Genomic DNA, 90,659 nt, shown 5'->3' on the forward strand with positions numbered 1-90,659 from the left:
CGGGGCCAGAACATTCGACCAGATGTTCGACGCACTCGCCGAAGTCTGCGATCTGTTCACACCGCAGGAATGCTGGAATTACTGCTGCGAAGCAGGATATGGATCAAGTTAAAGGCTCGAGGCTTTAGGACAACCGCCCCGCCCGCGCGCGACACGCCCGCACTGGAGGGATACATTCCACGCAGGCACCATGCACCAACAGTGAACACACGCCCTGACATCCGCAATACCGGCAGGCCCCAGGAATGGGAGTCAGTATTATTTTATGAATTCAATCAACTATATAGGTAATGGCGGAGAGAGCGGGATTCGAACCCGCGAGACGGTTTCCCGCCTACACGCTTTCCAGGCGTGCGCCTTCGACCACTCGGCCACCTCTCCGGCTAGGGCCATGTATCGTAAGGTGGGAAGGCGATGCAAGCCAAGATTGCGGGTCCGGGCCATGAAATTCCGCAATCTGTGCAACCTGCCCTGCAGACGGACACCCTAGGCGCAATGTCCGGCAATCTGATGCAGCGATGCCTGTCTTAACTTGGGCCAGCGGATCAGGATGATAGCAGGGTTTTCAACTGCTTGCAGCGCAATGAATTCCGGCAACTCGCCCAGAACGCAGTTCAGAATCCGTTCCTGCGGGGTCGATGCCTGCGCGACAATCTCAACCTGCAACCCCATCGGCACCCCTGCCTGGCGCATGCCTGCCACCACCTGATGCGCCCTGGCGACCCCCATATATACCGCAAGTGTCGTGCCCGGCGCGATCATACTGCGCCAGTCGGGATCGGGGTCGCCGGGCTGGCAGGTGGCGGTTGCCAGCATCAGCCGGTCGGTCTGGCCACGTTCGGTCAGTGCATGTCCCAGACTGGCCGCTGCGGCACTGGCCGCTGTCACCCCCGGTATGATTTCAACTGCAATGCCCGCCGCACGCGCCGCGTCCAGTTCTTCAGTTGCGCGGCCAAAGATGCACGGATCCCCTGATTTCAGGCGCACCACCTGTTTGCCCTGACGAGCAGCGGCAATAATGACCGCGTTGATACGGTCTTGCGGCCAGGCGCAGGCGCCCACCTCCTTGCCGACAAACACACGTTCCGCATCACGCCGCGCCAGTTCCAGAACCGACGGGTCAACCAGCCGGTCATAGAATATCACATCCGCCTGTTGCATCTGCCGTACCGCGCGCAAGGTCAACAGATCAGCAGCCCCCGGCCCGGCACCGACAAGCGCAATACGCCCCGGACGCGCACCCTGCCCGCCTTCGGAAATGGCCGCTTTCAGCAAGCTCGCCGCGTCGCGCGCCGCGCCCCGGGCATATGCGGCACGCGCTGGCCCGTCGAATGCCCAGTCCCAGAAGGCACGACGCTCTGCGCGCGGAATCGCACGCGCCACCGCTGTGCGAAGCCGTCCTGCCAGCGCGGCAAACCCGCCAAGCTCGGGTTCCAGCAGCGCTTCCAGTCTGCTTTTGATCTGACGCGCCAGAACAGGTGCCGTGCCTTCGGTGCCGATGGCAACCACAACCGGATCACGATCCACGATAGAGGGCGTGACCGCGTCGCAAAGTGCGGGCTGGTCCACCACATTGACGACCGCGCCCGCAGCCTTGGCCAGCGCATGGGCGGCGTAGTCCAGACCGACGCACCCGGTCCCTACAAAGACCAGCGCCGCACCACGGAATACATCCACCGACAGGGTGGTGACCTGCACAGCGCGTCCTGCGGTGACCATCGCGGCAAGTTCGTCATCCAGCACCGCGGCCACCAGCACGATCTGCGCGTCGGTTTTCAGCATCAGGCGCGCTTTCTGCGCGGCCTGTTCGCCACCGCCGACGATAACAACGCGGCGACCGGTCATTTGCAGAAACATCGGAAAGGTTTTCATGGCAGACCCCGCTTTGGATGTTGTTCAGGTGGAAATCAGGCAATCCCGTTGCGCCCAATGCGCCGTTGCAAGGGTATGCGCGGCATCCGGTGCGTGCCCCAGCGCCATCAGCGCTGCCGCAGCCGTGCCGGTGACAAGCTGTTCAAGGTATGGATCACAAGTTCCGCCGGACCACAGATCCTGCAATGCACTCAGCGGATAGTCTGCCCCCGGCAGGCGGCGTGGTTCCGGCAGAAGGGCCGGCAACGTGGTTTCCAAAGCCTGCCCGCCAACAAGCCGGAACACCTGCACATCCTTCGTGGGGTTGCGTTCGAATTCGCCGCCACCCCCCTTCAGAATGCACAGATCACGCTGCCCCAGCAGGTGCGCAGCGGCCTGTTGCAAGCCCCGGTATGGCGGATGGAACACCCCTTGCACGGCAGCACCCGCCCCCGCCGGGTTCAGCACACGCAACACCGTGTTGACACAGGACCGCAGCCCCAGAACCTGCCGCAGGTTCAGCAGTTCCAGCGCACGCGGGCTAAGAATTTCCAGCGGCAGATAGGCGATTGCATGCTGATCCAGCACATGCGCCAGATCAGACAGGCTGTTCGCCTGCGTAATGCCCGCAGCGTTCAATGCGCCCCGCACATCTGCCCCGTCCGACTGATGCGAATTCCAGCCATGCAGCAATACGCGCGCGCCGGTGCTGGCAACCAGCCTTGCTGACAGCAGGAACCATGGCAGCCCGCGCGTGCGCCCCGCCGCGTAGCTGGGCCAGTCAAGGTCAACCTGCGGCATTTCCGGCAAGGTCGCGCGCAATGCCTGCACAAATCCCGCGATTTCAGCAGGTATTTCACCGCGATAGCGCATCAGCATAAGAAGTGCGCCAACGGCATGGGGGTCCGCCTGCCCCTGCAGGATCAGGGTCATCGCCTGTTCTGCTTCGGCCTGTGACAGGTTGCGCGCGCGTCCCGGCCCCCGCCCCATGGCATGGATATAAGGCGCAAGGGTCATTCTGCGGCCTCCAGCTTCGGGGGGCCAAGCAATGCCGCCAGTTCCGGCCTGCATGATCCGCAGGATGTGCCAGCCTGAAGTGCGGCACCGATCTGTTCAATGCTTGTCAGCTGTTGCGCCGCAATCGCCTGCGTGATCGTGTTCAGCCCGACATTCAGGCAGGCGCAGACAATCGGCCCGGGATCGGGCTGGCCCTGGGCAGGACGGCCCGCCAGAAGGCCCGCCCCTTCTGCCCCGATCTGTGCGGCGACATGCCCGCGCGCCAGTTCCACAGGTTCGGGGGCCGTGAACAGCGCGGCCAATACGCGCCCGTCCTGCATGAAGGCCAGCCGATGTGTGCCGCGCTTGCGGTCTGCGACACTCAGGCAGGTGGCGTCGGGCAGGTTGAACAGCGCGCGCGCATAGGCTTCCCAATCGTCGGGTATTTCCATCCCGGCCAGTTCGCTGCGCCAGCCCCCCGCATGGCGCGCGCGCGCCCAATAGGTTGCATCCGGAACTTGCGCCCCGCCGGACACGGCAAACCCGTACCATGCCGGGTTCAGCGGTGCGATGGCCACGACCGATGCCTTGCTTTCCGGCTGGCCTGATACCGGGTCCGTCACCGGGGCCACCAGTGCATCAACCCGCCCGGTCGGGGCCGTGTCGCCCGTCCAGTGCATGGGGGCAAAAACCTGCCCGCGCTGCACCTTGTCGGTTATGGCGACACGCAGAACGGCCTGCCCCTGCGGGCTGCTGACCCGCGCCAGCGTGGCAGCTTCAAGGCCCAGTTCGCGCGCATCATCCGGGTGAATTTCCAGAAACGGTTCAGCGATATGCTGGTTCAGGCGCGGCGCAAGGGCCGTGCGTGTCATCGTATGCCACTGGTCGCGGATGCGCCCGGTATTCAGCCGGAACGGATAGCGCGCGCCGGTTTTTGCCGCAGGCAAGCGGGGCGTGATGGGCAGCAAGCGCGCGCGCGCATCCGGCGTGAAAAACCCGCCCGCGCCAAAGAACCGCCCACCCTGCTGGCGCGCATTGACCGGCCAGCGGGTGGGCGGCAATGTGTCATAATCGGCCTGTGCCAGCCCGGAAATGTCAAAATCGCGGCCCAGATCACCTGCAATCCCTGACAATTGCGCGTATTCCCGAAACACCGCGCCCGCGCTGTCCCAGCCAAATGCACCGCCCCAGCCCATCCGCGCGGCCACATCTGCAATCATGCGCCAGTCATCGCGCGCCTGACCGGGGGCGGGCAGGACCGCACGCTGGCGGCTGATGGTGCGGTCGGAATTGGTGACAGTGCCAGATTTTTCGGCCCATGCAGTTGCTGGCAGAACCACATCGGCCAGCCGCGTTGTGTCGGTCCCGGTCACATCGCTGACCACAACGAAATCACAGCCCTTGATGGCGCGCGCCACGGCATCGGCATCGGGCATGGACACGGCCGGGTTGGTGTGGATGATCCATAATGCCCTGATCCGGCCTTGGGCCACCGCGTCAAACATCTCGACCGCTTTCAGGCCGGGTTTGGCGGGAATGGTGGGGCTGGCCCAGAACCCCTGAACCGCGGCGCGGTGAGCCGCGTTTTCAATATCCAGATGGCAGGCCAGCATATTGGCCAGCCCCCCCACTTCGCGCCCGCCCATGGCGTTGGGCTGGCCGGTGACGGAAAACGGTCCCATGCCGGGGTGCCCGATACGGCCCGTGGCCAGATGGCAGTTCAGAATTGCGTTCACCTTGTCCGTGCCGCTTTCGGACTGGTTGATCCCCTGACTGTAGACTGTCACCACGCGCTCGGTTGTCGTGAACCAGTCCAGAAAAGTCGCCAGCTCCGCCCGGTCCAGCCCGGTCATGGCAGAGCTGGAGGACCGCGCAGCGCTAAGCGCATCGTCAAAGCCGCTGACATGGCCCGCGATATAGTCGCGGTCCAAAGCGCCGCGATCTGCCAGTGCCACAAGCACCGCGTTGAACAGCGCCGCATCCGACCCCGGTGCAAGCCGCAGATGCAGATCGGCAATGTCACAGGTTGCCGTGCGGCGCGGGTCCACCACCACAACCTTTGTGCCGCGCGCCTGTTTGGCTGCGACCAGACGCTGATACAGAACCGGATGGCACCATGCCAGATTGCTGCCCACCAGCACCACCAGATCGGCCTGTTCCAGATCTTCATAGGTGCCGGGCACGGTGTCAGACCCGAAGGCACGCTTATGCCCCGCCACGGATGACGCCATGCACAGACGCGAATTGGTGTCCACATTGGCAGTGCCGATATAGCCCTTGATCAGCTTGTTGGCGGCGTAATAATCTTCCGTCAGCATTTGCCCCGACAGGTAAAACCCCACGGAATCTGGTCCATGATCGCGGATAGTGTCGCTAAAACGCTGCGCCACCAGATCCAGCGCATGATCCCATGTCGCAGATGCGCCCCCGACCAGCGGGGTCAGGATGCGCCCATCCAGCCCCAGCGTTTCGCCAAGTGCCGTGCCCTTGGAACATAACCGCCCGAAATTCGCCGGATGGTCAGGGTCACCCCGGACGGACAGCCCGCCCTTGCCATCGGGTGTCGCCAGCACGCCGCAGCCCACACCGCAATAGGGACAGGTCGTGCGGATGGCACCCGTCATGCCGCCCTGCCCTTCAGCAATTGTGCAGCATCCAGCAGGATGCGCCCGCCTTCGACCCGCGCCGGATAGGTTGCAACCGCCCCTTCATCCGCGCCCTGCGCCATTCCGGTTTCGAGCGAGAAAACCCAGTTATGCAACGGGCAGGTCACAGCATGACCATGCACAATCCCTTCCGACAGTGGCCCGCCCTTATGCGGGCAGCGGTCGTCAATGGCAAAGACCTGATCATCGCCTGTGCGGAACACGGCCACGCAGCCATGCACGGTTTTCACCACGCGCGCCCCGCGCTGCGGAATATCGTTCAATGCACCAATATCAAGCCAGTTCATTCCGCAGCCTCCTTCGTCAGATCTGCCAGGGGGCCAAACGCCTGATGCGCCTGCGGGGTTGCGCGTTCCGCCCATGGGTCGCGCTGATAGATGGTCTGTGACAGGTCGAACCGTTCGATCAGTGCCGCGCGGTTTTCTGCATCATCGACAATCTGCGCCTGCACCCAGTCCAGCCCCACCTTGGCCAGCCATTTATAGGGCCGGTCCAGGTATTTCGCGTGTTCGCGGTAAAGCTGGACAAAGGCCACAGTCATGTCGATCGCGTCCTGTTCGGTTGCAACCTTGGCCAGACGTTCCACTTCTTTCAGATCCATGCCAGCCGCACCGCCCACGCCGATTTCATAGCCGGAATCGACACAGATGATGCCCACATCCTTGCAGGTTGCCTCGGCGCAGTTGCGCGGACAGCCCGACACGGCCAGTTTCACCTTATGGGGTGTCCATGACCCCCACAGGCGTTTTTCCAGCTTGATGCCAAGCCCAGTGGAATCCTGCGTGCCAAAGCGGCAGAAATCAGTCCCGACACAGGTTTTCACTGTGCGCAGCCCCTTGGAATAGGCATGCCCCGACACCAGCCCCGCCGCATTCAGGTCCGACCAGATTGCAGGCAGGTCTTCTTTCTGCACACCCAGCAGGTCAATGCGCTGCCCGCCGGTGACCTTGACTGCCGGAATGTCGTATTTATCCGCCGCATCGGCAATGGCGCGCAATTCGCGCGGGTTGGTCATACCACCCCACATGCGCGGCACCACCGAATAGGTGCCGTCCTTCTGGATATTGGCATGGTTGCGTTCGTTCACAAACCGGCTTTGCGCGTCATCGGTGTAATCCTCCGGCCAGTCGGCCAGCAGATAGAAATTCAGCGCGGGGCGGCAGACATGGCAGCCGCAGGATGTTTTCCAGCCCAGTTCCTGCATGACAGCGGGCATGGATTTCAATTCGCGCGCCTTGATCAGGCGACGCACGTCTTCATGCGTCAGATCCGTGCAGCCGCACATGGGTTGGGCTGCGGGCATCTGGAACGCATCGCCCAATGTGCTGGCCAGAACCTGTTCCACCAGCCCGGTGCAGGTGCCGCAGGACGCGCTGGCCTTGGTCTGCGCCTTGATATCGGCCAGCGTGGTGGCGCCCCCTTCGATTGCGGTGACGATAGTGCCTTTGCAAATGCCGTTACAGCCACAGATTTCCGCATCAAGCGGCAAGGCTGCAACGGCTGCCAAAGGGTCCGCGCCGGTTCCTCCCTGATAGGCGGGGCCAAAAATCAGCGTGTCGCGCATATCGGTTATGTCGGTGCCGTCCTTGATCAGGCCGAAGAACCACGACCCGTCACCGGTGTCGCCATACATGACCGCACCGATCAGCCGGTCCTGTTCAATGACCAGCCGTTTGTAGACGCCGCGCGCCGGGTCACGGAACACGATATCTTCGCGCCCCTCGGCATCGGCAAAATCACCTGCGCTGAACAGATCAACGCCCGTAACCTTCAGTTTGGTGGCCGTCTGCACAGGCCGGAACTTTGCATCCTGCCCCAGCAGGCCGTTCGCCACGACCTTGGCCTGATCATAAAGCGGCGCAACCAGCCCGAAAAGCTGGCTGTCATGTTCGACACATTCGCCCACGGCCAGAATGTCAGGGTCCGATGTCACCATATGGTCATTCACGACAACACCGCGCGCCACTTCCAGCGCGGCATCCGTGGCAAGGCGGGTTTCAGGTCGTATACCCACAGCCATGCAGACCAGATCAGCGTCATAGACCGTGCCATCTTCCAGCAGTACCGCTTCCACACGGTCGGCACCCAGAATGGCCTTGGTCGCGCCCTTGCAATGCACAGCAATTCCGCGCGCTTCCAGATCTTTTTGCAGCAGATACCCTGCCGCCGGGTCAAGCTGGCGTTCCATCAGATGGCCCATCAGGTGAATGACAGTGACATCCATGCCGCGCAGCTTCAGCCCTGCCGCGGCCTCCAGTCCCAGCAACCCGCCGCCGATGACGACCGCCTTGCCGCCCGCGTTGGCGGACGCGGCAATCATCGCATTGGTGTCATCCAGATCGCGGTAAGTCACAACACCGGGCAAATCCTTGCCCGGCACCGGAATGATGAACGGCGCGGAACCCGTGGCGATCAGCAGCTTGTCATAAGGCGCGCCGCCTTCGTTGGAATAGACAATCCTGCGTGCGCGGTCGATCCTGACGATGGATTCGCCAAAGCGGCAGGTCACGCCGCGATCAGCATACCAGGCATCGTCATGGGTGACGATTTCCTCATAGGTCTTTTCGCCCGACAGAACTGGCGACAGCATGATGCGGTTGTAATTGCCGCGCGGTTCAGCATTGAACAGGGTCACATCCCAGCCCTGCGGATCATGGTCCAGAAGATGCTCCAGCACCCGCCCCGAGGCCATGCCCGCGCCGATGACAACAAGTCGTTTCTTCATCACGCGGCTTCCTTCTTCTTATGTGCGCCATGTTCGTAATCTTCAAGAAACTGAAGCACTTCGGCGCGGTAGTCATAGTAGTCCGGATGGCCCAGAAGCGCCTTGCGGGTACGCGGGCGCGGCAGGTTCACATCCACGATCTTGCCGATGCGCGCCTGCGGGCCATTGGTCATCATCACCACACGGTCGGCCAGCAGGACAGCTTCGTCCACATCATGGGTCACACAGATTGCGGTGACTTTGGTGCGCGACCACACTTCCATCAGCACTTCCTGCAATTCCCACCGCGTCAGGCTGTCCAGCATCCCGAAAGGTTCATCCAGCAGCAGCAGCTTGGGCGACAGGGCAAAGGCCCGCGCGATGCCCACACGCTGTTTCATGCCGTTGGACAGATCCGCCGCCTGCCGGTCCATGGAATCGCCCAGGCCCACACGTTCCAGATAATATTCGACAACATCCTGGCGCTCTGCCCGGCTGGCGCGCGGATAGACGCGATCCACACCGATGGCGACATTCTCTTTCGCGCTTAGCCACGGAAACAGGCTTGGTGCCTGAAACACCACGGCGCGTTCGGGGTCTGCGCCGCGCACTTCCATCCCGTCCAGCTTGATCGCGCCGCCTGATATTTCATTCAGGCCCGCAGCCATTGTCAGCACAGTGGATTTTCCGCAACCGGAATGGCCGATCAGACTGACGAATTCGCCCTTCTTCATCTTCAGGTCAAACCGGTCCACCACTGTCAGTGGCCCTTCGGGCGTCGGGTACACTTTGGACAGTTGCGAAAATTCCAGATATTTGTCTTCCAGCGGGCTTTGGGCCGCAGTGGCATAGGCTTTGGGTGTGCCGTGAATGGGGGTTATCTGCGGCAGGGTCCGGGTTTCGGCCAACTTGGCGGCAATGCCCACATCCATCAGATAGCGGGTCACGTCGGCGCGCAGTTTCTTGAACGCCGCGTCATGGTTCATTGCCGTGCGCGCACGCGGGCGCGCAATATCCACCGCGAAGGCCGGCCCCAATGTCCCATCGGGGTTCAGCGGGACGATGCGGTCTGCCAGCAGCAGTGCTTCATCCACGTCATTGGTAATCAGCACCACGGTTTTCTGATCCGCCTGCCATATCCGGGTGATTTCATCCTGCAGATTGGCGCGGGTCAGCGCATCCAGTGCCGAAAGCGGTTCATCCAGCAGCAGCATTGCGGGGTTCATGGCAAGCGCGCGCGCCACGGAAACCCGCTGGCGCATGCCACCCGACAATTCCGCCGGGCGCCGCCCTTTGGCGTGGCTTAACCCCACCATGCCGATGAACTTGTCCACCATCGCCGTACGTTCGGCGCGGCTTGCGGATTTATGCACCGCATCCACCGCCAGCGCGATATTGCCCGCCACTGTCAGCCATGGCATCAGCGAATAGGACTGGAACACCAGCCCGCGTTCCGGCCCCGGCCCGGTGATGGGCCGGCCGTTAAACAGAACCTGCCCGCTGTCGGGCTGTGCAAGCCCGGCGATCTGGTTGATCAGCGTGGTCTTGCCAGTGCCGGAAAAACCCAGGATCGCCAGAAATTCGCCTTCCCTGACACTCAGGTTGATGTTTTTCAACACTTCCTTGCGTTCCAGCCCGGTGCCGAACCCCTTGCAGACATTTTTGAATTCAAGAATGGTCATGGCGCTCTACCTGTTGTTCGAGAAGGTGAAAAGCGATTGCAGCGCATACATCAACCGGTCCAGCAGGAACCCGATGATCCCGATGGTAAAGACCGCAACCATGATCTTGGCCAGACTGCTGGATGACCCGTTCTGGAATTCGTCCCAGACAAATTTGCCAAGGCCCGGGTTCTGCGCCAGCATTTCAGCCGCGATCAGCACCATCCAGCCCACACCCAGCGACAGCCGCAACCCGGTAAAGATAAGTGGCAATGCAGATGGCAGCACCAGCCGTGTGATCTTGGTCCAGGTGCTCAGCTTCAGCACACGGCTGACAGAAATCAGATCGCGGTCAATGCTGGCCACACCAAGCGCAGTGTTGATCAGCGTGGGCCACAACGAACACAGCGTCACTGTGATGGCTGATGTCAGAAAGGACCGCGAGAACATGCCATCCTGCGTGACATAGACAGCCGACACGACCATCGTGACAATCGGCAGCCATGCCAGCGGGCTGACGGGTTTGAATATCTGGATCAACGGGTTCAGCGCGGCATTTGTCGTGGGCGACAGCCCTGCCGCAATGCCCAGCGGCACCGCGACAGCCGTAGCAATGATGAAGCCGAAGAACACGGTCTGCACCGATGTCCAGATCTGGTCATAATAGGTGGGCGAGCCGGTATAGGGGCGTTCGCGCACGCGGTCTTCCTGCCCGGCGGCAATCAGGTCGGCATTACGCGCTTCCTGTCGTTCCAGAAATGCGGTCTGACGGGCGCGTTCGGCCACATGGTCGCCATGCAGCACCTGCACCTGTTCCCAGACCTGCACAGGATCGGGAATGGCCCCAAGCGATGTTTCCACGCGCGGCGCCAGATTCCCCCAGAGCAGCAGAAAGCCCGCAATCGCCAGCAATGGCACGCCCAGCAACTGCCATATCTGTTTTCCCTGCGCGCGCGGGTTGTCCCCGGCGGCGGCGCGCAGAAGCGGGGTCATGAAGGACAGGCCCAGCACCTTGAACCAGCCATCCAGCTTGTTGATACGGGTGAACAGCCGCGCGCGGCGCTGTGCATGCAATTCGGACGGGTCAATAGCGGTCATGATATTTGCTCCTTTCCTGATATGCGGGGCCTTAGCCCTGCACCTCGGTTCCCATGACGCGCTGATCGCCTTTCAGGCCAATCGGCAGGCTGTCGATATAGTCATTGGGGGTCCGGCCATCGAAGGGAATGCCGTCAATCGCGTGGTCCACAACCGCACGGTAACCATCGGTGTCAAAGGGGAAGGCATCAGCAGGCGCCAGCCCGTCATCGACCAGTGATTGTGCGGCATCCATGAACAGGTCAGCCAGAAAGACACTCTCAGCCACGTCAGCGAACCATTCATCGGACTGCGCTTCGGTGATCTGGCCCCAGCGGCGCATCTGCGTCAGATACCACACTGCATCCGAAAGATAGGGATAGTTGGCGTTATAGCGGAAGAACACGTTGAAATCAGGCACCGGACGCACGTCGCCCTGTTCGTATTCGAACGTACCGGTCATGGAATTGGCCAGAACTTCCGGGTCGGCCCCGACATAGTTCGGGCGGCTGATGATCTGCACGGCCTCGTCGCGGTTGGCGTTGTCGTCGGCGTCCAGCCACATGGCCGCACGAATAAGCGCGCGCGTCAGGGCGCGGACCGTGTTGGGGTTTTCTTCCACGAAATCAGCGCGCAGGCCCAGTACCTTTTCTGCGCGCGTGGCAAAGATATCCAGATCCGTTGCGACAGGTACGCCAATGCCCATGGCCACAGCCTGCTGGTTCCACGGCTCGCCCACGGTGTAGCCGCTGATAGTGCCTGCTTCCAGTGTTGCGGGCATCTGCGGGGGCGGCGTGACCGACAGCAACGCTTCCGCGCCAATCTGCCCGCTGATATTGTCGGCACTGTAAAAGCCCGGATGAATGCCACCGGCGGCCAGCCAGTAGCGCAATTCGAAATTATGCGTCGAAACCGGGAACACCATGCCCATGTTGAACGGGCGCCCCTGATCGGCGAATGCCTCCAGTGCGGGGCGCAGCGCTTCGGCGGAAATGGGGTGCACGGGGCGGCCGTCGGCATCGGACGGGATGGCCGGGCGCATCAGGTCCCAGACTTCGTTGGATACCGTGGTGGCGTTGCCGTTCAGGTCCATCACGAAGGGTGTGACGATATGCGCTTCGGTGCCGAAACCGATGGTCGCGGCCAGCGGTTGGCCTGCCAGCATATGCGCGCCATGCAGATTGCCATCAATCACACCATCCAGAAGCACCTTCCAGTTGGCCTGCGCTTCCAGTGTGACGAACAGCCCCTCATCCTCAAAGAAGCCCTTTTCATAGGCGATGGCCAGCGGTGCCATATCGGTCAGCTTGATGAAGCCAAGTGTCAGATCCTCGATTTCGGGAAAACTGTCGGCCTGCAGCGGGGCCGCTGTCATCGCGGCAAGTGCAGATGTTGTCATAAGTAGCTTGCGGATCATGGGTTATATCCTGTGGCTATGGTCCATTGCGTCTGGAACGGACCGAAAAACGAAAAAAGCCGCCGACCAGTATCCACGCATGGTTTGCGCAGATCGGTCAGGCGGCTGTGCCCGAAACCCCCATCATTGGCGGTTCATAAATCGAAACGACATCCTTGCCGGTTCGGTCTTCTTCATATGGCCTGTTGCGTTGCGCAGCGTCAAATGCATGGGGGCAGTCAAATGGTCTTTTTGGAAATGCTGCCCGGATTTGCTGAATATTTCAGCGATTCTGCGCGTCAGGATCAAAAACTTGGCCATCGAAAAACGCATCCGGTGGCAGAATCATCTGGCCACGTTCGGACGCAACCGCAGTCGGGTGCTGCAAGCTGCCCTCCAGCTTCGCGGATGCGCCGGGCAAATCCGCGCCTGCGCTGCGCAGATTCGCGCGATACAGATCCGTGCGGCATAATTCCCGGGCCGAAAGCATGCTGGCAGCCACATCCAGCCCATGGCGGTCTGCCATACGGGCCGCGAACCACGCCGCCTGTGACCGCCATGGAAAACTTGCCGCGCCATCGAAAAACCGGATCATGTCAGGCACCTGGCGCAATTCCCCCTTGTCGGAAATCACCATCTCACCGCGCAAGGCGCGTTCCAGCAGTTCGGCAGGGGCGTTCACATATTCGGCCCGCGCCAGAATATCAGAGGCGGTCATACGGTTGCCGGGCGCACTTAGCCATTTTGCAGCGCGCCAGATCGCGCGCATCATCCGCCCAGTCAGTGCAGGGTTCGCACAAACCCAGTCATGGCGCGCGGCCAGCACTTTTTCAGGGGCAACCGCCCATATCGCGCGGCTGGGCAGCAGCAATGTGCCCGCGCCCAGTTCGACCGCGACTGACCCCCACGGCTCTCCCACGCAGAAGACATCCACCTCGCCCGCGGCAAGGGCGTCGGCCATGCGCGGGGGCGGAATGGTGCATAATTCATAGTCCAGCCCGGTGTCGCGCAACCAGTAGGTTACCAGTTCGACATGCGTTGAAAACGGGAACGGCACCCCTATACGCAATGTCCCGCCCGCCGCGCGCGCAAGATCGCGCGCCGCCCCCTGCGCATCGATAAAGGCGAAATCATGCCCCGCATCGCGCAACCGCGCCGCAAGCGCCTGTGACACACCCAGCACATCGCCATTGACCGACAAGACCTGCAGAATGTCCAGCCGCGCAAACGCCCCGCCCAGACCCAGCGCCATCGCAACAGGCACAGGGGCCAGCATCTGCGCCGCATCCACCTGCCCCCATAGCAGCATGTCGCGCAGGCTGGACCATGACGGCGCGCGCCGCAGATCCAGCGCCAGTCCTTCGGCGGCGGCAAACCCCATTTCATGCGCAATCACAATCGGCGCCACATCCAGCAGCGGCACAAAACCCAGTCGCAGCGGTGTCGGGTTCATGACAGCAACCCCGCCGCGGTCACCAAAGCGCTGGCCACTTCGGCCACCTTGCGCCCCTGATCCATCGCAGTTTTGCGCAGCAGCGCATAGGCGTCTTCTTCGCTTAACCCGCGCGCTTTCATCAAGATACCCTTGGCGCGGTCAATCAGTTTGCGTTCTTCCAGTGCGCGGCGGGTGGTTTCCAGTTCAGTGCGCATGCGCCGGAACATCTGGAAGCGCGTGATCGCGGCATCCATCACGGTTGCCACACGTTCGGGCTTCAACCCGTCCACGACATAGGCGGAAACGCCGGCCTCTATGGCCTGCTGGGTCAGGTCGCGGTCGGTGCGGTCCACGAAAAACGCCACTGGCCGGTCCAGCGGACCAGAGGCAAGCGTCATTTCCTCCAATGTGTCGCGCGACGGGTTCGCCATGTCGATCAGGACAATATCAGGCGCAAGGTCGCGCACACGCCGCGCCAACCCGGTGGCTTCGGCAATAACCGTCACCGCATGGCCCAGCGGGCGCAGACTGTCGATCATCAACCGCGCGCGGTCTTTGTCCGGTTCGACGATGACAATATGCAGCTTCATGGCCCCGCCTGTAACTTGCAACTATGGCTTGCAACAAGTGCTGCATTGCAGCGTAAGCGGGGTTGAACAAGGGGGCAAGGCCGCGAGAACCGCAGCGCGCACCCAAAACACGCTAAAAAAAGTGCGTCACACTACAGATATGCCACTTATTTAAGCTGAATGGCGCTATCCTGGCCCGCCATCACCATACATCGCATCAATTTCACGCGCATAGGCTTTGGCTATCGATGCGCGGCGCACTTTCATTGTGGCGGTCACTTCGCCATCATCATGGTCCAGTTCCTTTACCAGAAGATGGGTTTTCTTCACCTGCTCAACCCGCGCCAGACCGGCATTCAGGCGCGCAACCTCTGCGTCGATCAGGGCACGCACGCGCGCATCCTCTGCCAGCGACCGGAATGTCGTATAGGATAGCTGCTGCCCTTCCGCCCAAAGCCGCACTGTTTCATAATCGATCTGCACCAGCGCAGTCACATACGGGCGCTGGTCCGCAATAACGATCACCTCCTTGATATAGGGCGACGCCTTGAGCGTGTTTTCAATCAGCGATGGCGACAGGTTTTTCCCGGCGGCATTGATCATGATGTCCTTCTTGCGGTCAATAATGCTGATCGACCCGTCGCTTTCCATTTGCGCCACATCGCCTGTATGCAACCAGCCATCGCGCAGGGTGTCCGCCGTTGCATCCGGGTTGCGGTAATAGCCCTTGAACACAATACCACCGCGCACCAGCAATTCACCATCCGGCGCGATTTTCAGCTCCACCCCGCGCAAAGGCGGGCCAACGCGCCCCAGACATGCCCCGAACGGGGGTTGCAGCGTGGCCGCCCCGGTGGTTTCGGACATGCCCCAGGCTTCGCGGATATCAACGCCGATCCCGCGCATGAAGGCCAGCAATTCAGGTGTAATGGGCGCTGCTGCGGAAATTGCGAAACGACAGCGCGACAGGCCGAGATAGGCGCGGATATGCCGGTAAACCAGCATGTCACAGATCCAATGCGCCCCGCGCGCCCCGCGCGCCCATTCGTGGCGTGGCACAGCGCCGCGCCGCGCCGCGCCTTGTAGTGCCGCAAGTGTCAGCATGCGCCGCAGCCGCCCCGTGGTCTGCGCCTGAACCAGTACCGCGCTTTGCATCTTTTCCCATATCCGCGGCACACCAAAAAATATCTGCGGGGCAATATCGCGCAGATCCAGTGTGACTGTGCGCAGGCTTTCACCGAAATTCATGACACGACGCCCCGACACCGCGTTGACAACAGTGATGTTCTGCTCAGCGATATGGCACAGCGGCAGATAACTTAGAATATTGGTGCCTGCCGGAAAATCGCAGAACATATCCTGCGCGATTTCAACTGCCACCCACAGGTTTCCATGCGTGATTTCCGCCGCTTTCGGCAAACCGGTCGATCCGGATGTGAACACCATCATCGCCGTATCATCCGGCGAAATACCGCCCTTGCGCGCGGCAATTTCTGCGCCGTGCCGCGCCAGTACAGCGCGCCCGCGTTCCACAAGCGCGTCAAAACTGGTCAGGTTCAGCAGGGTTTCGCCCCGCACCCCTTTCGGGTCCAGAATTATTACTTGACGCAGAACCGGAAGTTCGCCCTGCAATTCCTTGATTTTATCCAGTTGTTCCTGATCCTCAATAAACAGGATACTGCTGTCGGACGCGGTGACAAGATGCCGGATTTCCGCCGCCGGGCTGGTCGGGTACATCCCGACCGTCACGCCACCCGCCGCCATGATCCCGAACTGCGCCAGAACCCATTCACGCCGGTTTTCGGACAGGATACCCACATGCGCGCCCGGCGCCATGCCTATATCGATCAGCCCCGCTGCCAGCGCATCCGCGATTTCCGCCATCGCAGCCCAGGACAGTTCCTGCCATATGCCATGGCGTTTCTGCCGCATGGCAACACCCGCAGGCGCGGCATGGGCGTGATCTGCAACCAGCCCACACAGGGTACGGAACGCGGTCAACTCAGCCACCTTTTGCGGCGTTTGTAATGTTTCACATCGCGGAAGGACGTGGCATTTCCCGCCGCACCTGTACCCAGATAAAACGCTTGTATATCAGGGTCATCGCGCAGTTTCTTCGCGTCCCCTTCCATAACGATCCGGCCATGTTCCATGACATACCCATAATGCGCCACCCCCAGCGCCACCGCCGCATTCTGTTCAACCAGCAGAATGGTCACGCCATCCTCGGCGTTCAGGCGGCGGATGGTGGTGAATATCTCGGTGACGATCTTCGGGGCCAGTCCCAGGGACGGTTCATCCATCAGGATCATGCGCGGACAGGCCACCATGGCCCGCCCGAACGCAAGCATCTGCTGCTCGCCCCCTGATAAATAGCCCGCAATCTGCCTGCGCCGTTCGGCCAGTCGCGGAAAGAACGCATAAACCTTGTCGTAAGCGGGCCGCAATCCGCGCCCGTCCAGCGCATAGGATGCGGCGATCAGGTTCTCCTCCACCGTCATTTCCGTGAATATGCGCCGCCCTTCGCGCACATGAAACAACCCCGCCCGCACCAGCGCATCGGGGGCCATACGCCCGATATCCTGCCCCCGGAACCGGATACTGCCCGCATCGACCGACCCGAATTCCAGATGCAGCAGGTTTGACGCGGCCTTCAGGGTGGTGGTCTTGCCCGCGCCGTTGGACCCCAGCAATGCCACGATCTGCCCGTCGGGCACATGCAGGGACAGCCCGCGCAGGGCTTGCATGCTGTGGTGATAGTTCACCTCTATCCCGTCGATTTCCAGCACTGTACCGCCTTCATCTTGCCCGAAAACACTCTTGCCGACGGTATCCGGCCAAATGGCCGGACACCCGCCTGATGGCGTTGATTACACAGTGAACCAATCCGAACTTGGCCCGAATAACTGCGTTTCGGCAGAATAGCGGTAGACACGGCCTGTGCCGATCTTGTTGTTCACCATGCTGACCGGAACGCCGAAAAACCCGCCCGTGTCCCAGTCGCGCAGGTCTGACAGCGCTTCTGCGGCGTTGTCGGCGGTCAGTTCCAGCCCCTTGTCTGCGACACGGCGCAATGCCTCGACGCCGATGGTCAGCGAAAACAGCGCCTGAATACCCCAGGTCGGCAAGTAGTTTTCCAGTGGCGTGCCCACAAAAGCGGTTTTCTGGAAGGCGGCAAAACGCTCATAGGCCGGTCCGCGTTCCGGGTCATAGAAATACCGGTAGGGCATGACACCGGCATAACCGTCCAGTATCGGCCCCGCTTCGGCGGTCACGCGGTCGGCAATTGCGTTTTCCATACCCCAGAATGTTCCCATGAACCGTGTGGGCAGCCCGAATTGCCGTGCGCCGCCAATCAGTTGCGGCCAGACCCCGGTGACATAGCCTTGCAATATGCAATATTCCGCGCCTGACTGCGCCAGCCGGGTGACATGGGTGGGAATATCCGCGCCCTGTTCGCGGGTGGATTCTTCCAGTACGACCTGCAGGCCAAGTTCCTCGGCCTTGGCACGACCATGGGCAATGGGGTCACGGCCAAATTCGGTATTGGAGAAGATGAAGGCCACTGTGCTGCCACCTTCGTCCTTGACCTGTTGCAGCAGGATATCGAACTGGTCTTCATAGGATGGGCCGGGCAGGTATTGATACGGGTTGCCCGCCGGGTCCGCCAGTTCCGACGCGAAGGAGGTGGACCCCATAAGCCGTGCATTCGCGCCGCGCAATTCCGGCGCAACCAGTTTCATGAAACCCGTCGAATCCCCGAAATACATGACCATATCGGGTTCCGTCGCCAGTGCGCGCTGGTAATTCGCCAGCGCATTGGCGGGAATATAGCCCGAATCCTCGGCGGTGATGCGGATGGGCACACCGCCGATACCGCCATCTTCATTGACCAGCGCTTCAAACATGCGCAGGGCGGGCGCGACCATCTGCCCGGCGGTGGCAAATGGTCCGGTAAGCGGCAGTGATGCGCCGATGACATATTCGCGCGCCTGGGCGCGCAGGGTCACGGGGGCCGCAAGGCCCGCTGTGGCTGCGGCAGTGGTTGCCAGAAATTGACGACGTTTCAGGTGCATGTTCTTATCCTCCCTCATGCAAAGTTAGCCTCGGGCAAATGGCCAGCGGTTCAGCGCGCGCAAGGCCCTGTCCATGATCTGGGTAATCCCGAATGGTTCAAACAGCAGAAACCCCACGATCAGCGCGCCGAACGCGATTTCCTGCAACGGCGCGCGGATCATCGCCAGTTCGGCACCGCCCCCCGCCAGCGCACCAAAGCTGACCTTGATCGCTTCAGGCACCATGACAATGATGATGACACCGAATACCGGCCCCATCATACGCCCCATCCCGCCCACAATGATGGCCGCAACCAGCATCAGCGACAGTTGCAATTCAAACTGTTCGGGAAGAATGCGCGCATAGAAATAGGCAAATAACGCCCCGGCCAGCCCGCAATAAGCCGCCGATATCGCAAAGCTGGTCAGTTTCGTGCGATACAACGAAATACCAAGAATTTCCGCCGAATAATCGCGGTCGCGGATGGCGATAAAGGCGCGGCCAACGCGGGTGCGGAACAGATTCTGCGCACCCAACAATGCCAGAACCGCAAGGGCAGCAATCAGGATGAACTGTTCGCGCCGCGTGTCCAGCGCCCAGCCCAACAGGTTGGGGGTGGGTGTGTTGATGCCATTCATGCCGCCGGTCCAGGGCGCGGAAAACGATTCCTCTATCAAAAACAATATGATGAAGTTCGCGCTTAATGTCGCAACTGCCAGATACAGCCCCTTTACCCGCAGCGATGGCAACCCCACCACAATGCCAGCCAGCGCAGCCACAGCCACAGCAAACGGGATTGCCACAAGTGTCAGCACCCCGTCGGGGATGATGCCCCCCGCCGCATTGTGAAAGATCACTGTGGCATAGGCCCCGATCGCCACAAAACCCGCGTGCCCCAGCGACATAAGGCCCGTATAGCCGATAACCACATTCACCCCGGTCACCGCGATGACCATGATCCCCATCTGGCAGGCGATCAGAATAATGTAATCATTTCCAAACCCGGCAATGCCGCCCAGCCCCAGAACCGCGCTGAACAAAAACAGGCGCTTCCAGCGGTTGTCCAGAACCTGTTCATCAGCGCCGTAGCTGGTTTTCAGATTGCCCGTGATCATATGCGCTCGATCTCCTTTGCGCCGAACAATCCATGCGGGCGGATCAGGATGACAACCAGCACCGCGACATAGGGCACGATCCCGGCCCATTCGCCGCCCAGTTGCCATTGCGTCAGCGCTTCCAGAACGCCCACGATCATCGCCGCCAGAAACACCCCCAGATAACTGTCCAGGCCCCCCATCAGCACAATCGCCAGAACCGAGAACCCGAACAGCCCCAGCGCGGGCGATATACCGTTGCGCGTGGCCAGAATGGCCCCGGCAACCGCCCCCGTGGTCGAGGCCAGAACCCATGCGCGCGAAAACACTTTCGGCACGGAAATGCCCATTGAATAGGCGGTGGACTGATCTTCGGCCGTGGCGCGGATGGCAATGCCGGATTTGGTGTAGCGCACCATCAGCACGATGCCTGCAAAGATCAGCAGTGCAATCACCATATTCGCCAGATCGGCCCCGAACAGAAAGATCGTTTGGCCGAACAAGGCGAACCGGATGGGCGTATTCGGGGCCAGAGAGGGCACGAATTCCGCATCCGACGTCCAGATCAGCTGCGCCGATCCCGATAATATGGAAATCAGCCCGACGGTCAGCATGATCATTGCGAATACCGACTGCCCCATCAGTGGGCGCATCAGCGTGCGTTCGATCACCAGCCCCAGCGCCGCATTGCACAGCAGCGCGCCAGCAAGCCCCAGCAGAATGCGCGGCACATTCGCCAGCCAGTCCAGAACCGCGGCCAGCGGCGAGAACATCGGCAATCCTTCCCGCATGTCCATCATCCATCCGGGCTGCCAACTGGCCAGCCAGTCCGGTGCCCAAGCCGCCTGCGGCACCAGCACAGCAAAGGTGAAATAGAAATACGCCCCGAACATAATCAGATAGCCATGCGCGAAATTGACCACCCGCGTCGCCTTGAACACCGACACAATGCCAACTGCAATCAGGGCATAGATCGCGCCCGCCATCAGCCCGTTAATGGTGAATTGCAGCAATTGCCCCATTATGCAGCCGCCCCCAGATAGGCTTCGATCACGGCCGCATCCATGCGCACGGTTTCGGGCGGGCCACTGGCAATCTGCGCGCCGAAATTCAGCACAACAACATGCGTGCAGATATCCATGACCAGATGCATGTCATGTTCGACCAGCAGAATGGTTGTGCCGAATTCTTCCTGCACATCCAGAATGAACCGCGCCATGTCTTCGGTTTCTTCGCGGTTCATGCCGGCAACCGGTTCATCCAGCATCAGCAGGCGTGGGCGCATGGCAAGGGCGCGGCCCAGTTCCACACGCTTTTGCAACCCATAGGGCAGCGCGGAAACCGGTGCCTTGCGGATATGGTCGATTTCCAGAAACTCGATCACGCGCTGTTCGATATCAGCGCGCAATTCCAGTTCTTCCGCCTGTGCCCGCCCGAAATAACGCAACGCATCGAAAACGCCCGCTTTCAGCCGGGTGTGCGCGCCCAGTTTGATATTGTCCAGAACGGACATTCCGCGAAACAGCGCGATATTCTGGAACGTGCGGGCAATACCCAGTTCCGCGCGCTTGTCGGGGCGCAGCGCTGTTATGTCCTGCCCGTCGAAAATGACCTTGCCGTTATCGGGGCGGTAAAACCCCGAAATGGCGTTGAAAAGCGATGTCTTGCCCGCGCCGTTCGGCCCGATGATGGCTGTAATCTGGCCAGGTTGCGCGGCAAAGCTGACGCCCTGCAACGCCTTGATTCCGCCGAAGGACAGATACAGATCCTGCACAGCCAACACCCGAGAGTCCTCCCGCTTTCTGGCAAGCGGGATTCATTTATGCCCGCGCTTAATGCAGCTTACACGGGAATCCCCGGCGGGCAACACGCTTCTTTCGGCAATGACCCAAGGTCAGACTCTATAGCGTGGTGTTCACCGCACCGCCGTCCAGCAGCAGGTTCTGCCCCACGATGAAACCGGCATGTTGCGAACACAGGAATGCGCAGGCCGCGCCGAATTCCTGCGCGGTGCCGTAGCGGCCAGCGGGAATGGTGGCGTGCCGTTTCTTGCGCGCATCCTCCATGCTGATCCCTTCGGCCTTTGCCACACCCCCATCCAGCGACGTCGCGCGGTCGGTGTCATGAATGCCCGGCAACAGGTTGTTGATGACAACCCCCTTGCCCGCCACCTGCCGCGACGTGCCCGCAACATAACCTGTCAGGCCCGCGCGTGCCGAATTCGACAGGCCAAGCACCGGAATGGGGGATTTGACGGATTGAGAGGTGATGTTGACCACCCTGCCCCAACCGCGTTCCATCATTCCCGGCACCAGCGCCTTGATCAGCGCAATCGGGGTCAGCATGTTGGCGTCAAGCGCTGCGATGAAATCATCGCGATTCCAGTCGGTCCACATGCCCGGCGGTGGTCCGCCTGCATTATTAACCAGAATATCCACATCACCTGCTGCGGCCAGAACCTTTGCGCGCCCGTCTTCGGTGGTAATGTCGGCGGCCACTGTCACCACATCGACCCCATGGGCCGCGCGAATGGCGGCGGCGGCGGATTCCAGCGCGTCTGCCCCGCGCGCATTCATCACCAGATTCACACCCTCTGCGGCCAATGCCTCGGCGCAGCCGCGCCCCAACCCTTTGGAACTGGCACAGACCAGCGCGCGTTTTCCCGAAATTCCAAGATCCATCGTCACGACTCCCGTTATGGTCTGTGGCAGACCTAGCATTGCAACAGGTAATGTAAAAGCCGGACTTCCCGGCTTTGATATGTCGGATTTGCGCCTTTTTTTGCCGCAGGGGTTGCAAACCCCCATCACACCCATGTTACCATCAGCGACATCATAATCATAAATCTGTCCGCGATGACAGCAGGAGGGACCATGTATCGGAAAGTGATTTTTCCGGTCGATCTGACGCATGTCGACGATCTGTCCAAGGCGCTGCAGACGACGCTAGACCTTGCGAACCATTACAAGGCCGAAATCTGCTTTGTCGGGGTGACCGGCACCGCCCCCAATGCCGTTACCCACACCCCCCAGGAATATGAGCGCAAGCTGCGCGCCTTTGCGGATGAGCAAGGCAAGGCACATGGGCTGAAATGCAGTGCAACCGCCTGTATCAGCCCCGATCCGAGCATCGACACCGACAAGACACTTCTTGCCGCCATTGACGACCTTGGCGGTGATCTTGTGGTCATGCAGACCCACGCCCCGAACGCACTGGATTATATCTGGGCGGGGCATGGCGACACGATTGCCGCGCATTCCGGTGCATCGGTCTTTCTGGTGCGATAGCGCGGCCGCGCAGCGCTGCATGATCAGCGCATGTTCTGCGCGCCAGTCAAGAAACTGCCACAACCGTCATGGAAACTGGAGAATAGTATGTCGCAACACGACGATGACGACCAACAGACGACCTCATCCGAGGCAATACCGGAACCCGAAGGTGCGTCCGACATCATCGACACCGATTATGAAATAGGTCAGGACAATATTACCCCGTCAATCGGCCCGTTCGGGTTGGATATTCACAACCCCGTCTTCCTGGTTTCAGGCCTTGTTGTGATGGCGTTTGTCATCATCACGCTGGCATTTCAGAACCAGGTCGGACCAATTTTCACCGATCTGCGCGGCTTCCTGACATCCAGCTTCGACTGGTTCTTCCTGATGGCGGGCAATCTGTTCGTTCTGGTCTGTCTGGGTATTCTGGTATCGCCATTGGGCAAGGTACGGATCGGCGGGGTCGATGCGACGCCTGATTACAGCTATGGTGGCTGGTTTGCGATGTTGTTTGCCGCAGGCATGGGCATTGGTCTGATGTTCTTTGGGGTGCTCGAACCTGTGTATTATTTCGGCACGCCATGGGGCGATCAGCCGCTGATGCGCGACATCGGCATTGTCGATGGTGTTCTGGCCGACCCCGCTGCAGTGGAAGCCGCACGCCTGACTGCGATGGCTGCGACCATCTATCACTGGGGGCTGCACCCCTGGGCGATTTATGCAGTTGTCGCGCTGTCGCTGGCACTCTTTGCCTATAACAAGGGGCTGCCGCTGACCATACGTTCCATGTTCTACCCGATTTTCGGGGAACGCATCTGGGGCTGGCCGGGCCATGTCATCGACATTCTGGCGGTATTTGCCACGTTGTTCGGGCTGGCCACGTCGCTGGGTCTTGGCGCGCAGCAGGCCTCTGCCGGGATCGGTTTCGTGTTCGGGATCGAAGGTATCAATGATACAGTCACGGCTTCTGTCGTGCTGATCGTCATCATTACCGGCATGGCGCTGATTTCAGTAATGCGCGGGCTTGACGGCGGTGTGAAGGTGCTGTCGGAAATCAATATGGGCCTTGCTGTTCTGTTGCTGGCGTTTGTGCTGCTGGCAGGGCCGACCCTGACGCTGGTGACGCAGTTCTTTGGCAATCTGGGGGCCTATTTCAGCGAAATCGGTGCCTTGTCCAACCCGATCGGGCGCGAGGATGACGGCTATCGCCAGGGCTGGACCGCATTCTACTGGGCGTGGTGGATCAGCTGGTCACCTTTCGTGGGCATGTTCATCGCCCGTGTCAGCCGTGGACGTACTGTGCGTGAATTCATCACCTGCGTGCTGCTGATCCCCACACTGGTCTCGGCTGTCTGGATGACGGTTTTCGGCGGAACGGCCATTGATCAACTGATCAACACTGTCACCGAAAGCGCGGTCTATGGCTATGTGATCGCAGCTTATGTGCCGGAACTGTCGTTGTTTGGCATGCTGTCGCAACTGCCGCTGGCGGCCATTTCGTCCACCCTTGCGATCATTCTGGTGATCGTGTTCTTCGTCACCTCGTCGGATTCCGGGTCGCTGGTGATTGATACCATCACCGCAGGCGGCAAGATTGACGCACCGGTCAGCCAGCGGGTTTTCTGGGTGATCTTCGAAGGGCTGGTCGCCGCGGCGCTGCTGATCGGCGGCGGGCTGGCGGCACTTCAGGCCGCGTCAGTGTCCACCGGGCTACCCTTCGCGATTGTGCTGGTTCTGGCCTGTTATGCGCTGGTCAAGGGACTGTTAAGCGAACCGCGCGGATAAGCGCTGCGGCGCTTAGACCGGACAAAGACAGAAAAAGGCGCCTTCGCGGGCGCCTTTTTTACTGTAGTGCGCCCCCGCTTTACCCGCCTGACGCAAGGTCGTGCTTGCCAGAAGCGCTGTTTGGGTGAAGACTTCCACCACTCAGGGAGGAGTAACCATGCGGAAAACAGCACTTGCAATGGGCCTGCTGGCCCTGTTCGCCGCCCCTGCACTGGCCGATCCGGCGCATGGGCTTTGGAAAACAGCACCCGACGACAACGGCAATTTCGGCCATGTTCAGATACAGACATGTTCCAATGGCAAAATCTGTGGCGGGCTGGTCACGGCCTTCGGCGGGAATGGCCAGCAGATAGAATCGCCCAATATCGGACGGGCCATTGTCTGGGACATGGAAGCGCAGGGCGACGGGCAATACCGTAACGGTCGTGTCTATGCGCCTGACCGCGACCGCACCTATAATTCCCGGATGGAACTGCGCGGCAACCAGCTTGGCGTGTCCGGCTGCGTCATGGGAATATGCCGCGAGTCGCTATGGACGCGCGTTAACTGACAGCAACACAAACCCCTGTCGCGCAAGGCCCCTGCCCGGTCTTGCGCGACAGGGAACCGGCTCATGCGGCACACGATTTCCGTATGGGGCGCAGCGTGAAAAAACCGGCCGCCCGTACCCTTCACGCCCTGATTGTCTGACACCCTTGCCATTGCACTATTCCTGACTATCCTTTGCACTGCCTGTCCGGCATGCAAATATGGCACTGGCACCCAAAGCCGCAGAAGATTTCGCGCGGCCCCGGAAGTGGCGCTGGCGCATTCCTGCCCGGCGCCCGGAACTTTTCGGGACGTGGTGCGCATTCCGCGTCTGTCAGACAAGGTGGTGCGGGGGACGATATGTCGGCGACAATCTATGAATGCGAGGTTCTGCCCGCTGATGACTTCATCGTCAGTTGGGGCATCAACGAAGGCGACCAGCTCGGGCCGCCCGAAACCTGCGCGCTGGGGGATGTCTATCGCCTGACCAGTACCCGCCATCTGCGCCGGTTGACCCTGCGCATGGATGACCGGATCACCGTGCTGCGCGACCATTCCGATTCATGTTCCGACACCGGCCAACTGCCTGCAGGTGTCGACGTTACCCCATTATGCCAGATGCGGTTGATGGCCCAGGATGGCGACCTTCTTGACATGGTCCTGCTGATGATCGGCGCGCAGCGCTTCGCACTGCCGCTTGGCCCCATACGACCGGCGGTAAACTATGCGCTGATTGACGTGAATACCGATGACACCGGGTTCCGGCTTTCGGAAATCGTGCAAGGCTGCTTCGGGGCCGGCACAAGGATCACCACCGCAGATGGCAGCCTTGTCCCCATCGAGCAGATAGAGCAGGGATGCATGGTTCTGACGCGCGATCACGGCGCGCAGCCGGTGCGTTGGATAGGCAAGGTGACATTGCGCAGATTCGGCGACTTTGCCCCGGTCGTTATTCCCGCCGCTGGCTTAGGCAATCTGCGCAGCCTGCATCTGGCCCCGCGGCAGCGGATTTTCCTGTATCAGCGCGGCGACAAACGTCTGGGCGCGCGGGCAGAAATCCTGTTGCAGGCCAGACAGCTTGTCGGGTCAGCGGGCATTACCCAACCTGAAGGCGGCTTCGTGACCTATTACAGCCTCGCCTTTGATGAACATCAGATCATTTATGCCGAAGGCGTCCCGATGGAAAGCCTGCTGGTATCGCGCGCAACCCTGACGCGCCTGCCCGCAACGCTGTGTTCCGACCTGAAAACACGTTTCCCGCATTTGCACAGCAATTCCCATTTCGCGCAGGATTTATCATCTGACACCTTGTCCGGTGCCGCGCGGGACACGATTTTCAGCGCATATTCGCCCTTCCCCGCGAAAGCAAAGTGACGGCTGTTTTCTGATCTGCTAAATAACGATTGCGGGATTTCATTTACGAACAGGGTGCGGCTTTGCCTGCGATCAGGACCATTCTTGTTGCAACCGATCTGAAGCCACGCTCTGCGGCTGTGCCGGAACGCGGTGCAGCGCTTGCGCGGGCGTTGGGTGCGCGCATGATACTGGTACACGCCACCCCCGACCGGGGCCTTCGCCTGCGGAACTGGCGCGCACAAGATCCCGACACCATCAGGGATACGCTGTCGCAGATGGCCGCGCGCTACCCGGATATCGCGGTTGAAACCTTTATGGGCACTGGCCCGGTGGATCAGGTTATTTCAGATCTGGCGCGCGCTGAATCTGCGGATCTGGTTGTTCTGGGGCTGCACAGGGTCCGCACGGTTCTGGATACCCTGCGCCTGACAACGATGGAACGCATCGCGCTGGCTGTGTTCTGCCCGGTGCTGGTGGCCCATTCCCGCGATATCGCCCCCTATCGCCGTGTTCTGGGCGCCATCACCTTTTCGCCCGCCTCCGCGCAGGCCATGGCCGCCGCAGCGCGCATCGCACCTGCCGCCGAATTTCACGCAGTGCATGCGCTGCGATTACCCCTGAAAGACAAACTGCCTATGTCCGAGGCAGAAAATGGCACTGCAATGACCACATCCGTGCTGCTGCGCGATGCGTTCATGCGCCTGGACGGGTTACCGCAAAATCTGGAAACACCCGAGATCGTGCCAGGCGGTGTGCATGAGGTGCTGCAGTTCCGCATTAATGAACTGAAACCCGATCTTATCGTGATCGGCAGTCATTCAGGGCGCAGCCATGACCAGCTTGGCAATTACGCGCGCGATCTGATGCGCGCGCCGCCGGCGGATTTGCTGATCGCCAAACCTGACTGATTTTTAACGCCATCGCCGGATATTGCCGCCCCCTGAGCCGTCTTGCACAGGGTGCATGCCGGTATTGTCGAAAAACACTCGCAACCCTACTGGAATTGCGCTATTTAATTGTTTAACGTTGAACTATTACCTTTGACGGGAGGGAGGCCAGACATGGCTACAAGGAAAACCGCCGCGAAATCAAATGTCTCGGCTGAAGAATTGCTTGGATTCTACCGCGACATGTTGCTGATCCGGCGATTCGAAGAAAAGGCAGGCCAGCTTTACGGCATGGGTCTGATCGGGGGGTTCTGCCACCTGTATATCGGGCAGGAAGCTGTCGTTGTCGGTCTGGAAGCTGCGGCCAAGGAAGGCGACAAGCGCATCACGTCCTATCGCGATCACGGCCATATGCTGGCCTGCGGCATGGACCCGAAGGGCGTCATGGCGGAACTGACCGGGCGCGAGGGCGGCTATTCCAGGGGCAAAGGCGGCTCCATGCATATGTTCTCCAAGGAAAAGCATTTCTATGGCGGGCACGGGATTGTCGGCGCGCAGGTGCCGCTTGGCGCGGGTCTTGCCTTTTCGGACAGATACAAGGGCAATGACAATGTCACCTTCACCTATTTCGGTGATGGCGCGGCCAATCAGGGCCAGGTCTATGAAACCTATAACATGGCCATGCTGTGGGATCTGCCGGTGATTTTTGTCATCGAGAACAACAAATACGCCATGGGTACATCCGTGCAGCGCGCCACCAAATCCCCCAGCCTGTGGGAACGCGGCGCAGCTTACGGCATCAAGGGCGAAGAAGTTGACGGCATGGATGTGCTGGCGGTCAAGGCTGCTGGTGAAAAGGCCGTCGCGCATTGCCGCGCAGGCAAGGGGCCGTATATTCTGGAAGTCATGACATACCGCTATCGCGGGCATTCCATGTCCGACCCCGCGAAATACCGCACCCGCGACGAGGTGCAGAAAATCCGCGAGGAACGCGACGCGATCGAACATGTGCGTGAATTGCTGCTGCAAGGCAAACATGCCAGCGAAGATGACCTGAAGGCCATCGACAAGGACATCAAATCCGTCGTGAATGACGCCGCCGAATTCGCCAAGGAAAGTCCGGAACCCGCGCTGGAAGAACTCTGGACCGATATCTACGCATCCGAAGTGCCGCAGACCGCTTGACAGGGGGGACAGGAAACATGGCAACCGAAATACTGATGCCCGCACTCTCTCCCACGATGGAGGAAGGCACATTGGCCAAATGGCTGGTGAAAGAAGGCGATACCGTCAGCGCCGGGGATATCCTGGCAGAAATTGAAACCGACAAGGCAACGATGGAATTCGAAGCCGTTGATGAAGGAATCGTCGGCAAAATCCTGATCGATGCAGGCACCGAAGGGGTCAAGGTCAACACCCCCATCGCCGTGCTGCTCGAAGAGGGCGAAAGCGCTGATGACATCGCAACATCTGCGCCCGCGACCGAGGCCGCCCCGGCGGCCGAGGCGGCTGACAAGGCGGCCCCCGCAGGGGGCTCCGCGAAAGCCGCCGCCCCTGCCGCACCCGCGCCCGATACCAGCCCCGACTGGCCCGAAGGCACGCAGATGAAAACCCAGACCGTGCGCGAGGCACTCCGCGACGCCATGGCCGAAGAAATGCGCAACCATGACGAAGTGTTTGTCATGGGCGAGGAAGTCGCCGAATATCAGGGTGCCTATAAGATCACCCAAGGCTTGCTGGACGAATTCGGCGCGCGCCGCGTGATCGACACACCGATTACCGAACATGGTTTTGCCGGTATCGGGGTTGGCGCGGCCTTCGGCGGTCTGCGACCGATCGTGGAATTCATGACCTTCAATTTCGCCATGCAGGCGATTGACCATATCCTCAATTCTGCGGCGAAAACACTTTACATGTCCGGCGGGCAGATGGGCTGTCCCATCGTCTTCCGTGGCCCGAACGGGGCCGCCGCGCGCGTCGGTGCGCAACACAGCCAGTGCTACGCGGCATGGTATGCCCAGATTCCGGGGCTGAAAGTCGTCATGCCCTATTCCGCCGCCGATGCGAAAGGTCTGCTGAAGCAGGCCATTCGCGACCCCAACCCGGTGGTCTTTTTGGAAAATGAAATCCTCTATGGCCGCAGTTTCGAAGTGCCGGTGCTTGATGATTTCACCATTCCTTTCGGCAAGGCCAAAATCTGGCGCGAAGGCACGGATGTCACCATCGTCAGCTTCGGTATCGGCATGACCTATGCACTGGACGCCGCCGAGCGTCTGGCCGAAGACGGGATCAGTGCCGAAGTCATCGACCTGCGCACCATCCGGCCCATGGACACGGATGCAATCCTTGCCTCTGTGATGAAAACCAACCGCCTGATCACAGTTGAAGAAGGGTATCCGCAAGGCTCGGTCGGCAATTACATCACATCCGTCGTCATGGAACGGGCATTCGACTATCTGGATGCGCCGGTCATCAATCTGGCAGGCAAGGATGTGCCCATGCCCTATGCCGCCAATCTTGAAAAGCTTGCGCTGGTCACCACCGATGAGGTGGTCGAGGCTGCGCGCAAAGTCACCTATCGTTAAGGGAGGGAAAGATGCCTGTAGAAATCCTGATGCCCGCCCTCTCGCCCACCATGGAAGAAGGCACGCTTGCAAAATGGCTGGTCAAGGAGGGGGACAGCGTTTCCTCCGGTGACATTCTGGCCGAGATTGAGACCGACAAGGCGACGATGGAATTCGAAGCCACCGATGAAGGTGTGATCGGCAAGATCCTGATCGACGCCGGGTCTGAAGGGGTCAAGGTCAACACCCCCATCGCCGTGCTGCTGGAAGATGGCGAAAGCGCTGACGATATCAAGACCAGCAGCGCCCCCGCCAGCGGTGGTGCACCGGAAGCCGCACCTGCGGCTGACGCGGCTGCGAAGGCGGCCCCCGAAGGGGGCTCCGCCGCGGCCGCCCCCCCTGCACCGGCCAGGGACGGGAAGCGCATCTTTGCATCCCCTCTGGCCCGCCGCATTGCCGCTGACAAGGGGATTGACCTTGCACAACTGACCGGCTCCGGCCCGCATGGCCGCATTGTCAAAGCTGATCTCGACAGTGCCAAACCCGCAGCTGCCGCCGGGGCCACAGCACCCGCCAGCGCCGCACCGGCCAAAGCCGCCGCCGCGGCACCAACCGGCCCGAGTGCCGATCAGGTCGCGCGCATGTATGAAGGGCGCGACTATGAAGAGGTCAAGCTCGATGGCATGCGCAGAACCGTTGCCAGCCGCCTGACCGAAGCCAAACAGACCATCCCGCATTTCTATCTGCGCCGTGACGTGCAGCTTGATGCGCTGATGGCCTTCCGTGCGAACCTGAACAAGCAGCTTGAATCGCGCGGTGTCAAACTGTCGGTCAATGATTTCATCATCAAGGCCTGCGCCATGGCCCTGCAGGCGGTTCCCGATTGCAATGCCGTCTGGGCCGGTGACCGTATTCTGCGCCTGAAACCGTCTGATGTGGCGGTTGCCGTGGCCATCGAAGGCGGCTTGTTCACGCCAGTGCTGAAAGACGCGCATCTGAAATCACTCTCTGCGCTGTCGGCGGAAATGAAGGATCTGGCCGGTCGTGCCCGCAACAAGAAACTGGCCCCGCATGAATATGTCGGCGGCGCGATGGCCATTTCCAACCTTGGCATGTTCGGGGTAGAAAACTTTGATGCGGTCATCAACCCGCCGCACGGCTCCATTCTGGCCGTGGGTGCCGGTGTGAAGAAGCCAGTCGTCGGCGCGGATGGGGAACTGAAAGTGGCCATTGTTATGTCAATGACCCTTTCCGTAGATCACCGCGTGATAGATGGTGCGCTGGGTGCCGAATTCCTGAAAGAAGTTGTCGCCTATCTGGAAAACCCGGTCACCATGCTGGCCTGATCAGGTAAAGAACGATCTGCAAGATACTGAAAAGGGGCGCTTTCATGCGCCCTTTTTTCATGCATCTGACGGCAGCAGGCCTCGCTCACGTTGATTTACCGGGGCTGAACAGAAGGTGTGGAACAAAGGCCGCAGGCGGCCCACGCCATCGGCGGGCCGTCCTGCGGCCTGCCGATGGCGCCAGCGTCATGCCAAGCCTTGGATGCCGGAATATGCCGCCTGCATAAAGTGAACTTCTCTCACGTGGGACCGGGACCGGCCCACCGCTGGCGCGGCGTTGCGCTCAAAGTTCGCTTCACATCAGAACCGCCCGCGAACGGTATATTTCACTCGGCCGGCTGTTGTTGTTCGCGCAGTTCAGCCTCGATCTCGCGCCAGCGGGCGACAGCGCGGTTATGATCCGCCAGATTGGTGCTGAAAGCATGCCCGCCTGTGCCGTCGGCCACGAAATACAGATAGGATGTCTCATCCGGGTCCAGCGCTGCCGCAATGGCCGCGCGTCCGGGATTGGCAATCGGCGTCGGTGGCAATCCGTCAATACGGTAAGTGTTATAAGGGGTTACCGCGTCCAGTTCAGACCGCCGCAACCCACGTCCCAGCACACCGCGCCCTTCAGTAATGCCGTAAATCACTGTCGGGTCGGTCTGCAGCCGCATCGGCATCCGCAGACGGTTCACGAATACGCTGGCGACCTGACGCCGTTCATCCGCAACGCCGGTTTCCTTTTCCACAATCGACGCCATGATCAGCGCGTCCTGCGGGGTGTCATAGGGCAACCCGTCCGCGCGGCTTTCCCAGAGTTGCGCCAGAATCGCTTCCTGCCGCGTCTGCATTTCCGCCAGCAGCGTTTCGCGGTCCGCGCCACGTGTCACGGCATAGCTGTCAGGGGCCAGCATGCCTTCCGGGGGCAGTTCGCCCGGATCGCCTTCCAGAAACTCTGCCAGACGGACGCCTTCCCATATCTGCCAGCTTGTGGCCCCTTCGGCGACCGTAATGCGGTATTGCATATCCGATTGCGATGCAAAGCTGGCATAGTCTTCGGGCGCTTCCTCGTCTGCGGCGAATTGCACCACGGTTTCAAAGCGCTGCGTGGCCGGGTCCAGTTCGCGCACCAATGTATCGATACGGGTCACCCCGATGCGATAGTGAATTTCGCTGCCACAGGTCGATGCCCCGCCGCGTGTCAGAATATCCAGAATGTCATCCATCGAGGCCGCTTCGGGAATCAGATATGATCCGAAGCGCAATTGTCCGGCGCGTTCGCTGTATTGCGCGCCGACGCGGAACACCTGTTCGGATTTTATTACGCCCTGCTCCGCCAGCCCGCGCGACACCACCCGCAGGCTCGCCCCCGGATCCACACGGAAACACACCGCCTGCGTCAGCGGGCCGGGGCCTGTGAACTGACGTTTACCTGCAGAAATGATGATCGCCACGCCCACAAGGGCCACGATCATCAGCGTCAGGGTATTGGCAACAACATGACGCACCATCAGCTTTCGATCTTTCCAAGGATAAGGCTGGCATTTGTGCCGCCAAAGCCGAAACTGTTGGACAGGGCCAGCCGGATGTCACGTTTGCGCGCCACCTTGGGAGCCAGGTCAATCGGGGTTTCCACAGCGGGCGTGTCAAGGTTCAGCGTGGGCGGCGCAATCTGGTCACGGATTGCCAGAATGCAGAAAATTACCTCCACTGCGCCAGCGGCGCCCAGCAAATGTCCGATGGCCGATTTTGTTGATGACATGGTGGCCTTGCCAGCACTGTCCCCAAGCAACCGTTCCACTGCAGCCAGTTCAATGACATCCGCCATGGTGGATGTGCCATGCGCGTTGATGTAATCCAGTTCCGACGGGTCAATGCCTGCCCGCGCCACCGCCGCTTTCATCGACCGCAGCGCGCCTGCGCCATCCTCGGACGGGGCGGTGATATGATAGGCATCGCCGGACATGCCGTACCCCAGCACTTCGGCATAAATCTTTGCGCCGCGCGCTTTGGCATGTTCATATTCTTCCAGCACCACCACGCCCGCGCCTTCGCCCATAACGAAACCGTCGCGGTCTGCATCATAGGGGCGGCTGGCGGCTTCGGGGGTATCACCGCGTTTGGTGGACAGCGCCTTGCAGGCATTGAACCCCGCAATCCCGATTTCCGAAATCGGGCTTTCTGTACCACCTGCGACCATGACATCGGCATCCCCGAACGCGATCAGGCGGGCGGCGTCGCCAATGGCATGCGCCCCGGTTGAACAGGCGGTAACCACTGCGTGATTCGGCCCCTTGAACCCGAAACGGATGCTGACATGCCCTGACACCAGATTGATCAACGCGCCCGGAATGAAGAAGGGCGACACCCGGCGCGGCCCGCGTTCCTTCAGTAACACCGCGGTTTCGGCAATCGTGGACAGCCCCCCGATACCCGAACCGATCATGACACCGGTGCGGCAGCGGCTGTCTTCATCTTCGGGCATCCAGCCGGAATCGCGCACAGCCTGTTCAGCGGCGGCCACACCGTAAAGGATGAATTCATCAACCTTGCGGGCTTCCTTGGGTTCCATCCAGTCATCAGGGTTGAATGTCCCATCCGTTCCGTCGCCACGCGGCACTTCGCACGCATAGGTGGTGGCCAGATGGCTGGCGTCAAAGCGCGTGATCGGCCCGGCGCCGGACTGGCCTGCAAGCAGACGCGACCATGTTTCCTCTACGCCGCATGCCAGCGGTGTAACCATTCCAAGCCCTGTGACGACAACCCTGCGCATGTGCCCTCTCTTATGTCTATCAGACTATATTATCGTTGTGATAGCGGGATTTGGGCCGCAGGGGAAGGGCCGCGCGGGGCGTGACCCCTCACAAAACGGCAAGCTGCGGGAACCTGCCGATGGTGAGCAGCACAAAAATGCAAAACGCCACCCGCATGGGGTGGCGTCCGAAGCTTATAAAGCGACTGGCGTATCAGGCCGCTTCGGTAATGAATTTCACGGCATCACCGAAGGTCTGGATGTTCTCAGCGGCATCATCAGGGATTTCGATGCCGAATTCTTCTTCGAACGCCATGACCAGTTCCACCGTATCCAGGCTGTCTGCGCCCAGATCGTCGATAAAGGACGCGCCTTCGGTGATCTTGCCTTCTTCGACGCCAAGATGCTCGACGACGATTTTCTTCACACGATCCGCGATATCGCTCATGTTCTTCCTCTCAGTTTTTCTTGCCGGTATCCGGCCTGGAATGTCCCTCGTCCGCCAGTCGTCAGCGGCGTATTGCGCGCCCAATAGGGCGTTCACGCCCTCAGGTCAAGAGTATTGCGGTCCTGTTAAAACCGCAGCCTCGCTTTCATAGCACAGCGGCGTACTATCGCAAGCGCGCAGCGCAACCGCGCGCCTATTGCGCGAAATCAAACCATCGCCATGCCGCCATTCACATGCAGCACAGCCCCTGTGACATAGCCCGCTTCCTGGCTGGCCAGATACAGCACTGCGGCGGCAATGTCGGCGGGGCTGCCCATGCGGCCAGCCGGAATCCGCCCGTTTATCGCGGCTTTCTGGTCGTCATTCAGCGCGTCGGTCATGGGGGTCGCAATAAAGCCCGGTGCGACGCAATTCACGGTGATTCCGCGCGATGCAACTTCCTGCGCCAGCGCTTTTGACATGCCGACCAGCCCGGCCTTGGCAGCAACATAATTTGCCTGACCGGGATTGCCGGTTGCGCCCACCACCGAACTGATATTCACAACCCGCCCCCAGCGTGCTTTCATCATGCCACGCAGAGAGCCACGCATCAGGCGCATGGCGGCGGTCAGGTTCACATCCAGCACTTTCTGCCATTGTTCATCGCTCATGCGCATCAGCAGATTATCCTGAGTGATGCCCGCGTTGTTGACCAGAATATCCAGCCCGCCCATTGCCTCTACTGCGCGTTTTGGCAGCGCTTCGACCGCATCGGCATCCGACAGGTTGCAGGGCAGCACATGCACCCGCGCGCCCAAGGCCTGCGCCAGGTCCTGCAACGGGGCCTCGCGCGTGCCCGAAAGCGCAACAGTTGCGCCCGCAGCGTGCAGCGCACGCGCGATTTCCGCGCCAATACCACCCGATGCGCCGGTCACCAGCGCGGTTTTTCCTGTCAGATCAAACATGACGACTCCCTTAACCCGGTCAGATTATGCTGTGTTGCACGCCCCTATAGCAAGCCCTGCCGCGCTGCGCCAACCGAAAGCGGGTTGCACCATTTGCGGTAGCAATGGCACAAAGGGCCATATGCACATAGCGCTATCAACCGAAGGAGTGGGCAAATGCTGACCCGCGCGCAGATGACCGGGCTTTTCGACATCGGCGTTACGGCTGCCGATCCGCGCGCGGCGGTGCAGGATGCATTGCGCGACACGCCCTTACAACTGCCCGATGGCGGGCGGCTGTATGCGCTGGCCATCGGTAAGGCCGCCCGCGCAATGATGCAGGCGGCGCTGTCGTTGTTACCCACGCCGCAGGCCGCGCTGGTGATCACGAATTACGAAAACGCCGATTCGCTGGACGGCGCGCGCGTGATGGCGGCTGGCCACCCCGTGCCCGATGAAAACGGATTGCAGGCGGGGCTTGCGGTGCAGAAAATGCTGGCACGCACCCGCGCGGATGACCTTGTTCTGGTGCTGGTTTCCGGGGGGGGGTCGGCTTTGGTGCCCGCGCCCGTTCCGGGCCTGTCACTGTCCGACAAGGCGCAGGTCAATGACCTGCTGCTGGGCGCAGGGCTGGACATTGTGACCATGAACGCCGTGCGCCAGCATTTGTCGCGGATGAAGGGCGGCGGCTTGCTGCGCATGGCCGCCCCGGCACAGGTGCGGGCGCTGATCCTGTCTGATGTGATCGGCGATGATCTGCGCGCCATTGCATCCGGTCCGACAGTGGCACCTATTGCCACACGTGATGAGGTCCGCGCCCTACTGGCCGGTTCGGGGCTATGGAACCGCTTGCCGCAGGCTGCGCACGATGCACTGACCCGGACAGAGGACACATCCCCCCTGCCCGAAGCTGATAACCGGCTGATCGGGTCGAACCGCATGTCGCTGGACGCAATGGCGCGGGCCTGTGAAAATGCCAGTATCGTTTCCGATGCACTGACCGGCGATGTCGGGGACGCAGCGGCGAAAATCGTACAGACAGTGCGGGATGGCGGCGGGCCGCGTGTTGCGCTGTTTGGCGGGGAAACCACTGTCAGGCTGCGCGGCACCGGGCGTGGCGGGCGCAATCAGGAACTGGCGCTGCGCGTTGCTGCCGAACTGGACGGCGTGGCGGGCTGGCGGTTTTTGTCGGGCGGCACCGACGGGCGCGATGGCCCGACAGATGCGGCGGGCGCTATGGTGGATGGTGACACGCTGGCGCGCATCCGGGCCGCAGGCGGCGATCCGGCAGCGCTGCTGGCCAATAACGACAGCTATCACGCGCTGTCACTGGCGGATGACCTGCTGATGACCGGGGCGACGGGGACGAATGTGGCCGATCTGCAAATCCTGTGCATCGACGCGCCCTAGCGCCCTTGGGGTGAACATGTCGGGGGAAATGGCAAGCTGTCTGAAAGCGGTTGAGCAGCATCGAAATGCGCGGAACAAAGGCCGCGAGGCTGGCCCACACCATAGGTCTGGCCGTCCCGCGGCCTGCCGATTTTTCTGATGCCACACCAAGCGTATGAACTCAGGAGTATTCCGCCTGCATAAAGTGAACCCCTGTAACGTGGGACCGGCCGCTGGCGCGCTTTCTCTCCCACAACACCCGCTTCATGCCGGAACTCCCGCGAACAAGCCGCTTCAATCTGATCTGAGCGCGTTTTAGGCCCTTGCAGGGCGCGCGGGCTTGACTTAATCGGGGCGGCATGACCCAGCATCAACGCCTTCTGATCATCGATTTCGGTTCTCAGGTCACGCAGCTTATCGCGCGCAGGCTTCGGGAACTGAATGTCTATTGCGAAATCCACCCCTATCAACATGTGGATGACGCTTTTCTGGCCACCTTCGCACCCAAAGCGATCATCTTCTCGGGTGGTCCCGATTCGGTGACACGCGATGGCTCGCCCCGCCCGCCGAAATCGGTGTTTGACCTTGGCGTGCCCATCCTTGGCATTTGCTATGGCCAGCAGGTGATGATGCAGGAACTGGGCGGGCTGGTGGAAACCGGCCATGGCACTGCCGAATTCGGCCGCGCCTTTGTTACCCCGACCGATGACCGCCTGCCCCTGCTGGATGGCTGGTTTACCAGCGCCGACGGGCGCGAACAGGTCTGGATGAGTCACGGCGATCATGTCAGCCGCATTGCCCCCGGATTTCAGGTTTTCGGCACGTCATCCGGCGCGCCCTTTGCAATTACCGCCGATCCGTCGCGCAATTTCTTCGCGGTGCAGTTCCACCCCGAAGTACACCACACCCCGAATGGCGCGAAACTTTACGAAAATTTTGTCCGGCTGGCCGGGTTCACCGGTGACTGGACCATGGCCTCCTACAAGGATGAAGCGATTGCGCGCATTCGCGAACAGGTGGGCGACAAGCAGGTCATCTGCGGTTTGTCAGGGGGCGTTGACAGTTCGGTTGCTGCCGTCCTGATCCATGAAGCGATCGGTGATCAGCTGACCTGCGTGTTCGTGGATCACGGCCTTCTGCGCCTGAACGAGGCCGAAGAAGTCGTGACCATGTTCCGCGACAATTACAATATTCCGCTGATTCACGCGGATGAGGCCGATCTGTTCCTGGGGGAGTTGGACGGCGTTTCCGATCCGGAAACAAAGCGCAAGATAATCGGGCGATTGTTCATTGATGTGTTCCAGAAATACGCCAGCCAGATTGATGGCGCGGAATTTCTGGCGCAGGGCACGCTGTATCCGGATGTCATCGAATCGGTCAGCTTTTCGGGTGGACCATCGGTGACCATCAAAAGCCACCACAATGTCGGTGGACTGCCTGAAAAGATGGGCCTGAAACTGGTGGAACCGCTGCGCGAATTGTTCAAGGACGAAGTGCGCGCGCTGGGGCGCGAGCTTGGCCTGCCCGACAAATTCATCGGGCGCCACCCCTTCCCCGGTCCGGGCCTTGCCATCCGCTGTCCCGGTGAAATCACGCGCGAGAAGCTGGAAATCCTGCGCCGCGCCGATGCGGTCTATATTGACCAGATCCGCCGCCATGGCCTGTATGATGACATCTGGCAGGCATTCGCCGCCATCCTGCCCATGCGCACCGTGGGTGTCATGGGCGACGGGCGCACCTATGATTACGCGCTGGCCTTGCGCGCAGTGACATCTGTTGATGGGATGACTGCGGATTACTACCCTTTCACCCATGATTTTCTGGGCGAAACCTCCACGCGAATCATCAATGAAGTACGCGGCATCAACCGTGTCTTCTATGATTGCACATCCAAACCCCCCGGCACGATTGAACTGGAATAATGCCTGTCGCGCTTCAGGGGGCGCTGCGTTGCGCAGATGCCGCGCAGGCGGACATCGTGCAGCGCCACCTGCCCGAACATATCCGCCTGTCACGGGCCGAAGCGGGCTGCCTTCAGTTTGACGTGACCCCGACAGACGACCCGCTGGTGTGGGCGGTGTCGGAACGGTTTGCCACACGGATCGCGTTTGACGCCCATCAGCGCCGGGTGAAAGCCAGTGTCTGGGGACAGGCCACTGCCGCTATCGCGCGCAGCTATACAGTGACCGATATTTGACCGCCCGCCGCTGCCCCTAGGTAACCCTGCGTGCGAAATGTCAAAACGTCTTTTCTGAAGCAAACCACCATGCTACGCATAATGCAAGGCGGTCAAAGCCGCCGGTTCCGTGCCGGACCGGCACAGGACAAAAATGATAACAAAACCCTATGGGAGATACCTTATGAAAAAGTTGCTTCTTGCAAGCACCGCGCTGGCCCTCTCCGCTGGTGTCGCATTCGCGGATGAGGTCAAGATGGGCGTGTTGCTTGGCTACACCGGCCCTATTGAATCCATCACGCCGTTCATGGCCGACAGCGCCGAACTGGCGTTCAAGGAAATCAGCGACAGCGGGCTGTTTCTGGGCGGGTCAACCATTACGCCCGTACGCGCGGATTCGACATGCGTTGATTCTTCTGCCGCGCAGGCTGCTGCCGAGCGCCTGATTTCATCGGACGGGATCGTGGCGATCATGGGCGCGGATTGTTCGGGCGTCACCATGGCGGTTTTGCAAAACGTCGCCATGTCTGCCGGTGTCCCGATGATTTCGCCTTCGGCAACCTCGCCCGCCTTCACCACGACAGAATCAAACGGCCTGTTCTTCCGCACCTCGCCTTCCGATGCGCGTCAGGGTGAAATTCTGGCAGGTATCGTACTGGAACGCGGCTTTGATCAAGTGGCGCTGACCTATACCAATAACGATTACGGCGCAGGCTTTGCCAACGCATTCGAGGAATCCTTCCTTGCGTCAGGCGGCACCATCACGTCGAAAGTGGCCCATGAAGAAGCCAAGGGCGACTATTCCGCAGAAGTCGGGCAACTGGCCTCTGCCGGGGGTGATGCACTGGTCATTCTGGGCTATGTTGATGGCGGCGGGTCCATGCTGCGCACAGCCTATGAACTGGGCGCGTTCGAGAGTTTCTTCATGGGTGACGGCATGTATGGCGATGAACTGATCGCCGCTGTCGGTGAAGCGCTGGAAGGCACCATCGGCACCATTCCATGGGCATCCGGTGAAGGGACCGACGCATTCCAGGAACTCGCTGAAGCTGCTGGCGTGAACGCATCATCCAGCTACACCCGCGAAAGCTATGACGCGGCGGCGCTGCTGGCGCTGGCGGCACAGGCGGCAGGCGAAGCCACGCCTGAAGGCATCGCAGCCAACATCCTGAATGTCGCCAATGAACCGGGCGAGCCGATCCTGCCGGGCGAACTGGCCAAGGGTCTGCAGATTCTGGCTGATGGCGGCGAGATCAACTATGTCGGCGCGACAAATGTTGAACTGGTTGGCCCCGGCGAAGCGGCTGGCAGCTACCGTGAATATGTCGTCGAAGGCGGCGAATATGTAACGGTTCAGTTCCACTGATCACAAAAAGGGTCCATCCGGATCCAGCGGCCCGAGGAGACCCCTCGGGCCGTTTTCCGATACCACCGGAAAACAGGTGCGGCGGACAGGGAGAACACATATATGGCCATGATCCGGGTCGAAAACCTGCACAAGCATTTTGGCGGGTTCCATGCTGTTGACGGCGCTTCTCTGGAAATTGAAAAAGGGTCCATCACCGGATTGATCGGTCCCAATGGCGCGGGCAAGACCACGCTTTTCAACGTGATTGCCGGCGTGCTGCCCCCCACATCCGGCCGTGTGCTGATGGAGGGCGAGGATATTACCGCCCTGCCCCCGCATGAGTTGTTTGCCAAGGGCTTGCTGCGCACCTTCCAGATTGCGCATGAATTCCATTCCATGACTGTGCGCGAAAACCTGATGATGGTGCCGCCCGATCAGTCCGGTGAAAACCTGTGGTCGGCATGGTTTCACAACGCCCGCGTGCGCGAAGAAGAACGCCGCATCCGTGCCCGCGCGGATGAGGTGCTGGAATTTCTGACCATCGACCATATCGCAGATGAAAAGGCAGGGCAGATTTCCGGTGGCCAGAAAAAGCTGCTGGAACTGGGCCGCACCATGATGACCGATGCGCGCATCGTGTTTCTGGATGAGGTTGGCGCGGGCGTGAACCGCACCCTGCTGAACACCATCGCCGATGCGATTGTCCGGCTGAACAAGGAACAGGGCTATACTTTCGTTGTGATCGAACATGACATGGATTTTATCGGGCGCATTTGTGACCCGGTGATCTGCATGGCCGAAGGCAAGGTTCTGGCCGAAGGAACGCTGGATGAAATCAAATCAAATGAGGCGGTAATAGAGGCCTATCTGGGCACCGGGCTGAAGAACAAGGTCAAGGCAGAAGAGGGCGCGCTGTGATGTGTATCTGCGCCATTGGCAGGAGTATTTGGGGCAAGATGAACGATATAAAGGGTGCGGCCCATGGCTGATGCGTTTCTGACAGGCGAGGCTATGACCGGCGGCTATGGCGGTGCGGATATCCTGCATGATTGCACGATTGCTGTGGACAAGGGCCAGATTGCCGTGATCGTCGGCCCCAATGGCGCAGGCAAATCCACCGCGATGAAGGCCATCTTCGGCATGCTGAAACTGCGCATGGGCACTGTGCGCCTGAACGGCGAGGACATCACCGCCCTGACCCCGCAGGCCCGTGTTGCCAAGGGTATGGGCTTTGTGCCGCAGACCAGCAATATTTTTCCATCCATGAGCGTGGAGGAAAACCTGGAAATGGGCGCTTTCATCCGCCGTGATGATTTTCACGACACGATGGAACAGGTCTATACGCTGTTTCCCATCCTGCGCGACAAGCGACGGCAGGCAGCAGGCGAATTGTCAGGCGGGCAGCGCCAGCAGGTCGCGGTCGGGCGCGCGCTGATGACCAGACCTTCGGTGCTGATGCTGGATGAACCGACTGCCGGTGTCAGCCCGATTGTGATGGATGAACTTTTCGACCGCATCATTGAAATTGCCCGCACAGGCATCTCCATTCTGATGGTGGAACAGAACGCGCGTCAGGCCCTTGAAATAGCCGATAAGGGCTATGTTCTGGTGCAGGGGGCGAACCGCTACACCGATACCGGTCGCGCCCTGCTGGCCGATCCGGATGTGCGCAAAAGCTTTTTGGGGGGCTGATCAGGATGGAACCGCTAAACGCGCTTGTCAGCGTCACGAATTTCATGCTGATCCCGGCCCTTGCCTATGGCAGTCAGCTGGCGCTTGGGGCGCTGGGGATCACACTGATCTATTCGATCCTGCGTTTCGCCCATTTTGCCCATGGTGACACGATGGCACTGGGAACGGCGGCAGTTATCGGGGGCACGTTCTTTCTGCAGGCGCAGGGCGTCAGCATTCACCCGCTGCCAACCGCGCTTCTGGCACTGCCTTTCGGGATGGTGGTTCTGATCGGCTATCTGCTGATCACGGACAGGCTGGTCTATCGCTACTACCGCAAGGTCAAGGCCAAGCCGATGATCTTTGTGATGGCATCCCTTGGGGTGATGTTTGTCACCAACGGGATTACCCGGCTGTTCATGGGCGTGGGGGAAACCCGTTTTGAAGATGGCGAGCGATTCATCTTCTCTGTCCGGGATTTCCGCGATGTCACCGGCCTTGCAGAAGGTATGGCTTTGCGCAGTTCGCAGGCGATAACCATCCTGACCGCACTGATTGTTATGGTGGTGCTGTTCTGGTTCCTGAACCGCACCCGATCGGGAAAATCCATGCGCGCCTATTCCGATAACGAGGATCTGGCGCTTCTGTCGGGCATCAACCCCGAACGTGTGGTGATCATAACTTGGGTGATTACCGGCATGTTGCTGGTCACGGCGGGCACGCTTTACGGGCTGGACAAGGGGTTCCGCCCCTTCAACTATTTCCAGTTGCTGCTGCCAATGTTTGCGGCGGCCATTCTGGGCGGGCTTGGTTCACCCGTCGGGGCGATTGTGGGGGCCTATATCGTGGCCTTTGCCGAGATGGGAATCACCTATGCCTGGCGGCGGGTGTTCACCTATCTGATGCCCGAAGGGCTGGAACCCGAATCGATGATGCAGCTATTGCCGGTGGATTATAAATTTGCGGTCACTTTCGCAATTCTGGTCATTGTGCTGCTGTTCCGTCCGACAGGTATTTTCAAGGGGAAAGTGCTATGAACCTGACCGCGCGCGATCTGGGTCTGTTTGCGCTGATGGGTGTCGTTCTGGCAATGGTCGGCATGTTCCAGAGCTGGCAACTGGCCATCACCATTCTGAACATGAGCCTGATTTCCGCCATCATGGCATTGGGCGTAAACATGCAATGGGGCTATGCGGGCCTGTTCAATGTGGGCATCATGGGCTTTACCGCCGTGGGTGGGCTGGCGGTGGTGCTGGTCGCGCAGCCGCCTGTGCCCGAAGCCTGGGCCGCAGGCGGGCTTGGCATTCTGCTGGGGCTGATGCTGGGTGTGGCCACGATTCTGGCAGCGGTTGCGGTCTACAAACGCATGTCCCCCGGCAAGCTGCGCGCATTGGCGATATTTGCAGTTCTGGTCATCGGCTATCTGGTGACGGGATATGTATTCGGCCCGGCCAAGAACGCAGTGCAGGCCGTGAACCCCGCATCCGAAGGGTATCTTGGCGGTGCCGGGTTACCTGTCATCCTTGCATGGCCGGTGGGCGCTGTTTTCGCGGCCGGTGTGGCATGGCTGGTGGGCAAGGTCAGTCTGGGCCTGCGGTCCGACTATCTGGCCATTGCCACATTGGGCATTTCCGAAATTGTCATCGCGGTTCTGAAACATGAACGCTGGCTGGCACGCGGCGTCAATAACGTGACCGGCATTGACCGCCCTGTTGCGCGCCCTGTGGACCTGCAACCGCAGGCATGGGTCCAATCGCTGGCGGAGTCATTGGGCTGGGGCGTGGGGCAGACGGCATCCGTGCTGTCCGGTCTGGGATATGCGGGCCTGTTCCTGATTGTGCTGGCATTGCTGATCTGGCTGGCGGAACGGGCGCTGAATTCGCCATGGGGGCGGATGATGCGCGCCATCCGCGACAATGAAATCTCGGCCCGCGCGATGGGCAAGAATGTGACCAGACGCCACCTGAACATTTTCGTTCTGGGATCGGCTGTCTGCGGGCTGGCGGGGGCGATGATGGTGTCGATGGATGGCCAGCTGACACCGGGCAGCTATGAACCGCTGCGCTTTACCTTTCTGGTCTGGGTCATGGTCATTGTCGGCGGGTCCGGCAATAACTGGGGCGCAGTGCTGGGCGCTTTCGTGATCTGGTTCCTGTGGGTGCAGGTGGAACCCGCCGGGCGCTGGTTCATGGAACTTGTCACATCGGGCATGGCGGACGGGTCCGGCCTAAAACAGCACCTACTGGCATCGGCTGCCTATATGCGGTTGCTGACCATGGGTGTCGCGCTGCTTCTGATGCTGCGTTTCGCGCCGCGTGGCCTGATACCCGAAAGGTGATGAACCGCGCCTGCGCCATAGTGCTGCCTGCGGCCGGGCTGGCGCGGCGCATGCGGGGCGGCGACAAGCTGCTGGAACCGGTGGGGGGCGTTGCCCTGCTGCGGCATGCCGCGCAACAGGCACTTCAGGCCAGCAGCTATGTTGCCGTTACCCTGCGGCCCGAAAAGACAAGGCGCCTGTCGGTTCTGCTGAACCTGCCGGTGCATGTCCTGACTGTGCCGGATGCGGACGAAGGCATGGCCGCCAGCCTGCGCGCAGGCGCAAGATGGGCAGGCGATGCGCCGGTTTCAGCGCTGATGATCGCCCTGCCCGACATGCCCGACATTGCCGCCGGTGATTTCCGTGCCCTGATTGCGGCGCAGGCGGAAAACCCTGACCAATGCCTGCGCGCAGCCAGCATGGACCACCGGCCCGGCCATCCCGTGATTGTGCCACGAAGGCTGTTCCCGGATATGCTGGAACTGCGCGGCGATCAGGGCGCACGTGCGATCCTGCGCGCCAATCCCCCGCGCCTGTACCCGCTGGACGGCCAGCGCGCCCTGACCGATCTGGACACGCCGGAAGACTGGGCGGCGTGGCGCAAGGCCCATTAAATTACCAGCGTCAGCGTGCCTGCAACCGCGCCTTGTTCAGCGCCAGCCAATAGGCGGTCTGGATCAATGGCCCGTTGCGCACTTCGCCGCTGGCAATCAGTGCCATAAGCCGCTCAAAGGGAATGACATGGCTGCGGATATCCTCTGCCTCGGATGCCAGACCGGCCACGCCTTCATCAGCATGCGACAGGTCACACAGCGCCACAAAGGAATACAGATATTCCGAAATCGCCCCCGGTGACGGATACGACTCCCCCACCGGGACAAGCGCATCCTGCATCAGGTGAAGCCGCGCTTCTTCCTGCGCTTCGCGCAGCGCACATTCCCCAGGGCTTTCGCCAGGGTCAATCCGGCCCGCAATCGGTTCCAGCGACCAGCAATTCGCGTCGCCGCGCATATAGGGGCCATAGCGGAACTGCTCAATCACCAGCACAAGGTCCAGCGCCGGGTCATAGGGCAGCAGGGTCACGGCATCGCTCATGACGAAACCGGCACGCCGGACCACATTACTTGCGCTGCCATCGAAACGCTGAAACTGCAGGTCATCAACCTGCACGCCGAAGAAATAGGCGTAGGGCTGCATACGCTGGCGCGACACCACATCGTCGCGCCCCCAATCCCCGCGCAGGGTTGCCGACTGCACCGCCTGCCCCGCACGCAATTGCGATGCCGCATGCGCCAGCAGCATGGGATAACGGACCTTCAATGCCTCTGGCGCGTAAACACCGGCCAAAGCGAACAGTTCATGTGCCGCCAGAATGGCCGCATCGGCATTGCGTGCGGACCAGTCGGTGAATTCCCAGCGCGTGTCTGTCACCTGCGGTAATTCGCCGGGGCGATAGACCTGCGCCTGCACCGGCGCGCCATCTCGCAGCACAGTGGCGGTTTCGCGGGTATAGTCAAACAACCCTTCATAAAAATCCAGCCGCGCCAGCGCAGATGCATCCAGCGCAACCAGCCCCCCTTTGGCCTGTGCGCCGTCACATGCGACAAGCACCGGGTATCCCTGAACATCTACCTGCACATGCCCCGCCATTGTCGCAGGCGACATCGCGGGCGCAGCATTCAGCACCGCGGCGCGCAGATCATCATGGCGCAATGTGCCGAACAGAAAGACATCTGTTGTCATCCGGCAGACCGCCGCATTTCTGCCCAGCGAAACACCAGTGTCAGGGCAATTCCGGTGAAAACAATCATCCCCGCCAGCAAAAGCAGAAAATCCAGTTGTGCCATCCGCGTCAGATGTTCGACAAAACCACCAACAAATCCAAGAAACGCAGCTTCCAGCGATGAATAGCGCATCTGATACCCCAGCCTGAAAACATTGTAGGCCCCGATCACGAAAAGCGACAGAAACACCGTGACAATGACCCCCTGCAAGACCTGAAACACGGACTGAACGAAGCCCGATGCGATACGCGCGCCCACATATTTCCAGCCGGTTAATGCGGCAATCACAGCAACGACATGGACGCCCTGTCCCTGCCGGGGCGGGTGTTCATAAAGGGTTATATACTGCGCCACCGCGTAAACCGCGAGGGCCGCAAACACGATGGCCGCAGCCAGTTTTGTCAATGTCGGCATGAATTCTTTGTCCGCGCTGTTACCCGTTCTTTACTACGGCGGGATTAACAGTTTCACAACACTGCGCGCGGCAGATGATGTCAGTCCCCGCCCGGGCGTTGCAAAACAAGCTGCGTGACATCGCAATTGCCCTGCCGGAACGCCCCCGCACAGGATGTCAGGTAGAATTCCCACATCCGGCGGAACCGGTCATCATAACCAAGGGGCGCAATCTGCGGCCATTTTTCAATAAAGCGCGCGTGCCAGCGCCGCAGGGTTTCGGAGTAGCTTTGCCCGAAATCATGGGTGGTGACATAGTGCAACCCGCTTGCCTCTGCCATGCGCCGCACTGGACCGGGCGCGCCCAGCATACCACCCGGAAATATATATTTTTGTATAAAATCAACATGTTTTCGGTATGTTTTAAACCGTTCATCCGACACCATGATAATCTGAATAACCGCGTTCGCCTGCGGCTTCAGCCGATCGTGCACCGCCTTGAAATAGGTTGGCCAGTATCGTTCGCCCACAGCCTCGAACATCTCGATAGAGGCAATTCCGTCGAACTGCCCGCGCGTGTCGCGGTAATCCTGCATGCGGATGTCGACGCGGTCGCCTATCCCGGCGGCCTGCATGCGTGCGTGCGCATAATCATACTGGGCCTGCGAAATGGTCAGCCCGGTCACCTTCAGCCCGCGCTTCAGTGCCGCATATTCCGCGAACCCGCCCCAGCCGCAGCCGATTTCCAGCACATGATCGCCCGCATTCACCCCCATCCGGTCAATCATGGCCGCATATTTCGCTTCCTGCGCCGCTTCCAGACTTTCCTGCCCGGTCGTGAATATGCCCGATGAATAGGTCATGCTGTCATCCAGCCACAGACCGTAGAAATCATTCCCCAGATCATAGTGATAGGCAATGTTCCTGCGGGCCTGCGCCTTCGAATTCGCGCGCAGCCAGTGCCGGACACGTTCCATCGCGCGCACCAGCTTCATCGGCAACACCTCATCATAAAGCGACGGGTTGTCGTCATTGATCAGGTCCATGAAGGCCTGCAGGTCAGGCGTGCTCCAGCCGCCCTCCATGTAGCTTTCGGCAAAGCCGATATCCCCCTCGCGGACGAGGCGCGCAAACAGGTCAGGGTCATGCACATCGATCGCGGCAACATAGCCCGGTGCCTGCCCCTGAAACCGGAAGATGCGCCCGTCCGGCAAGCCCACATCCAGCCGCCCCCGGTTCAGACCGGATGCCATGGCATGCGCCGCCGCAAAGAAGCGTGGCAAACGTTCCTGATTTTCAAGCGTCGTCAGAACCTGCGGTATCATGACATCAGATGATATTGTTTCGTCGCGCATTGGCAATATTTTCCTTCTTCCCCAAAGGAATTCATGTTTTATTTTTTATATCATAGGCTTGAAGGGCGATCTTGCGGCCTTCTGCAAGGTCCACCAACGGGTTGGGGCGGGCCATCTGCGGCGAAAGCTGCCAGCTCCGGGGGCAGGCCCGGAAAAATGCCTGTGCCGTTTCGGGGGCTGATGCGCTGATTTCAGCAAGCCACTTGCGGCGATAACGCCCCTCCGGGTCGAATTTCCGTGCCTGGGTGTCGGGGTTGAAAATGCGGAAATAGGGTGCCGCATCCGGGCCGGACCCCGCCACCCATTGCCACCCCATCGCATTTGCCGCCGGATCCCAGTCCACAAGGCATTGCGCAAACCAGTCCTGCCCGACACGCCAATGCGTCAGCATATGCTTGGTCAGATAGGACGCAACCAGCATACGCGCGCGGTTATGCATGCGCCCGGTGACATATAATTCGCGCATCGCCGCATCGATCACATCTATCCCGGTGCGCCCCTGTTTCCAGCGCAACACACCCGTCCCGTCATTCGACCACGGAAAACTGTCCCAGCCGTCGCGCCAGTTCCGTGACACGATATGCGGGGTGTGAAAGATCAGGTGATAGGCAAATTCGCGCCAGACAATTTCCTTCAGAAAATGCGCGGCACCGGCTTTGCCCGCATCCAGTGCATGTTGCCCCGCCCGCCACAGCGCACCGGGGCTGATTTCGCCATAGGTCAGGTTCTCCGACAGGCCGGAACACGCATCCTGATCCAGAAATTCGCGCTGGTCCTGATAATCGGCGACGTTGCGGTCAATGAAATACGCAAGCCGTGTGCGCGCCGCATCCTCGCCGATATGCAGATGGGGGTGCACCACATCTGCGCCGCGGTTCATCGCGCGCCCCAATCCCCAATCCGCCAGACTATCGCTGTCGGGCCACTGCGCCGGTGCGCGCAGACATTCCGGTGCTGGCAGGTGGGGGGCGACATCCAGATCCTTTACCGCACGCCAGAACGGCGAATAAACCTGATAGAATGTTCCCTGCCCTGTCTGCACCTGCCATGGTTCAAACAGCAGATGCCCGGAGAAGCTTTGCGCATCCACGCCACTGTCCCGCAGCGCCGCTTTTACCTTTTTGTCGCGCGCCACCTGATCGGGGTCATATTGCCTGCCCCACCAGACCGCGGTTGCACCGATCTGCGCAATCAGTTGCTGCAACACTGTCAGCGCGTCCCCCCTGCGCAGGATCAGTTTTGAACCCATGTCATCCAGACAGCGTGCAAAGCGTGCCACCCCCAGCCCCAGACGCCATTTCGGCGCGGCGCCCAAGCCCTCCACCAGCGGGTCACAGATGAACAGCGCAATCACCGGGCGATCGGAAGATGCCGCCGCATGCAAAACAGGGTTATCCGCCAGACGCAGATCGCGCCGGACCCACCAGATAACAGGGGAAAGCTGTGTCACGTTTCGTCACGCTTCATCTAGCAAAAAATACTTATCTGCCCCCCCTGCCGGAACCGAAAATCCGCTGGCGGGGCGTCACAAGACCTGATCTAGCGCCAGAATCAGCGCGTCAAGATCAGCCGCTGTTGTATAATGCACAAAAGACAACCGCAGCACGCCCGGCGCCGGATCGATCCCCAGCGCCTGCAAGGCGCGGTTCGCATAAAAACTGCCGCCACCCGCCATAATCCCCTGCGCGGCCAGTGCCTGCGCCAGATCAACGCCCGGACGGGCATGTTCCAGCGCGACTGTGGGCGCACGGCCCGCCGCCCCGTCCGGGCCGATCAGGCGCAGGTCGTTGCGGCCCGTCACATAATCCAGCAAGGGTTGCAGCAACTGGGTTTCATGCGCGCGCATCAGATCATGCACCTGCGCCATGCGTGCGGCGGCACCTTGTTGCGGGTCTGCCCCGAAATGATGGGCATGCAGCGCATCGAAATAATCCGCCATCCCCGCACAGGCGGCAATCTGCGCATGGTCCGGCCCGGCGGGAGTGAAGCGTTTGTATAGCGTATCAGCATTGAAATAATGCGCCTGATCGGGCAGTTGCATGCCCAGTTCACGCCGGATCGTCATCAGGCCCTGATGCGGCCCATAGGTTTTATAGGCGGAAAACAGATAGATATCGGCCCCCAAATCGCGAATATCCGGCAGGCCATGCGGCGCATAGGACACCCCGTCCACGCAGGACCATATGCCCGCCTGCCGCAGCCCTGCACAGATCGCGGCCACCGGGTTGATTTCCCCCACAATATTCGAGCAATGCGGGAAACACACCAGCCGCACCTTGTCATCAATCAACTGCCAGAGTGCGCCGGGGTCCAGATGGCCGCTGGCCGGGTCAATCCGCCATTCGCGCACTGTGATCCCGCGCGCGGCCAGCCGCCGCCATGGGCCTGAATTCGCTTCATGGTCCTGATTGGTCACGACAATCGCATCGCCCGGCGACAGCATCTCGCCAAAGGCCTGCGCCAGCACATAGGTATTGGCGCTGGTTGACGGGCCAAAACTCAACTCCTCGGGGTCAATGCCCATCATCGCGGCCAGACGACTGCGGGCCTCATCCATCTCTGCGCCCGCTGCGCGCGACGCGGCATAGGCCCCATAGGGCTGCACCTTGCGTTCATGATAATAGCGAAACAGCCGGTCAATCACCGGCTGACAGGTATATGACCCGCCAGCGTTTTCGAAAAAGCGCTGGCCTTCCAGCGCGGGCTGGGCAAAGGCGGGAAACATGGCGCGGACAAAACCGGTATCCAGTACAGGCAGGGTCATGACGGGCATTCCTTGATCGGATAATCGCCTGTCAGTCTGCGTCGGCCATTCGCCGGGCGCAAGCCGCAGACAACTTTAATGTCCAGTGTAAATGGAGATCGGTTTGAACAGTCCGCTTGCAGGTGGTTCTGGCCTGAAGGGGACGTTTGCACTCGGATCAAGCCCGCGCTATCGGTGGGCCGGGGTCTGCCGGTCCGACGTTATAGGGATGCAGTTTATGCAGGCGGCATCTTTCTGAGCTCAAAGGACTGAACTGCCCTTGGGTCATCGGCAGGCCGCGGGACGGCCCACCGATGGCGCGGCGGCCTGCGGCCTTGATTCCGCGCCTTTGGGTGACTGCTTCAGGCCGAATTTAACCAACCTGGCGGCTTCCCCCGGAGGCGGGTTGCATTAGCCAGTACCCAGAATCACCCGGATATAATTCTGCGTTTCTGCAAATGGTGGAATGCCGCCATGCGTTTCCACTGCGCCGGGGCCGGCATTATAGGCCGCAAGCGCCAGCCGCCAGTCGCCGAACCTGTCATACATCATGCGCAGATACCGCGCGCCGCCATCCAGGTTCTGCTGCGGATCATGCGGGTCGACCCGCAGCATACGCGCCGTGTCGGGCATCAGCTGTGCCAACCCGATCGCACCTTTATGCGACACGGCAGCCGGGTTCCACCGGCTTTCCTGATGGACCAGTCGCAGGAACAGATCTTCGGGAATATTGTGCTTGCGTGCCGCACTGCGGGCAAACTCGGCAAAAGCCCCGGTTTCCGGGCCGGAATAGCGCGGAATACTGGTGTCATCGCGCGCCTTGTCACGCGCATTCGGCAATAACCGGACAGAGGCCGAATATTGTTCCGACAGCCGCCCGTCGATAACGCGCGACGCCCGTGCCACCACATCTGTCCGTCCTGCCCCTGCATTGCTGCGCGACAGACTCAGCCCCTGCCCGAATGCATCGGAAGGGGCGAATGCGACAATCATCGCAAGGCCGGATATAAGCAGGACAGCGCGCATGACCCTATTCCATAATGCAAATCCGCAAACAGCGCTATAGCCGAAATGCGCCATCAGCACTGCCCGGGCGCGGGTTTTTCTTGACCCGCCCGCACAGAACCGCATTCCTTGCTTTACGCCGCGCGACCAATGATAGAAAACGGCGCGTGAAACCAAATGCAGATTCGAGATGACACGCAGGGGGCATATATGGCTGGTTCGGTGAACAAGGTAATTCTGATTGGCAATCTGGGGCGCGATCCGGAAGTGCGCACCTTCCCGGATGGCGGCAAGATCTGCAACCTGCGCATTGCCACATCCGAACGCTGGCGCGACCGTACCTCTGGCGAGCAGCGCGAACGCACGGAATGGCACAATGTCGTTCTGCGCGGCGAAGGGCTGGTGCGCGTGGCGGAACAATACCTGCGCAAAGGGTCCAAAATCTATGTCGAGGGCACGCTGCAAACCCGCAAATGGCAGGACCAAAGCGGCCAGGACCGCTATTCGACCGATGTTGTCGTGGCTGGCATGGGCGGCACATTGACCATGCTGGACGGGCGCGGCGAAGGTGGTGGCGGCGCTGGCGGCGGTGGTGCCGCCGGGGGCAGCGGCGGCGGATATGACCGCGATCAGGGCTATGGCGCCAGCTATGGCGGGTCGGGCAGTTCCGCACCCGCAGGCCCGTCTGACATGGATGATGAAATTCCGTTCTAAGCCCCGCTTGACGGGTCCGGCGTCTCAGGATACTGAGACGCCAAGGCGGGTGTAGCTCAATGGTAGAGCGAGAGCTTCCCAAGCTCCAGACGAGGGTTCGATTCCCTTCACCCGCTCCAATATTTCCCCCAGCAGATACCACAACCACCCGCGACATCGCGGGAATTCCTGTATCATTCAGCATTCTCCCGCTGATCAACCATGTTGATTGCGCTAACATCGCAAGTCGCATCAATAACGTCATTGTTTCGACACATCGCAGCGATTAACCCTGCCCGAAACAACCAACCGGACAGGAGCAGCACATGCGCGCAACCCGCATCGTTCAGAAAATTCTCGGCCATTACGAAGCTGACAACCCCGGCGTAAAAGCCAATCTGTGCCGCATACTGATGCAGGGCAAGCTGGGTGGCAGCGGCAAAATGATCATCCTGCCGGTCGATCAGGGTTTTGAACATGGCCCCGCGCGCAGCTTTGCGCCCAATCCCGCCGCCTATGACCCGCATTATCACTTCCAGCTGGCCATTGATGCGGGCCTGAACGCTTATGCCGCGCCGCTTGGCATGATCGAAGCGGGTGCCGACACATTCGCCGGGCAAATTCCGACCATCCTGAAGGTCAACAGCGCCAATTCCCTGATGTCGGACACAGCAGGCAAGAATCAGGCCATCACCGCCAGCGTGGATGATGCGTTGCGCCTTGGCTGCGCGGCTATCGGTTTTACCATTTATCCCGGTTCGGACTGTGCATTGGGCATGTTCGAGGAAATCAGCGCCATGCGCGAAGAAGCCGCAGCCAAAGGCGTGGCCACAGTCATCTGGTCCTATCCGCGCGGCGAGGCAATCACCAAGGACGGTGAAACCGGCATTGATGTGGCAGCCTATGCCGCCCAGATCGCGGCGCTTCTGGGCGCGCATATCATCAAGATCAAACTGTCCACCGATCACCTGATGCTGCCCGAAGCCAAGAAAGTCTATGAAGACCAGAAAATCGACATCGCCACACAAGCCGCGCGTGTCAGACACTGCATGGAGGCCAGCTTCAACGGCCGCCGCATCGTCGTGTTTTCCGGCGGGGCAAAAAAGGGCGAGGATTCCGTTTATGACGATGCGCGCGCCATCCGCGACGGGGGCGGCAACGGCTCCATCATCGGGCGCAACAGCTTCCAGCGCTCCCGCGAGGACGCGCTGGCCATGCTTGGCAAACTGATCGAGATTTACAAGGGCAAGGCCTGAACCATATTCCCCCCTGCCTTGTGCAAGGTCGGGGGGAACATCCGCACGTAGCGCTCACTGGTCCGCAATACCAGCCCGCGCCGCCTGTGCATTGAATGGGTGCGGCTGCACCCAGAGGGGGCAAAATGCCCCCTTTTTCTTTTTACCGGGGTCAGACGCCGCGCCGCAGACGTTCCAGCAATTCGCGCGACGGGTTACCACTCACCGCCAACCCCCGCGCGCGCTGATAGGCGCTGATCGCCGATTGCGAATTCGGCCCGATCACCCCATCCGCCCCTTGGGTATCAAACCCCGCGCGCGTCAGCAGGCGCTGCATTTCCTGCCGCTCGCCCAGTCGCAGGCCATAACGGTCGGGCTGGAAGCTGCCGCGGATCGGACCGCCACCACGCAACCTGTCAGAAAGATGCCCAATTCCAATAACATAGAACTCGGAGTTATTGTATCGCGTTAGGGCCGTGAAATTGCGGAATGTCATAAACGCGGGTCCGCGTGGCCCGTCGGGAATGATGATCGACGCTGGCCCATGATCAGCAACCGCGCGCCCGTCCATGTTGCGCACCCCCATCCCGGACCATTCCGATACAGCACGCGAACTGCCCCGCCCGGCAAGCCCGGTATTGAACCCGTCGGGCAGGCGCACTTCCACGCCCCATGGCTGGCCGCGGGTCCACCCCATGCGCGCCAGATAATTCGCCGCCGATGCCAGCGCATCTGCCGGGTCATCCGCCCAGATATCGCGCCGCCCGTTGCCGGTGAAATCCACGGCATATTCCTGATAGGTGGTCGGAATGAACTGCGTATGCCCCATCGCGCCTGCCCATGACCCGCGCATATTGGCATCACTGGTATCCCCGCGCTGCAGAATGCGCAGCGCCGCAATCAACTGGCTTTCGAAAAACGCCCCGCGCCGCCCGTCAAAGGCCAGCGTGGCCAGCGCGGAAACCACCGGAATATCGCCGCGTTCCGTGCCATAGCGTGATTCCAGCCCCCAGATCGCGGTGATCACCTCTGCCTCGACCCCGTAGCGCCCTTCAATCGCGCGCAGGGTCGTGCCATGGCGCGACAAGGCGGCCCGCCCTGCCGACAGGCGTTCATCGGACACGGCGATTCCCAGGTAATCTTCCAGCGTGCGGGTGAATTCGGTCTGCCTGCGGTCACGCGCGACAACATCCGGCAGGAAACCCGCACTGCGCAAGGCCGGGTCCAGCGTGCCTGCATTTATGCCTGCCGCCAGCGCGCGTGCCCGGAATCCGGCCAGCCAAGTGTCGAAAGCCGGATTCGCCTGTGGTTGCAGGCGCGTTGTTTGCCGTGCCGTCATTGGCACCCCCCCGCCCATACAGGCCGAAAGCGAAAATGCGGACAGTCCCGCAATACAGAAGCGTCTTGAAATATCCATGGCACTGCTCAACCCTTTATTGCCTTTTTCCCGCAAGGGTAACGGAACATGGCCCATCAGAAAAGCGGCCATCGGCAAAGACCCGCATATTGTGAACACAGCCCACTTGGTTCCCCGCCGCCGTATCGCTAGCATGCTGGCAGTCATCACATCGGGGAAATGAATGTCACATTGGATACCGGCTGCGGCCCTCGCCCTTGCATTACCCGCCTGCGGTCTGGCCAATGTTGAAACATCGCCCCGCCCAACTGTGCGGCCGGCAACATTTGTTCAGCCGCAATCGGGTGATTTTGACGCCTGGCGGGCCGGATTTGCAGCCCGCGCGCGGGCTGGCGGAATCAGCCAGGCGACACTGGACCGCACCCTGCCCCTGATGCGACGCCTGCCCGAAACCGTGGCGCTTGACCGTCGCCAAAGCGAATTTGGCGCGCGCATCTGGGATTACATGGACAGCACCGTATCGGCCAACCGCATATCACAAGGGCAGTCCGCGCTGCGCCGCCATGCGGATGTGCTGAACCGTATCGAGGCCCGCTATGGCGTCCCGCCAGAGGTTCTTGTGGCCATCTGGGGTATCGAATCATCCTATGGGGCGAATCGCGGCGGCACAGCGATATTGGCAACACTGGCGACACTGGCCAAGGACGGGCGGCGCGGTGAGTTTTTTGAATCGCAGTTGATGGATGCGCTGCGCATCGTTCAGGCGGGCGATATCAGCCCGCAGGCGATGATCGGGTCATGGGCAGGCGCATTCGGGCATATGCAGTTCATGCCGTCCAGTTTCCTGACCTATGCAGTGGATTTCACCGGCAACGGGCGGCGCGATGTCTGGGCCGATGATCCCACCGATGCGCTGGCATCTGCGGCGAATTATCTGGCGCGGCGCGGCTGGACACGCGGCCAGCCATGGGCACGCGAAGTCATTCTGCCCGGCGGGTTTGACCTGCGCCTGACCGGACAGACCCGGTCAGCGGCAGACTGGACACGCGCGGGCGTGCAGGTGGCCGCCGGTGCGCCGCTGCAATCGGGTCAGGCGCGGCTGGTTCTGCCCGGCGGGGCGCGTGGCCCCGCATTCCTGACCTATGGCAATTATGATGTGCTCAAGGAATATAACATATCGGACGCCTATGTGCTGGCCGTGGGGCACCTGTCGGACCGATTGCGCGGTGGGCCGGGATTGCAGGGCAACTGGCCACGCAATGACCGCGCCCTGACGCTGGATGAACGCCGCGCGCTGCAACGCCGTCTGAACGCGCTGGGTCATGACACTGGCGGTGTGGACGGGCGCATCGGTCCCGCGACAGTTGCCGCTGTGCAGGCATGGCAGAAGTCACAGGGGCTGGCCCCCGATGGCTATGTCAACGCCGATTTGCTGCGCCAGCTTCTGCCCTGACCCCTTGTCCGGCGGGAGATGATACTATATGACGCTCCAAGAGTGTTATATTATATCATATCGAAAGGTGTCGCATGCCCGTTTCCGACCCCCGCCTGCCCGTCACTGTCCTGTCGGGTTTTCTTGGCGCAGGCAAAACCACGCTGCTGAACCATGTCCTGAACAACCGCGACGGCCGCCGCGTCGCGGTCATCGTCAATGACATGTCCGAAGTGAATATCGATGCCGATCTTATCGACGCAGGTGTTGACCTGAAGCGCGGCGAGGAAAAGCTGGTGGAAATGTCCAATGGCTGCATCTGCTGCACCCTGCGCGATGACCTGCTGGCCGAAGTGCGTCGTCTGGCGCAGGAAGGGCGTTTTGATTATCTGCTGATCGAATCCACCGGCATTTCCGAACCGCTGCCGGTTGCCGCAACATTTGAATTCCGCGATGAACAGGGCGACAGTCTGATGGACGTGGCGCGGCTGGACACGATGGTGACAGTGGTGGATGCGGTCAATCTGCTGCGTGATTTTTCCAGCCATGATTTCCTGTCCGACCGTGGCGAGGTTCTGGGCGATGAGGATGAACGCAGCCTTGTTGACCTGCTGACCGACCAGATCGAATTTGCCGATGTCATCATCCTGAACAAGGTCACCGATGCAGGCCCCGCGCAGACAGATGCAGCGCGCAAGATCATCAAGGCCCTGAACCCCGACGCGAAACTGATTGAAACCGACCATTCCAATGTCGCCGCCAGCCAGATTTTCGACACTGGCCTGTTTGATTTCGACACCGCGCATGAACACCCGCTTTGGGCGAAGGAACTTTACGGTTTTGCCGATCATGTTCCTGAAACCGAAGAATATGGTGTGACATCCTTTGTTTACCGTGCGCGAAAGCCCTTTGATCCGGTGAAGATACATGCCGCGCTGAATGGCAATCTTCCCGGTGTCATCCGGGCCAAGGGGCATTTCTGGCTGGCGACGCGGCCCAACTGGGTGGCGGAATTCTCGCTTGCCGGGGCCATGTCCAGTGTTACCCCGCTGGGCGGCTGGTGGGCGGCAGTGCCGCGCGACCGCTGGCCCGACCACCCCGAAGCGCTGGAAAAAATGCGTGAGAACTGGATCGAGCCATGGGGCGACCGGCGGCAGGAACTTGTTTTCATCGGCGCGGGCATGGACCACGCGGCGCTGATTGCGAAGCTGGATGCCTGTTTGCTGGACACCGACAGTTTTGCGCCCGAGCTTTGGGCAGGACTGGATGACCCCTTTCCCAAATGGGGCCAGCGCAAGGCCGCGTAACCCATGGCGGGAAACCTGCAATCCAGCTTGCGCAGGCGGCGCAGTCCGATGGCGGAATTCGACCGCCTGCCCCCCGAACTGCGCCACTGGCTGGCGCATGCTGCCCTGCCATGGTCGGCGCGTTCGGCGCTTCGGCTCTGGCAGAGGGCCGCGCGGCAATACGGGCCGGACCCGAAGGATATTCTGGCCCATCTGGCGCGCGCCGAAGCGCGCAGTCTGGAACGCGACTGCCCCGCCATCTGGGGGGACGGGTATCCGCTGCTGCCAGCGCAGGCGCGGAAGCTACGGGAAGCGGCCTGAAGGGGGTGTTGGTTCTTGGATCAAGCCCGCGCCAGCGGTGGGCCGGGGTCTGCCGGTCCCACGTGGGCGAAGTTCACTTAATGCAGGCGGCATAACTCCGGCATTCAAGGCGTGAATCAGCACCAGCGTAACCGGCAGGCCGCGGGACGGCCCACCGGTGGCGTGGGCCAGGCTGCGCCCTTGTTCCGCGCCTTTGGGATTTATGAACGCCGGTGTCAGGCCCGCACAGTCCCGTCCCCGGTCACCAGGTATTTGAAGCTGGTCAGTTGCTCCGCCCCCACTGGCCCGCGCGCATGCATCTTGCCGGTGGCAATCCCGATTTCCGCGCCCAGGCCGAATTCCCCCCCATCGGCGAATTGTGTGGAGGCATTGCGCATCAATATCGCACTGTCCAGCCCCGCAAAGAACCGCGCGGCCACTGCGTCATCTTCCGCCAGAATCGCATCAGTATGCTGCGACCCATACTGGCGGATATGCGCCATGGCGGCGTCAACATCATCGACCACGGCGGCGGCCATGATCTTGTCCAGATACTCCTGTCCGAAATCATCCGGGGCAGCCGCGGCCACACCCGGCAAATGCTGCAAACCTGCGCCCACACGCATTTCCACCCCGGCGGCAACCAGATCCGCGATGATCTGCGCACCAAGCCCGTCCGCGATATCGCGGTGCAGCAGCAGGCATTCGGCCGCCCCGCAAATGCCGGTGCGGCGGGTTTTCGCGTTCAGCACAACCGCGCGTGCTTTGTCCGCATCGGCGCTGGCATCAACATAGATGTGGCAAATCCCTTCCAGATGGGCGAATACCGGCACGCGCGCTTCGCGCTGCACCAGCCCCACCAGCCCCTTGCCACCGCGCGGCACGATCACATCGATATGTTCCACCATGCGCAGCATGTCGCCCACGGCGGCGCGGTCTGTGGTCTGGACCAGTTGAATCGCATCTTCCGGCAGACCTGCCGCGCGCAACCCCTGCACAAGTGCTGCATGTATCGCATGGTTGGAACGGAAACCTTCTGACCCACCGCGCAGAATAACGGCATTACCTGCCTTCAGGCACAGCGCACCGGCATCGGCTGTCACATTGGGGCGCGATTCATAGATCACGCCGACAACGCCCAGCGGCGTGCGCACCCGCGCGATATGCAGCCCTGTGGGCCGGTCCCATTCCGTGATGATCTGGCCCACCGGGTCATCCTGGGCTGCGACTGTGCGCAGTGCATCACAGATGCCGGAAATGCGCCCCTCATCCAGTGCCAGACGGTCCAGCATGGCGGGCGACAGCCCTTTTTCCTGTGCGGCGGCCATGTCGCGGGCATTGGCGGCCACAACATCTTCACGCTGTGTCCACAGCGCATCTGCGGCGGCGTTCAGGGCCTGCGCCTTGGCCGCAGCCGGTGCCATTGCCAGCACCTGTGCAGCAGCGCGCGCTCGGCGGCCCATATCCAGCATTTCAGATGATATTTCGAGAGTCATAGCGCCATCTCATCCCTGTGAATAAGGGCCACGCGGCCCGGATAGTTCAGAATCCCCGCAATCTCGCGGGAATGATGGCCCGCAATGGCGGCAGCTTCAAGGCTGGAATACCCCGCAAGCCCCAGCCCGAGCGCCCCCGATGGGCCATGAATGACCACCGGATCGCCGCGCTGAAATTGCCCGTCAACGCGCGTGACGCCGGCGGGAAGCAATGATTTGCCCTGCTGCAAGGCCAGCTCCGCGCCCGCATCGACATGCACCGTGCCTTTGGGTTTCATCGCGGCAATCCAGCCCTTGCGCGCCGAACGCGGGTCACCTTGCGGTGCAAAAACCGTGGCATTTGCCCCGTCCAGCACCCCTTGCAGCGCGTGCATGGCAGCACCCGCAGCAATGATCATCGCACAGCCCGCCGCCGTAGCGGTTCTGGCCGCCATGACCTTGGTTTTCATGCCGCCCTTGGACAGGGTGGACAAGGGTTCACCGGCCATCGCCTCGATCTCCGGGGTGATATGCGCCACGAATTCGAACCGGCGCGCAGCGGGGTCGGTTTGCGGGTTGCTGGAATACAGCCCGTCCACATCCGACAGCAGCACCAGCAGATCAGCGCCGATGGTAACCGCCACCTGTGCGGCAAGCCTGTCATTGTCGCCATAACGGATTTCATCTGTGGCGATGGTGTCGTTTTCATTGACAATCGGCACCACGCCCAGCCCCAGCAGCGTCGACAGGGTGGCGCGCGAATTCAGATAGCGGCGGCGGTCATGCGTGTCTTCCAGCGTCAGCAGAACCTGCCCTGCGGTAATGCCATGCGGGGCAAGCGCTTCTTCATAGGCGCGGGCCAGCCGGATTTGCCCGACTGCGGCCGCGGCCTGACTTTGTTCCAGCGCCAGCGCCCCTTCAGGCAGGCCCAGTGCCCCCCGCCCCAGCGCGATGGACCCTGATGACACGACAACCACATCCGCGCCGCGTGCGCGCAGCGCAGCCAGATCCTGCGCCAGCGCATGCAGCCACGTGGCGCGCAAAGCCCCCCGTTCCACCAACAGCGCCGAGCCGATCTTGACCACGACCCGGCGCGCCTGTGACAGCGTCGCCGCAGCGGTCAGGGTTGCCATGGCCCGTCATCCTCTTCGACATGTTTGCCCTTGTCGATCCGCGCCAGAAGGGCACGCAGCACATTCTGCATCCCTTCGCCCGACACTGCCGAAATCAGATAGACCTTGCGCCCGCAAGCCGCTTCCAGTGCGGCGCGTTTTTCGGCGCGTTCCTCATCATCCAGCGCGTCGATCTTGTTCAGCGCGATGATGCGCGGTTTCAGCGCGACATCATGCGAATAGGCATCGAGTTCCGTGTCGATGATGCGCCAGTCTTCGGCCACATCCTCTGACGTGCCATCGACAAGCTGCAACAGCACCGCGCAACGTTCGACATGGCCCAGGAACTGATCGCCCAGGCCCCGCCCTTCGGACGCGCCTTCGATCAGGCCGGGAATATCGGCCATGACAAATTCGCGCCCGTCAATGCCCACAACCCCCAGATTTGGGTGCAATGTCGTGAAGGGGTAATCCGCAATCTTTGGCCGCGCATTCGATGTGGCGGCCAGAAATGTGGATTTGCCCGCATTGGGCAGGCCCGCAAGCCCCGCATCGGCAATCAGTTTCAGCCGCAGCCAGATGGTGCGTTCAACACCGGGCTGGCCGGAATTGGCGCGGCGCGGGGCCTGATTGGTCGCGGATTTGAACTGAAGATTCCCCCAACCGCCATTGCCGCCCTTGGCCAGCAGCAGGCGCTGGCCCAGTTCGGTCATGTCGGCGATCACGGTTTCCTGATCTTCGTCCAGAATTTCTGTCCCCACGGGGACACGCAATGTGACCGATGCACCATCCTTGCCAGTGCGCCCCTTGCCCATGCCCGGCTGGCCGGAATTGGCGAAGAAATGCTGTTGAAAGCGGAAATCGATCAGCGTGTTCAGGCTGTCCACCACTTCGACCCAGACATCGCCGCCGCGCCCGCCATCGCCGCCATCGGGGCCACCGTATTCGATGAATTTTTCGCGCCGGAACGACACACAGCCCGAACCGCCCCCGCCTGAACGGATATGGACCTTGGTCAGATCAAGGAATTTCATGACTCTCTCGCGCGCCCCGTGTGTTGTTACCGGCCAAAGCGCGCGCCAGCCCTTCAGGACATATCCGCGCGCGGTGGCTTGTGGTTACCGCATTGTCCAGCGCGACACCGCAGGCCGGTATCGCTGGAATTGTTGTTGCGCTTACAGGGAATCGCGCGCGGCCTCAAGCGCTCAGCGCCCTTTCAGCAAGCCGCCCAGCACCCCGCGCACCAATGCCTGCCCCGAACGCGACCCAAGCTGACGCGCGAAGGATTTGGCAAAGGCGTCAACCGGGCTGTCGCTGCGGCTGCGTGCCGGTGGTCTGGCAGGGCGCGCACGCGCCGCCGCCCCGTCATAGCGCCGCGCCGCGTTGAATTCGCGCGTTCGCTCTGGTTCGGCGGATTTCAGCGCCTGTTCTGCTTCTTTTGCTGCGGCCTCTGCACGGCGGGCCAGCATTTCATGGGCGCTGTCGCTGTCGATCATCTGTTCGTATTTTCCGGCCACAGGCGATTGCAGCGTCACCATACGCCGCGTTCCGTCATCAATCGGTCCCATGGCCGATGCAGGCGGGCGGATCAGCGTGCGTTCCGCCATGCCGGGATTGCCCTTGTCTTCCAGAAAAGAGGTCACAGCCTCGCCCACGCCGACATCACGGATGGTATCGGCAATGTCGAAGCGCGGGTTGGGCCGGTATGTTTGCGCGGCGCGGCGCAGCGCTTGCTGGTCGCGCGCAGTGAAGGCGCGCAGCGCATGCTGAATACGGTTGCCAAGCTGCCCCAGAACTGAGTCGGGCACGTCGTCCGGGTTCTGGGTGACGAAATACACCCCTACCCCCTTGGACCGGATCAGGCGGGCCACACGTTCGATCTTTTCCACCAGCGCGCGCGGGGCACCGTTGAACAGCAAATGCGCTTCGTCAAAGAAGAACACCAGCCGGGGTTTGTCGGGGTTGCCCACCTCTGGCAGATCCTCGAACAATTGCGCCAGCAACCACAGCAGCACGGTCCCATAAAGCTGCGGGGTGCGCATCAGGCGCTCTGCGTGCAGAATACTGACATAACCCCGCCCGTCAGGGGCCAGACGCATGAAATCCGACAGATCCAGCGCCGGTTCCGAAAAGAAATGCGCAGCGCCCTGATTTTCCAGCACCAGCAATTTGCGCTGAATGGCCCCGATACTGGCGGTGGTGACATTGCCGTATTGCCGCGAGATTTCGCGCTGGTTTTCACCCAGAAAGTTCAGGATCGCGCGCAGGTCTTTCAGGTCCAGTATCGGCAGCCCCTCATCATCTGCAATGCGGAAGGCCACGTTGATCACGCCTTCCTGCGCTTCGGTCAGATCCAGCATGCGCGACAGAAGCAGCGGGCCGACCTCTGCCATGGTGGCGCGGACGGGATGACCGTGTTCGCCAAAGAAATCCCAGAAAATGACCGGGCTGGCGCGATAGGTATAATCTTCCAACCCGATCTGTCCGGCGCGGCGTTGCAGGAAATCCTTTTCAGCGCCCGGCAGGGCCATCCCGCCCACATCACCCTTGATGTCAGTCAGAAAGACAGGGACGCCCGCGTTCGAGAACTCCTCCGCCAGGATCTGCATGGTGATCGTCTTGCCGGTTCCGGTCGCACCCGTGATCAGCCCGTGACGGTTGCCATATGCCAGCTTCAGCACCTGTGGCACCCGCTGATCCATGCCGCCCCCGCCGACGAAAACCGGTTCCTGCTCACCTTGCATTACTCATACCTCCATCTGCGGAAATGCCTGTCGAAATCCGATTCCAAGATTATGCAGAAAGCACTGGTCCGGGAAAGCGAATCTTAACCATTTTGCGGCAATCATGGTATTGCGCGTCCGGTTTGATGATCTTCCGGCACGCGTCCTCCCTGTCAGACTGGCCGCGCCTTCGGGTGCGGCCTTTTTCAAAACGGACAAAGCGGCAACATATTGAAACAGCATTGTAAATTTCCGCACATCCGTCGCAGGAAGGATGCAAATCCAGTCACGATTTCCTGTTGACGCAGTACCGCTTTCGCCATACGGTATGCCCAATCGTCGGCCGGTCCGACAGGGAGAAAAACAAAATGACGCGAATAGGGGCCTTCGGGCCCTTATTTTAATTTGGGTCATTCTGTCACTCTGACAAGGCCTGCCCCCGCCAGTGGCGGGGGTCATGTTCACCCGAATGTGCAGGCACATTTTTTTCGACTGACACAAGTCCCGTGCCGTGATAGGACGCATCAGAAATACGAGCATTCAAGGATCGACGCATGTCCAGCACCCGTACCGCATTTTTCCACATCACATCTGTTGCAGCCATGGCCGCGCTTCTGGGCACATCGGTCGTCGCGCAGACAACCGAAACAACCGACTCGCCCGTATCGGCGCTTTCCACCGGCGAGGTGATGGGCGAAGAACTGGGTGATGGCAGCTATGTCGGCAATACGCATGGCGACTGGGAACTGGTCTGCGTAGAAAATCCCGATGGTGAAGATCCCTGCCAGATGTACCAGTTGCTGCGTGATGGCGAAGGCAATGCAACCGCCGAAATCACGCTGTTCCCCTTGCCGCCCGGACAGGAAGCCGCCGCAGGTGCCACGATCCTGACGCCGCTGGAAACCCTGCTGACTGCGCAACTGGTCATGCAGGTGGATGAAGGCGCGGCGAAGCGCTACCCGTTCACATTCTGCACAGTTGTTGGCTGCATCGCACGTGTGGGTTTCACTGCCGAAGAAGTCGACGCCTTCCGTCGCGGGGCAAGTGCGGTGTGGCAGGTCGTTCCTGTTGCCGCACCCGATCAGCCCATCGACCTGTCCATGTCACTGACGGGCTTCACCGCAGCCTTTTCCGAACTGTCCGAGCAACTGCCATGAACTGACGGCATAGCGACGCCAAAATGCGGACCCGGTCAGAAATGGCCGGGTCTTTTTTCGTGATGCGCCCCCACACCATGCGTAAAACCGGCCTTCCTGCACGCAATCATCTGATGCGCGTGTCACGGTGCAGGGTCGCAGAAACGTTGCAGGCGCTGCGCCGCGACGCGCGCGAAGGACTGCACCACCGCCTTGCGGCGGGGCGCGGACAGGCGCGTTTCCGGCCCCATGCGGGCCAGTTCCGCGCCATAGCCATCAGCCAGCACCAACCCTGTAGCGGGGGGCAGCAGATCAAGCGGGAAATCCACATCCACCGCCCAAAAGAACCTGTCGCACCATGGCAGATAGCCCTGCCATTTCTGGTCGGCACGAAAATCGGCAGGGCAGGATTTGCATTCTATGATCCATATTTCCCCCTTCGGGCCAAGGGCGATGACATCCACCCGTAACCCGCGTTCGGGGCTGAATTCGGTCACACAGGCGAAACCCAGGTCGTGCAAATGCCGACACACGCCACGCGCCAGCAACCGGCCGGGCGGAATTTGCGCTGATGTGGTTTGCCATTCCATACCGCAAACATGAACAATACGCGAACATGCGTCAAGTCAGAACTATACCTTGAACTGTGCCCCGGCGCGGCTTACGTATGGGGTTGGCAGGTGCTGCTCCTCTCGTGCGTGGCCCTTTTCCAGTGGCCGATAAGCAACTCCGAGGGAGCTGGCTCTGATATGGTCCTGGCCATGTTATCTGGTGCCCACCTGAACACTCAGGCTCTCGGGAAATTCACGCCACCACGGTTGCTGCGGGCCTGCCACCTTATGATTTCACTGAAATCCGAACCGGCAAGGGTTGCGGCGCAGGGTCACTGTGGCGCACGCCGCTGCCGCCGTGATGGTCGTCATCATCCTCGTCCTCATGGCCCATGCGCATGATGCGGATTGCGAATTGCGCACCGGCAAACACCAGCCCGTTGAAAAAGAAGATCAGAAACAACCCCAGCAGCCCGTCACTGGACCCGAACACCAGACGTTGCAGATTGGCGACATTGAAATAGATCAGGATGGTCGTGAAGATGGCCGACAGACCAAACCCAATCGCCACCTGCTGGATATAGAGTCTGACAAGTCTGGGCATCATCGCATCCTGCCTGGCCATGTTACCCCATAAGGATAGGGTCAGGTTTCATGAAAACAAGGGGAATGCGCTGTATCAGACCAAATGTCGCGGCGCCCTGCCGGACCGGATGACTGCGCACCTGTGCGCATATGGCTTGCCCCTGATAATCTATGCGCCTATTTCGGGCGCATGCGTATTCTGGAAAACATCCTGACCGATCGCGGGTCGAAATATGCGGTGTCCGGCGGGCCATGCCGGAACGAGGCGGACGCGCGCGCCTTCGTGGCCGCGCTGAAACAGGACCGGAAATTCGCCAAAGCAACGCATAACAGCTGGGGGCTGATCTGTGATGATGGCCCGATGAAAAGCGATGATGGCGAATCCGGGGCCGGAATGACAATCCTGCGCATGCTGGAACGCGAAGGGTTGCGCGACCACATTATTGTCGTCACGCGCTGGTATGGCGGAAAACACCTTGGCGGTGACCGTTTTCGGCATGTGCAAACCGCCGTGCGACAGTATATGGCGCAGTTATAAGACCAACACCACAAGACAAGGCAACAGCGCCCGTGATCCTGATAGAACATGGCCCCCAGGGCAAGCCCGCGCTTTTTGACACCCCGACCCGGCTGCTGGTTGCATGGCAACCGCAGGATGTGCTGCCGGTACTGGCGCAGGCAGAAGCCGCGCGTCAGGGCGGCGCATGGGTCGCGGGGTATCTGAGCTATGAGGCGGGCCATGTGTTCGAGCAACGCCTGCATGACACCCTCCGATGTGACCCATCAACGCCGCTCGTGGTGCTGGGCCTGTATGATGCGCCCCGGAACCCGGACAGCATTCTTCATCAGGCCGATGCGCAGGCCGCACAGGCACGGCTGGCGCCACTGCGCCCGGTGGTGGAACGCGCGGCCTATGATGCCGCTTTCGCCCGCTTGCAGGACTATATTGCGGCCGGGGATTGCTACCAGATCAACCTGACCTTTCCGCTGGCCAGCAGGCTGTTGTCGGGAACGGCACTGGGGCTGTATGGGGCACTGCGCGCGGGGCAGTCAGTGGGTTTCGGGGCGTTCATCGATATTGGTGTGGGGCCGGTCATCATATCGCGCAGCCCCGAGCTGTTCTTTCAGGTTCATGACGGTGTGATTGAAAGCCGCCCCATGAAAGGAACAGCGCCGCGCAGCGACGATCCGGTACGCGATGCAGCCCTGCGGCAGGAATTGCTGAGTTGCGAAAAATCGCAGGCCGAAAACCTGATGATCGTCGATCTGCTGCGCAATGACATTGCGCGCATTTCCGAAATCGGGTCCGTGACAGTACCGGAACTTTTCGCCATCGACAGTTTTGCCACTGTCCATCAGATGAGCAGCCGTGTTCAGGGGCGCTTGCGGCAGGGGGACGAACTGGCAAGCCTTATGGCGGCGCTGTTTCCCTGCGGGTCCATTACCGGCGCCCCGAAAATCCGCGCCATGCAAATCATTGCAGAACTGGAACCACATCCGCGCGGGGTATATTGCGGCGCCATCGGCTGGGCCGCCCCGTCGGGCGACCAGTGCTGGTCGGTCGCGATACGCACTTTGCGCCTGTCGGATGACGGGGAAATACTGGTAAATGTGGGCGGCGGCGTGGTGCAGGACAGCACAGCCCCCGGCGAATGGGAGGAAGCGTTGTGGAAAGCACGCTATATGCAGACGCTGATCAGCCCGGACTGAAACTGATTGAAACCATGTATTGGGACGGCGCGCGCGCGCGGCACTGGCCGCTGCATCTGGCACGGTTGCAGGCGGGCGCGCGGGCGTTGGGCTGGCCCTGTCCTGAACCGGATGTGACGGGGCCTGCCCATCCGGCAAGGTTACGCCTGACACTGGATGCAGGCGGCAGGCTTGATGTGGAAACCCACCCCCTGCCCCCGGTCGCCACGCATTGGCATGTCGGGCTGGCGCAGCAGCGCCTTTGCTCCGTTGACCCGTGGCTGCGCATCAAATCCACGCGGCGCGCGATCTATGACACGGCCCGCGCAGCCCTGCCTGCGGGGCTGGATGAGCTGATCTTGCTGAATGAACGCGATGAGGTTTGTGATGGCACCATCACCACGGTTTTTTTCGACCGTGGCGATGGCCTGCGCACACCGCCCCTGTCGGCCGGACTGTTGCCCGGTGTGTTGCGCGCAGCGCTGGACTGCCCCGAAGAAACCCTGTCTGCCAGTGACTTGCCGCATGTGCAGCTATGGGTGGGGAATGCACTGCGCGGGCTGATCCCCGCCAGCTTTGTTGGTGGCGGGGAGGGGTGATGGGTAGCTGTGCCGGTTGCAGGTGGTTCTGGCCTGTTGCGGACATTGATGCCCGGATATAGCCCGCGCTATCGGCGGGCCTGGGTCTGCCGGTCCCACGTAGTAGAAGTTCACTTTATGCAGGCGGCATATTCCGGCTTTCAACGCCTGACATGACATCAGCAAAACCGGCAGGCCGCGGGACGGCCCGCCGATAGCGCGGCGGCCTGCGGCCTTGTCCCGCGCCTTTGGGATGCGCGCGTATCCGGCTTCGCATAACCTGACCGCATATACGCAGAACGCCCGGAAATCCCGGTCCTGCGTGCAGCCACCAATGCCATGTCCCTGATATGATAAATGGTCGGGGCGATAGGATTCGAACCTACGACCTACGGTACCCAAAACCGTCGCGCTACCAGGCTGCGCCACGCCCCGACTGTCGGCTATGTAGCGGGCTTGCCCGCCCAAGAAAAGAGGCAATCTTGCCCCTGACAAAAGAAACCACCGATTTATGCAAGCACCGGAACGCCCCGACACTGCCAGCGCTGGCGGCAGGCTTGATTTATGCCCCCACGCCAGTCACCCGCCGCAACATTCTTCACGGATCGCAGGGCCAGAGCGCGTGATCGGGGGCAAGGCGGGGGTGGCGCAGTTCGCTGCCTGTATCGATACCCATCGCGCGGGCCAGTCCACCGTTGATTTCCAGCACCATCAGCACGTTATCGCCACCCGGAATCGGTGTGGTGTCATGCGGAATGGCGTTGTGATGCACATGTGTGACTGCCCCTGTGGGGTCGATGAAAATCATGTCCAGGGGAATCAACGTGTTGCGCATCCAGAAAGACGGGCTGGTCGGCCCGTCGAATATGAACAGCATTCCCGCAGAACGCGGCAGATATTCGCGATTCATCAGCCCCTGGGCGCGCGCAGGGTCGGTATCAGCGATTTCCACGTTGAAACGCGCCTGCCCCCAGTCGCCGCGCAGGTCCACGCGATCCGCGCTGCATGCTGCCTGAAGCGGCCCGCCAGCGGCCAGTAATGCCAGCGCAAACAATGAAACCAGAAGGCCCCGGCGAAACATCAGGCGCCACCTTCTGTATCCGGCCCCTGACGCAGATGCGCCATGCCTGCTTCCCATGGTTCGATGGACACGGCCATCCGCCCACGTTCACCTTCGGCAACGCGCAACGCCAGCGCCTCGCCCGGTTGCAACTCTGCCAGCCCCGCGCGGCGCAGGGTTTCCATATGCACAAACACATCCTCTGGTTTGCCGAAGACATTGGCGAACCCGAATCCCTTGACCTTGTCAAACCACTTGACCCGCGCCGGTTCCAGCGGAAGCGACATGTCCACTGCGGGGCCATGATCAAAATTGTCGGCGCTGGCATCTTCCGTACCTTCGGGCGGAAGCACTTCCAGCACCTCGACCGTTTGCAGACCGCGCGTGGTTTTTTGCGCAAGGATGGTTATCCGCGCCCCGTCACAAACTGAATTCAGCCCGAAATTGCGCAAGGCATTCGCATGCAGCAGGATGTCCGAGAACGCCTCGGAGGCGACGATGAACCCAAAGCCTTTTGTCGGGTCAAACCATTTGACAACCCCGGCGTATTTTTCTGTCGTTTCGTCAGGCGAAGTCATGTGTCTTGTCTCGCATCTTATTACTGTGTTCTGTCGTATTCACGACAATCCTGTCTGTCTGCCCGTCACGCCGCTGCCTGATCATAACCTTACGTCAACCCTGATCAAGGTGATAGTCGCGTGACCTGCCACGCATCTGCAAGTGTGGGTCTGCGCCAGCGAAAGCGATCATGCAATCTGAAATCACCATCTGCCCAGAACTCGATTTCCAGTGGCATGATACTAAATCCCCCCCAGAAGGGCGGGCGCGGCGGGTTGGTGCCGTGCCGCAAGGTCTGGCGCGCGACTTCGGCCATCAGTTCGGTACGCGTGGTCAAGGGCCGGGACTGACGCGATGCCCATGCCCCAAGACGGCTTTTCAGTGACCGTGACGAAAAGTAGGCATCCGCTTCCTGCCCGTCAACCCGTGACGTCAGGCCACGCACGCGGATCTGGCGACGCAGCGATTTCCAGTGCATGACGAAAGCGGCCTTGCCGGCCTGCTCGATTTCCTGTGCCTTGACGCTGGTATAATTGGTATAGAACACGAACCTGTCGTCCAGAATGTCCTTCAGCAACACCATGCGGGCATTGGGCAGGCCATCTGCATCCACCGTTGACAGGGCAATGGCATTGGGATCGTTCGGTTCGGACGCAGTTGCCTCGGCCAGCCATGACCGGGCAAGCACAAACGGATTGTCACCTGCAAAAATTCCAGTTCGCGCGCTCACATTCCCTCCGTACACAATCCGATAAAGCCCGTACGCGCAGCATTTGCAGTGCTTCGATACCCCCTCCGGATTATGACCAAATCAAATATGCTATTCGTATTAATGACTCGCGCGGATAGCGCAACCCCTGCCGGGCGGATTGGTGCCTGCAAACCAGGCTCATGATCAGTTTTATCCACGCGCGCGCCTGGACCCACCGGATAACAGGCTGACTTGCGCGCCCACTGCGCTTGGCCTAAAGCAGAAGCAACAGCGCAACAGCAAGGAGCGACAGGAGAATGGCACAATTGATGAGCGGCAAGCGCGGCCTGATCATGGGGCTTGCCAATGACAAGTCAATCGCGTGGGGCATTGCCAGGGCCCTTGCTGAACATGGCGCGGAAATGGCCTTTTCCTATCAGGGAGAGGCATTGAAGAAGCGCGTCCTGCCGCTGGCCGAAAGTCTGGGAACCGCGCATCTGTTCGAGTGCGACGTGACGGATATGGCCTCGGTGGACAGCGTATTTGACGGGCTGGAAAAGCTGTGGGGCAAGATTGATTTCGTCGTCCATGCGATCGGCTTCTCGGACAAATCCGAATTGCGCGGGCGCTATGTGGATACATCGCGCGACAATTTCAATATGACGATGGACATCTCGGTCTATTCCTTCACGGCTGTATGCCAGCGCGCCGCACGGCTGATGCCCGATGGCGGCAGCCTGCTGACCATGACCTATTACGGTGCTGAACAGGTCATGCCGCACTACAATGTCATGGGCGTGGCCAAGGCCGCGCTGGAAGCTTCGGTCAAATATATCGCCGAAGATCTGGGCAAGGACGGCATCCGCTGCAACGCCATCAGTGCAGGGCCGATCAAGACGCTGGCCGCCAGCGGTATCGGCGACTTCCGCTATATCATGAAATGGAACGAACTGAATTCGCCCCTGCGTCGCAATGTCACCCAGGAAGAGGTCGGCAAGGCCGCAGTCTACCTGCTCTCCGATCTCGGTTCCGGCACAACGGGCGAGAATCTGCATGTGGATGCAGGCTATCATGTCGTGGGCATGAAGGCCGTGGATGCACCCGATATCGACGTGGTGACAGGGCGCAAGGCATGACCATCGCGGCCTTTCTGGCCTTTGCCGGATTGTCGCTTTTTGCCGCTGTCAGCCCCGGCCCCGCCGTGCTGATGGCCGCGCGCACCGGCCTGCTGGAAGGGTTCCGCACCGGCGCATGGCTGGCGGTGGGTATCGGTGCGGGTGCCGTGGTCTGGGCAAGTGCGGCTCTGTTTGGCCTCGGCATGCTCTTCGCGGCGGCCCCTGCGCTTTTATGGGCGTTCAAGGCGCTTGGTGCGGCCTATCTGCTGTATCTGGGCTGGGGCATGTGGCGCAATGCCCGCACACCGCTGGATATGCACAGCACACCCGCCCTGCCCCGCACGGCGCTGTCGGCCTTCCGGCTGGGGCTGCTGACGCAACTGGCCAACCCCAAACCCGCCGTGATGTTCGCGGCAATCTTTCTGGGCACTGTCCCGCCCCAGACACCCTATTGGGTTCTGGGCGCATTGCTCGCGGTCGTGTTCCTGAATGAAACCCTGTGGAACATGGCTGTCGCGCGTGTCTTCGCGCTGGACCGCACACGCGCGCGCTACATTTCGCTCAAGACCCTGATCGACCGGACATTCGGCGCGGCGCTCGCCCTGCTCGGGGCCAGGATCGCCGCTACCTGAGGAAGGACCATCCCCATGACCGACCGCCTGCCCCATGAAAAAGGCTTTCATATCAGCTGGGACCAGATCCATCGCGACAGCCGCGCGCTGGCCTGGCGGCTGGACAAACAAGGCCCCGATAGCGGGCATTGGCGCGCGGTAGTGGCCATCACCCGCGGTGGGCTGGCCCCTGCGATGATCATCGCGCGCGAACTCGACATCCGCGTGGTCGATACGATCAGCGTCAAATCCTATGACCATCAATCACAGGACGCAGCCAAAGTGCTGAAATCACCGCAACCCGACATGATGGGCGATGGCAAGGGCATTCTGATCATCGATGATCTGGTCGATACCGGCAAGACACTGGAACTTGTGCGCCAGCTCTATCCGGCGGCGCATTTCGCCACAGTCTACGCCAAACCACAGGGGCGCGACATGGTCGACACCTTCATCACCGAAGTCAGCCAGGACACATGGATCTTCTTTCCATGGGACATGGCGCTGCAATATGTCGAACCCTATCGCGGCACCTGATATCACGACAGCCCCCCGAACAGTCCCGCGTTACGCTTTCATTCTGGCCCAAATATCCACTGGTACGGGTTTCTCAAGGGGGGCCTGCCCCCCCTTGAGGCAGGGGGTTTGGGGGGCGGCAGCCCACCAAGGCCCCTCAACGGGAAAGTCCGTCAACTGTCAGCCCCGCCAGCGCGAAAGCCGCAAAGCAAAATCCGGCTTTCGCGAACGTGCCGTCAATCCTCGAACAATTCGGACTGGCCGGTTTCGGGCGCGTCATCGCCATCCTCATCCACGCCTGCGCGTCCGGGCATCGGGCGGCTGTCCAGCAGACCGGCTTCGCGCAACTCCCTCAGGCCCGGCAGGTCGCGCGCGGATTCAAGCCCGAAATGGTCCAGAAACTCTGTCGTCACAACAAAGGTCACGGGCCGGCCCGGTGTCATCCGCCTGCGTCCCAGACGTATCCATTCCAGTTCCAGCAACTGATCGATCGTTCCGCGCGACAGGGCAACGCCCCTGATCTCCTCAATCTCGGCGCGGGTGACGGGCTGATGATAGGCAATGATCGCCAGTGTTTCGATCGCCGCGCGCGACAATTTCCGCAGCTCCACCCGTTCCGACTGCATCAGATAGGCCAGATCGGGGGCCGTGCGCAGCGCATAGGCATCGCCCACCCGCACCAGATTCACCCCGCGCCCCACATAGCGCCTGTGCAGATGCGCCAGCGCTTCTGCGGCATCACAGCCATGCGGCAGGCGGGCCGCGATCTCGGCCTGTGTCAGCGGCGCGGCACTGGCAAACAGGATCGCTTCGATCATGCGCTCCTGTTCGGCCATGGGCGGCGCGGGAAACAGGCTTTTGTTCTGGGAATCGGCAAGGGGGTGGGTCATGACAGGCCCCTATTGCCCTGCCCGTCTGCGCAAATGCAAGGGGGCAAAGGTGTCGGACTGGCGCAATTCGATCTGGCCTTGTTTCGCCAGCTCCAATGTGGCCGCAAAAGTGGATGCAACTGCAGATCGTTTGCGCGCGGGCGCCCCGCGCCACCCTTCGGGCAGATAGGCCTGCAGGCTGGTCCAGTCCGCTGCGCCCGGCACCATCCGCGACAGGCGTTCAAGTGCGGCTTCCAGCGGGTAGATGTCGGTGCGGTCAAACGCATAGGGGCGGAATTCATCGCGCGTGCGCAACCGCGCATAGGCGCGCATCAGGTCCAGCAGACTGGCATCGTATACAGTCTTGCGGCTGACGGCCAGCGGCTGCGGATCACCACGCACGAAGAAATCGCGCCCTTTCTGGTCGCGCCCCATCAGCCGTGCCGCCGCTTCGCGCATGGCCTGCAACCGTTCCAGCTGAAACGCCAGATGTGCCGCCAGTTCTTCGCCTGACGGCCCGTCTTCGCCGGGATCAGGCGGTAGCAGCAACCGTGATTTCAGATAGGCCAGCCATGCCGCCATCACCAGATAATCGGCCGCCAGTTCAATGCGCAATTCCCGCGCTTTCTCAACGAAAACCAGATATTGCTCTGCCAGTTGCAACACCGATATGCGCCGCAGATCCACCTTCTGGGTGCGCGACAGCATCAGCAGCAGGTCAAGCGGGCCTTCGAACCCGTCGACATCGACGATCAGCGCCTCGGCGGCGCGGCGTTCGGCAATGCTGTCGTTAACCCAATCATCTGTCATGGATGCAGTCTAGGACGCCTTGCCTGACCTGTCCATCCTGTCCCAGTCACGCAGGCGCGCGACATAGCGGGCAATCGTGTCGATTTCCAGATTGATGCGGTCCCCCGCCACCACATCCCCCCAGGTCGTGACCTGTTTGGTATGCGGGATCAGGTTGATGCCGAATTCGGCCCCGTCAACTTCGTTCACTGTCAGCGATGTGCCGTTCAGCGCGACGGAGCCCTTGGGCGCGATGAACCCCGCCAGGTCGTCAGGCGCACGCAGCCGCAGGCGCGTGCTGTCGCCTTCAACGTGCAGCGACACCACCTGCGCCAGCCCGTCCACATGACCGGACACGATATGTCCACCCAGTTCATCACCCAGTTTCAGCGCGCGTTCCAGATTGACACGACGGCCGGTCCGCCAGTCGCCCAGATTGGTCTTGGCCACGGTTTCCGCCGATACCTGCACATCATACCAGTCCGGCCCCAGCGCCACGACTGTCAGACATACACCGTCAGAGGCAATCGAGGCCCCCAGATCAATCCCGCCGGTATCATAGCCGGTGCGGATGCGCGCGCGCAGATCGCCTTGCTGCTCCAGTTCGGTGACAATGCCGATATCCGTGATGATGCCTGTGAACATACCCCATGCCCCTTTTCCGCGATGTCTCCCTGACCTAGACCGCGCCCGGACTGATAGCAAGCCCGCCATGGTGATGCCGCAGTCATGCCGCTTTTATTAACTATCTTGCTGACAGTATACCGGATGGCGTTTAGGGTCCGGTCAAAAAATTCGGACCTATTATTTGTTATTTGGGTATCTGGATGTCGGGTAAATGCAGGTGCGGTGTAACATGCGTATAAGTGGTGAGGGCCGGAATTTTCTGCTGTTGCAGGGACCACATGGGCCATTTTTCAACAGGCTGGGCCATATGCTGCGCCAGACGGGCGCACATGTCTGGCGTGTGGGCTTCAACAAGGGCGACGCCGTGTTCTGGCGCGACAAGGCGCATTACATTCCCTTCACGGACCCGCCGGAACACTGGCCCGACAGGTTTCAGACACTTCTGAAGGATCATCAGATCACCGATATCGTACTATATGGTGATATCCGCCCGCTTCATGCCCAGGCCGTCGAAATAGCGCGCGCTGCAGGCGTGACTGTCCATGTCTTTGAAGAAGGGTATCTGCGCCCCTATTGGGTGACTTATGAACGCGACGGGTCGAACGGCCATTCCGCACTGATGAACCTGACGATCCGCGACATGCGCCGCGCCCTGCGCAAAAGTGAACTGGAATTGCCGGACCCGCCTGCGCATTGGGGCGATATGCGCCATCATATATTCTACGGTGCGGTCTATCATTTCTGTGTGCTGGCGCTGAACCGGCGCTACCGCCATTTCCGGTCGCATCGCGCGCTTGGGGTCGCGCGGGAATTCGCCTTATATCTGAAACGGCTCTGGGCCATGCCGCTGACATCCTTGCAGCGCAGGATCGCATCATGGCGCATCCGCAATGGCGGGTTTCCCTATCATCTGGTGTTGCTGCAACTGGAACATGACAGCAGTTTTCAGGCGCATAGCCCTTTCAGCACGATGCCGGAATTTCTGGAACTGGTGTTTGAAGGGTTTGCCAAAGGTGCGCCCCGCCACCACCATCTTGTCATCAAGGCCCACCCGCTGGAAGATGGCCGCGCGCCGCTGCAGGCCAGCATTACCAGACTGGCGGAAGCATATGGGCTGAAGGGGCGTCTGCATTTCGTGCGGGGCGGAAAGCTGGCATCGTTGCTGAACCATGCCCGTTCAGCAGTCACTGTCAATTCCACCGCCGCGCAGCAGGTTCTGTGGCGCGGCATGCCGCTGAAAATATTCGGGCGCGCCGTCTATGACAAACCCGAATTCGTGTCCGATCAGGACATAGAGGCATTTTTCGCCCATCCCGCACGCCCGGATGCCCGCGCCTATCGCGACTATCGCCGCTTTCTGCTGGAAACCTCTCAAGTGCCGGGTGGCTACTATTCGTTGCGGGGGCGCAGGCAATTGATGCGACATGTGGTGGATCTGATGCTGGCCCCGGATGATCCCTATACCGCCCTGATCCGCGGCGACGCGGCACCACGGCAACAGGTGCGCAAGGTGAAATAACCGCCAAGTCATTAAAGCGCTTGGCGAATTCCCTTCCAGCCTGTATGGTTGCCAGCAATTACCAGAGGCATGTCCTTTTAAAAGGAGCCCGAGCAGTGTTTGCTTTGACTTTCAAATTGGGCCATTCAGTGGCCCTTCTGGCGGCTTTTGCCGTCGTGTCTTCATGTGATGTGTCCCGCGACGGGCCAACCACAAAAGAAATCTACGAAGGGTCCGTCATGCGGTCCGGTGATGCGCATATCATCGGGGTGACCCGGCAGGTGGCGCAGGTCGCAAACCGCCCCGCGTCGCTTGGCTTCAGCCATGCCCTGCGGTCCGGCGCGCTGATGGGCGGCGATACAATCCGCCCCGGCGACACGATCCGCCTGAATGTGTATGAAAACGTTCCCGAAGGGCTGCTTGCCCCCGAAACGGCCAATAATGCCATCATCGAGGAATTGCAGGTCGATGATGCAGGGTTCATCTTCGTGCCCTATGCCGGGCGCGTGCGCGCGGCAGGGCACAGCCCTGATGCGCTGCGCCGCATTCTGACCCAGTCGCTGGATGAACAGACGCCGGAACCACAGGTCGTAGTGTCGCGCGAAGCCGGTGATGGTGCCAGCGTGTCGGTATCGGGTGGTGTCAACGCGCAGGGTGTCTATCCCATCACGCGGGCAACGGGCCGGCTTAGCGCCATGGTCGCGCAGGCAGGTGGTATCAACATTCCGCTGGAAACCGCGCAGGTGCTTGTCACACGCGGCAACCGGCAGGACAGCGCATGGCTGGAGGATATCTTTTCCAACCCGTCGCTTGATATTGCCCTGCGCGGCGGTGACCGTGTGCTGGTCAAACAGGACCAGCGCGCATTTTCAGTTCTGGGTGCGACCGGCGCATCCAGCCGTCTGGTCTTTGATACGCAGACGATTTCCGCAATCGACGCGCTGGCCATGGTCGGCGGGCTGGACCCGCTACGCGCGGACCCCAAAGGCGTGTTCATCTTCCGTGATGAAGTGCCCGAAGTGGCAAAGGCCATTCTGGGGCACCATAATATCGTGACTGATCAGCGGTTTGTCTATGTTCTGGACCTGACCGCACCCACCGGCATGTTCGAAGCGCGTGATTTCAAGATCCGCGACGGCGACACGATTTTCGTGACCGAAGCCAGTTCCGTTCTGTGGGCAAGGCAGATTTCGGCCCTGACCGGTTCGTTGACGGCCACATCTGTCGCGCGCAGTACGATCACTGGCGACTGATCCGATGCGCGCCTTAGGGCCGCACCCTGTCCATGCCTTCAGCGGGGGCTTTCTTGGCCCCCGTTCAACCGCGCGCCGCATCCGCAGAATCATGGCACTGGCGGGGCTGCCTGTCCGCGCAGGCTGGCCTGACAGTGCAGGAACGGTTGCGGTCTGGGGCCATGCGCCACGCGCCGCACGCGGCGAAGCGGTGGCAAAGCGCACTGGCGCAGCCCTGCTGCGCGTTGAGGATGCCTTTCTGCGCTCGCTTTTTCCCGGGCGCATGGGTGAACCGCCGCTTGGCCTGCTGATCGACCGCAGCGGCGTGCATTATGACCCGTCACGCCCCAGCGATCTGGAAACCCTGCTTGCAACGCACGCTTTTGATGATCATGCGCTGATCGAACGCGCGCGTCTGGGCATGGCGCGCATGAAAGCACTGGAACTTTGCAAATACAGCGCCCATGACCCCGACGCCGCCCTGCCACCGCCGGGCTATGTGCTGGTTGTCGATCAGGTGCGCGATGATGCCGCCCTGCGCCATGGCGGGTTGTCGGGCCCGGTGCCTGCGCATGTGTTCCGCGAAATGCTGGTGCAGGCGCAACTGGACCATCCCGGCGCGCGCATCATTATCAAGACCCACCCTGAAACCGCACGCGGATTGCGCCAGGGCTATTTCGGGCCGCAGGACTGCGCAGCGCCCGGTATCAGCCTGCTGGACGGGATGCCATCGCCCTGGGCGCTGCTGGACGGGGCGATTGCGGTCTATACCGTGTCATCGCAGCTTGGGTTTGAAGCCATATTCGCGGGGCATAAGCCGCATGTCTTTGGCCATCCCTTCTATGCCGGATGGGGGCTGACACAGGACCAGACCCCGCACCCAAGCCGCCGCCGCAAACTGACGCGCGCGCAGCTTTTTGCGGGGGCAATGCTGCTTTATCCGACATGGTATGACCCCTGCCGCGACCAGCTTTGCGAATTTGAGGATGTCGTCGATCATCTGGAAGCACTGGCCCGCGCATGGCGCGAGGATCATCGCGGCTATATCGCGCTGAATATGCGGCTGTGGAAACGCCCGCATCTTCAGGCGTTTTTCGGGCGCTGGACAAGGCTGCGTTTTGCCCGCGACAAGGGCGACAAGGCGCGGCGCGTCATGGTCTGGGGGACGGCACCTGCCCCCGACGGGCCGGTAACACGCATTGAGGATGGCTTTCTGCGCTCTCGCGGGTTGGGCGCGGACCTGACACCGCCGCTGTCGCTGATTGCCGATGATCTGGGTCTGTATTACGACCCAGGCACACCGTCCCGGCTGGAACAGCTGATATCGCGCCCCCTGCCCGCAGGTGGTGGTGCGCGCGCGGAACGTCTGATCACGGCCATCCGCAAGGCCGGGCTAAGCAAGTATAACCTGACAGGCACCACCCCGGACCTGCCCGTAGGCCACCGCATTCTGGTGCCCGGTCAAGTCGAGGATGATGCCTCGATCCGGTTGGGCGCGGGGGCGGTCAACACCAATCTGGCGCTGCTGCGCGCGGTACGCACGCAAAACCCCGACGCGGTGATTCTGTATAAGCCCCACCCGGATGTCGAAGCGGGGCTGCGCCCCGGTGCCCTGCCGCCCGAAATAGCGCGGCAATTTGCCAATCTGGTGCTGGAACACGCGGACCCCGCATGGCTGCTGGATCATGTGCAGGAAGTGTGGACCATGACATCGACACTTGGGCTGGAAGCGCTGTTGCGCGGTGTTCCGGTCACCACGACAGGCGCGCCCTTCTATGCCGGATGGGGGTTGACGCGCGACCTTGGCGATGTACCCGACCGCAGGACAGTGCGGCCCACATTGACGGCTTTTGTGCATGCCGCGCTGATTGCCTATCCCCGGTATCTGGACCCGCTGACAGGGTTACCCTGCACGCCGGAACTGGCCGTAGAACGGTTGCAGCGCAGTGATCTGCCCCAGGCGCCCGGATTGCGCCTGCTGGCAAAACTGCAAGGGTTGCTGGCCAGTCGCGCACATCTTTGGCGTTGACCCTGTTGCGTGGTGGCGTACACCTGCACGACGATCAAACCCCGAGGGCAGTTTGCACCACGCACCCAACCACCCCGCAAAGGCCGCATTCTGGATGTGCGGGGCCATCGCGTCCTTCATCGCGATGGCGGTTTCAGGGCGCGAAATCCAGACAGTGCTGGATTCATTTGAACTGATGTTCTGGCGGTCCCTTGTCGGATTCGCGATTGTCTGCACGGTGGTGGTGCTGACAACCCGGTCACTGCGCGCGGCCGCACCCGTTATTCGCCCTACCCGTCCCGGCCTGCACCTGACGCGCAATATATTCCATTTCGCGGGACAGAATCTGTGGTTTTACGGGCTTATGCTTATTCCACTGTCGCAACTGGTCGCGCTGGAATTCACCATGCCGATCTGGGTCGCGCTGCTGGCCCCGCTGGTTCTGGGCGAAATCTTTACCCGCAAACGTCTGCTGGTGGCATTGCTGGGTTTTGCGGGGGTGCTGGTTGTGGCGCAACCCGGTGTGCAACCGCTGAATTCCGGCCATGTTGCGGCACTTCTGGCGGCCATCGGTTTTGCCATGAACCTGCTGCTGACCAAACGCATCATGCGCCATGACGGGGTGTTATGCGTGCTGTTCTGGATGACGCTTCTGCAAACGCTGTTCGGGCTGGGGCTGGCGCAGATCGGCGGGTTCACATGGCCGCCTGTGACCCTCGCGCCATGGCTGGCAGTGATCGGCGTGACTGGGTTAAGCGCGCATTATTGCCTGACCACGGCACTTGGCCTTGCGCCCGCATCGACCGTTGCCCCGATGGAATTTCTGCGCCTTCCCCTGATTGCGCTGGTGGGGGTGTGGCTCTATGCCGAAACGCTTGATCCGCTGGTTTTCGCAGGCGCGGGTATCATTATTCTGGCGAACTGGATCAACATCCGCCCTGCGCGCCGCACGATATAACGCTGCAAAACCGGTATTGTGCATCCGCACCGGGGCGACATGTGATGCATGTATGACGGGCCTGCGATGTTAGCGCAATAATCGGTAAAAAAAATTGTTCAATCCGACCCCGCACTATGGTCTATAGGGGGAACCCGTCATCAATGACGTGTGTCTGATAAAAAAACACCATGGGAGGAAATCATGGATCGTCGTTCCTTTTTGAAAACCTCGGCGCTGGGGGGCAGTGCGGCTGCTGCAACGTCGCTGGCAGCGCCTGCTGTTGCGCAGGGCCGGATTACCTGGCGCATGGTCACCACTTGGCCGCGCAACTTTCCGGGCCTTGGAACCGGCGCGCAACGTGTGGCCGACCGCATTACCGCTGCATCCGACGGTGCGCTGACCGTCGAAGTATTTGCCGCAGGCGAAATGGTGCCCGCGCTGCAATCGCTGGATGCCGTCATCGACGGATCTGCCGAAATGAGCCATGGCGCGGCCTATTACTGGCAGAACAAATCTGTCGGGCTGTCGTTCTTCACTGGTGTTCCCTTCGGCATGACATCGCGCGAACTGGCAGCATGGATGCGCATTCTGGGCGGTCAGGAACTCTGGGATGACGTGTATGACCAGTTCGGCCTGCAGGGCTTCATGTCGGGCGATACCGGCACGCAGGCTGGTGGCTGGTTCCAGAACGAACTTTCAGGCATTGAGGACATTCAGGGCATGCGCTTCCGCACGCCGGGTCTGGGTGGTCAGGTCTGGCAGAAAATGGGTGCCAGTGTAACGAACCTTGCAGGTGGCGAAATTTTTGCGGCGCTGCAATCGGGCGCGCTGGATGCCGCTGAATTCGTCGGTCCCTATAATGACCGCGCGCTTGGCTTCCATCAGGTCCGCAAGCATTACTACACATCGTCCTTCATCGAGCCCGGTCTGGCCACAGAACTGGTGGTGGACAAGGCCAAATATCAGGCCCTGCCAGAGAATTTGCAGGCCATCATCCGCGATGCATGTCAGGCGGAATATGACGAAGTGCCGTCCGAATTCTATGCCAATGACCCGATTGCGCTGGCGGATATGGTCGAAAACCACGGCGTGACCGTGCATCGTGACTGGCCCGACAGCATTCTGGAAGCGGGCGCGGCTGCATCGCGTGAATTGCTGGTGGAAATCCTCGACAGCGCCGACCCGGTCAGCAAGCGCGTCGCTGAAGGCTTTGTCAAGAACCTGAACCTGCTGCGGACACGGACGGAAAATACCGACCTGACCTTCGCGCTGGCCCGTCAGAAATATTTCGATATTTCCGATCTGGGTTGAACCTGATCTTGCCTGATCCGGCATAAAATGACAGATGGTCCTGGCCCGTGTCAGGACCATTTTTCCACCCCACACCACCCTACACCCATTCGGAGGATGACGTGACAGCGCTTGCTTATCTGATGCGCCTGATCAACCTGATCAACAGAGTCCTTGGCAATGTCTTCATGTGGCTGGCCGCTGCAATCGTGATCGTGTGTTTCTGGGTGGTGGTGGAACGCTATGCGTTCAGCACCACGCGCCTGTGGATGCAGGATCTGTACCCCTGGATGAACGGTGTCATGTTCACAGCGGTCGCGGGATACGCGCTTTATCATAACGATCATGTGCGGGTGGATATTTTCTACAGACCGGCATCAACATTGCGCAAGGCATGGCTGGATCTGCTGGGCGTGTGCATTTTCCTGCTGCCCTTTGCATGGGTGGTCTGGGCCTATAGCTACACATTTGTCATGCGCTCTGTCGGGCTGCTGGAAGCGTCGTCCAATCCCGGCGGGATGCAGGGGTTGTTCGTGCTGAAAAGTTTCATTCTGGTTTTTGCCGTGACCGTCGGACTGCAAGGCATCGCAATGGCGATCCGGTCCATCCTGATCATCGCGGGCCGCGAAGACCTGATACCCGCCGATTACCACTATAAATACGAGACGGAGCAAGTCTGACATGGATCCTGTGCTGATCGGCGAAATCCTTGCCGGACTGATGTTTTTCGGGGTTATCGGCTTTTTGCTGCTGGGCTTTCCGGTCGCATTCACACTGGCGGGAACATCCATTCTGTTCGCCTATATGGGGCTTTATTTCGGCGTGTTCGACATGTCGAACCTGCGGGCATTGGCCGGGCGCTATACCGGTTACATGATCAACGAAGTTCTGGTCGCGGTGCCCCTGTTCATTTTCATGGGTGTCATGCTGGAACGCAGCAATATTGCGGAACAATTGCTGTCCACAATGGGCCGGCTGTTTGGCAATATGCGCGGGGGTCTGGGCATTTCGGTCATTCTGGTGGGGGCGCTGCTGGCGGCCTCCACGGGTGTGGTGGGCGCAACTGTGGTCACGATGGGGCTGATTTCGTTGCCTGCCATGCTGCGAGCGGGCTATGACCCCAAACTGGCCTGCGGGTCCATCTGCGCATCGGGCACATTGGGACAGATCATCCCGCCCTCCACCGTGCTGATTTTCATGGGCGACATGATCGCGGGCATGAACAGCCAGGTCCAGATGAGCCTTGGCAATTTCGCCCCTAAAACCGTGTCTGTGGGCGATCTGTTTGCGGGTGCCATGATACCTGGCCTGCTGCTGGTGGCGCTGTATATCGGCTATATCATCTTCAAGGCCATCACTGACCCGCTATCCTGCCCTGCCACCCCTGTCCCCCCCGAGGAAAAAGCAGGGCTGTGGAAAGAAATCCTGTTCGCGCTGGTGCCGCCATTATTGCTGATCGGCGCGGTTCTGGGGTCCATTCTGGGCGGTATTGCCACCCCGACCGAAGCCGCATCAGTTGGGGCAGTGGGTGCAACGCTGCTTGCGGCTGCCCGCTGGCGGTTGTCGCTGAAGGTGTTTGCCGAAGTGGCGCGGCGCACGGCAATCGTGACTTCGATGATCTTCATCATCCTGTTTGGCGCATCGGTTTTCGCAATCGTGTTCCGGCAGATGGGCGGCGACAATCTTGTGCGTGAATTCCTGACCACCATGCCGGGTGGCGCGATGGGGGCGATGATCACGGTCATGATCATCATGTTCGTGCTGGGCTTCATTCTGGACACGTTCGAGATTATCTTCATCGTTCTGCCCATCACTGCGCCGACGCTGCTGCTGCTGGGCATTGATCCGGTCTGGCTGGGCGTCATGATCGGGGTTAATCTGCAGACATCCTTCCTGACACCACCTTTCGGGTTTTCACTGTTCTATCTGCGGGGCGTTGCGCCCAATTCAGTCACCACCGGCATGATCTATAAAGGGGCGGTCCCCTTCGTGGTGTTGCAGATCGTGGCGATTGCTTTGTTGTTCATTTTCCCCGGTCTGGTGCTCTGGTTGCCGTCTGTCCTGTTCTAGAATGCGCCCGCATCGGGCACGCACAAAGCCCGCGCCACAGGTCGGGCCGGGCTTCGCCCTTTGTTCCGCGCCTTTGACATGCGCAACAGCGGCTGGGACCATAATCACCCCGCAGGGACAGGCAAGAATGCCGCAGCCTGCCATTCCCTGCTTGCGGCCCTTTGCGGGATAGGTCACTTAGGCGGCGCAACATGACCCATGGGGACACTGCAATGCGCAAACCGGCCCTTGTTTCGCTGTATCTGGCACTGTCGCGGCTATCCCCGCCGCTATGGGCGCTGGCACTGAATGCCCGCGCACGCAAAGGTAAGGAAGACCGCGCGCGGCTCGCCGAAAAATGGGGCCATGCCAGCCTGCCCCGCCCCGCAGGACCGCTGATCTGGATGCATGGCGTCAGTGTCGGGGAATCGGTTGCCTTGCTGACGCTGATTGCGCGTCTCCGCGACGCGCGGCCCGATACAACCATCCTGCTGACAACCATTACACAGGCGTCGGCGCAGGCTTTGTCCAAGCGCGCATTGCCCGATGGGGTGATCCATCAGTATATGCCCGTCGACACGCCCGCAGCTGTGCGCCGCTTCATGGACCACTGGCGTCCCGACCTGACAGCCATTGCCGAAGCCGATCTCTGGCCACGCATCCTGATGGCCGCCAAGGCGCGGGGCTGTCCGATGATCCTGCTGAACACCCATGTCACACCGCGCCGTTACCGGCGCAGGCGGCGCGCGCCTGCGGCCAATGGCTGGCTGATGAACCTGTTCGACGAAATCCATGTGCAGGACGAAAAATCGCATGCGCTGTTCCGTGATCTGGGCGCACCCATGGACAAGCTGCAGGTCACCGGCGTGCTGAAAGCCGCATCCGCCCCCCTGCCCGATGATCAGGCTGAGCGCGCGAAGCTGGAAACGGCGATCGGTGCGCGCCCGCGCTGGCTGGCGGCATCGACCCGCGCGGTGGAAGAAGACCAGCTTTTTGACGCCCATGCCCGCGCGCTGGAACGCAAGCCGGACCTGCTGATGATCATTGCGCCACGCCAGATGCGCGATGCCGACAAGACCGAAGCCCTGGCGCAGGAACGTTTTGGCAAGGACAAGGTTGCCCGCCGGTCGCGTGGCGATGCGATCACCCCCATCACGCAGGTCTATATTGCCGACAGCATTGGCGAAATGGGGCTGTGGTACAGGCTTGCCCCTGTCGCCTATACCGGCCAGTCCCTGCCGCTGCCTGACAAAATTCTGGGCGGCAAAAACCCGTTCGAGGCCGTGGCGCTGGATTGCATGGTTCTGCACGGCCCAACTGTCGCCAATTTCCGCGAAGCCTATGACCGGTTGCATGCCGAAGGCGGGGCGCTGCTGGTGGAAAATGCAGATCAGATGGCGCAGGCCGTGTGTGACGCGCAATCGCCCGAGTTCCGCGCGCCGTTCATTGCGGGCGCACATCGCGTGCAGCGCCAGAACATGCAACCGCTGGAAAAGGCACTGTCATCCATTCTGGGCATGTTGCCTGCTGCGACATGACGACCCGCGTGTGCCATGATGGCCCCCTCCGCCGTTTTGCGGTTTCCCCGCAGAAATGAAATTGATAGACCGATACCGATACGCGCACATGTGAAAGGATTATGATCCATGGATAAACTTCGCGTCTATATTGGCTGGGACTCGCGCGAGGACATTGCCTATCAGGTTGCCAAGCAATCCCTTGAAAAACACGCCTCCATCCCGGTCGAGGTGTTCCCCATCAAACTTCAGGATCTGGTGGATCAGGGGCTTTACACCCGCGAGATTGACCCGCTGGCGTCAACTGAATTCACCTATTCGCGTTTCCTTGTGCCGCATCTGGCCGGATATGACGGTTGGGCGATTTTCGTCGATTGCGATTTCCTGTTCTTCGGCGATGTCGCTGAACTGCAACAATACATGGACCCGAAATATGCGGTCCTGTGCGTCCAGCATGACTATGTTCCCAAGGAAACCACCAAGATGGATGGCGTGCCGCAATCGGCCTATCCGCGCAAGAACTGGTCGTCCTTCATGCTGATGAACTGCGCGCACCCGTCCACGAAACAACTGACGCCGGAACTGGTGAACCGCGAAAGCGGGGCCTATCTGCACCGGATGCAATGGGCGCAGGATGATGAAATCGGCGCGCTGCCCACTGGCTGGAACTGGCTGGAAGGCTGGTATGACAAACCCGCCGAAGGTTATCCGCAGGCTGTGCATCATACCCGTGGCGGCCCGTGGTTCAAGGAATGGCAGCACGTTGATTACGCCACCGAATGGCTGGCCGAAGCCGCCGAATACGAGGCGAAAACCGGCAAGAAAGCCTGATTTCAGCATTCAGATTAAGGGTATGCGCTGAAACGGCGCGTACCTTTTTATCGGCGGATAAGCGGGTATAGGCCGGATTACTGGTCCCAGAATGCCAGCAATTCCGATGCTGTGCCATGGGGCCGGTCCAGTTTCTGGGCGGCGTAGACCTGCGCACCTACAAGTGCCGCGACCCGCCACGCCTGTTGCACCCGCATCTGGGAATCGCCCTGCAACCGGTACATGCCTTCGATGGCGTCACAGGCAGACGAAATCGCCAGCACCATTTCCAGCGCCGGCGCGGACGGCCATTGCCGCGCCAGTTGCGCCGGCAAATCCTGCAGCGCCTGGTCGGTATCCATGATCACCCGCGCAGCGGCATCGGTCATGTGCATCAGGTTTGAACGGGACATGGCAATAACGAACACAACCAATTACTGAAATGTTTCTGCCCCGGGACGGGCATGGCCGGTTCTATACCATGCGCAGGCAAGATGGCTTGCACATTTTTTTGTCAGTGGCAGTTTATCGCCATCGTGGCGCAATTTATCGCGGATCGTCCGCAAGGGTCATTTATGCAGCGTCTGTTGCCTGCTGTGGGGATGCAGCCTTGCGGCGCGCCAGACGCAGGCTTTGGAAATGCGCAATCTCGCGCTGGGTCCAGGCAGCGATATCCCACGCCTTGGCCGATGCCCGCAATGCCTTCATGCGTGCAGTTGCTTCATCTGCGGTCATGGCGAGTGCCTGTTCCAGCCCGCTATCCATGGACCCTGCGGAAAACGGATTGACCGGCACGGCCCCGTCCAGCAACACCGCGCAACCTGCAAATTCCGACAGCACCAATGCGCCGGGCAACTGACCGTCGCGCGCGGCGCAGAATTCCGATGCAACCAGATTCAGTCCATCTGCCAGCGGCGTGATGGACGCAACATCTGCTGCCGCATAATAGGCCACCAGTTGTGCCAGTGGAATGGCGCGCGAAATCAGCGACACCGGCTGCCAGTCAAAGCTGCCATAGGTGCCATTGATTCGCCCGGTCAGGGATTCTGTCTGCTCCTGAATTTCGGCATAGGCTGTCATGTTCCGGTTCGCCCCCACCGATACCAGCATCAGCCGCACCTTGCCGTGCAGGTCGCGGCGGCGCTGCAACAAACGCTCAAACGCTTCCAGCTGTTCGATATTGCCCTTGGTGTAATCCGTGCGCGACACTGACAGCACCAGTTTGCAATCGCCCAGTTCCGCGCGGATTTCCGCAACGCGGTCCTGCACGTCCGGCTTTGCGGCAAGGGTCTGGATATGGTCGAAATTCACGCCAACCGGGTTGGTATGAATGCGCGTGCGCGCGCCCGCCACATCCAGTTCCAACGGAATAAGCCGGTCATTCAGCGCGCCGCCTGTGGCCAGCATGCGCGGGGGCGTTTCAGCTTCATCCGTCAGGCGCGCGGCCTTCAGGCTGCGCACCACCGCAGCGAAGTTCTGGGCATAGCGCGGAATGTGAAACCCCACCGAATCGCAGGCCAGCAGACTGTCGATGATTTCCGCCCGCCAGGGCAGCACATTGAACATGTCCGGGCCGGGAAACGGTGTGTGGTGGAAAAAGCAGATCGTTGCATCCGGTTTCAACTGCCGCAGATACCCCGGCACCAGCCACAGGTTATAGTCGTGAACCCATATCACCGCATCATCGGTCGCCTGTTCTGCAGCCGCTTCCGCGAACGCCCAGTTGACCGACCGGAATGTCGGCCAGTCCACCGGATCATAATTATAGCGTTCCTTGAACCCGTGAAGAATGGGCCAGAAGGCCTCTTTCGAGGTGACATGATAGAAGCTTTTCACCTGTTCGCGGGTCAGGGGCAGGCGGCTGACAGTATAGGTGCCGAAACTGTCCGAAATCTCGATCACCGGGTCAAAACCGGGATCGGATGTGTCTTCGCATTCTTTCCACGCGACCCATGCACCCCGTTGCGCAGTGCCAAAGAACCCTTTCAGCGTTGGCACAATACCGTTGGGGCTGGAATTCTCGCGGTAATGGGTCTTTCCGCCAGTGATCACTTCTTCATAGGGTTGGCGATGATAGACAATGACAAGATCGGATTTCATGGGGTCACCTTCGGGGGGTTGGGGTGCAGGCCGAATGCAGAGATTGCCTCCAGTATTCCGCCCGCACCCGGTTCGGCGCAATGATGCGCGCGCGACAGGCCGCGTGTGGCCGCCAGCAATTCGCTTTCGGCGCCGCCGACAACTGCACCATGCAGGCCGGTCTGGAACATGGACAGGTCGTTCAGCGTGTCACCCGCTACCAGAACCCGGTCCGCAGGCAGGCCCAGATGCGCGATAAGCCGCAGCAGGGATGGCCCCTTGCTGATGCCTTTGGGCAGGATATCGACGAAACAGCCGTGCGAAATCAGGATATCAACGTTCAGCCCCTGCAACACGCCAAGGCTGTCAGGGTCAAACCCCGCGCCATATTCATAAGACAGCCGGTAACGGAACGGCGCGGTCTGCAGTTTCAGCCCCGCGATACCCTGCAGCCGTTCACGGACCGTTTCACCATGACCGCGCCAAAGGTCGGCAATCGGGGCTTCCAGTTCGACAATGGGCTGCACGCGCCCGCCTGTGAACCGCGCAATCGTGGTGCCGACATCGCCGATCACATATTCAGGTGCCGGAACATCACCCTTTGCGCATAATTCGCTGATGAATCCAGGGTCACGGCCCGTCACGAATATCAGCCGTGTCCGGGGGGATTGGGCGCGCAGCCAGTCATACAGGGTCTTGCGTGTTTCGGCAGTACCGCCAAGGAAGGTGCCATCCAGATCAGTGGCCAGCACCATGTCGCATGTTGCAACAGTTTTGCTGCTTGTCAGTGTATTTTGCATATGCAGAAACATGTCTGTTCAGCACTGCAATTGCCAGACAGGGGCGGAATTCAGCGAAAAATTCGTCTTCACAAACAAAAACCGCCCAAAAAATGGGCGGTTTTCCAGACTATCCTGCCAGAAAACAGGCAGATATGGCTTATGCCAGCGCCAGATTCGAGGCCGATTCACGACCGTCGCGGCTTTTTTCCAGATCGAAAGTTACTTTCTGACCATCTTCCAGACCGCGCAGACCTGCACGCTCGACAGCGGAAATATGGACAAAAATGTCTTTTGACCCGCCTTCAGGCTGGATGAAGCCGTAACCTTTGGTGGCGTTAAACCATTTCACTGTGCCGTTGGCCATAGTGATGTCTCCTAGTAGATATGCTACCCACGTTATGCGGCAGCCCGGCGCAGTCAGTGCAAGATCGAAGTGACTGTGGCCGAAGTCGGAGAACAGTGGTCGATAGTGGTAACGTCGCGCAAGTGTTTTGCCGCATTCGCGTTGTAAATGCAACTAAAATCGATGTTACGGTCGTGAAATCCGCAACGCCATATCCAGCATGCGGCATGAAAAACCCCATTCATTATCATACCACCCGAAGACCCGCAGCATGCCGCCTTCGGTCATCTGCGTTTCCGGCAGCGCCATGACAATGCTTTCCGGGCGCGCGCGCAGGTCAGTTGACACCAATGGACGATTGGTCCAGCCGATCACGCCGCCCGCATTGCGCAGCGCGTCATTGACCTGTGCCGGGGTGGCGGGCCGGTCCAGCATGACCGACAGATCCACCGCAGACACCGACGCCGTGGGCACCCGGACCGCTGCCCCCATCAACCGCCCCTGCAACTGCGGCAGGACGTGTCCGACCAGATGCTGCGCGCTTGTGGTGGTGGGCACCATCGACAGGGCCGCGGCGCGTGAACGCGCGGGGTCACCGCGCGGGCTGTCTGTTGTTGGCTGGCTGCCGGTATAGCAATGCACCGTGGTCATGAACCCGGTCGCGATGCCCCAGCAATCATCCAACAGTTTGGCAAGCGGTGCCAAGGCGTTGGTGGTACAGGATGCATTGGAAATCAGCTGATGATGCGACATCAGCGCATCTTCATTGGCCCCCAGAACCAGCGTCACCTCTGCGGCATCCGACGGGCCGGAAATCAGGATTCTGCGCGCGCCCGCCTGAAGCCCCCTGCGCGCAATAGCAGGCGTATCCGCGCGCCCTGTGCATTCCATGACAATGTCGATATCCGACAGGTCGATCTGTGACAGATCGGCGGCATGGGTCAGGCGCAAAGGGCGGCCAGCGACGATCATGCCGGTATCCGTCAGTTCAACGCCGCCTTTGAACGGGCCAAAAACAGAATCATATTCAAACAGATAGGAACAATCTGCCGCACTCGCGATGTCATTGACCGCAACAATCTCGATATCCGGCCAGCCCCCCTGAAGCCAGGCGCGCAGCACCGTCCGCCCGATACGCCCGAAACCGTTTATCGCTACCGTGACCATTGAAGGCCCCCTGCCCGCTTGTTGAATCGTCTTGCGTAATTGGTCCGAATTTCCGACGGGTTGCAAGCGAAAGCGCAAGGGATGTGCGGGTCGGCGAATATTACCCGACTGTATTAATCGGGATTTGACAAGACTGAGCATTTTTGTCATCTATTGACGCAACAGCCAGCCCAGAGGTCAGCAAACGTGCCGAAACCAACAACGCAGAAAGGCCCCGCGCATGAATGCGATAACCCGATTCGAACCGCAACAGCCCCAGACCCAGACGCCCCCTGTACATGACGTCTATTCCCTGACCCGCGGCGGCACGCTTGCCCAGATCCTGCTGGATGGCAAAACCTATCAGCTACGGATTACCCGCGCTGGCAAACTGATCCTGACCAAATAGAAACGGGGGCCGCCTGGCCCCCGTTTCTTTTGCTGTTTG

At 60.7% G+C, this 90,659-nt stretch carries 85 protein-coding genes and 3 tRNA genes; 41 read left to right on the forward strand and 47 right to left on the reverse strand.

Features of this window, described 5'->3' with window-relative positions; genetic code table 11:
* Nucleotides 1-291: 291 nt before the first annotated feature.
* From PUT78_RS15880 to PUT78_RS15965, 18 genes are all read right to left on the reverse strand, one after another.
* Nucleotides 292-381: transfer RNA gene (locus tag PUT78_RS15880), tRNA-Ser, on the reverse strand.
* A gap of 105 nt (nt 382-486) precedes the next feature.
* Entirely contained in the window at nt 487-1,872 is a 1,386-nt protein-coding gene (cysG, locus tag PUT78_RS15885) for a siroheme synthase CysG (RefSeq protein WP_274353258.1), read from the reverse strand.
* A gap of 24 nt (nt 1,873-1,896) precedes the next feature.
* Nucleotides 1,897-2,868, reverse strand: coding sequence for a glycosyl transferase family protein (locus PUT78_RS15890; RefSeq protein WP_274353259.1), 972 nt, complete (start codon nt 2,866-2,868; stop codon nt 1,897-1,899).
* A complete protein-coding gene (locus PUT78_RS15895; RefSeq protein WP_274353260.1) occupies nt 2,865-5,471 on the reverse strand; it encodes a nitrate reductase in 2,607 nt (868 codons plus the stop codon). Before PUT78_RS15895 ends, PUT78_RS15890 begins: the two co-directional genes overlap by 4 nt.
* Nucleotides 5,468-5,800 (reverse strand): nitrite reductase small subunit NirD, encoded by a 333-nt coding sequence (gene nirD, locus PUT78_RS15900; protein ID WP_274353261.1) that lies wholly within the window; start codon nt 5,798-5,800, stop codon nt 5,468-5,470. Before nirD ends, PUT78_RS15895 begins: the two co-directional genes overlap by 4 nt.
* On the reverse strand, nt 5,797-8,238 hold the full coding sequence (nirB, locus tag PUT78_RS15905; RefSeq protein WP_274353262.1) for a nitrite reductase large subunit NirB: 2,442 nt from the start codon (nt 8,236-8,238) through the stop codon (nt 5,797-5,799). Before nirB ends, nirD begins: the two co-directional genes overlap by 4 nt.
* Nucleotides 8,238-9,899, reverse strand: a complete 1,662-nt coding sequence (locus PUT78_RS15910; protein ID WP_274353263.1) for an ABC transporter ATP-binding protein — start codon at nt 9,897-9,899, stop codon at nt 8,238-8,240. The genes nirB and PUT78_RS15910 overlap by 1 nt, the downstream gene beginning before the upstream one ends.
* 6 nt (nt 9,900-9,905) lie before the next feature.
* The gene (locus tag PUT78_RS15915; RefSeq protein ID WP_274353264.1) at nt 9,906-10,976 is read right to left on the reverse strand and encodes an ABC transporter permease; all 1,071 of its coding nucleotides are present in this window, start codon (nt 10,974-10,976) and stop codon (nt 9,906-9,908) included.
* A gap of 31 nt (nt 10,977-11,007) precedes the next feature.
* Nucleotides 11,008-12,372, reverse strand: a complete 1,365-nt coding sequence (locus PUT78_RS15920; RefSeq protein ID WP_420793511.1) for a CmpA/NrtA family ABC transporter substrate-binding protein — start codon at nt 12,370-12,372, stop codon at nt 11,008-11,010.
* Between the two features lie 262 nt (nt 12,373-12,634).
* On the reverse strand, nt 12,635-13,804 hold the full coding sequence (locus tag PUT78_RS15925) for a CmpA/NrtA family ABC transporter substrate-binding protein (RefSeq protein ID WP_274353265.1): 1,170 nt from the start codon (nt 13,802-13,804) through the stop codon (nt 12,635-12,637).
* Nucleotides 13,801-14,376 carry an ANTAR domain-containing response regulator gene (locus PUT78_RS15930; RefSeq protein ID WP_274353266.1) on the reverse strand — a complete coding sequence of 192 codons (576 nt, stop codon included), beginning with the start codon at nt 14,374-14,376 and terminating at the stop codon, nt 13,801-13,803. Before PUT78_RS15930 ends, PUT78_RS15925 begins: the two co-directional genes overlap by 4 nt.
* 165 nt (nt 14,377-14,541) lie before the next feature.
* Nucleotides 14,542-16,356 carry an AMP-dependent synthetase/ligase gene (locus PUT78_RS15935; RefSeq protein WP_274353267.1) on the reverse strand — a complete coding sequence of 605 codons (1,815 nt, stop codon included), beginning with the start codon at nt 16,354-16,356 and terminating at the stop codon, nt 14,542-14,544.
* Nucleotides 16,353-17,102: an ABC transporter ATP-binding protein gene (locus PUT78_RS15940; RefSeq protein WP_274353337.1), complete on the reverse strand. Its 750-nt coding sequence runs from the start codon at nt 17,100-17,102 to the stop codon at nt 16,353-16,355. The genes PUT78_RS15935 and PUT78_RS15940 overlap by 4 nt, the downstream gene beginning before the upstream one ends.
* 123 nt (nt 17,103-17,225) lie before the next feature.
* Entirely contained in the window at nt 17,226-18,431 is a 1,206-nt protein-coding gene (locus tag PUT78_RS15945) for an ABC transporter substrate-binding protein (protein WP_274353268.1), read from the reverse strand.
* Nucleotides 18,432-18,455: 24 nt separating this feature from the next.
* A complete protein-coding gene (locus tag PUT78_RS15950) occupies nt 18,456-19,526 on the reverse strand; it encodes a branched-chain amino acid ABC transporter permease (RefSeq protein WP_274353269.1) in 1,071 nt (356 codons plus the stop codon).
* Entirely contained in the window at nt 19,523-20,527 is a 1,005-nt protein-coding gene (locus PUT78_RS15955) for a branched-chain amino acid ABC transporter permease (RefSeq protein WP_274353270.1), read from the reverse strand. The genes PUT78_RS15950 and PUT78_RS15955 overlap by 4 nt, the downstream gene beginning before the upstream one ends.
* Nucleotides 20,527-21,288: an ABC transporter ATP-binding protein gene (locus PUT78_RS15960; RefSeq protein WP_274353271.1), complete on the reverse strand. Its 762-nt coding sequence runs from the start codon at nt 21,286-21,288 to the stop codon at nt 20,527-20,529. Before PUT78_RS15960 ends, PUT78_RS15955 begins: the two co-directional genes overlap by 1 nt.
* 118 nt (nt 21,289-21,406) lie before the next feature.
* Nucleotides 21,407-22,186, reverse strand: a complete 780-nt coding sequence (locus tag PUT78_RS15965; RefSeq protein WP_274353272.1) for an SDR family oxidoreductase — start codon at nt 22,184-22,186, stop codon at nt 21,407-21,409.
* Between the two features lie 192 nt (nt 22,187-22,378).
* Between PUT78_RS15965 and PUT78_RS15970 the strand changes: the two genes are divergently transcribed.
* From PUT78_RS15970 to PUT78_RS16005, 8 genes are all read left to right on the forward strand, one after another.
* On the forward strand, nt 22,379-22,792 hold the full coding sequence (locus PUT78_RS15970) for a universal stress protein (RefSeq protein WP_274353273.1): 414 nt from the start codon (nt 22,379-22,381) through the stop codon (nt 22,790-22,792).
* An 87-nt stretch (nt 22,793-22,879) separates the two neighbouring features.
* Complete coding sequence (locus PUT78_RS15975; protein ID WP_274353274.1) at nt 22,880-24,562, forward strand: BCCT family transporter; 1,683 nt, start codon at nt 22,880-22,882, stop codon at nt 24,560-24,562.
* A gap of 157 nt (nt 24,563-24,719) precedes the next feature.
* Nucleotides 24,720-25,112: a DUF2147 domain-containing protein gene (locus PUT78_RS15980; RefSeq protein ID WP_274353275.1), complete on the forward strand. Its 393-nt coding sequence runs from the start codon at nt 24,720-24,722 to the stop codon at nt 25,110-25,112.
* Nucleotides 25,113-25,450: 338 nt separating this feature from the next.
* Nucleotides 25,451-26,464 carry a Hint domain-containing protein gene (locus tag PUT78_RS15985; protein WP_274353276.1) on the forward strand — a complete coding sequence of 338 codons (1,014 nt, stop codon included), beginning with the start codon at nt 25,451-25,453 and terminating at the stop codon, nt 26,462-26,464.
* Nucleotides 26,465-26,526: 62 nt separating this feature from the next.
* Entirely contained in the window at nt 26,527-27,354 is an 828-nt protein-coding gene (locus tag PUT78_RS15990) for a universal stress protein (protein ID WP_274353277.1), read from the forward strand.
* Between the two features lie 153 nt (nt 27,355-27,507).
* Complete coding sequence (pdhA, locus tag PUT78_RS15995) at nt 27,508-28,518, forward strand: pyruvate dehydrogenase (acetyl-transferring) E1 component subunit alpha (protein WP_274353278.1); 1,011 nt, start codon at nt 27,508-27,510, stop codon at nt 28,516-28,518.
* A 17-nt stretch (nt 28,519-28,535) separates the two neighbouring features.
* On the forward strand, nt 28,536-29,918 hold the full coding sequence (locus PUT78_RS16000; RefSeq protein WP_274353279.1) for a pyruvate dehydrogenase complex E1 component subunit beta: 1,383 nt from the start codon (nt 28,536-28,538) through the stop codon (nt 29,916-29,918).
* 11 nt (nt 29,919-29,929) lie between these two features.
* Complete coding sequence (locus PUT78_RS16005; RefSeq protein ID WP_274353280.1) at nt 29,930-31,243, forward strand: pyruvate dehydrogenase complex dihydrolipoamide acetyltransferase; 1,314 nt, start codon at nt 29,930-29,932, stop codon at nt 31,241-31,243.
* Between the two features lie 326 nt (nt 31,244-31,569).
* Here PUT78_RS16005 and mltG read toward each other — a convergent pair whose 3' ends face one another.
* From mltG to fabG, 4 genes are all read right to left on the reverse strand, one after another.
* Entirely contained in the window at nt 31,570-32,736 is a 1,167-nt protein-coding gene (gene mltG / locus PUT78_RS16010; protein WP_274353281.1) for an endolytic transglycosylase MltG, read from the reverse strand.
* Entirely contained in the window at nt 32,736-33,998 is a 1,263-nt protein-coding gene (gene fabF, locus PUT78_RS16015) for a beta-ketoacyl-ACP synthase II (protein WP_274353282.1), read from the reverse strand. The genes mltG and fabF overlap by 1 nt, the downstream gene beginning before the upstream one ends.
* A gap of 193 nt (nt 33,999-34,191) precedes the next feature.
* Nucleotides 34,192-34,425: an acyl carrier protein gene (locus PUT78_RS16020; RefSeq protein WP_274353283.1), complete on the reverse strand. Its 234-nt coding sequence runs from the start codon at nt 34,423-34,425 to the stop codon at nt 34,192-34,194.
* Between the two features lie 206 nt (nt 34,426-34,631).
* Nucleotides 34,632-35,369 carry a 3-oxoacyl-[acyl-carrier-protein] reductase gene (gene fabG, locus PUT78_RS16025; protein ID WP_274353284.1) on the reverse strand — a complete coding sequence of 246 codons (738 nt, stop codon included), beginning with the start codon at nt 35,367-35,369 and terminating at the stop codon, nt 34,632-34,634.
* A gap of 156 nt (nt 35,370-35,525) precedes the next feature.
* Here fabG and PUT78_RS16030 point away from each other — a divergent pair, with 156 nt between their 5' ends.
* The 9 genes from PUT78_RS16030 (at nt 35,526) to PUT78_RS16070 (ending at nt 44,863) form a co-directional block, all read left to right on the forward strand.
* The gene (locus PUT78_RS16030) at nt 35,526-36,758 is read left to right on the forward strand and encodes a glycerate kinase type-2 family protein (protein ID WP_274353285.1); all 1,233 of its coding nucleotides are present in this window, start codon (nt 35,526-35,528) and stop codon (nt 36,756-36,758) included.
* Nucleotides 36,759-37,096: 338 nt separating this feature from the next.
* Nucleotides 37,097-38,659 (forward strand): glutamine-hydrolyzing GMP synthase, encoded by a 1,563-nt coding sequence (gene guaA / locus PUT78_RS16035; RefSeq protein WP_274353286.1) that lies wholly within the window; start codon nt 37,097-37,099, stop codon nt 38,657-38,659.
* Nucleotides 38,659-38,934 (forward strand): putative quinol monooxygenase, encoded by a 276-nt coding sequence (locus PUT78_RS16040; protein ID WP_274353287.1) that lies wholly within the window; start codon nt 38,659-38,661, stop codon nt 38,932-38,934. The genes guaA and PUT78_RS16040 overlap by 1 nt, the downstream gene beginning before the upstream one ends.
* Nucleotides 38,935-39,097: 163 nt before the next feature.
* Nucleotides 39,098-40,279, forward strand: a complete 1,182-nt coding sequence (locus PUT78_RS16045) for an ABC transporter substrate-binding protein (protein WP_274353288.1) — start codon at nt 39,098-39,100, stop codon at nt 40,277-40,279.
* A gap of 108 nt (nt 40,280-40,387) precedes the next feature.
* Nucleotides 40,388-41,179: an ABC transporter ATP-binding protein gene (locus PUT78_RS16050; RefSeq protein ID WP_274353338.1), complete on the forward strand. Its 792-nt coding sequence runs from the start codon at nt 40,388-40,390 to the stop codon at nt 41,177-41,179.
* Nucleotides 41,180-41,242: 63 nt separating this feature from the next.
* Nucleotides 41,243-41,953 (forward strand): ABC transporter ATP-binding protein, encoded by a 711-nt coding sequence (locus PUT78_RS16055; protein WP_274353289.1) that lies wholly within the window; start codon nt 41,243-41,245, stop codon nt 41,951-41,953.
* A gap of 5 nt (nt 41,954-41,958) precedes the next feature.
* The gene (locus PUT78_RS16060) at nt 41,959-42,969 is read left to right on the forward strand and encodes a branched-chain amino acid ABC transporter permease (protein ID WP_274353290.1); all 1,011 of its coding nucleotides are present in this window, start codon (nt 41,959-41,961) and stop codon (nt 42,967-42,969) included.
* A complete protein-coding gene (locus PUT78_RS16065) occupies nt 42,966-44,270 on the forward strand; it encodes a branched-chain amino acid ABC transporter permease (protein ID WP_274353291.1) in 1,305 nt (434 codons plus the stop codon). Before PUT78_RS16060 ends, PUT78_RS16065 begins: the two co-directional genes overlap by 4 nt.
* Nucleotides 44,270-44,863, forward strand: a complete 594-nt coding sequence (locus tag PUT78_RS16070; protein ID WP_274353292.1) for a nucleotidyltransferase family protein — start codon at nt 44,270-44,272, stop codon at nt 44,861-44,863. Before PUT78_RS16065 ends, PUT78_RS16070 begins: the two co-directional genes overlap by 1 nt.
* A 10-nt stretch (nt 44,864-44,873) precedes the next feature.
* On the opposite strand, the gene PUT78_RS16075 is transcribed toward PUT78_RS16070, so the two are convergent.
* The 6 genes from PUT78_RS16075 to PUT78_RS16100 all read right to left on the reverse strand — a co-directional run bounded on the left by PUT78_RS16075 (nt 44,874) and on the right by PUT78_RS16100 (nt 51,550).
* Nucleotides 44,874-45,992 carry a gamma-glutamylcyclotransferase gene (locus tag PUT78_RS16075; protein ID WP_274353293.1) on the reverse strand — a complete coding sequence of 373 codons (1,119 nt, stop codon included), beginning with the start codon at nt 45,990-45,992 and terminating at the stop codon, nt 44,874-44,876.
* Nucleotides 45,989-46,447 carry a TrgA family protein gene (locus PUT78_RS16080; RefSeq protein ID WP_274353294.1) on the reverse strand — a complete coding sequence of 153 codons (459 nt, stop codon included), beginning with the start codon at nt 46,445-46,447 and terminating at the stop codon, nt 45,989-45,991. Before PUT78_RS16080 ends, PUT78_RS16075 begins: the two co-directional genes overlap by 4 nt.
* An 80-nt stretch (nt 46,448-46,527) precedes the next feature.
* A complete protein-coding gene (locus tag PUT78_RS16085) occupies nt 46,528-47,781 on the reverse strand; it encodes an SAM-dependent methyltransferase (RefSeq protein ID WP_274353295.1) in 1,254 nt (417 codons plus the stop codon).
* 31 nt (nt 47,782-47,812) lie between these two features.
* Complete coding sequence (locus PUT78_RS16090) at nt 47,813-49,231, reverse strand: cryptochrome/photolyase family protein (protein WP_274353296.1); 1,419 nt, start codon at nt 49,229-49,231, stop codon at nt 47,813-47,815.
* A gap of 75 nt (nt 49,232-49,306) precedes the next feature.
* Nucleotides 49,307-50,545 carry an aminotransferase class V-fold PLP-dependent enzyme gene (locus PUT78_RS16095; RefSeq protein WP_274353297.1) on the reverse strand — a complete coding sequence of 413 codons (1,239 nt, stop codon included), beginning with the start codon at nt 50,543-50,545 and terminating at the stop codon, nt 49,307-49,309.
* Nucleotides 50,546-50,935: 390 nt separating this feature from the next.
* Complete coding sequence (locus PUT78_RS16100; protein WP_274353298.1) at nt 50,936-51,550, reverse strand: lytic transglycosylase domain-containing protein; 615 nt, start codon at nt 51,548-51,550, stop codon at nt 50,936-50,938.
* Nucleotides 51,551-51,739: 189 nt separating this feature from the next.
* On the opposite strand from PUT78_RS16100, the gene ssb reads away from it, so the two are divergent.
* The 3 genes from ssb (at nt 51,740) to PUT78_RS16115 (ending at nt 53,478) form a co-directional block, all read left to right on the forward strand.
* Nucleotides 51,740-52,243, forward strand: coding sequence for a single-stranded DNA-binding protein (ssb, locus tag PUT78_RS16105; RefSeq protein WP_274353299.1), 504 nt, complete (start codon nt 51,740-51,742; stop codon nt 52,241-52,243).
* 45 nt (nt 52,244-52,288) lie between these two features.
* A tRNA-Gly gene (locus PUT78_RS16110) sits at nt 52,289-52,362 on the forward strand.
* A gap of 186 nt (nt 52,363-52,548) precedes the next feature.
* Nucleotides 52,549-53,478 (forward strand): class I fructose-bisphosphate aldolase, encoded by a 930-nt coding sequence (locus tag PUT78_RS16115; protein ID WP_274353300.1) that lies wholly within the window; start codon nt 52,549-52,551, stop codon nt 53,476-53,478.
* A 151-nt stretch (nt 53,479-53,629) separates the two neighbouring features.
* Here the strand turns inward: PUT78_RS16115 and PUT78_RS16120 are convergent, their stop codons facing one another.
* Nucleotides 53,630-54,874 carry a lytic murein transglycosylase gene (locus PUT78_RS16120; protein WP_274353301.1) on the reverse strand — a complete coding sequence of 415 codons (1,245 nt, stop codon included), beginning with the start codon at nt 54,872-54,874 and terminating at the stop codon, nt 53,630-53,632.
* Between PUT78_RS16120 and PUT78_RS16125 the strand changes: the two genes are divergently transcribed.
* From PUT78_RS16125 to PUT78_RS16140, 4 genes are all read left to right on the forward strand, one after another.
* Nucleotides 54,873-55,037 carry a hypothetical protein gene (locus PUT78_RS16125; protein ID WP_274353302.1) on the forward strand — a complete coding sequence of 55 codons (165 nt, stop codon included), beginning with the start codon at nt 54,873-54,875 and terminating at the stop codon, nt 55,035-55,037. The two genes, PUT78_RS16120 and PUT78_RS16125, sit on opposite strands and share 2 nt — an antisense overlap.
* The gene (locus tag PUT78_RS16130; RefSeq protein WP_274353303.1) at nt 55,038-56,267 is read left to right on the forward strand and encodes a lytic murein transglycosylase; all 1,230 of its coding nucleotides are present in this window, start codon (nt 55,038-55,040) and stop codon (nt 56,265-56,267) included.
* A 74-nt stretch (nt 56,268-56,341) separates the two neighbouring features.
* Nucleotides 56,342-57,553: a zinc metallochaperone GTPase ZigA gene (gene zigA, locus PUT78_RS16135; protein ID WP_274353304.1), complete on the forward strand. Its 1,212-nt coding sequence runs from the start codon at nt 56,342-56,344 to the stop codon at nt 57,551-57,553.
* A 3-nt stretch (nt 57,554-57,556) separates the two neighbouring features.
* Nucleotides 57,557-57,853: a DUF6525 family protein gene (locus PUT78_RS16140; protein ID WP_274353305.1), complete on the forward strand. Its 297-nt coding sequence runs from the start codon at nt 57,557-57,559 to the stop codon at nt 57,851-57,853.
* 215 nt (nt 57,854-58,068) lie between these two features.
* On the opposite strand, the gene PUT78_RS16145 is transcribed toward PUT78_RS16140, so the two are convergent.
* The 4 genes from PUT78_RS16145 to PUT78_RS16160 form a co-directional block, all read right to left on the reverse strand.
* Nucleotides 58,069-59,328 (reverse strand): glutamate-5-semialdehyde dehydrogenase, encoded by a 1,260-nt coding sequence (locus PUT78_RS16145; RefSeq protein ID WP_274353306.1) that lies wholly within the window; start codon nt 59,326-59,328, stop codon nt 58,069-58,071.
* The gene (gene proB, locus PUT78_RS16150) at nt 59,325-60,440 is read right to left on the reverse strand and encodes a glutamate 5-kinase (RefSeq protein WP_274353307.1); all 1,116 of its coding nucleotides are present in this window, start codon (nt 60,438-60,440) and stop codon (nt 59,325-59,327) included. Before proB ends, PUT78_RS16145 begins: the two co-directional genes overlap by 4 nt.
* Nucleotides 60,428-61,453 carry a GTPase ObgE gene (gene obgE / locus PUT78_RS16155; protein WP_274353308.1) on the reverse strand — a complete coding sequence of 342 codons (1,026 nt, stop codon included), beginning with the start codon at nt 61,451-61,453 and terminating at the stop codon, nt 60,428-60,430. The genes proB and obgE overlap by 13 nt, the downstream gene beginning before the upstream one ends.
* Nucleotides 61,454-61,624: 171 nt before the next feature.
* A complete protein-coding gene (locus tag PUT78_RS16160; RefSeq protein WP_274353309.1) occupies nt 61,625-63,163 on the reverse strand; it encodes a helicase HerA-like domain-containing protein in 1,539 nt (512 codons plus the stop codon).
* Nucleotides 63,164-63,696: 533 nt separating this feature from the next.
* Between PUT78_RS16160 and PUT78_RS16165 the strand changes: the two genes are divergently transcribed.
* Complete coding sequence (locus PUT78_RS16165) at nt 63,697-64,299, forward strand: invasion associated locus B family protein (protein ID WP_274353310.1); 603 nt, start codon at nt 63,697-63,699, stop codon at nt 64,297-64,299.
* A 122-nt stretch (nt 64,300-64,421) separates the two neighbouring features.
* Here the strand turns inward: PUT78_RS16165 and PUT78_RS16170 are convergent, their stop codons facing one another.
* Both PUT78_RS16170 and PUT78_RS16175 read right to left on the reverse strand, forming a co-directional pair.
* Nucleotides 64,422-64,868 carry an MmcB family DNA repair protein gene (locus PUT78_RS16170; RefSeq protein ID WP_274353311.1) on the reverse strand — a complete coding sequence of 149 codons (447 nt, stop codon included), beginning with the start codon at nt 64,866-64,868 and terminating at the stop codon, nt 64,422-64,424.
* Nucleotides 64,869-65,115: 247 nt separating this feature from the next.
* Nucleotides 65,116-65,436: a hypothetical protein gene (locus PUT78_RS16175; protein WP_337994692.1), complete on the reverse strand. Its 321-nt coding sequence runs from the start codon at nt 65,434-65,436 to the stop codon at nt 65,116-65,118.
* A 168-nt stretch (nt 65,437-65,604) separates the two neighbouring features.
* Here PUT78_RS16175 and PUT78_RS16180 point away from each other — a divergent pair, with 168 nt between their 5' ends.
* Genes PUT78_RS16180 through PUT78_RS16190 form a run of 3 tightly spaced genes read left to right on the forward strand, consistent with a single transcriptional unit; the run spans nt 65,605 to nt 67,702 of the window.
* Nucleotides 65,605-65,952 carry a YigZ family protein gene (locus tag PUT78_RS16180; RefSeq protein WP_274353340.1) on the forward strand — a complete coding sequence of 116 codons (348 nt, stop codon included), beginning with the start codon at nt 65,605-65,607 and terminating at the stop codon, nt 65,950-65,952.
* 32 nt (nt 65,953-65,984) lie between these two features.
* On the forward strand, nt 65,985-67,124 hold the full coding sequence (locus tag PUT78_RS16185; RefSeq protein WP_274353312.1) for an aminodeoxychorismate synthase component I: 1,140 nt from the start codon (nt 65,985-65,987) through the stop codon (nt 67,122-67,124).
* On the forward strand, nt 67,082-67,702 hold the full coding sequence (locus PUT78_RS16190; RefSeq protein ID WP_420793512.1) for an aminotransferase class IV family protein: 621 nt from the start codon (nt 67,082-67,084) through the stop codon (nt 67,700-67,702). Before PUT78_RS16185 ends, PUT78_RS16190 begins: the two co-directional genes overlap by 43 nt.
* Nucleotides 67,703-68,039: 337 nt before the next feature.
* Here PUT78_RS16190 and PUT78_RS16195 read toward each other — a convergent pair.
* From PUT78_RS16195 to pdxH, 4 genes are all read right to left on the reverse strand, one after another.
* Nucleotides 68,040-68,116, reverse strand: a tRNA-Pro gene (locus PUT78_RS16195).
* A gap of 163 nt (nt 68,117-68,279) precedes the next feature.
* Nucleotides 68,280-68,762, reverse strand: coding sequence for a DUF192 domain-containing protein (locus PUT78_RS16200; RefSeq protein ID WP_274353313.1), 483 nt, complete (start codon nt 68,760-68,762; stop codon nt 68,280-68,282).
* Entirely contained in the window at nt 68,762-69,319 is a 558-nt protein-coding gene (locus PUT78_RS16205) for a cold-shock protein (RefSeq protein ID WP_274353314.1), read from the reverse strand. The genes PUT78_RS16200 and PUT78_RS16205 overlap by 1 nt, the downstream gene beginning before the upstream one ends.
* A gap of 104 nt (nt 69,320-69,423) precedes the next feature.
* On the reverse strand, nt 69,424-70,029 hold the full coding sequence (gene pdxH / locus PUT78_RS16210; RefSeq protein ID WP_274353315.1) for a pyridoxamine 5'-phosphate oxidase: 606 nt from the start codon (nt 70,027-70,029) through the stop codon (nt 69,424-69,426).
* A gap of 278 nt (nt 70,030-70,307) precedes the next feature.
* Between pdxH and fabI the strand changes: the two genes are divergently transcribed.
* The 3 genes from fabI to gpt are packed head-to-tail and all read left to right on the forward strand — an operon-like array spanning nt 70,308 to nt 72,253.
* Entirely contained in the window at nt 70,308-71,126 is an 819-nt protein-coding gene (gene fabI, locus PUT78_RS16215) for an enoyl-ACP reductase FabI (protein ID WP_274353316.1), read from the forward strand.
* The gene (locus PUT78_RS16220) at nt 71,123-71,737 is read left to right on the forward strand and encodes a LysE family translocator (RefSeq protein WP_274353317.1); all 615 of its coding nucleotides are present in this window, start codon (nt 71,123-71,125) and stop codon (nt 71,735-71,737) included. The genes fabI and PUT78_RS16220 overlap by 4 nt, the downstream gene beginning before the upstream one ends.
* A gap of 15 nt (nt 71,738-71,752) precedes the next feature.
* Nucleotides 71,753-72,253 (forward strand): xanthine phosphoribosyltransferase, encoded by a 501-nt coding sequence (gpt, locus tag PUT78_RS16225; protein WP_274353318.1) that lies wholly within the window; start codon nt 71,753-71,755, stop codon nt 72,251-72,253.
* A 215-nt stretch (nt 72,254-72,468) separates the two neighbouring features.
* On the opposite strand, the gene scpB is transcribed toward gpt, so the two are convergent.
* Genes scpB through PUT78_RS16240 form a run of 3 tightly spaced genes read right to left on the reverse strand, consistent with a single transcriptional unit; the run spans nt 72,469 to nt 74,535 of the window.
* The gene (gene scpB / locus PUT78_RS16230) at nt 72,469-73,122 is read right to left on the reverse strand and encodes an SMC-Scp complex subunit ScpB (protein ID WP_274353319.1); all 654 of its coding nucleotides are present in this window, start codon (nt 73,120-73,122) and stop codon (nt 72,469-72,471) included.
* A gap of 9 nt (nt 73,123-73,131) precedes the next feature.
* Nucleotides 73,132-73,911, reverse strand: a complete 780-nt coding sequence (locus PUT78_RS16235) for a segregation and condensation protein A (RefSeq protein ID WP_274353320.1) — start codon at nt 73,909-73,911, stop codon at nt 73,132-73,134.
* A gap of 9 nt (nt 73,912-73,920) precedes the next feature.
* Nucleotides 73,921-74,535, reverse strand: a complete 615-nt coding sequence (locus tag PUT78_RS16240) for a riboflavin synthase (protein ID WP_274353321.1) — start codon at nt 74,533-74,535, stop codon at nt 73,921-73,923.
* A 211-nt stretch (nt 74,536-74,746) separates the two neighbouring features.
* On the opposite strand from PUT78_RS16240, the gene PUT78_RS16245 reads away from it, so the two are divergent.
* The 9 genes from PUT78_RS16245 to PUT78_RS16285 all read left to right on the forward strand — a co-directional run bounded on the left by PUT78_RS16245 (nt 74,747) and on the right by PUT78_RS16285 (nt 85,882).
* On the forward strand, nt 74,747-76,036 hold the full coding sequence (locus PUT78_RS16245) for a capsule biosynthesis protein (protein ID WP_274353322.1): 1,290 nt from the start codon (nt 74,747-74,749) through the stop codon (nt 76,034-76,036).
* Between the two features lie 104 nt (nt 76,037-76,140).
* Nucleotides 76,141-77,268 (forward strand): polysaccharide biosynthesis/export family protein, encoded by a 1,128-nt coding sequence (locus PUT78_RS16250; protein ID WP_274353323.1) that lies wholly within the window; start codon nt 76,141-76,143, stop codon nt 77,266-77,268.
* 4 nt (nt 77,269-77,272) lie between these two features.
* Complete coding sequence (locus tag PUT78_RS16255) at nt 77,273-79,276, forward strand: capsular polysaccharide biosynthesis protein (protein WP_420793513.1); 2,004 nt, start codon at nt 77,273-77,275, stop codon at nt 79,274-79,276.
* 52 nt (nt 79,277-79,328) lie between these two features.
* The gene (locus PUT78_RS16260; protein WP_274353324.1) at nt 79,329-80,213 is read left to right on the forward strand and encodes a DMT family transporter; all 885 of its coding nucleotides are present in this window, start codon (nt 79,329-79,331) and stop codon (nt 80,211-80,213) included.
* A gap of 183 nt (nt 80,214-80,396) precedes the next feature.
* Nucleotides 80,397-81,506 (forward strand): TRAP transporter substrate-binding protein, encoded by a 1,110-nt coding sequence (locus PUT78_RS16265; RefSeq protein ID WP_274353325.1) that lies wholly within the window; start codon nt 80,397-80,399, stop codon nt 81,504-81,506.
* A gap of 101 nt (nt 81,507-81,607) precedes the next feature.
* A complete protein-coding gene (locus PUT78_RS16270) occupies nt 81,608-82,165 on the forward strand; it encodes a TRAP transporter small permease subunit (RefSeq protein WP_274353326.1) in 558 nt (185 codons plus the stop codon).
* Between the two features lies 1 nt (nt 82,166).
* Nucleotides 82,167-83,555, forward strand: a complete 1,389-nt coding sequence (locus PUT78_RS16275) for a TRAP transporter large permease (RefSeq protein ID WP_274353327.1) — start codon at nt 82,167-82,169, stop codon at nt 83,553-83,555.
* 191 nt (nt 83,556-83,746) lie between these two features.
* On the forward strand, nt 83,747-85,072 hold the full coding sequence (locus PUT78_RS16280; RefSeq protein WP_274353328.1) for a 3-deoxy-D-manno-octulosonic acid transferase: 1,326 nt from the start codon (nt 83,747-83,749) through the stop codon (nt 85,070-85,072).
* 108 nt (nt 85,073-85,180) lie between these two features.
* Nucleotides 85,181-85,882 (forward strand): glycosyltransferase family protein, encoded by a 702-nt coding sequence (locus tag PUT78_RS16285; protein WP_274353329.1) that lies wholly within the window; start codon nt 85,181-85,183, stop codon nt 85,880-85,882.
* Nucleotides 85,883-85,959: 77 nt separating this feature from the next.
* Here the strand turns inward: PUT78_RS16285 and PUT78_RS16290 are convergent, their stop codons facing one another.
* From PUT78_RS16290 to PUT78_RS16310, 5 genes are all read right to left on the reverse strand, one after another.
* Nucleotides 85,960-86,250 (reverse strand): hypothetical protein, encoded by a 291-nt coding sequence (locus PUT78_RS16290; protein ID WP_274353330.1) that lies wholly within the window; start codon nt 86,248-86,250, stop codon nt 85,960-85,962.
* Between the two features lie 184 nt (nt 86,251-86,434).
* Entirely contained in the window at nt 86,435-87,961 is a 1,527-nt protein-coding gene (gene ggpS / locus PUT78_RS16295) for a glucosylglycerol-phosphate synthase (protein ID WP_274353331.1), read from the reverse strand.
* Nucleotides 87,958-88,740 (reverse strand): HAD family hydrolase, encoded by a 783-nt coding sequence (locus PUT78_RS16300; RefSeq protein ID WP_274353332.1) that lies wholly within the window; start codon nt 88,738-88,740, stop codon nt 87,958-87,960. Before PUT78_RS16300 ends, ggpS begins: the two co-directional genes overlap by 4 nt.
* A 139-nt stretch (nt 88,741-88,879) precedes the next feature.
* A complete protein-coding gene (locus PUT78_RS16305) occupies nt 88,880-89,086 on the reverse strand; it encodes a cold-shock protein (RefSeq protein WP_274353333.1) in 207 nt (68 codons plus the stop codon).
* 165 nt (nt 89,087-89,251) lie between these two features.
* Nucleotides 89,252-90,232, reverse strand: coding sequence for a type I glyceraldehyde-3-phosphate dehydrogenase (locus PUT78_RS16310; protein ID WP_274353334.1), 981 nt, complete (start codon nt 90,230-90,232; stop codon nt 89,252-89,254).
* A 220-nt stretch (nt 90,233-90,452) separates the two neighbouring features.
* Between PUT78_RS16310 and hemP the strand changes: the two genes are divergently transcribed.
* On the forward strand, nt 90,453-90,620 hold the full coding sequence (hemP, locus tag PUT78_RS16315; protein ID WP_274353335.1) for a hemin uptake protein HemP: 168 nt from the start codon (nt 90,453-90,455) through the stop codon (nt 90,618-90,620).
* Nucleotides 90,621-90,659 lie beyond the last annotated feature (39 nt).

The sequence above is a fragment of the Roseinatronobacter alkalisoli genome (assembly GCF_028745735.1).
Lineage (GTDB): Bacteria > Pseudomonadota > Alphaproteobacteria > Rhodobacterales > Rhodobacteraceae > Roseinatronobacter > Roseinatronobacter alkalisoli.

Bases quoted from the DNA above. Each gene is read 5' to 3' on its own strand.
- nirB (WP_274353262.1), bottom strand. From the start codon at position 8,238: ATGAAGAAACGACTTGTTGTCATCGGCGCGGGCATGGCCTCGGGGCGG.
- PUT78_RS16300 (WP_274353332.1), bottom strand. From the start codon at position 88,740: ATGCAAAATACACTGACAAGCAGCAAAACTGTTGCAACATGCGACATG.
- PUT78_RS16175 (WP_337994692.1), bottom strand. From the start codon at position 65,436: ATGATGCCCAGACTTGTCAGACTCTATATCCAGCAGGTGGCGATTGGG.
- PUT78_RS15955 (WP_274353270.1), bottom strand. From the start codon at position 20,527: ATGGGGCAATTGCTGCAATTCACCATTAACGGGCTGATGGCGGGCGCG.
- ssb (WP_274353299.1), top strand. From the start codon at position 51,740: ATGGCTGGTTCGGTGAACAAGGTAATTCTGATTGGCAATCTGGGGCGC.
- obgE (WP_274353308.1), bottom strand. From the start codon at position 61,453: ATGAAATTCCTTGATCTGACCAAGGTCCATATCCGTTCAGGCGGGGGC.
- PUT78_RS16080 (WP_274353294.1), bottom strand. From the start codon at position 46,447: ATGCCGACATTGACAAAACTGGCTGCGGCCATCGTGTTTGCGGCCCTC.
- PUT78_RS16020 (WP_274353283.1), bottom strand. From the start codon at position 34,425: ATGAGCGATATCGCGGATCGTGTGAAGAAAATCGTCGTCGAGCATCTT.
- PUT78_RS15895 (WP_274353260.1), bottom strand. From the start codon at position 5,471: ATGACGGGTGCCATCCGCACGACCTGTCCCTATTGCGGTGTGGGCTGC.
- PUT78_RS15890 (WP_274353259.1), bottom strand. From the start codon at position 2,868: ATGACCCTTGCGCCTTATATCCATGCCATGGGGCGGGGGCCGGGACGC.
- PUT78_RS16070 (WP_274353292.1), top strand. From the start codon at position 44,270: ATGAACCGCGCCTGCGCCATAGTGCTGCCTGCGGCCGGGCTGGCGCGG.
- PUT78_RS16180 (WP_274353340.1), top strand. From the start codon at position 65,605: ATGCGTATTCTGGAAAACATCCTGACCGATCGCGGGTCGAAATATGCG.
- PUT78_RS16115 (WP_274353300.1), top strand. From the start codon at position 52,549: ATGCGCGCAACCCGCATCGTTCAGAAAATTCTCGGCCATTACGAAGCT.
- ggpS (WP_274353331.1), bottom strand. From the start codon at position 87,961: ATGAAATCCGATCTTGTCATTGTCTATCATCGCCAACCCTATGAAGAA.
- PUT78_RS16045 (WP_274353288.1), top strand. From the start codon at position 39,098: ATGAAAAAGTTGCTTCTTGCAAGCACCGCGCTGGCCCTCTCCGCTGGT.
- proB (WP_274353307.1), bottom strand. From the start codon at position 60,440: ATGGCAACCCTGACCGCTGCGGCGACGCTGTCACAGGCGCGCCGGGTC.
- PUT78_RS16060 (WP_274353290.1), top strand. From the start codon at position 41,959: ATGGAACCGCTAAACGCGCTTGTCAGCGTCACGAATTTCATGCTGATC.
- nirD (WP_274353261.1), bottom strand. From the start codon at position 5,800: ATGAACTGGCTTGATATTGGTGCATTGAACGATATTCCGCAGCGCGGG.
- PUT78_RS16165 (WP_274353310.1), top strand. From the start codon at position 63,697: ATGTCCAGCACCCGTACCGCATTTTTCCACATCACATCTGTTGCAGCC.
- PUT78_RS16310 (WP_274353334.1), bottom strand. From the start codon at position 90,232: ATGGTCACGGTAGCGATAAACGGTTTCGGGCGTATCGGGCGGACGGTG.
- PUT78_RS15945 (WP_274353268.1), bottom strand. From the start codon at position 18,431: ATGCACCTGAAACGTCGTCAATTTCTGGCAACCACTGCCGCAGCCACA.
- zigA (WP_274353304.1), top strand. From the start codon at position 56,342: ATGCCCGTTTCCGACCCCCGCCTGCCCGTCACTGTCCTGTCGGGTTTT.
- PUT78_RS16170 (WP_274353311.1), bottom strand. From the start codon at position 64,868: ATGGAATGGCAAACCACATCAGCGCAAATTCCGCCCGGCCGGTTGCTG.
- scpB (WP_274353319.1), bottom strand. From the start codon at position 73,122: ATGACCCACCCCCTTGCCGATTCCCAGAACAAAAGCCTGTTTCCCGCG.
- PUT78_RS16280 (WP_274353328.1), top strand. From the start codon at position 83,747: ATGACCCATGGGGACACTGCAATGCGCAAACCGGCCCTTGTTTCGCTG.
- PUT78_RS16100 (WP_274353298.1), bottom strand. From the start codon at position 51,550: ATGCGCGCTGTCCTGCTTATATCCGGCCTTGCGATGATTGTCGCATTC.
- PUT78_RS16120 (WP_274353301.1), bottom strand. From the start codon at position 54,874: ATGGATATTTCAAGACGCTTCTGTATTGCGGGACTGTCCGCATTTTCG.
- PUT78_RS16095 (WP_274353297.1), bottom strand. From the start codon at position 50,545: ATGACCCTGCCTGTACTGGATACCGGTTTTGTCCGCGCCATGTTTCCC.
- PUT78_RS16285 (WP_274353329.1), top strand. From the start codon at position 85,181: ATGGATAAACTTCGCGTCTATATTGGCTGGGACTCGCGCGAGGACATT.
- PUT78_RS15925 (WP_274353265.1), bottom strand. From the start codon at position 13,804: ATGAACCCGACACCGCTGCGACTGGGTTTTGTGCCGCTGCTGGATGTG.
- fabG (WP_274353284.1), bottom strand. From the start codon at position 35,369: ATGTTTGATCTGACAGGAAAAACCGCGCTGGTGACCGGCGCATCGGGT.
- PUT78_RS16220 (WP_274353317.1), top strand. From the start codon at position 71,123: ATGACCATCGCGGCCTTTCTGGCCTTTGCCGGATTGTCGCTTTTTGCC.
- PUT78_RS16000 (WP_274353279.1), top strand. From the start codon at position 28,536: ATGGCAACCGAAATACTGATGCCCGCACTCTCTCCCACGATGGAGGAA.
- guaA (WP_274353286.1), top strand. From the start codon at position 37,097: ATGACCCAGCATCAACGCCTTCTGATCATCGATTTCGGTTCTCAGGTC.
- PUT78_RS15940 (WP_274353337.1), bottom strand. From the start codon at position 17,102: ATGCAAGCCCTGCGCGGGCTGTCCCTGCATGTGCCCGACGGGCAGATC.
- fabI (WP_274353316.1), top strand. From the start codon at position 70,308: ATGGCACAATTGATGAGCGGCAAGCGCGGCCTGATCATGGGGCTTGCC.
- PUT78_RS16305 (WP_274353333.1), bottom strand. From the start codon at position 89,086: ATGGCCAACGGCACAGTGAAATGGTTTAACGCCACCAAAGGTTACGGC.
- PUT78_RS16290 (WP_274353330.1), bottom strand. From the start codon at position 86,250: ATGACCGATGCCGCTGCGCGGGTGATCATGGATACCGACCAGGCGCTG.
- PUT78_RS16265 (WP_274353325.1), top strand. From the start codon at position 80,397: ATGGATCGTCGTTCCTTTTTGAAAACCTCGGCGCTGGGGGGCAGTGCG.
- PUT78_RS16050 (WP_274353338.1), top strand. From the start codon at position 40,388: ATGATCCGGGTCGAAAACCTGCACAAGCATTTTGGCGGGTTCCATGCT.
- PUT78_RS15915 (WP_274353264.1), bottom strand. From the start codon at position 10,976: ATGACCGCTATTGACCCGTCCGAATTGCATGCACAGCGCCGCGCGCGG.
- PUT78_RS15975 (WP_274353274.1), top strand. From the start codon at position 22,880: ATGTCGCAACACGACGATGACGACCAACAGACGACCTCATCCGAGGCA.
- PUT78_RS16075 (WP_274353293.1), bottom strand. From the start codon at position 45,992: ATGACAACAGATGTCTTTCTGTTCGGCACATTGCGCCATGATGATCTG.
- PUT78_RS16245 (WP_274353322.1), top strand. From the start codon at position 74,747: ATGCGTATAAGTGGTGAGGGCCGGAATTTTCTGCTGTTGCAGGGACCA.
- mltG (WP_274353281.1), bottom strand. From the start codon at position 32,736: ATGGTGCGTCATGTTGTTGCCAATACCCTGACGCTGATGATCGTGGCC.
- PUT78_RS16040 (WP_274353287.1), top strand. From the start codon at position 38,659: ATGCCTGTCGCGCTTCAGGGGGCGCTGCGTTGCGCAGATGCCGCGCAG.
- pdhA (WP_274353278.1), top strand. From the start codon at position 27,508: ATGGCTACAAGGAAAACCGCCGCGAAATCAAATGTCTCGGCTGAAGAA.
- hemP (WP_274353335.1), top strand. From the start codon at position 90,453: ATGAATGCGATAACCCGATTCGAACCGCAACAGCCCCAGACCCAGACG.
- PUT78_RS16275 (WP_274353327.1), top strand. From the start codon at position 82,167: ATGGATCCTGTGCTGATCGGCGAAATCCTTGCCGGACTGATGTTTTTC.
- PUT78_RS16140 (WP_274353305.1), top strand. From the start codon at position 57,557: ATGGCGGGAAACCTGCAATCCAGCTTGCGCAGGCGGCGCAGTCCGATG.
- PUT78_RS16160 (WP_274353309.1), bottom strand. From the start codon at position 63,163: ATGCAAGGTGAGCAGGAACCGGTTTTCGTCGGCGGGGGCGGCATGGAT.
- PUT78_RS16240 (WP_274353321.1), bottom strand. From the start codon at position 74,535: ATGTTCACAGGCATCATCACGGATATCGGCATTGTCACCGAACTGGAG.
- cysG (WP_274353258.1), bottom strand. From the start codon at position 1,872: ATGAAAACCTTTCCGATGTTTCTGCAAATGACCGGTCGCCGCGTTGTT.
- PUT78_RS15980 (WP_274353275.1), top strand. From the start codon at position 24,720: ATGCGGAAAACAGCACTTGCAATGGGCCTGCTGGCCCTGTTCGCCGCC.
- PUT78_RS15970 (WP_274353273.1), top strand. From the start codon at position 22,379: ATGTATCGGAAAGTGATTTTTCCGGTCGATCTGACGCATGTCGACGAT.
- PUT78_RS16255 (WP_420793513.1), top strand. From the start codon at position 77,273: ATGCGCGCCTTAGGGCCGCACCCTGTCCATGCCTTCAGCGGGGGCTTT.
- PUT78_RS16125 (WP_274353302.1), top strand. From the start codon at position 54,873: ATGGCACTGCTCAACCCTTTATTGCCTTTTTCCCGCAAGGGTAACGGA.
- PUT78_RS16055 (WP_274353289.1), top strand. From the start codon at position 41,243: ATGGCTGATGCGTTTCTGACAGGCGAGGCTATGACCGGCGGCTATGGC.
- PUT78_RS15930 (WP_274353266.1), bottom strand. From the start codon at position 14,376: ATGAAGCTGCATATTGTCATCGTCGAACCGGACAAAGACCGCGCGCGG.
- PUT78_RS15950 (WP_274353269.1), bottom strand. From the start codon at position 19,526: ATGATCACGGGCAATCTGAAAACCAGCTACGGCGCTGATGAACAGGTT.
- PUT78_RS16085 (WP_274353295.1), bottom strand. From the start codon at position 47,781: ATGCGCGACGAAACAATATCATCTGATGTCATGATACCGCAGGTTCTG.
- PUT78_RS15985 (WP_274353276.1), top strand. From the start codon at position 25,451: ATGTCGGCGACAATCTATGAATGCGAGGTTCTGCCCGCTGATGACTTC.
- PUT78_RS16005 (WP_274353280.1), top strand. From the start codon at position 29,930: ATGCCTGTAGAAATCCTGATGCCCGCCCTCTCGCCCACCATGGAAGAA.
- fabF (WP_274353282.1), bottom strand. From the start codon at position 33,998: ATGCGCAGGGTTGTCGTCACAGGGCTTGGAATGGTTACACCGCTGGCA.
- PUT78_RS15965 (WP_274353272.1), bottom strand. From the start codon at position 22,186: ATGGATCTTGGAATTTCGGGAAAACGCGCGCTGGTCTGTGCCAGTTCC.
- PUT78_RS16130 (WP_274353303.1), top strand. From the start codon at position 55,038: ATGTCACATTGGATACCGGCTGCGGCCCTCGCCCTTGCATTACCCGCC.
- PUT78_RS15920 (WP_420793511.1), bottom strand. From the start codon at position 12,372: ATGATCCGCAAGCTACTTATGACAACATCTGCACTTGCCGCGATGACA.
- PUT78_RS16200 (WP_274353313.1), bottom strand. From the start codon at position 68,762: ATGTTTCGCCGGGGCCTTCTGGTTTCATTGTTTGCGCTGGCATTACTG.
- PUT78_RS16065 (WP_274353291.1), top strand. From the start codon at position 42,966: ATGAACCTGACCGCGCGCGATCTGGGTCTGTTTGCGCTGATGGGTGTC.
- PUT78_RS16235 (WP_274353320.1), bottom strand. From the start codon at position 73,911: ATGACAGATGATTGGGTTAACGACAGCATTGCCGAACGCCGCGCCGCC.
- PUT78_RS16030 (WP_274353285.1), top strand. From the start codon at position 35,526: ATGCTGACCCGCGCGCAGATGACCGGGCTTTTCGACATCGGCGTTACG.
- PUT78_RS16145 (WP_274353306.1), bottom strand. From the start codon at position 59,328: ATGACTCTCGAAATATCATCTGAAATGCTGGATATGGGCCGCCGAGCG.
- PUT78_RS15910 (WP_274353263.1), bottom strand. From the start codon at position 9,899: ATGACCATTCTTGAATTCAAAAATGTCTGCAAGGGGTTCGGCACCGGG.
- gpt (WP_274353318.1), top strand. From the start codon at position 71,753: ATGACCGACCGCCTGCCCCATGAAAAAGGCTTTCATATCAGCTGGGAC.
- PUT78_RS16205 (WP_274353314.1), bottom strand. From the start codon at position 69,319: ATGACTTCGCCTGACGAAACGACAGAAAAATACGCCGGGGTTGTCAAA.